The sequence below is a fragment of the Tritonibacter litoralis genome (assembly GCF_009496005.1).
GTDB classification, from domain to species: Bacteria; Pseudomonadota; Alphaproteobacteria; order Rhodobacterales; family Rhodobacteraceae; genus Epibacterium; species Epibacterium litoralis.
The window spans coordinates 310296-420827 of sequence record NZ_WIBF01000002.1 but is presented as its reverse complement, the minus strand read 5'-3'; the positions used below and the strand labels follow the sequence as shown (position 1 = coordinate 420827).

Annotated in this window: 111 protein-coding genes, 1 tRNA gene and 3 pseudogenes (1 of these 115 cut by a window edge); 45 read left to right on the top strand and 70 right to left on the bottom strand. The window is 56.7% G+C overall.

The window, feature by feature from the left end; all coding sequences use genetic code 11:
• Positions 1 to 79 precede the first annotated feature (79 nt).
• Both GFB49_RS06270 and GFB49_RS06265 read left to right on the top strand, forming a co-directional pair.
• Positions 80 to 909: pseudogene (locus GFB49_RS06270) on the top strand (pirin family protein); the annotation flags it as partial.
• Between the two features lie 242 nt (positions 910 to 1151).
• Positions 1152 to 1517, top strand: coding sequence for a hypothetical protein (locus GFB49_RS06265; RefSeq protein WP_153214968.1), 366 nt, complete (start codon positions 1152 to 1154; stop codon positions 1515 to 1517).
• A gap of 223 nt (positions 1518 to 1740) precedes the next feature.
• Here GFB49_RS06265 and GFB49_RS06260 read toward each other — a convergent pair whose 3' ends face one another.
• From GFB49_RS06260 to GFB49_RS06245, 4 genes are read right to left on the bottom strand one after another with little or no spacing between them, the layout of a single operon-like run.
• Positions 1741 to 2469: a cell division cycle protein 123 family protein gene (locus GFB49_RS06260; protein ID WP_153214967.1), complete on the bottom strand. Its 729-nt coding sequence runs from the start codon at positions 2467 to 2469 to the stop codon at positions 1741 to 1743.
• A 9-nt stretch (positions 2470 to 2478) separates the two neighbouring features.
• Complete coding sequence (locus GFB49_RS06255) at positions 2479 to 3036, bottom strand: SMI1/KNR4 family protein (protein WP_194269276.1); 558 nt, start codon at positions 3034 to 3036, stop codon at positions 2479 to 2481.
• Position 3037: 1 nt separating this feature from the next.
• Entirely contained in the window at positions 3038 to 3916 is an 879-nt protein-coding gene (locus GFB49_RS06250; protein WP_153214965.1) for an HNH endonuclease, read from the bottom strand.
• The gene (locus GFB49_RS06245; RefSeq protein WP_153214964.1) at positions 3913 to 4332 is read right to left on the bottom strand and encodes a hypothetical protein; all 420 of its coding nucleotides are present in this window, start codon (positions 4330 to 4332) and stop codon (positions 3913 to 3915) included. Before GFB49_RS06245 ends, GFB49_RS06250 begins: the two co-directional genes overlap by 4 nt.
• 381 nt (positions 4333 to 4713) lie before the next feature.
• On the opposite strand from GFB49_RS06245, the pseudogene GFB49_RS06240 reads away from it, so the two are divergent.
• Together GFB49_RS06240 and GFB49_RS21460 are read left to right on the top strand one after the other, a co-directional pair.
• A pseudogene (locus tag GFB49_RS06240) lies at positions 4714 to 5185 on the top strand (tyrosine-type recombinase/integrase).
• 212 nt (positions 5186 to 5397) lie between these two features.
• Positions 5398 to 5663, top strand: a pseudogene (locus tag GFB49_RS21460) (transposase); the annotation flags it as partial.
• A gap of 358 nt (positions 5664 to 6021) precedes the next feature.
• Here GFB49_RS21460 and argE read toward each other — a convergent pair.
• Genes argE through GFB49_RS06180 form a run of 11 tightly spaced genes read right to left on the bottom strand, consistent with a single transcriptional unit; the run spans position 6022 to position 17091 of the window.
• The gene (argE, locus tag GFB49_RS06230) at positions 6022 to 7143 is read right to left on the bottom strand and encodes an acetylornithine deacetylase (protein WP_153214963.1); all 1122 of its coding nucleotides are present in this window, start codon (positions 7141 to 7143) and stop codon (positions 6022 to 6024) included.
• A gap of 4 nt (positions 7144 to 7147) precedes the next feature.
• Positions 7148 to 8629, bottom strand: coding sequence for an aldehyde dehydrogenase (locus GFB49_RS06225; protein WP_153214962.1), 1482 nt, complete (start codon positions 8627 to 8629; stop codon positions 7148 to 7150).
• Positions 8630 to 8638: 9 nt separating this feature from the next.
• Positions 8639 to 9313 (bottom strand): DUF1028 domain-containing protein, encoded by a 675-nt coding sequence (locus tag GFB49_RS06220; protein ID WP_343032489.1) that lies wholly within the window; start codon positions 9311 to 9313, stop codon positions 8639 to 8641.
• Positions 9310 to 9738 carry a RidA family protein gene (locus tag GFB49_RS06215; protein ID WP_153214960.1) on the bottom strand — a complete coding sequence of 143 codons (429 nt, stop codon included), beginning with the start codon at positions 9736 to 9738 and terminating at the stop codon, positions 9310 to 9312. The genes GFB49_RS06220 and GFB49_RS06215 overlap by 4 nt, the downstream gene beginning before the upstream one ends.
• Positions 9739 to 9762: 24 nt before the next feature.
• A complete protein-coding gene (locus GFB49_RS06210; RefSeq protein ID WP_153214959.1) occupies positions 9763 to 11031 on the bottom strand; it encodes a flavin-containing monooxygenase in 1269 nt (422 codons plus the stop codon).
• Positions 11032 to 11076: 45 nt separating this feature from the next.
• Positions 11077 to 12441 (bottom strand): aminotransferase class III-fold pyridoxal phosphate-dependent enzyme, encoded by a 1365-nt coding sequence (locus tag GFB49_RS06205; protein WP_153214958.1) that lies wholly within the window; start codon positions 12439 to 12441, stop codon positions 11077 to 11079.
• A complete protein-coding gene (locus GFB49_RS06200; protein WP_343032488.1) occupies positions 12431 to 13213 on the bottom strand; it encodes a carbon-nitrogen hydrolase family protein in 783 nt (260 codons plus the stop codon). Before GFB49_RS06200 ends, GFB49_RS06205 begins: the two co-directional genes overlap by 11 nt.
• Complete coding sequence (locus GFB49_RS06195) at positions 13210 to 14247, bottom strand: extracellular solute-binding protein (protein WP_153214957.1); 1038 nt, start codon at positions 14245 to 14247, stop codon at positions 13210 to 13212. The genes GFB49_RS06200 and GFB49_RS06195 overlap by 4 nt, the downstream gene beginning before the upstream one ends.
• 17 nt (positions 14248 to 14264) lie before the next feature.
• The gene (locus GFB49_RS06190) at positions 14265 to 15074 is read right to left on the bottom strand and encodes an ABC transporter permease (RefSeq protein WP_153214956.1); all 810 of its coding nucleotides are present in this window, start codon (positions 15072 to 15074) and stop codon (positions 14265 to 14267) included.
• 2 nt (positions 15075 to 15076) lie between these two features.
• Positions 15077 to 16003 (bottom strand): ABC transporter permease, encoded by a 927-nt coding sequence (locus GFB49_RS06185; protein ID WP_153214955.1) that lies wholly within the window; start codon positions 16001 to 16003, stop codon positions 15077 to 15079.
• Entirely contained in the window at positions 16003 to 17091 is a 1089-nt protein-coding gene (locus GFB49_RS06180; protein ID WP_153214954.1) for an ABC transporter ATP-binding protein, read from the bottom strand. The genes GFB49_RS06185 and GFB49_RS06180 overlap by 1 nt, the downstream gene beginning before the upstream one ends.
• A gap of 86 nt (positions 17092 to 17177) precedes the next feature.
• Between GFB49_RS06180 and GFB49_RS06175 the strand changes: the two genes are divergently transcribed.
• Positions 17178 to 17969 carry a helix-turn-helix transcriptional regulator gene (locus tag GFB49_RS06175; RefSeq protein ID WP_246149628.1) on the top strand — a complete coding sequence of 264 codons (792 nt, stop codon included), beginning with the start codon at positions 17178 to 17180 and terminating at the stop codon, positions 17967 to 17969.
• Positions 17970 to 18444: 475 nt separating this feature from the next.
• Here GFB49_RS06175 and tcuB read toward each other — a convergent pair whose 3' ends face one another.
• The 8 genes from tcuB to GFB49_RS06135 all read right to left on the bottom strand — a co-directional run bounded on the left by tcuB (position 18445) and on the right by GFB49_RS06135 (position 27591).
• A complete protein-coding gene (gene tcuB / locus GFB49_RS06170; protein WP_153214952.1) occupies positions 18445 to 19518 on the bottom strand; it encodes a tricarballylate utilization 4Fe-4S protein TcuB in 1074 nt (357 codons plus the stop codon).
• A complete protein-coding gene (tcuA, locus tag GFB49_RS06165; RefSeq protein WP_153214951.1) occupies positions 19505 to 20893 on the bottom strand; it encodes an FAD-dependent tricarballylate dehydrogenase TcuA in 1389 nt (462 codons plus the stop codon). The genes tcuB and tcuA overlap by 14 nt, the downstream gene beginning before the upstream one ends.
• Before the next feature lie 418 nt (positions 20894 to 21311).
• The gene (locus GFB49_RS06160) at positions 21312 to 22286 is read right to left on the bottom strand and encodes a D-2-hydroxyacid dehydrogenase family protein (RefSeq protein ID WP_343032487.1); all 975 of its coding nucleotides are present in this window, start codon (positions 22284 to 22286) and stop codon (positions 21312 to 21314) included.
• A gap of 2 nt (positions 22287 to 22288) precedes the next feature.
• On the bottom strand, positions 22289 to 22468 hold the full coding sequence (locus tag GFB49_RS06155) for a hypothetical protein (RefSeq protein ID WP_153214950.1): 180 nt from the start codon (positions 22466 to 22468) through the stop codon (positions 22289 to 22291).
• A 12-nt stretch (positions 22469 to 22480) separates the two neighbouring features.
• Positions 22481 to 23299, bottom strand: a complete 819-nt coding sequence (locus GFB49_RS06150; RefSeq protein ID WP_153214949.1) for a universal stress protein — start codon at positions 23297 to 23299, stop codon at positions 22481 to 22483.
• The gene (locus GFB49_RS06145; protein ID WP_153215006.1) at positions 23296 to 24396 is read right to left on the bottom strand and encodes a 4-oxalomesaconate tautomerase; all 1101 of its coding nucleotides are present in this window, start codon (positions 24394 to 24396) and stop codon (positions 23296 to 23298) included. Before GFB49_RS06145 ends, GFB49_RS06150 begins: the two co-directional genes overlap by 4 nt.
• A complete protein-coding gene (locus tag GFB49_RS06140; protein WP_153214948.1) occupies positions 24393 to 26423 on the bottom strand; it encodes a tripartite tricarboxylate transporter permease in 2031 nt (676 codons plus the stop codon). Before GFB49_RS06140 ends, GFB49_RS06145 begins: the two co-directional genes overlap by 4 nt.
• A 79-nt stretch (positions 26424 to 26502) precedes the next feature.
• Entirely contained in the window at positions 26503 to 27591 is a 1089-nt protein-coding gene (locus GFB49_RS06135) for a type 2 periplasmic-binding domain-containing protein (protein ID WP_194269275.1), read from the bottom strand.
• 139 nt (positions 27592 to 27730) lie between these two features.
• On the opposite strand from GFB49_RS06135, the gene GFB49_RS06130 reads away from it, so the two are divergent.
• Together GFB49_RS06130 and GFB49_RS06125 are read left to right on the top strand one after the other, a co-directional pair.
• Positions 27731 to 28402 carry a response regulator transcription factor gene (locus tag GFB49_RS06130; protein WP_153214947.1) on the top strand — a complete coding sequence of 224 codons (672 nt, stop codon included), beginning with the start codon at positions 27731 to 27733 and terminating at the stop codon, positions 28400 to 28402.
• Positions 28399 to 29757, top strand: coding sequence for a sensor histidine kinase (locus tag GFB49_RS06125; protein WP_343032486.1), 1359 nt, complete (start codon positions 28399 to 28401; stop codon positions 29755 to 29757). The genes GFB49_RS06130 and GFB49_RS06125 overlap by 4 nt, the downstream gene beginning before the upstream one ends.
• Before the next feature lie 192 nt (positions 29758 to 29949).
• Here the strand turns inward: GFB49_RS06125 and GFB49_RS06120 are convergent, their stop codons facing one another.
• The 3 genes from GFB49_RS06120 to ilvC all read right to left on the bottom strand — a co-directional run bounded on the left by GFB49_RS06120 (position 29950) and on the right by ilvC (position 32583).
• Positions 29950 to 30822: a DMT family transporter gene (locus GFB49_RS06120; RefSeq protein WP_153215003.1), complete on the bottom strand. Its 873-nt coding sequence runs from the start codon at positions 30820 to 30822 to the stop codon at positions 29950 to 29952.
• 37 nt (positions 30823 to 30859) lie between these two features.
• Positions 30860 to 31459, bottom strand: coding sequence for a GNAT family N-acetyltransferase (locus GFB49_RS06115; protein WP_153214946.1), 600 nt, complete (start codon positions 31457 to 31459; stop codon positions 30860 to 30862).
• Positions 31460 to 31560: 101 nt separating this feature from the next.
• On the bottom strand, positions 31561 to 32583 hold the full coding sequence (ilvC, locus tag GFB49_RS06110) for a ketol-acid reductoisomerase (RefSeq protein WP_153214945.1): 1023 nt from the start codon (positions 32581 to 32583) through the stop codon (positions 31561 to 31563).
• Between the two features lie 129 nt (positions 32584 to 32712).
• Between ilvC and GFB49_RS06105 the strand changes: the two genes are divergently transcribed.
• From GFB49_RS06105 to GFB49_RS06095, 3 genes are all read left to right on the top strand, one after another.
• Positions 32713 to 33168 carry an Lrp/AsnC family transcriptional regulator gene (locus tag GFB49_RS06105; protein WP_153214944.1) on the top strand — a complete coding sequence of 152 codons (456 nt, stop codon included), beginning with the start codon at positions 32713 to 32715 and terminating at the stop codon, positions 33166 to 33168.
• Positions 33165 to 33620 carry an Lrp/AsnC family transcriptional regulator gene (locus GFB49_RS06100; protein ID WP_153214943.1) on the top strand — a complete coding sequence of 152 codons (456 nt, stop codon included), beginning with the start codon at positions 33165 to 33167 and terminating at the stop codon, positions 33618 to 33620. The genes GFB49_RS06105 and GFB49_RS06100 overlap by 4 nt, the downstream gene beginning before the upstream one ends.
• Before the next feature lie 96 nt (positions 33621 to 33716).
• Positions 33717 to 34553 (top strand): dioxygenase family protein, encoded by an 837-nt coding sequence (locus GFB49_RS06095; protein WP_153214942.1) that lies wholly within the window; start codon positions 33717 to 33719, stop codon positions 34551 to 34553.
• A gap of 13 nt (positions 34554 to 34566) precedes the next feature.
• Here GFB49_RS06095 and GFB49_RS06090 read toward each other — a convergent pair whose 3' ends face one another.
• A complete protein-coding gene (locus GFB49_RS06090; RefSeq protein WP_153215002.1) occupies positions 34567 to 35769 on the bottom strand; it encodes a UbiH/UbiF family hydroxylase in 1203 nt (400 codons plus the stop codon).
• 94 nt (positions 35770 to 35863) lie between these two features.
• Positions 35864 to 36112, bottom strand: a complete 249-nt coding sequence (locus GFB49_RS06085) for a hypothetical protein (protein ID WP_153214941.1) — start codon at positions 36110 to 36112, stop codon at positions 35864 to 35866.
• A gap of 154 nt (positions 36113 to 36266) precedes the next feature.
• Here GFB49_RS06085 and GFB49_RS06080 point away from each other — a divergent pair, with 154 nt between their 5' ends.
• Positions 36267 to 37013: a nuclear transport factor 2 family protein gene (locus tag GFB49_RS06080; protein WP_153214940.1), complete on the top strand. Its 747-nt coding sequence runs from the start codon at positions 36267 to 36269 to the stop codon at positions 37011 to 37013.
• A 4-nt stretch (positions 37014 to 37017) separates the two neighbouring features.
• Here GFB49_RS06080 and GFB49_RS06075 read toward each other — a convergent pair whose 3' ends face one another.
• Entirely contained in the window at positions 37018 to 37662 is a 645-nt protein-coding gene (locus GFB49_RS06075; protein WP_153214939.1) for a pyrimidine 5'-nucleotidase, read from the bottom strand.
• Between the two features lie 139 nt (positions 37663 to 37801).
• Between GFB49_RS06075 and GFB49_RS06070 the strand changes: the two genes are divergently transcribed.
• A complete protein-coding gene (locus tag GFB49_RS06070) occupies positions 37802 to 38452 on the top strand; it encodes a GntR family transcriptional regulator (protein ID WP_153214938.1) in 651 nt (216 codons plus the stop codon).
• Here the strand turns inward: GFB49_RS06070 and GFB49_RS06065 are convergent.
• Positions 38382 to 40358, bottom strand: a complete 1977-nt coding sequence (locus GFB49_RS06065) for a glycosyltransferase (protein WP_246149627.1) — start codon at positions 40356 to 40358, stop codon at positions 38382 to 38384. The two genes, GFB49_RS06070 and GFB49_RS06065, sit on opposite strands and share 71 nt — an antisense overlap.
• 121 nt (positions 40359 to 40479) lie before the next feature.
• Entirely contained in the window at positions 40480 to 41643 is a 1164-nt protein-coding gene (gene carA, locus GFB49_RS06060; RefSeq protein ID WP_153214937.1) for a glutamine-hydrolyzing carbamoyl-phosphate synthase small subunit, read from the bottom strand.
• A 219-nt stretch (positions 41644 to 41862) separates the two neighbouring features.
• On the opposite strand from carA, the gene GFB49_RS06055 reads away from it, so the two are divergent.
• Positions 41863 to 42336: a GatB/YqeY domain-containing protein gene (locus GFB49_RS06055; protein WP_153214936.1), complete on the top strand. Its 474-nt coding sequence runs from the start codon at positions 41863 to 41865 to the stop codon at positions 42334 to 42336.
• 48 nt (positions 42337 to 42384) lie between these two features.
• Here the strand turns inward: GFB49_RS06055 and GFB49_RS06050 are convergent, their stop codons facing one another.
• On the bottom strand, positions 42385 to 42870 hold the full coding sequence (locus tag GFB49_RS06050) for a DUF2244 domain-containing protein (RefSeq protein ID WP_153214935.1): 486 nt from the start codon (positions 42868 to 42870) through the stop codon (positions 42385 to 42387).
• 81 nt (positions 42871 to 42951) lie between these two features.
• On the bottom strand, positions 42952 to 44610 hold the full coding sequence (ctaD, locus tag GFB49_RS06045; protein ID WP_153214934.1) for a cytochrome c oxidase subunit I: 1659 nt from the start codon (positions 44608 to 44610) through the stop codon (positions 42952 to 42954).
• Positions 44611 to 44852: 242 nt separating this feature from the next.
• Here ctaD and GFB49_RS06040 point away from each other — a divergent pair, with 242 nt between their 5' ends.
• Entirely contained in the window at positions 44853 to 45269 is a 417-nt protein-coding gene (locus tag GFB49_RS06040; protein WP_153214933.1) for an HIT family protein, read from the top strand.
• A 42-nt stretch (positions 45270 to 45311) separates the two neighbouring features.
• On the opposite strand, the gene lipB is transcribed toward GFB49_RS06040, so the two are convergent.
• A complete protein-coding gene (gene lipB / locus GFB49_RS06035) occupies positions 45312 to 45983 on the bottom strand; it encodes a lipoyl(octanoyl) transferase LipB (protein WP_153214932.1) in 672 nt (223 codons plus the stop codon).
• A 114-nt stretch (positions 45984 to 46097) separates the two neighbouring features.
• On the opposite strand from lipB, the gene GFB49_RS06030 reads away from it, so the two are divergent.
• Both GFB49_RS06030 and GFB49_RS06025 read left to right on the top strand, forming a co-directional pair.
• Positions 46098 to 47717, top strand: coding sequence for a peptidoglycan-binding domain-containing protein (locus tag GFB49_RS06030; protein WP_153214931.1), 1620 nt, complete (start codon positions 46098 to 46100; stop codon positions 47715 to 47717).
• A gap of 161 nt (positions 47718 to 47878) precedes the next feature.
• Positions 47879 to 47965, top strand: a tRNA-Leu gene (locus GFB49_RS06025).
• Between the two features lie 140 nt (positions 47966 to 48105).
• On the opposite strand, the gene GFB49_RS06020 is transcribed toward GFB49_RS06025, so the two are convergent.
• Positions 48106 to 49101 (bottom strand): TraB/GumN family protein, encoded by a 996-nt coding sequence (locus GFB49_RS06020; protein WP_153214930.1) that lies wholly within the window; start codon positions 49099 to 49101, stop codon positions 48106 to 48108.
• Between the two features lie 30 nt (positions 49102 to 49131).
• On the bottom strand, positions 49132 to 50115 hold the full coding sequence (locus GFB49_RS06015) for a TraB/GumN family protein (RefSeq protein WP_153214929.1): 984 nt from the start codon (positions 50113 to 50115) through the stop codon (positions 49132 to 49134).
• Positions 50116 to 50228: 113 nt separating this feature from the next.
• On the opposite strand from GFB49_RS06015, the gene GFB49_RS06010 reads away from it, so the two are divergent.
• The 7 genes from GFB49_RS06010 (at position 50229) to GFB49_RS05980 (ending at position 56913) form a co-directional block, all read left to right on the top strand.
• A complete protein-coding gene (locus GFB49_RS06010) occupies positions 50229 to 50894 on the top strand; it encodes a DUF2161 domain-containing phosphodiesterase (protein ID WP_153214928.1) in 666 nt (221 codons plus the stop codon).
• 340 nt (positions 50895 to 51234) lie between these two features.
• The gene (locus GFB49_RS06005; RefSeq protein WP_153214927.1) at positions 51235 to 51522 is read left to right on the top strand and encodes a co-chaperone GroES; all 288 of its coding nucleotides are present in this window, start codon (positions 51235 to 51237) and stop codon (positions 51520 to 51522) included.
• Between the two features lie 63 nt (positions 51523 to 51585).
• Positions 51586 to 53229, top strand: coding sequence for a chaperonin GroEL (gene groL, locus GFB49_RS06000; protein ID WP_153214926.1), 1644 nt, complete (start codon positions 51586 to 51588; stop codon positions 53227 to 53229).
• Between the two features lie 92 nt (positions 53230 to 53321).
• The gene (locus GFB49_RS05995) at positions 53322 to 53639 is read left to right on the top strand and encodes a hypothetical protein (RefSeq protein WP_153214925.1); all 318 of its coding nucleotides are present in this window, start codon (positions 53322 to 53324) and stop codon (positions 53637 to 53639) included.
• A 212-nt stretch (positions 53640 to 53851) separates the two neighbouring features.
• On the top strand, positions 53852 to 54727 hold the full coding sequence (locus GFB49_RS05990; RefSeq protein WP_153214924.1) for a LysR family transcriptional regulator: 876 nt from the start codon (positions 53852 to 53854) through the stop codon (positions 54725 to 54727).
• 77 nt (positions 54728 to 54804) lie between these two features.
• Positions 54805 to 55689: a DMT family transporter gene (locus GFB49_RS05985; protein WP_153214923.1), complete on the top strand. Its 885-nt coding sequence runs from the start codon at positions 54805 to 54807 to the stop codon at positions 55687 to 55689.
• A gap of 72 nt (positions 55690 to 55761) precedes the next feature.
• Positions 55762 to 56913, top strand: coding sequence for an alpha-D-ribose 1-methylphosphonate 5-triphosphate diphosphatase (locus GFB49_RS05980; protein ID WP_153214922.1), 1152 nt, complete (start codon positions 55762 to 55764; stop codon positions 56911 to 56913).
• Positions 56914 to 57391: 478 nt separating this feature from the next.
• On the opposite strand, the gene GFB49_RS05975 is transcribed toward GFB49_RS05980, so the two are convergent.
• From GFB49_RS05975 to GFB49_RS05965, 3 genes are all read right to left on the bottom strand, one after another.
• Entirely contained in the window at positions 57392 to 58468 is a 1077-nt protein-coding gene (locus tag GFB49_RS05975; RefSeq protein ID WP_153214921.1) for a 5-(carboxyamino)imidazole ribonucleotide synthase, read from the bottom strand.
• Positions 58461 to 58949 carry a 5-(carboxyamino)imidazole ribonucleotide mutase gene (gene purE / locus GFB49_RS05970; RefSeq protein ID WP_153214920.1) on the bottom strand — a complete coding sequence of 163 codons (489 nt, stop codon included), beginning with the start codon at positions 58947 to 58949 and terminating at the stop codon, positions 58461 to 58463. The genes GFB49_RS05975 and purE overlap by 8 nt, the downstream gene beginning before the upstream one ends.
• A gap of 497 nt (positions 58950 to 59446) precedes the next feature.
• Entirely contained in the window at positions 59447 to 59671 is a 225-nt protein-coding gene (locus GFB49_RS05965; protein ID WP_153214919.1) for a YdcH family protein, read from the bottom strand.
• Positions 59672 to 59852: 181 nt separating this feature from the next.
• On the opposite strand from GFB49_RS05965, the gene GFB49_RS05960 reads away from it, so the two are divergent.
• The 3 genes from GFB49_RS05960 to GFB49_RS05950 all read left to right on the top strand — a co-directional run bounded on the left by GFB49_RS05960 (position 59853) and on the right by GFB49_RS05950 (position 61507).
• Positions 59853 to 60266 carry an Hsp20 family protein gene (locus GFB49_RS05960; protein WP_343032485.1) on the top strand — a complete coding sequence of 138 codons (414 nt, stop codon included), beginning with the start codon at positions 59853 to 59855 and terminating at the stop codon, positions 60264 to 60266.
• A gap of 6 nt (positions 60267 to 60272) precedes the next feature.
• Positions 60273 to 60497: a DUF1150 family protein gene (locus GFB49_RS05955; RefSeq protein ID WP_153214918.1), complete on the top strand. Its 225-nt coding sequence runs from the start codon at positions 60273 to 60275 to the stop codon at positions 60495 to 60497.
• Between the two features lie 119 nt (positions 60498 to 60616).
• Positions 60617 to 61507 (top strand): PhzF family phenazine biosynthesis protein, encoded by an 891-nt coding sequence (locus GFB49_RS05950; protein ID WP_153214917.1) that lies wholly within the window; start codon positions 60617 to 60619, stop codon positions 61505 to 61507.
• A gap of 17 nt (positions 61508 to 61524) precedes the next feature.
• Here the strand turns inward: GFB49_RS05950 and GFB49_RS05945 are convergent, their stop codons facing one another.
• Positions 61525 to 61959 carry a helix-turn-helix domain-containing protein gene (locus GFB49_RS05945; protein WP_153214999.1) on the bottom strand — a complete coding sequence of 145 codons (435 nt, stop codon included), beginning with the start codon at positions 61957 to 61959 and terminating at the stop codon, positions 61525 to 61527.
• Between the two features lie 111 nt (positions 61960 to 62070).
• On the opposite strand from GFB49_RS05945, the gene GFB49_RS05940 reads away from it, so the two are divergent.
• The gene (locus GFB49_RS05940; RefSeq protein ID WP_153214916.1) at positions 62071 to 63285 is read left to right on the top strand and encodes an MFS transporter; all 1215 of its coding nucleotides are present in this window, start codon (positions 62071 to 62073) and stop codon (positions 63283 to 63285) included.
• Positions 63286 to 63351: 66 nt separating this feature from the next.
• Here GFB49_RS05940 and GFB49_RS05935 read toward each other — a convergent pair whose 3' ends face one another.
• The 5 genes from GFB49_RS05935 to trxB form a co-directional block, all read right to left on the bottom strand.
• On the bottom strand, positions 63352 to 64851 hold the full coding sequence (locus tag GFB49_RS05935; protein ID WP_343032484.1) for a methyl-accepting chemotaxis protein: 1500 nt from the start codon (positions 64849 to 64851) through the stop codon (positions 63352 to 63354).
• Positions 64852 to 64901: 50 nt separating this feature from the next.
• Entirely contained in the window at positions 64902 to 65198 is a 297-nt protein-coding gene (locus tag GFB49_RS05930; protein WP_153214914.1) for a hypothetical protein, read from the bottom strand.
• 166 nt (positions 65199 to 65364) lie between these two features.
• A complete protein-coding gene (locus tag GFB49_RS05925; protein ID WP_153214913.1) occupies positions 65365 to 67080 on the bottom strand; it encodes a bifunctional sulfate adenylyltransferase/adenylylsulfate kinase in 1716 nt (571 codons plus the stop codon).
• A gap of 256 nt (positions 67081 to 67336) precedes the next feature.
• Positions 67337 to 69013, bottom strand: a complete 1677-nt coding sequence (locus tag GFB49_RS05920; protein ID WP_153214912.1) for an adenylate/guanylate cyclase domain-containing protein — start codon at positions 69011 to 69013, stop codon at positions 67337 to 67339.
• Between the two features lie 180 nt (positions 69014 to 69193).
• The gene (trxB, locus tag GFB49_RS05915; protein ID WP_153214911.1) at positions 69194 to 70135 is read right to left on the bottom strand and encodes a thioredoxin-disulfide reductase; all 942 of its coding nucleotides are present in this window, start codon (positions 70133 to 70135) and stop codon (positions 69194 to 69196) included.
• Between the two features lie 240 nt (positions 70136 to 70375).
• Here trxB and GFB49_RS05910 point away from each other — a divergent pair, with 240 nt between their 5' ends.
• Positions 70376 to 70876, top strand: coding sequence for an Lrp/AsnC family transcriptional regulator (locus GFB49_RS05910; RefSeq protein WP_153214910.1), 501 nt, complete (start codon positions 70376 to 70378; stop codon positions 70874 to 70876).
• Positions 70877 to 70927: 51 nt separating this feature from the next.
• On the opposite strand, the gene GFB49_RS05905 is transcribed toward GFB49_RS05910, so the two are convergent.
• The 4 genes from GFB49_RS05905 to lgt all read right to left on the bottom strand — a co-directional run bounded on the left by GFB49_RS05905 (position 70928) and on the right by lgt (position 75173).
• Positions 70928 to 71722, bottom strand: coding sequence for a Hint domain-containing protein (locus GFB49_RS05905; RefSeq protein WP_153214909.1), 795 nt, complete (start codon positions 71720 to 71722; stop codon positions 70928 to 70930).
• Positions 71723 to 72445: 723 nt separating this feature from the next.
• Complete coding sequence (gene pgeF, locus GFB49_RS05900) at positions 72446 to 73207, bottom strand: peptidoglycan editing factor PgeF (protein ID WP_153214908.1); 762 nt, start codon at positions 73205 to 73207, stop codon at positions 72446 to 72448.
• The gene (locus GFB49_RS05895; RefSeq protein ID WP_153214907.1) at positions 73204 to 74271 is read right to left on the bottom strand and encodes a class I SAM-dependent methyltransferase; all 1068 of its coding nucleotides are present in this window, start codon (positions 74269 to 74271) and stop codon (positions 73204 to 73206) included. The genes pgeF and GFB49_RS05895 overlap by 4 nt, the downstream gene beginning before the upstream one ends.
• Positions 74268 to 75173: a prolipoprotein diacylglyceryl transferase gene (gene lgt / locus GFB49_RS05890; protein WP_153214998.1), complete on the bottom strand. Its 906-nt coding sequence runs from the start codon at positions 75171 to 75173 to the stop codon at positions 74268 to 74270. The genes GFB49_RS05895 and lgt overlap by 4 nt, the downstream gene beginning before the upstream one ends.
• Before the next feature lie 96 nt (positions 75174 to 75269).
• Between lgt and GFB49_RS05885 the strand changes: the two genes are divergently transcribed.
• On the top strand, positions 75270 to 75518 hold the full coding sequence (locus GFB49_RS05885) for an accessory factor UbiK family protein (RefSeq protein WP_153214906.1): 249 nt from the start codon (positions 75270 to 75272) through the stop codon (positions 75516 to 75518).
• 73 nt (positions 75519 to 75591) lie between these two features.
• Here GFB49_RS05885 and GFB49_RS05880 read toward each other — a convergent pair whose 3' ends face one another.
• Positions 75592 to 76785: a hypothetical protein gene (locus tag GFB49_RS05880; RefSeq protein WP_153214905.1), complete on the bottom strand. Its 1194-nt coding sequence runs from the start codon at positions 76783 to 76785 to the stop codon at positions 75592 to 75594.
• 130 nt (positions 76786 to 76915) lie between these two features.
• Positions 76916 to 78358, bottom strand: a complete 1443-nt coding sequence (locus GFB49_RS05875; protein ID WP_214644942.1) for an SPFH domain-containing protein — start codon at positions 78356 to 78358, stop codon at positions 76916 to 76918.
• A gap of 348 nt (positions 78359 to 78706) precedes the next feature.
• Between GFB49_RS05875 and GFB49_RS05870 the strand changes: the two genes are divergently transcribed.
• The 5 genes from GFB49_RS05870 to GFB49_RS05850 all read left to right on the top strand — a co-directional run bounded on the left by GFB49_RS05870 (position 78707) and on the right by GFB49_RS05850 (position 81959).
• Complete coding sequence (locus GFB49_RS05870; protein WP_153214904.1) at positions 78707 to 78964, top strand: YjhX family toxin; 258 nt, start codon at positions 78707 to 78709, stop codon at positions 78962 to 78964.
• Between the two features lie 338 nt (positions 78965 to 79302).
• Positions 79303 to 79803 (top strand): type III secretion system chaperone family protein, encoded by a 501-nt coding sequence (locus GFB49_RS05865; RefSeq protein ID WP_153214903.1) that lies wholly within the window; start codon positions 79303 to 79305, stop codon positions 79801 to 79803.
• 41 nt (positions 79804 to 79844) lie between these two features.
• The gene (proC, locus tag GFB49_RS05860) at positions 79845 to 80660 is read left to right on the top strand and encodes a pyrroline-5-carboxylate reductase (protein ID WP_153214902.1); all 816 of its coding nucleotides are present in this window, start codon (positions 79845 to 79847) and stop codon (positions 80658 to 80660) included.
• A complete protein-coding gene (locus tag GFB49_RS05855; RefSeq protein ID WP_343032483.1) occupies positions 80653 to 81003 on the top strand; it encodes a tRNA-binding protein in 351 nt (116 codons plus the stop codon). Before proC ends, GFB49_RS05855 begins: the two co-directional genes overlap by 8 nt.
• Before the next feature lie 23 nt (positions 81004 to 81026).
• Positions 81027 to 81959: a 2-hydroxyacid dehydrogenase gene (locus GFB49_RS05850; RefSeq protein ID WP_153214901.1), complete on the top strand. Its 933-nt coding sequence runs from the start codon at positions 81027 to 81029 to the stop codon at positions 81957 to 81959.
• Between the two features lie 401 nt (positions 81960 to 82360).
• On the opposite strand, the gene arsH is transcribed toward GFB49_RS05850, so the two are convergent.
• Positions 82361 to 83110 carry an arsenical resistance protein ArsH gene (gene arsH / locus GFB49_RS05845; RefSeq protein ID WP_343032482.1) on the bottom strand — a complete coding sequence of 250 codons (750 nt, stop codon included), beginning with the start codon at positions 83108 to 83110 and terminating at the stop codon, positions 82361 to 82363.
• Positions 83103 to 83561, bottom strand: coding sequence for a hypothetical protein (locus GFB49_RS05840; protein WP_153214900.1), 459 nt, complete (start codon positions 83559 to 83561; stop codon positions 83103 to 83105). The genes arsH and GFB49_RS05840 overlap by 8 nt, the downstream gene beginning before the upstream one ends.
• Before the next feature lie 460 nt (positions 83562 to 84021).
• On the opposite strand from GFB49_RS05840, the gene GFB49_RS05835 reads away from it, so the two are divergent.
• Together GFB49_RS05835 and rimO are read left to right on the top strand one after the other, a co-directional pair.
• Positions 84022 to 84630: a thymidine kinase gene (locus GFB49_RS05835; protein WP_153214899.1), complete on the top strand. Its 609-nt coding sequence runs from the start codon at positions 84022 to 84024 to the stop codon at positions 84628 to 84630.
• Between the two features lie 91 nt (positions 84631 to 84721).
• Positions 84722 to 86122, top strand: a complete 1401-nt coding sequence (rimO, locus tag GFB49_RS05830; RefSeq protein ID WP_153214898.1) for a 30S ribosomal protein S12 methylthiotransferase RimO — start codon at positions 84722 to 84724, stop codon at positions 86120 to 86122.
• A 56-nt stretch (positions 86123 to 86178) separates the two neighbouring features.
• Here rimO and GFB49_RS05825 read toward each other — a convergent pair whose 3' ends face one another.
• The 4 genes from GFB49_RS05825 to GFB49_RS05810 form a co-directional block, all read right to left on the bottom strand.
• Positions 86179 to 86433 (bottom strand): DUF6455 family protein, encoded by a 255-nt coding sequence (locus tag GFB49_RS05825; RefSeq protein WP_153214897.1) that lies wholly within the window; start codon positions 86431 to 86433, stop codon positions 86179 to 86181.
• A gap of 59 nt (positions 86434 to 86492) precedes the next feature.
• The gene (locus GFB49_RS05820; RefSeq protein ID WP_153214896.1) at positions 86493 to 86792 is read right to left on the bottom strand and encodes a DUF6455 family protein; all 300 of its coding nucleotides are present in this window, start codon (positions 86790 to 86792) and stop codon (positions 86493 to 86495) included.
• A gap of 169 nt (positions 86793 to 86961) precedes the next feature.
• On the bottom strand, positions 86962 to 87348 hold the full coding sequence (locus GFB49_RS05815) for a YigZ family protein (RefSeq protein WP_153214895.1): 387 nt from the start codon (positions 87346 to 87348) through the stop codon (positions 86962 to 86964).
• Positions 87348 to 88049, bottom strand: a complete 702-nt coding sequence (locus GFB49_RS05810; RefSeq protein WP_153214894.1) for a M48 family metalloprotease — start codon at positions 88047 to 88049, stop codon at positions 87348 to 87350. Before GFB49_RS05810 ends, GFB49_RS05815 begins: the two co-directional genes overlap by 1 nt.
• A 160-nt stretch (positions 88050 to 88209) precedes the next feature.
• On the opposite strand from GFB49_RS05810, the gene GFB49_RS05805 reads away from it, so the two are divergent.
• Positions 88210 to 88455 (top strand): hypothetical protein, encoded by a 246-nt coding sequence (locus GFB49_RS05805; protein WP_153214893.1) that lies wholly within the window; start codon positions 88210 to 88212, stop codon positions 88453 to 88455.
• Positions 88456 to 88465: 10 nt separating this feature from the next.
• Here GFB49_RS05805 and GFB49_RS05800 read toward each other — a convergent pair whose 3' ends face one another.
• Entirely contained in the window at positions 88466 to 88744 is a 279-nt protein-coding gene (locus tag GFB49_RS05800) for a DUF167 domain-containing protein (protein WP_153214892.1), read from the bottom strand.
• A 164-nt stretch (positions 88745 to 88908) separates the two neighbouring features.
• Between GFB49_RS05800 and GFB49_RS05795 the strand changes: the two genes are divergently transcribed.
• Positions 88909 to 89487: a nitroreductase family protein gene (locus GFB49_RS05795; protein WP_153214891.1), complete on the top strand. Its 579-nt coding sequence runs from the start codon at positions 88909 to 88911 to the stop codon at positions 89485 to 89487.
• 19 nt (positions 89488 to 89506) lie between these two features.
• Complete coding sequence (locus GFB49_RS05790; protein WP_153214890.1) at positions 89507 to 90208, top strand: EI24 domain-containing protein; 702 nt, start codon at positions 89507 to 89509, stop codon at positions 90206 to 90208.
• A 267-nt stretch (positions 90209 to 90475) separates the two neighbouring features.
• Here the strand turns inward: GFB49_RS05790 and GFB49_RS05785 are convergent, their stop codons facing one another.
• Entirely contained in the window at positions 90476 to 90751 is a 276-nt protein-coding gene (locus GFB49_RS05785; RefSeq protein ID WP_153214889.1) for a DUF1467 family protein, read from the bottom strand.
• A gap of 76 nt (positions 90752 to 90827) precedes the next feature.
• Positions 90828 to 91232, bottom strand: a complete 405-nt coding sequence (gene mce / locus GFB49_RS05780; RefSeq protein WP_153214888.1) for a methylmalonyl-CoA epimerase — start codon at positions 91230 to 91232, stop codon at positions 90828 to 90830.
• Between the two features lie 188 nt (positions 91233 to 91420).
• Between mce and GFB49_RS05775 the strand changes: the two genes are divergently transcribed.
• Positions 91421 to 92140 (top strand): response regulator, encoded by a 720-nt coding sequence (locus GFB49_RS05775; RefSeq protein ID WP_153214887.1) that lies wholly within the window; start codon positions 91421 to 91423, stop codon positions 92138 to 92140.
• 248 nt (positions 92141 to 92388) lie between these two features.
• Here GFB49_RS05775 and aspS read toward each other — a convergent pair whose 3' ends face one another.
• From aspS to GFB49_RS05755, 4 genes are all read right to left on the bottom strand, one after another.
• The gene (aspS, locus tag GFB49_RS05770; protein ID WP_153214886.1) at positions 92389 to 94188 is read right to left on the bottom strand and encodes an aspartate--tRNA ligase; all 1800 of its coding nucleotides are present in this window, start codon (positions 94186 to 94188) and stop codon (positions 92389 to 92391) included.
• 97 nt (positions 94189 to 94285) lie between these two features.
• Positions 94286 to 94927 (bottom strand): CPBP family intramembrane glutamic endopeptidase, encoded by a 642-nt coding sequence (locus GFB49_RS05765; RefSeq protein WP_153214885.1) that lies wholly within the window; start codon positions 94925 to 94927, stop codon positions 94286 to 94288.
• A 316-nt stretch (positions 94928 to 95243) separates the two neighbouring features.
• Positions 95244 to 95921: an aminotransferase class IV family protein gene (locus tag GFB49_RS05760; RefSeq protein WP_153214884.1), complete on the bottom strand. Its 678-nt coding sequence runs from the start codon at positions 95919 to 95921 to the stop codon at positions 95244 to 95246.
• Positions 95864 to 97000: an aminodeoxychorismate synthase component I gene (locus tag GFB49_RS05755; RefSeq protein WP_153214883.1), complete on the bottom strand. Its 1137-nt coding sequence runs from the start codon at positions 96998 to 97000 to the stop codon at positions 95864 to 95866. The genes GFB49_RS05760 and GFB49_RS05755 overlap by 58 nt, the downstream gene beginning before the upstream one ends.
• Before the next feature lie 228 nt (positions 97001 to 97228).
• On the opposite strand from GFB49_RS05755, the gene carB reads away from it, so the two are divergent.
• The gene (gene carB, locus GFB49_RS05750) at positions 97229 to 100591 is read left to right on the top strand and encodes a carbamoyl-phosphate synthase large subunit (RefSeq protein ID WP_153214882.1); all 3363 of its coding nucleotides are present in this window, start codon (positions 97229 to 97231) and stop codon (positions 100589 to 100591) included.
• Positions 100592 to 100742: 151 nt separating this feature from the next.
• Positions 100743 to 102659 (top strand): AsmA family protein, encoded by a 1917-nt coding sequence (locus GFB49_RS05745; protein WP_153214881.1) that lies wholly within the window; start codon positions 100743 to 100745, stop codon positions 102657 to 102659.
• 129 nt (positions 102660 to 102788) lie between these two features.
• On the opposite strand, the gene kdsA is transcribed toward GFB49_RS05745, so the two are convergent.
• The 3 genes from kdsA to GFB49_RS05730 are packed head-to-tail and all read right to left on the bottom strand — an operon-like array spanning position 102789 to position 105933.
• Positions 102789 to 103622, bottom strand: coding sequence for a 3-deoxy-8-phosphooctulonate synthase (gene kdsA, locus GFB49_RS05740; RefSeq protein WP_153214880.1), 834 nt, complete (start codon positions 103620 to 103622; stop codon positions 102789 to 102791).
• Between the two features lie 3 nt (positions 103623 to 103625).
• A complete protein-coding gene (locus tag GFB49_RS05735) occupies positions 103626 to 105296 on the bottom strand; it encodes a KpsE/RkpR family capsule polysaccharide export protein (RefSeq protein WP_153214879.1) in 1671 nt (556 codons plus the stop codon).
• Complete coding sequence (locus tag GFB49_RS05730; RefSeq protein WP_153214878.1) at positions 105274 to 105933, bottom strand: ABC transporter ATP-binding protein; 660 nt, start codon at positions 105931 to 105933, stop codon at positions 105274 to 105276. Before GFB49_RS05730 ends, GFB49_RS05735 begins: the two co-directional genes overlap by 23 nt.
• 331 nt (positions 105934 to 106264) lie before the next feature.
• Between GFB49_RS05730 and GFB49_RS05725 the strand changes: the two genes are divergently transcribed.
• Complete coding sequence (locus GFB49_RS05725; protein ID WP_153214877.1) at positions 106265 to 106864, top strand: uracil-DNA glycosylase family protein; 600 nt, start codon at positions 106265 to 106267, stop codon at positions 106862 to 106864.
• Positions 106861 to 107652, top strand: coding sequence for an SseB family protein (locus GFB49_RS05720; RefSeq protein WP_153214876.1), 792 nt, complete (start codon positions 106861 to 106863; stop codon positions 107650 to 107652). The genes GFB49_RS05725 and GFB49_RS05720 overlap by 4 nt, the downstream gene beginning before the upstream one ends.
• 253 nt (positions 107653 to 107905) lie before the next feature.
• On the opposite strand, the gene yghU is transcribed toward GFB49_RS05720, so the two are convergent.
• Positions 107906 to 108778: a glutathione-dependent disulfide-bond oxidoreductase gene (gene yghU / locus GFB49_RS05715; protein WP_153214875.1), complete on the bottom strand. Its 873-nt coding sequence runs from the start codon at positions 108776 to 108778 to the stop codon at positions 107906 to 107908.
• Between the two features lie 323 nt (positions 108779 to 109101).
• Between yghU and GFB49_RS05710 the strand changes: the two genes are divergently transcribed.
• Positions 109102 to 109620: a YHS domain-containing (seleno)protein gene (locus GFB49_RS05710; protein WP_153214874.1), complete on the top strand. Its 519-nt coding sequence runs from the start codon at positions 109102 to 109104 to the stop codon at positions 109618 to 109620.
• 174 nt (positions 109621 to 109794) lie between these two features.
• On the opposite strand, the gene GFB49_RS05705 is transcribed toward GFB49_RS05710, so the two are convergent.
• Entirely contained in the window at positions 109795 to 110481 is a 687-nt protein-coding gene (locus tag GFB49_RS05705) for a DUF2182 domain-containing protein (RefSeq protein WP_214644941.1), read from the bottom strand.
• A 5-nt stretch (positions 110482 to 110486) separates the two neighbouring features.
• Positions 110487 to 110532: the 3' portion of a DUF1326 domain-containing protein gene (locus tag GFB49_RS05700; protein WP_153214873.1), read on the bottom strand. 593 nt of this gene lie beyond the right edge of the window; only the last 46 of its 639 coding nucleotides appear in the window; its start codon lies beyond the right edge, outside the window; its stop codon occupies positions 110487 to 110489.

Below are 110532 nucleotides of genomic sequence, written 5' to 3'. Positions count from 1 at the left end.
CGTTTCAGTCCCATAGTTCGTCTCCTTTTCTGCAATAAATGCTATCAAAGGAGCGGCATCAAACCGCGACAGTTCCAGGCCGTTTATCTTTTTTGACCAGATGGGCCCGGCTGAATTCATCACAGAAGGTGGTATTGATGTGCGCCCCCATCCGCATATCGGCCTTGGAACCGTCACCTATCTTTATGATGGTGAGTTCGAACATCGCGACAGCCTTGGCACGCACCAGATGATCTATCCGGGCGAAGTGAATTGGATGGTTGCGGGCAGGGGGGTACGCATTCCGAACGCACCAGTGAAGAAACCCGCGCCAAGCGCAATCGGCTGTTTGGTATTCAGACATGGATTGCGCTGCCCAAAGATCGTGAAGATATGGCGCCGGACTTTGAGCACCACAAGAATGCGGCGCTGCCAGAATTGCAAGACACGGGTATTCAGGCAAAACTAATTCTCGGTTCCGCTTATGGTAAATCCAGCCCAGTGACGATGCAGTCTGAAACATTCTATGTCGATGTTATTCTTGCGCCAGCTGCGCATTTCCCGTTGCCGGACGATCAGGAAGATCGCGGGATATACGTCACTGAAGGATCGGTCGAAATAGCGGGTGACGTCTTTGAAGCCGGGCAAATGATGGTCTTCCGACCGGGTGACAAATTCAGCGCTCGAGTAGGCGAAAAGGGCGCGCGTCTTATGGCACTGGGTGGTGCCACATTGAGCGAAGAGCGGTATATCTGGTGGAACTTCGTTTCCTCATCCCGAGACAGGATAGAGGAAGCAAAAGAGGCCTGGAAGGCAGCGGACTGGTCAAAGGGCCCGTTTCAATTGCCGCTGGGTGACGATGCCGAACATATCCCAATAACGCCCGAGCTTGAGAGCACTTTGCCAGGTGAGAAGAAAACGAGTCTGTAACCTGAAGTCTCGCTGGGAAATGTAGGCTGAGGCCAAGAATAGGTCGTCTAAACAAGGACTTGGGGTTGATCGCTTGAAGCAATGATCCAACTAATTGCGGAAATGAGAAACACTAATCCGATCTGGTTAGGCCCGCGTTCCCCGGATTGCTGCTATAGCTTCTTCGGCGTTGGCCGCAGTTCCCGCTGTTGGGGAGCTTTAAAGAAAGGAGATGCAGAAGGCTCAGAACTTTGGCTAGGCGGGTGTCCCAGTTAAGCGGTATTGAACCGCCCGTTGTTTTCCACAGTCCTGAACCTTACTTCTGGGTCTCCAGCAAGCAAGTGGTGGTTCAGTACAGCGTGCATGTTGATCACCAGTCGATGAGAGTTTGGACCTGCGTGCAATTGGCACTGGACTACCGAGGCCGCGTTCAGGCGCTGGTGCTGGCAGACACAATTGGAGGAGTTCAGCTGCCAAGCAGAGTTGACAGAATTGCTCCTGTTATCGAGACGCTGAAAACAGTCGGCGAGGCGCAAGTGGCCTTGGGCGCGCATTTCCGAAACCTTGACCAGATTTCCGAGCATTTCCACCGTGAGATTTCAGCCTTCAGTAACCAGATCAAGTCGTAAGGGCTTTATGGTCACGATGAGCGGAGAACACTCTCTTATCAAATACCGTCAATTGGATCCATAGGCGCTGACGTCAGGCACCTCTTGCCGTCGCTCTACTCTGACGAAGTGAAAAGAACCGAGCTCAACCCTTCCGCGCTTGAAAAAAACGCTTTTTTCATTTCGTTTACACGGTTGCTGTAAGGATGCTTAGATGAGCTGGGAGTTTGGCGACCCTTTGAGCCTACTGTACAAAACGAATGCTGCCATCAAACCCGGCTGGTGTGTTCCAGTCGAACAGACATGCATCGGTGCGCGGTAAAAACGGATTAAGCTCGATCAACGTTGCCTTCAACTGCTCATCTTTTTTGTATACGTAGACATCTGCCACAGTCGATTCGACATGCAGCGCATCCATAAGGGGCTCCGCCAACGCGCCGATGGCCGTTGCAACGTGCCCGATGTGCGTTGCCATGTCTGGAAAGCGTACCCGCCAATTGTATTGCGAGACACCTATGATCCGTTTGTTTTTTATGAAGATCCGGAATTCGCTTTCGGGGGGTATGTCCAGCCATTCCCGTAGATGCAATACCACCGGCTGGCCCGAATTGATGTAGGCCGCAATAGCACGCCCAACACGAGTGTGGTCCTGGGTGATCGTGTACATCACACCGCGCACACCGTGCGATGGCAAATGAGCGGCCTGTGTTCCTTTCCAACTACAAAAACCGATACGGGGCATGATGCCATTAGGAAAAGTCGCTACGCGTGCAGCAAGTTCAGTTTGGAATTGTTTTGTCCAGCCGGGCACCAAAGGCGCGACGCAATTCTGCCGAAACCAGCTTGAGGCCATTCCCAGAGTGACAGTGTCCGCAAGCGACAACTCAATGCTGACGCCGGGTAGAGACAGGTCGCGCAAGTCTTGCCGCCAATGTTCAATAAAAGTCTCGCGGACCGCCAGTGGAAGGAACATCGGATCGTTTCAGAGCACCAGCTGCACGGCGGAAGCCTGTTGTTTGGCGTTCTCCCAGACGCGGCGTCCAACCGCGCTGTCGGGGGCTTCGATGATGCGGTCCAACATGTCGGCGAAATCTTTGGCCAGTGGCAAAAACCGCGAGGCGTCGTTTTCCGCAAGTCCCCAGGGATAACTGGTGTGCGGCCACATATATATGGCGCCGCGGGTATCCGGCATGAGGCTCATCACGATCTGAAACCCGCCCTCGGCATCACCGATGAACAGCACATCACGTGGCGTTGCGTCGCCGTAGATCTCGCCTTTGGCGTGGGCTTCCACCTGTGTCCAGTCATACAGTTCGAACAGGACGGCAGGGTCTTCGCCATATGCGGCTTTTGTCGCTGGATAGGCCAAAGGCAAGTCGTTCGGCCATGGGAACCCCCCTCCGTATCTTAGCATAAAGCTGCGGTAGGGCTCCGACACTTGCTGCCCCTGTGCCTGCTCAAAGGCCGCAACTCGTGCAGCGCGTTCTGAGGGATCGGCCAAGGGTACGTCTCGGCGTGGGTAGATGAATATGTCGGTCATCTCAGAAGTCTCCTGATCGGCTGCCTGAGCCATAGAGCGCATTTCCCCCCATGTGGGGCGAGCCTGCGCCTTGCCCGGTGCCGTGCATGTTGGAGGGGATCAGCTGCATTGTCACACCATCTTCGTTGTGGTGCCATGTATGATTTGGGGGCCTTCGCCAGCCGGGAATTTGCGCGCCCATGGCCTCGTCGGCCAAACGGAAGTCGGTTCGGCGGGCGCCGGTCATGGGGATATCCACCTCAGAGCGGATCGACACGCCGTTAAAGGTTTGTGTGTGCACATGGCTGCTGTAGTCGGGAAAGCCGTTCTTGTATGTGATCGGCGGCCCGCCGTTGTTGGGGGTAAAGACCCCATCACCCCGTCCTTCAGGCGGCTGCCAGGTTCCGCTTTGGCTTGGTGTGTTCTTGTATTGTGGCCCCTTCTGCAAGGCGGCAGCATCTAGACATTCCTTGGTCCCGTTGCAACTTCTCAGCGCGGCCTTGTATGCGGCATCGTTGTTTTTTACGATGTCGTCCCAATATTTCAGCGCTGTTTCCTTGGTCTTGTTAAATCCTCGCGCTACGCCTGTGCTCAGAACATCAAGGCTGCGCCGCAACGTATTTAGTCGGTCGGCGATCTTGGCAGCCTTGGCCCCATCACCAAACACCGGGATGAATCCCACCGCATCCAACAGGGCACCGCCCCAATCGCCCCGCCACAACGACCGCCCCAACGCGGCCACATCCGCCGCTGTGCCGAATGGCGGTGGCAATGCCCCTGCCGCAGCGAACCCACCCTCTACAGCGAGATCGGCATATTGGCTGCTCATGTTCTGCAGCGAAGAATAGTCATCCTTCAGCTTGCCGTGGTCCACCCCAGCGTTGCCCAGTGCCTGACTCATGCGAGCCACTCCTTAAGAATGCCGTTTTCTATGGGGTACCAGAAACGGTCATCTGAACCGATGATCGCTTCGGCAGCCTGTTCCTGGTCGACCTGGTAAAAGGCTTCTACTCGGGACATATCATTGCGGGACGTGTCCTGAACCACATCAACGAACCCTGGGAAAACAAAAAAGTTTGCGCCGACTTTCCACATGAGCGAGATGAAATGTGCCTGCGCCTCCGAGTCAGATAGCCCGTAACGCCGCGCCCAGTGACGCCCGTTGATCACCATCTCACGTTTCCCTTGGTTCGAAACCGCCCAATAAAACTGTTGTAACTGCGTACGCATGACCTGCTCAACATACCATTCGGCAAAGTCCGGATCCTTTTGAACTCTAGCCTGTTGAACTTGGCGACTGATCTGCAATCCGACCATGACAAAAAACCGTATAACATTCCATAAACAGCATTAGTTTTCTCTGTACTTGGTTGCAACCTTAATTACTCAAACCGAGTTGAAAAACACGTTAGGCGAGCTATGCTAGAAGGCTGGTGACGCCCTAATCGGGCAGCGTTGTGAATTTGTTCGACCCGGTCGTTAAATGCTGCGTTTCTGTTCAGCTAGTGGTTTGCAAGTTTCAAGGCAGCGAGAGAAGAATTGCTGTTGTAGAATGTTTCCTGCCCCGCGCAACGGCAAAGCCAATGCACGACTTAGGTTCCAAGCCGACCTCGGACGCATCGCAACATCATGTGATGTAATGTCTTTTCAGCGTCGGGTTGTTGATGTGGGAGGGCGTGATGGATCGGAGGGTCTATCATGGAAACACCAAACTCACCCGATATCCGCGCGCTGCGCGCAGCCAGGAACAAAGGCTGGCGCGTCGGCCAGAAAAGACGGCTCAAACCCAAACACGTCTGGGCGATCAGGGGGCGGCTGGAGCTGGCCAAGAACCACCGTGATCTGGCCCTCTTTTATCTTGCCATCGACAGCAAGCTGCGCGGCTGCAATCTCGTAAAGATGAAAGTGGGCGATTTCACGAACGGCTTCACATCCCAATCGGCAGTACGCTCGGATAGTGCGAGAGTGGGTATCATCCATTGGTCTGGAGGCCAGCGCCTATGGCACGCACTCGATTAGGCGAACGAATGTGACCCAAATCTACGAGAAGACCGGCAACCTGCGGGCGGTCCAGCTCCTATCAGGGCATATTAAGATGGACAGCACAATCAGATACCTTGACGTTGAGCTTGAAGGTGCACTGACCCTCTCCGAAGTCGTTGAAATCTGAAGGGTTTGGGCTGTCTTCACGGGTGGCCCAAAACTGCCGTTGAGTGGCGCCTCCACGCAAAGCGACGTCATCTGCGATTGCAGACATTCACGGTATGCGCAAAAGTCTGAGGTGAAGTTGCTGAATGATTTTAGAGCAGTGCGATCTAGGATCAGAACCGCTTGATTTCCGCCCTATGACGTGATTCACGTTTCGAAAACCAAGCGGTGAACATGTCTGATGTTTTCTGGCTCAGCGAAGCGCAGATGGCACGCCTTGAGCCCTTTTCCCGAAGTCCCATGGTAAGCTGCGTGTTGATGATAGGCGGAAAATAAAATGGTCCGGGGGACGGTTTCCCCGCTGTACCTTCATCAAGCGCAATGGCTTAAGGTAGCGCGATGCTCCAAAAGCATACGGGCCACACGGTCGAAGGCGGCCTTCGCTCCGGGGGGCGAAAGCCCCGGAAACACTCGACAACTGTTGGAAGCGATCGAGCGACAAGGAAGGGTATCTTTGCGCAGTTGATGGTGGATTTGCAGACGCCGGGTTGGAACCCTCCGTCGGAACCGTTGGCGTCAGTTATGAGTTCAAGTCGGTCCGCACGGCGGATCAGTCTTTCCAAAGTCTCCTTATCCGGCGCCGAGGCAGTGATCCCAAACTGCAGCTGCGCTGGAACGTGCAGACACTCGCCGCAAGCACAGCTTGCAATCGGGCTCAAACGTTTCAAACGCGGACGAAGTTGGCGTTCGTTGCACCAGCTTGAAGCGAGTTGCGTCGGCTAAATTGATGGCAGAACTGATGGAATGTCGTGTTGTGTATCGATGCAAAAAACGCAGGTTACCTTTGGTAAGGTCCCTTCAAAGTCCGGAAACAAAACTCAGAGCCTCGCTACACGACCGCAATTGAGCGATCGTAACGCCCTCGTTTGGCTGGTGTCCATCCTGCTTCATGGAGCCCGGCCCGCAGACGACTGTTTGCAGTCCGAGGCCAGCAAAAAAGCCCGCTTCCGTTCCGAAACCCACCTTGATTGGGGAGGCTTGCTTGTAAATACCCGAGATATCTCGTTTGAACAGGTTTGGCATCTCCGCCTCGAAACCGGGATAGGCATTCGTCTGCTCAAGGGTGACGTGTTGCGGCAGCCTCTGCCGCAGCTGTGCAATGATTGCGCTCGCTGATTCCGCTGCAATATGCCGGACCTCGAAGTCGATCACTGCCCGCTCCGGCACGATATTCAGCGCGGTGCCTCCGGACATCTTCCCCGCGTGGATTGTAGAATAGGCGATGTCATAGTTTGGGTCACGCGCGCCATGTTGGGCGAGGGTGGCTTGCGTGTCCCTCAGGGCAGCCATGACGTCCGCCGCCACATGAAGCGCGTTGCGAAAATTCGGAGCCAGCGCAGAATGGCCCGTTTCGCCGTGACAGGTCGCCCGATAAGATGCCTTGCCCTTATGGCCCAGGCAAAGCTGCATTTCGGTGGGTTCGCCCACGATAACCAGATCCGGGCGGCCCAGCGTGGGGATCACATGATCGATCATATGGGGGATACCACGGCAGCCGATCTCTTCATCCCAGGACAGGGCGATCATGACCGGTTTTGCGGGCGGGCTGTCGTGAAGCGTTTTCGCCTGAGCCAGAACACAGGCCAAAAAGCCTTTCATATCCGTGGTGCCGCGGCCGATCAGGCGGTCGCCCTCGCGGCGCAGTTTAAAGGCGTCGCTGGTCCAATCCTGCCCCGCAATCGGCACCACATCGCTGTGGGCAGAATAGAGAACACCGCCGTCGCCTTGACCGAATTTTGCCAGAAGCCCAGCCTTGGTACCACAAGGCGACGGAATACGTGTTACCACGAAACTAGCATCGGTCAGGACGTCCTCGACCCAATTGATCAGGTCCAGATTGGGGCCATTCGTCAGTGTCGCAAACCCAACCAATGTGGCCAGGATGTCAATCACATCGCTTAGGTCGCGTTCTTCTGTCATTATGTCAGTATTTCACCCAAACCGTTTTCAGCGCCGTGTATTTGTCGAAGGAATGGATCGATAGATCGCGGCCAAAGCCCGATTGTTTCATGCCACCAAAGGGTGTCATCGGCGAGAGCGCGTCAACCGTATTCACTGAAACCGTTCCTGCATTCAGACGGTCCGAGACGTCCATCGCGCGGCTCAAATCTGCGGTCCAGACCGAGGCCGCCAAACCATAGATACTGTCATTGGCCATAGCGATGGCTTGGTCATCGGTTTCGAAGGTTTGAACGGCCAGCACAGGGCCAAAGATCTCCTCGCGATTGATTTTGGCGTCCGGGGCAACGTCAGCAAAGATCGTGGGCTGGATGAACGCATCGCTTGTACCGATGGTGACGCGGTTGCCACCGGTCACAAGCCGCCCCTCGGATTTGCCCGCGGTCAGAAAACGTTCAACACGGCCTGCATGTTCGCTGTCGACCATGGCGCCCATATTTGTGTCCGGATCAAGCGGATCGCCCAGACGAATGGCCTCGGCGCGGGTGATAAGCTTGGCAAGCACATCGTCGGCGACATCTTTATGCACCAAGAGCCGCGAATTGGCCGAGCAGACTTCTCCCTGATTGAAGAAAATACCAAAGGCGGCCATGTCTGCAGCCTTGTCCAGATCCGCGTCAGGGAAAATGATGTTGGGGCTTTTGCCGCCGGTCTCAAGCCAGACCTGCTTCATATTGCTCTCACCGGCATAGCGCTGGAACAACTTTCCAACGGCGGTGGAGCCAGTGAAGACAAGGCAGTCCACGTCCTCATGGCGTCCGAGCGCCTGGCCAGCATCCTCGCCAAAGCCCGGCACCACGTTCAGCACGCCATCTGGTAGCCCGGCTTGTTGCGCAAGTTCGGCGAGATAGAGCGCGGATAAGGGCGACTGCTCGGCCGGTTTCAGCACCACGGAATTACCCGAGGCCAGCGCAGGAGCAAGTTTCCAGGTCGCCATATCCAGTGGGAAGTTCCACGGAACCACTGCGCCCACCACGCCCAGAGGAACGCGCCGGATCATCGCGATATCGCGCCCTCCAGTTGGGGCCACTTCGTCATAGAGCTTGTCGATGGCCTCGGCATGCCATTGGAAGAACATGGCCGATCCGGGAACGTCCACATTCACGGTTTCCGAGATCGGCTTGCCCATATCAAGCGTGTCAAGAAGCGCCAGCTCGGTCAGGTTTTCGCGGATCAGCGTGGCGAGCTTCAAGAGCACCTCTTTGCGTTCAGCCGGTGTTTTACCAGACCAGCGCCCGTCTTCGAAGGCAGCGCGCGCACTGCCGACGGCACGGTCAATATCCGCCGCATTGCCACGTGCAACATCACACAGAGTTTTGCCCGTGGCGGGATTGACGCTGGCGAAGGTCTCGCCACTGATCGCGGGGATGAACTTACCGTCGATCCAGCAATCGGTGCGAAAGTTTAGCGCCGCGGCTTTGGTCTTGTATTCTTCATAGCTCAGCATCATCAGATCCTACTCATCTCCGGGGACGCCATAAGATGGCGCTTCGGTGGGATTAAGTGCGCGGGTGACATAGTCATCCGCTTGAGGTTTGTAGACCTCCCAGGCGCGGGCAACGGCAGCGATCGGGCAGTCTTCGGTCCAGTCGCAGCGCAATTCGGCATAAGGCCAGACCTGTTTGTCAGCAATCAGCAGCCCGGCAGAATGCACTGGCCCGGCTTCGCCCCCAGCGTGGAGACCGGCTTGCATTGCCAAGATCAAACGGTCCGCGAGCGTGCCTGTTGCGGTTTCGAACTCAGCGACCATGGCAGCAGGAACCGTATCATTGGCCAGAAGATTGCCGCCCGCCGCGCAATCTGTCCCGATAGCCGAGGTCCAGATGCCCAGGGCATTCTCCCCGGAATGCACTGCTGCCGCCCCTGTGCCATCTACAGCCAGGATCTGTCGGTGGTCGGGAAAGGCTTCGTCCGATATGGCTTGGGCTACGGCTTCAACTGCCGACTGCCCCGCCGCGAGGTGGGACAACACGGCGGGGCCAAGGGCGGGATTGGTGATGTTCTGCGACGCCACCGCGCCAATACCCGGCTGTGCAAAAGCGCAGCGTGCGGCCACTGCGGGCGAGGATGAGGAAATCGCAACGCCAAATTGACCTGTCTCGGCGCAGCGCGCCACGATGGAAAAGGTCACGAGTTCACACCTTCGTCCGGAATTACGAAGGTGGCGTCGATCTCGACCAGCCAATCGGGGCGTGCCAGCGCGGTCACGCATAGGCCGGTCGAGCAGGGATGTATGCCTTTGATATATGTGCCCATCGTGCGGTAAACCGCCTCGCGGTTTTTCATATCGGTGATATAGACCACGACCTTACACAAATGCGCCATCTCGCCCCCGGCTTCACCAATTAGCTGCCGAATGTTCTGCATGACTTTGTGTGTTTGCTCGACCGGATCACTGCTTGTGATATTAACCGCCGTGTCCAGATCCTGCGGGCATTGCCCGCGCAGAAACACCGTGGTTCCGCGCGCGACGACCGCCTGGCAAAGGTCATTGTCGAGGTTTTGTTCGGGATAGGTGTCCGAGGTGTTGAACTTACGTATGCGTGTGTGGGCCATGATCTATGTCCTTCTTCTGACGGCTTATTCTGCCGGGAGCCGTTCGGCTGAGCCCTGATAGGCCAGGTAGCCTTCCTGCTTGGAGATGTGATCGGCAATGAATTTTGCATCATGCCAGACCCCCCAAATGAAGGGCGATCCCCGCCGCGACTGCCAAGCAAGACCCAGAAAGTAAAATCCGGGTTCGGTCGAGACGCCACGCTTATGTGCGGGGTGGCCCTTTTCGTCCAAGGCGTCCACATTGAGCCAGTCGTAGTCATACCCAAACCCGGTGGCCCAAAGAATGGTGCCAACCCCGGCCTCGGCCAGGTCCAGATCCACAAGCGGGTTGGTCATGCAGTCGGGGTCAGCACCGATGATGCGCGCTTCGGGTTCTTCCGGCAGGTCGATCCCATTTCGTTCGGCATAGGCATCGGCCAGATCCAGTGTCGCCAGATAGTTGGCGTCGCCGTTATGGATGTTCTTAATCAGATCACCGGCAAAGCTGATTTTCCCATCCTTAAAACCATCCGTCCGCCCCACAAGAGTAACGCCCGTTTCGGCAAGCTGGCGGAAGTCAATTGTATACCCGCCATAAGCACCCGTTACGGCAATGGTTGTATGCTCGGTGCCGGGCGTGAACTCGGTATCCCAGAGGTTCAGCACCCCAAGCCACCAAACGAAATCGCGGCCCCGATAGCGACGCGGCGGGCGATCATGCGGACCAACAGACAGATAGACTTTGCGCCCCGCCGCCGCCAGCTCGGTGGCGATCTGGACACCAGAGGACCCAGCACCGACAACCAGCACCGCACCTTCGGGCAAGGCATCAGGGTTTCGGTAGTTGACCGAATGAATTTGCGTTACGCCTGAATCTTCTGGCACGATTTGCGGGATAACCGGCTTTTGAAACGGCCCTGTGGCCGACACCACGTAGCGCGCCGAGATCTCGCCCTGCGAGGTTTTGGCAATGAACCCTTCGCCCCTTTCCTTGCGGCTCAGGTCGTGCACTTCGGTGTTTTCGCGAATATTCGCACCTATTTGCTCGGCATATTCAACCAGGTAATCAGCAACTTCTTCCTTGGGCACAAAAGCGTCTGGCTTGTGTGCTTCGAAGGTGCGGCCCGGAAACCGGTCATGCCAAGCTGGGCCGTTGGCAACCAGGGAATCCCAGCGCTCCGATCGCCAGCGTTCCGCAGTACGCGCCCTTTCGAGGATGAGATTATCGATGCCAGCTTTGTTCAGGTGTTCGCTCATCGCGATCCCGGCCTGGCCGCCACCTATGATCAGGACGTCAGTGTGTTCAGCAGACATTTTCTTACCTATCTTATTAGTATGTATGAAAGGATGCGCGCGCTTTTAAAGCGCGCTCTGCACCTCGGTGATACTGTCACGCAGGATGCCCGACGTCTGATCAATCAGTTCTTCTGTCATGATCAGGGTCGGCGAGAGGATAAGGATGTTGCCCAGAGGACGGGCAATCAGGCCCCGGTTTTGCGCGGCACGCGCAATCTTCAGACCAATTTGATCCTCGGGTTCAAAGGGGGTTTTCTTCTCTTTGTCTTTGACAAATTCGATGCCCATCATGAAGTGGCTGCCGCGGACTTCGCCGACCAGATCAAGATCGGCCAGCTCGCGCAGATTGCTCTCGAACCGCTTCCCGGTCGTGCGCACACGCTCGGGAATTTGGTCGCGTTCCATCAGCGCAATATTGGCAAGTGCTGCGGCAGATGCTGCAGGATGGCCAGAATAGGTCATGCCATGCAGGAACATTGCGCCTTCACCGGAAATCACCTCGTGAATTTCGTCGCTCAGGATCGTTGCCGACAGTGGCTGATAGCCTGAGGTCAGGCCCTTGGCTGTGGTGATGATGTCTGGCTGCACGCCGAACACGTCTTTTGAAGCAAAGAAGTGCCCCAGACGGCCAAACGAGGTCACGACCTCGTCGGTTATATATTTGATGTCATAGTCGCGCATCAGTGCGCCCATCTTCGCGTGATAGCCTTCGGGTGGAACAATCAGTCCCCCAGCCCCCTGAATGGGTTCGGCAATGAAGCAGGCGATGTTCTCGGCTCCCAAGGCCTCGATCCGCGATTTGGCATCATCCAGCAACACGTCCAGGAACTCGGTCTCGGTCATCCCCTCGCCCTCGCGCCAGTGATGCGGGCAGCGCAGGTGATGGACCAGACCCTGGGCCGTATCCCAGCCAGTGGAATAGGCGGGCTGGGTCATGGCCATCGCCAAATAGGTGGATCCATGGTACGCGCCCTGACGGCTGAGTACGAGTTTCTTATTTGGCTTGCCCAGACGGTTATAATAATGATGCAAAATGCGGATTGCGCTGTCATTGGCGACCGATCCTGAGTTGCCGAAATGGACGGCGTTCAGATGCCCTGGCGCAAGCTCGGCGAGCTTGGCGGACAACGCCGCCGCGGTGGGATGCGTGAAGTTGTAGAAGGTCGAGTAGTAGTCTAGCGTGTTGAGCTGATCGGTGATCGCGTCGATGATCTCTTTCCGCTTGTGGCCCGCGTTCACGCACCACAGCCCGCCGATCCCATCGATCAACTGTTGGCCTTCACTGTCCGTGACAAAGGCCCCTTCAGCCCCGACAATCGCGGTGCGGTTGCCATCTTGCTTCAGCGCATTGAGGTCGGCAAAGGACTGGACCAGATGGGTGTCTGCGGTCAGAACACCATCGGTCGAGATATCGATATCAAGAGACATAGGGTTGCACCTTTCGAAGGTCAGTGAGTTGGGTTGAACGGAGCGCGGGCGCAATCTCCGCAGACAGATCGGCGATCAAAAGTGCCGGTGAAGCACCAGCTTTGGCGCGGTAACGTCCGTCAGGTCCGACCAGCAGGGATTGGCCGCAGAAGGACAGATCACCTTCGCTACCGCAGTAATTGGCATAGGCAATGCTTATGCCCATCTCGGCGGCACGGGCGGGCAGCAGGTGTTCAGGAACGTGTTCGTAACCAGTGGGGTTGGCCGTAGGCACAAGGATCAACGATACGCCTTGTGCTGCCAGCGCGTGCACATGCTGCGCAAATTCCACGTCATAGCAGATCAGCAAGGCAGTGCGGATGCCATCCAAATCGAAGATGACATATCTGTCACCTGGCACGAAGCTTCGTTTCTCCATGTCACCAAAAAGCTGAATTTTGTGGTAGTGGCCCAGAATGTTACCATCCCGGTCTATGGCCGTAGCCGCGTTGAAAACACCCGCTTCGGTTCTCTCGGCCCAACCAATCGTCACACCGCAATTTTTGCTAAGCATCATATGACGTAGCCGCTGCATCCAGTCGCCATTGAGTGATTGCGCCAGCGATTTGTGAAGTGCAGGCTGATTGTACCCGGGCAGGAACAGCTCGGGCATGACCAGCATGCTGGCCCCGGCCGCTGAGGCCGTCGACAGCTGCCTCTCGAGACATGTCAAAGCGGCCTCGGGATCGCCCATGACAGGCGACCCCTGGTATATGGCTAAAGTCAGACTCACTTTTTCACATTGGTCCAGATTTGGTCATAGACAGCCTGCGTGGCCTCGTCACAAACCTGAATGAACGCGCCAGCGCCAGCCGTTGCCGGTGGGTTGGATTCCGGCAACGTGGCCAGTTCGGGGTCCAAGAATTCGGCAACGTCTTTTAGGCCGGACCCGTAGCGCGCATAGTTTGACACCGCAGCGATATTCTCTGGCTCCAGCAAGAAGTCCATGAATTTCAAAGCGTTTTCGCGGTTTGGCGCGTCTTTTAGTAACACCACATTGTCCATCCAGACCACATAGCCCTGGGTCGGGAAGGCATACTTCAGCGTATCGCGTTCAGCGCGAGCTTTGGCGCCGAACCCGTCATAGATCTGACCCACTGCCGCATCGCCTGACACCAGGACCTCTTTTGCCGTATCCGAGTTGAAGGATGCCCAGTGAACTTTGGCCTTTTGCAACATCGCATCCAGCGCTTTCAGTTGCTCACGATCCTGCGAGCATTGCGGAATGCCAAGGTGCAGCGCGGCCATAGCAAGCACTTCGCCCTGGCTGTCCAGCATGTTGATTTTGCCTGACAGTTCGGTGGGCGGGTTAAAGAGGATGTCGGTGGTGTCAATGTCCCCATCATACGTTGCGGTATCCACCATGAACGAAGTCGACCCCCACTGATATGGGATCGAGTGTACGCGGCCCGGGTCATAAGACACGTCCAGCCATTCGGGTGCGATGTTGCCTTTGTTTGCCAGTTCGCCCTCGGCGATCGTGTCCAGCAGGCCCTCAGTCGCCATGATCTGAACCATATAGTCGCCGGGCACCGACACATCATAGGTACCCATCCCACCGGCCTTTAGTGATGCCAGCATCGCTTCGTTGGAATCGAAAGTGTCCATGACAACTTCGATGCCGGTTTCTGCGGTGAACTTGTCCACCAGTTCCTGAGGGATGTATTCAAACCAGTGATACACAACCACCTGACCGTCGGCCTGGGCAGTCTGCGCCATGATCGTCAGAAGCGACGCCGTGGCAGCTGTGGAAAGCAGTTTTTTCATAAGAGGTCTCCTGTTGGTTAGCTTTTTTGGTCTTTTTTGCTGATGAAGTAGGAAATCGTGACCATGACCACCGACACGCCAAGAAGCATGGTGGAGATCGCCATGATGTTGGGTTTGATCCCCTGTTTGACCGCGCCGAAAATCGCCGTGGGCAGAGTTTCAACGCCTGCGCCTTTAACGAAGTTTGTGATGATGAAATCATCCAGCGACACGATGAAGGCCAGCAGAAATCCTGAGATGATGCCCGGCATCATCAAAGGCATCAGGATCTTCGTGAACGCTTGCCGTTTGGTGGCATAAAGATCCAATGCAGCTTGCTCATAGCTGTCCTCGATCCCCTGCATTCGCGCTGAAATCGGTAGATAGGCAAAGGGGATACAGAAGGCGATATGGGCCAGAAGGATGGTCATCAGCCCGCGCTCGAACGCGATCGCGTTGAAGAAAATCAACGTGGCCACGGCAGTCACGATCTCGGGTACCATCAACGGCAGCGAGATTAGGCCGTAGGACAGATTGCGCAGGCGGAACTTGCCCGCGCGGATCATGCCTGTCGCAGCCAATGTGGCGATCGTCGTGGCCACGGTTGCCGCAATGGTGGCGATCAAGAAGCTGTTCCAGGCCGCCAGTTTGAATTTGCCGCTTTCAGGGCCGGTAAATACATCAGCATACCAGCGCAGCGACAGGCCTTCCCAGACCGTGATCGATTTCGACGCGTTAAAGCTATAGATCATGACCACGATGAGCGGCGCATAAAGGATGATTAGGCAGAGGATCGTGATTGCCTGAAACCCTCGATAGGACTTGATATCGAAACTGTTGCTGGGCATGCTCAAACCTCTCGTTCGGCGCGCGCCTGCTGGCGAGCGAATATCATGAGGATGATCAGCACCATGGTCAGCAGGATCATCGAGGCCGCAGCCCCAAATGGCCAGTTGCCCGCATTGCCCTTGAACTGTTCTTCAATGAGTGAGCCGATCATGAAATTTTTCGCGCCACCCAGAAGGTCCGGCGCCAGGAACGCGCCGAGTGAAGGCACGAAAACCAGGATGCAACCCGCAATCACACCCGGCTTTACCGAAGGCAGAAGAACGCGCCGCAAGGTGGTCCATTTGCTGGCATAGAGATCAGCCGCTGCTTCGCTGAGCGCGAAGTTATAGCGCTCTACTGCGGCATAGATCGGCAGGACCATGAACGGGAGGTAGGAATAAAACAGCCCAAGCTGAACGGCGAAATTGGTGTTCACCATATGCAACGGGCTATCGATCAGACCAAGACCGATCAGAAGATCGTTCAATGGGCCCTGATCGCGCAGTAGAAATTTCATCGACACAGTCCGGATCAGCAGATTGACCCAATAAGGGATCGTGACCAGAAACACCCAGATAGGACGAGATGTTTCGGGCCGCGTGGCGATGAAATACGCGGTGGGAAATCCGATCAGAAGGCTCAGCAGTGTCGCCGCACCAGCCTGCCAGATCGAGCGCCAAAAGATGGTAATATAGGTCCATTCCAGCGTCGCCGGATCGTCCCCAAACAGCCCGCGATCAAAGAAGAACTGATCGTAGGCCGCCAGGCTGAACTCCCAGATGACGCCGCCGCGAAATTCCTTGGTCAGGAAGGAATAGACCAGCATCAGAAGAACCGGGATCAAAGAAAGAGCCACCAGCGTGACCCAGGCCGGAAGCAAAAGCCAGCTCCGCGCCTCTTCGTAAGTGTCGGTGTTGGCGCTGCCGCCGCTTGCTGCCCCTGATGCCATCAATCTATCAGGAGCCGCGCGGCCCCATGCTCCATGTTGACGAAGACATCGTTTCCGGGCTCGAATATCCGCCTGTTTCCACGGTCAGAGTTTGAGGTCCGTACGGAAAAGTTCGGTCCTTCAGCCAGATCTACAATCGTGGTGATGTCCGTGCCCGCAAAGATGTTCTCGACCACCCGGCCTTTCAGGCTTTCGCTTTCCGTCGCAGCGTCAGAGATGAACAACCGCTCCGGGCGCAGGCTCATACGGACTTTCGCACCGACATTGATGCCCTCGACCGCATTGCAGGTCAATTCGTGGCCACCGCCCAAATGGCAGGTGGCTCTGCCCTCTGCAATCTTGTCCACCGAGACCTCAAGCAAGTTTGTCTCGCCAATGAAATCGGCCACGAACGTGTTGCGCGGGGTTTCATAGATCTCGCGGGCGGTTCCAAGCTGCTGCAGCTCGCCTGCAGACATGACCGCGATGCGATCCGACATGGTCAGCGCTTCCTCTTGATCATGGGTGACGAAGATGAAGGTGATGCCGGTTTCGCGCTGAAGATGTTTCAGCTCCAGCTGCATGGCTTTTCGCAGCTTCAGATCCAGCGCTGAAAGCGGCTCGTCCAGCAACAACACTTTGGGTTCGGGTGCCAGTGCGCGCGCCAGGGCCACACGTTGTTGTTGGCCGCCGGAAAGCTGTGCCGGCTTGCGTTTGGCGAATTGCGTCAGTTGCACCAGTTCAAGCATCTGTCCGGCTTTGGCTTTTGCATCGCGTTTGCTCCAACCGCGCATTTCAAGACCAAAGGCCACGTTTTCCAGCACGTCCATGTGCGGAAACAGCGCGTAGTTCTGGAACACGGTGTTGACCGGGCGTTTGTTGGGCGGCAGGTTTGCAATCTCTTCGCCATAGAGGTGGATCGTGCCCTCGGTCACATCCTCGAACCCTGCGATCATACGCAGAAGCGTTGTCTTCCCGCAGCCCGACGGACCGAGAAGCGTAAAGAACTCATTGTCCGCGATGGACAGCGAAATCTGTTTGAGCGCGGTGAACGTGCCATATCGCTTAACGGCGTTTTTTACGTCAATGGCAATGTCGCGGTTTTCCATAGCAGCCTTTGATTGTATACCCCTGAAAAGATTGGAATGAGTATGAAAACGGATTCAAAGGGGGTACATACCCCCAAGGTGGTATGATGCAGAGCCTGATTAATTCCTCCGAAGAGCATCTTTCACATGCGATCACGTCGCTGGCGACGGTTGAGTTTTCACAGGCGATTTACGATTGGCTGCGGCGGTGCTTCGAGATCGACAACTGTACAATTCTGGCTTTTTACCAGACCCGTCAGCCCGAGCTTTTCTTCAGCCATACGAATGTGAAGCAAGTCCATGAACGCATGGAAAGGGATTATCTTTCAAGTATTTACCTACTTGATCCTTTTCATGATCTACACGTGGATAAGGCCGAAGACGGTCTCTATCGGCTGCGCGACTGTGCTCCCGATCATTTTCACCGCAACGAGTACTACGCCAAGTATTATGGCCGCACGACGATGATCGACGAGATTTGCTATCACGCCCGCGTGGCTCGGGGGGTATCAGTTCAATTGTGTCTGGGCCGGGACCGAAGTTCCGGACGCTCTTTTTCTGGGCGCGACATGGAAGTTGCCCAAAGAATAAGCACCATTGCCTGTGGTTTGATGAAAAAACAGTGGAGCAATTTGTCTGCCCGCGGGGACTACACGAACGAAACACTGGTCAAAAACCTGCAAAAAAAGCTTCTGGAGCACCGAGAAATCAGCCTGAGTAAACGACAATGCGAGGTTGCCCTTCTGATCCTGCGCGGCCACAGCACGATCTCGATCGGGCTTCGTCTGGGAATCAGCCCGCAAACCGTGAAGGTCTTCCGGAAACAGCTTTATCGCAAATGCGAGATCTCCTCACAGGCCGAACTTTTCTCGCTGATGAGCCGATACCTAGCGTCGTGAGGGGTGTCGGAAAAACTCCATGCGCCTCAACAGCGCGGCGCGCGACTTCTATGAAGAGCGGTTGTTCCACCAGCTGGTTCACAATTGCTCGCGACGAATCGTGAAAACAAAATGTCTCAGCTGGCTGAAGATGGCGGTAAGGATCGAGACGAAGGTCTCCAGGACGAGAGCCGATCGGGCAAACCCAGCGATTTCACGGCAGCGAGATATGAAAAGGGCTGTCCTCGGCTTGCCGAAAATAAACCGGATACAGCAACCGCTGATCGGGCCAAGAATGATACACTACGCTCACGGTATGGACTAAGCCGATTTGCGGTAGTGCGGTGCAATCACTCTTGCGAACCCAAAAACAACGTCTGCTTTCAAAGATCTGGCTGGATCGGTTTGTACCTGCCGACTGCGACGCCAATTGTCACATATGCAGACACAGACACGGGAAGAAGTCGGTTGCAACCGTGACCAACCGACTTGTGCGTTATCGCAATGAACGACGCTGCGCATCCCGGACCAGTGCTGCCAAGCGATAGAACCCATGCGCCATCTTGGTGAAAGGCGTGAGCAGGAAGAAGGTGAGAACTGCGCCAAGGTGCAGGGCCAACATCATCGGCATCCAGGTCGTCGCCCCAAGGGCATAAAGGACAAGTCCGGACAAGCCGACAAACCCCAGCAGAAGAATAAAGCCGATTTCGCCCCCCCAAGCCTTCGGATCACCCAAGGCCCGGTCTGCCTTCCGTTTCAGCATAACCATTCCGCCGCATCCAAAGGTCAGCAGTAGTCCGCCCGACAGGCCCAAAACTTTTGGCAGTGAGAAGAGCGGATAGGGGGCGGGCATGTTAAAGACATAGTGCATTACAGTCCCGGCCGACGTGGCAGCGAAACACAGCAGAAAGCCATACATGATAGCCTGATGCACATGGCGACGCGCATGACTGAAGCGGTCTTCGTCTTCAAAGTTGCATCCGTCTCCATGCCCAGCCGCGAGGTCTTTCATTCTGGCCGCCATGCCAAATCCAGCGGTGATGTGGGACAGGCGGATTGGCTCCCCGCCGACGGTTCGCCAATAATGGCGCAGCCCAATGAAAAGGCTGACCAGAGGCAGCACGAAGGCCGGCAGGAAAATCGCCACCATCGCGTTGTGAGAAAGCGCGGCATAGAACCCGTCGCCATGGTTGCCGCCGCCCAATGCCCGCAATGCAAACAGGATCAGCGCAAAGCCAACCACCAACGACAAGGCGATCGCGCCGCCATGTGTATGGAAACGCCGGGCCAGCGGTTGTGGCCAGGCATGGACTTCCCACGAATCGCGCCGTACCTCGGCCAGCGCTTTGGGCAGGTTCAGGTCAAACGCATGTGGTGCCGTGTATTGGCAGGCATAATAACACCCCCGGCAGTTGTGGCACAGGTTGGCCAGCTGGGTGATGTCGCCATCCGAAAACGCCCGGCCCGCATGCATAGACGGAAACACCGAACAATAGCCTTCGCAGTAGCGACAGGCGTTGCAGATTTCCGCCTGACGACGGGCCTCTTGGATCAGGTCATTTGTTTGCATAGGCTGCGGCCTCCCGTCCTGCGATACGTCCGAAGACAGTTCCGATCGTCATGCCAAATCCCGCCAGATACCCTTGGCCAAGGATGGATCCGGCCATGGTTTCGCCTGCCGCCCACAAATTGCGGATCAGGCCGGTCTTGGTCGAACACTGCGCGTTGCGGTCCACCTTCAGACCCAGATATGTGAAAGTCACACCGGTTCGTAGCGTGTAGCCATAAAAGGGTGGCTCGGTGAGCGGGCGCGCCCAATTTGTCTTGGGCGGGGTGATCCCAGAGGTGGCCACACCATCCAGCTCGGTTGGGTGAAACTTCGATGTGTCACCACAGGCCGCATTGAAGCGGTCCACGGTCTGGCGCAGTTTATCGGCAGGCAGGTCCATCATGCCTGCGAGTTCTTCCAATGTGTCCGCCTTCAGGGGCGGAAACACCGAGGGCATGAACAATTCCAGCGACTTGGCGTCGATGATCACATAACCCACCTGATCAGGTTGCGCGGCAACAAGACGCCCCCAGATCGCATAGCGTTTTGGCCAAACATCCTCGCCTTCGTCATAGAACCGCTCAGCGTTTTTGTTCACAACAACGGAGAACGGCACACAGTCCAGCCGGGTCACAATGCCGCCGTCGTATTTGGGCGCGCGCCCGTCGATTGCAACCGCATGACATTGGTCGGCGTCCCCTACAGACTGCACACCTTGGTCCAGCAGATCCGCCAAGACCACTCCACGGTTGTAGGGGGTGCCGCGGATCAGAAAGTTCTGCGCTGCCGGTCCCCATGCACGGGTCAGCCAATCGGTGTCTGCCTGAAACCCACCCGAGGCGACCACCACGGATTTGGGCGAGATGCTATGCATCTGCCCCTCGCAGGTATAAACCACGCGTGTGATCTGGTCGCCTTCGAGTTCCAAATGGGTAACCGCAGCCTCATAGAGCACATCAACACCCAGTTTTTCAGCGGTGCGGTAATAGGCGTTCACAAGGCTTTTACCCCCACCCATGAAGAACGCATTGGTGCGCGCAAGCGACAGCGTACCAGACAACGAAGGCTGGAAACGGACACCATGCTCTTGCATCCATGGCAGACATTCTTCGGATGTGTGAATAGCCAGCCGTGCCAAATCTTTGTCGGTCTTCCCGCCGGTGACCTTAAGAAGGTCGGCCAGGTATTCCTCTTCGCTATAGTCCTCAACCAGCGGGCCAAGCGGCCCGGTATGCATGCACCGGAAGTTTCGGGTATGGCGGGAATTGCCGCCACGATAGGTCTTGGGCGCGGTCTCAAGGATCAGTACTTTGGCACCGGCTTCGGCAGCGGTCATAGCGGCGCATAAGGCCGCATTGCCGCCGCCAATAACGGCGATGTCATATGATTTGGTCATGGGTAGTCCTCTGTTGAACTCTGACTACAGTGCCTATTTTGATCTGACAAATGACGGTTTATCGGTTATTGATGCGATGATCGCATAAATCAGAGTTGCGCTGATCTGGAAGCCGTTCTGAGGTCCACAGATAAGGAAGCCTTTCACCTGGCAACCGGCCAGCTGAACCCATCGACGATGGCCATGACGCAGGAGGAAGCCATGTGGACAAGGCTTTGGACGGCGCACATAAAGCCACCAGTTATGTCAGTCGAAGACAGCACGCCAACCCATCCGCGCAATGCATTTGTAACAGGCGCGGAACTCTGGAAAATTGTGACAGGCGTTTTGCGCCACGTCTGATGCCTTTGGGAACACAGCCCAAAAGACGCAGCTTGCCCATCGTAATTGCGCAAATTTGCGCAATTCTGTCAGAATGTTAAGAGAATGCTTCCGGGTTTGCCATGTGGATCGGAGCACCCGCGGCAAAGGCATTGAGCTGTTCGTAAATGTCAGAAAACTGCAGGTCGAACTCGTCCTCGGTTACAAAGCCGATGTGCGGGGTCGCAATCAGATTGGGATGTGCCAGCAAAGGGTCATTGCGATCGATAAGCGGTTCAGTATCGAAGACGTCAATCGCAGCCTTGCCGGGATGGTTGGCATTCAACGCGGCCAGCAACGCGCCGGGTGCAATGAGGCCTGCGCGTGAGGTATTCACGAACAACGCATCAGATCGCATGGCTGCAAAATCATCTGCAGTGATGATCCCTTTGGTTTCCGGTTTCAGCCTGACGTGCACGGAAATGATGTCGCTATCTGCAAAGAAGGACGAGCGATCTGATGCAAGTGTTCGACCATCCGCAGCGGCGCGTTTGCGCCCTTCCTCGGACGCCCACCAGACCACGCGCATTCCAAATGCCTCTGCGTAGCCTGCCACAGCCTTGGCAATCCGGCCATAGCCATAAAGCCCGAGTTGCCTGCCGTTCAGGGTCTTGCCCACACCGGACTGCCAGTTGCCTGCCTTTACACTTGCCATCTGTGCCGGCAGGTCGCGCATGCCCGCCATGATCAGCGCCCAAGTCAGCTCAGCAGCAGCGTGATTGGTGCCACCTCCGCTTGGTATTTTTGAACACACAAGCACCTTGTGCTCGGAACAGGCGGCAATATCGATGTGCGGATAGACGCCGCGTTGACTGATCACGCGCAATTTGGGCAGGCGTGCTACAAGCTCTCTAGTGACTTTGGTGCGTTCCCGGAACAGAACCACGGCATCTGCGTCCGCCAAACGATCCGCCAGCGTATTCACATCGTCGACATGGTCGGTCCAAACTTGGACGTCGTGCCCATCCAGCATTCGAAAACTGGGAAGTTTGCGAAGCGTATCAAACCAGTCATCCAAGATGTGTATGCGCACTTTTACTTCCCGCGCTTGTAGGCGGCGATGGCCAGTGCGACGCGATCATGCAAGTCAGACATTTGCCGCAATTCACTGGATTGGCAGCTTCCGTCCGCCAGTTTCTTACCAAGAGTTTCGCGCACCGCACGCAGACGGTCCATCACTGCGTTCACTTCGGTGAGGGCATCATAAGGGGTCATTGTTTGGGTCCTTTAGTGAGAGAGCAAAACGGGGATCGGCGCATCGCGCAACACACGTGCCGTAACACCGCCAAGGAAATCTTCGCGGAATTTCGAATGTTCATATACCCCCATCACAAGAAGGCACGGATCAGCCTCGCGGCAATAAGTGATAATTGCCCGTGCGATGCCGGGCTCGGCGGGGATGGCTTTGTGGGTGGCTTGAACATTGTGGCGTGCAAGATGGGTCATTACGTCTTGGATAGGGCGCGGGGTTTGTTCGTCGCCGACCGTCAGAACGGTCACCCGTCCTTGGTCCTCCAACAAACCAAGGCTGTCGGACAAGGCACGGGCTGATGCACGGCTGCCGTCCCATACCAACGCGGCGTGGGCGTGTCTTGCGTCCGCATCAAAGCCTTTTGGCACAATAAGCACGGGGCGACCGCTCATCAGGGCGATGCGATCCGGATGGATTGTAACATGTTCATCCACGTCGTCCGCGACGTCGTTTCCAACAACCAGCAAATCATAGTTCCGGGCCGTTTCCGACAGAACCGCATCCACACGTCCGGACACTTGTTCGAAATGCATCCGGTCGCCAAGGCCGAGCTGTGGGCGCAAATCTTCGAAACGTGCTTTTATGCCCGACAGGATGTCGGCATTGGCCTGCGCAATAATCTTGCGCGCCTTTTCGGGAACCCAGGCTGCGTTGCCGTCGATGGTCTCGTGTCTTGAATGCGCCAGTAGCGCCGTGATATGCGCACCGCCCTTGGCGAGTGACACCGCGTAATTTAACGCTGACACTGCGCTGTCTGACCCGTTGAAGGCAACAAGAATATTGTGAACGCTCATGGTCTCTCTCCTTGTCCCGGCCAGACGCTGGTCGGCACATAAACTTTGCCGTCGGCCAGTTTTCGCGCCGTGCGCACCAGCCCGGCAGAGTTCAGCGAAAAGCCGTTCTCGTTCGAAAAATCGACCAGTACTTCGATCGTACCAGAGGCATGTTCCAACACCAGTTCGGCGGGGTTTTCGTTGGGGCGCGCGATCAACCCATCTGAGACGGTGCCGGGGGTCAGGGCACAGGACGCCAGACATTGTGCGCCAGTCACCGCCATTGTAGGGTGTGTTTTCCACGGCATAAAGTAACGGACTGCGATGCTACCACCGTCTTTTGCAGGTGCCAGGAGGCCAAATTTCGGGGTGACCGATTTCGACACGTCTCCCATGCCCATCCGCTCACCTGCTTTAATCCGGATGGCCTCAAAACGGGCGAAGAAATCGGTATTGGCGTCCAGGTCTTCGGCGCTCTCATAGCCCGTCAGACCAAAGTCTTCGGCGCGTGCAATGACGATTGGCATCGCGACATCCATGCAGGTCACATCAATCCCGTCGAAGGTGTCGCGCAGGTTGCCCGTGGGCAGGAATTTCCCTGTTGCGGCTCCGACAACACCCATAAAACTCAACTGGATCGGCGCCGAGGTTCCGGGGCTTCCTGCAATTTCAGTGTCGCCCTCATAGGTCAGCCGACCTCCGGGTGTTTGAATCTTGGCCACCACGCGGGCACCCGTGTTGACGGCATGAATTCGAACTTCAGTCACGTCTTGGGCGGGGGTTATTAGCCCCATTTCAATGGCCGCCGGACCAACACCGGACAAGATGTTTCCGCACGTGGGTTTATAGTCTACCAGTTGATCCTCGACCGAGACCTGAGCAAAAAAATAGTCCACGTCAGCCCAGTCATCGGTGCTTTTCGATAGCATGGCAACTTTGGTGGTCACGGCGGCTCCGCCACCGATTCCGTCGATGTTCAGCGCATGGCCCGACCCTACTGCCGAGATCAGGACCTGGGACAGGGTGTCCAGATCTTCCGGCAGATCTTCTCGCCGGAAATAAGGACCCTTTGACGTGCCGCCACGCATGTGGATGTATGGAATACCTGTCTGGGTCATTTCAGCGGCCATGGCAGGTCAACTGCCCCTTGCAGCAATCCCGGAGGGAAGTCGCGGTTGAGCGCGCCCGCCATCAGGCACATGAAACCGATTCCGCATACAGTCAGGATCAGGGTTTTGCTCCAGCCAGCCCCAGCCCGCACACGCAGGAAGGCGATCAGAAAACCGATCAACGCTAGAATGAAGCCGACAAACCACGTGGCCGCAATTAAGCCGGCAAACCACGCCAGCGTGGACCACAGCCCAAAGGGCGCATCCGCGTCCTCGCCTGCAAATTCTTTGTCGGCAAAAATGCCGTCGCCTTCGGGGCGGCGCATCATCTGCACCAGAAGGATCAGGCAGCAGACCAAGGAGAAGCCTCCGACAACCAACGGGATGATCTTGTCGGTCAGATTGTAGTCCGGGATCATGTTGGCGTTGATCAGAGCGACGATCAGATAGGCGGCAATGACCAACAAGAAGATCAGCGGCGCACGTTTTGAACCGGATTGGACCTGGCCTTCCGCCATGATCGCCTTGGCCTGTCGCAGGCCAAGCACGACAGACAAAACCGTAATGATGATCAGCACGATCACGATTGGAGAGAACACGTAGTCGATCCCCTCTTCAAAGCTTTTGCGGAACCGGAAAGACGCGATCTGGAACGCTTGGTTCGAAAACTTTTCGACCGGATTGGACAGTACAAAACCGATCAGGAAAGCCGGGCGGGACCAATCAAAGCGGCGCAGGAAAATGCCGATCAGACCAATGGCAAACAACGCCAGCAGGTCTTCAAAGTTTTGTCCCGACTGGAAAGCGGCAAAGCTGATCAACATAAACAGGAACGGCGCCAGATAGGTGAAACGGATCGTCGTTAGCTTGGCGATACCACCAGACGCCGCGATACACAGAACCGTGCCCACAACATTGGCCAGCGCCAGCAACCAGACGATCGAATAGGTGATGTCCAGGTTGTTTTTCAGCATCGCTGGGCCGACTTCGATGTCGCCCGAACCCAACAGGGCAATGGCCCCGATGAAAATCGCCATCGAGCCCGAACCGGGGATCCCGAACAGGAGGGTCGGAACCAAACCGCCACCCTCTTTTGCGTTGTTCGAGCTTTCGGGCCCGATCACACCACGCACTTCTCCTTTGCCGAAATTCGACTTGTCCTTGGTGGTTTGAACAGAGTGACCATAGGCAATCCAGTCGACAACCGATCCGCCAAGGCCTGGGATGATCCCAACGACCACACCGATGATTGAACAGCGCACTGACAGCCACTTGTTGGCCATCCAGTCACGAACACCGTCCATCCAGCCCGCACCAAGCGAGGCGCCTTTGGCAATGGAACGATCCTGACGCAGTAGTGATATAATTTCCGGGATCGCAAAGACCCCAAGACCCACGATGACCAGCTTCAGACCGTCGGTAAGATAAGGAATATCATAGCTCGCCATGCGCAACGAGCCACCGGCGTCGGCCTCTCCAATCGTGCCGATCATCATTCCCAGCCCGGCAGCGGCCAGACCCTTCAAGGCAAAACGCCCCGCAAGGATGGCGACCATCGACAGGCCAAGAACCGTGATCATCAACATCTCGGGCAGGCCGAAAGCCAACACAATGGGGCGGGCGACCAGAATAAAGATCGTCAGGAAGGTCGCGCCCACAAGCCCACCGAACAGTGACGAGGTAAAAGCGGCAGACAAAGCCCGTGCGGCTTGACCGTTTTTGGCCATCGGGAACCCGTCCAGAACCGTGGCCTGCGATGCGGAGGATCCAGGAATACCCATCAGGACCGACGCGAATGTGTCCGAAGTCGGCACCACGGCCACCATGCCAATCATCAGCGCCAGACCCAGCACCGGATCCATGCCAAACATGAATGGCAACAGAAGGGACAAACCGGCAATGCCGCCCAAGCCGGGAAATACCCCAACGGCCAGCCCCATCACGACTCCCAGGACCAGATATCCCAGAACGACAGGTTGCAAGATCAGAGCCCACGCTTCTCCAAGCGCAGGAAGTGCGGTGGCGAAGACCTCCATAGGAGCCGCCTTTCTTTCTAAATAGATGTAGGGGGGAGTTGCGCGCAGCCTCAGGAGGGCCACGCGCTGAGGTGGGCGCTTAGTTCAGCGACACACCGTATGATTCTTGAAGCCATTTGGTGACATAGGATTTAGCGCTGTCAGACACGCGGGTGGCTGTGCCAAGCGCTTCCTGAGCGCCAACCCCAGTGAAAACCGTGTATTTGCCGACCCGTTTTGACGAGATTTCGCCAAAGTCAGCGCGCGCGACAACATCTTGGAAGGCCTTGGCATAAGTGTTGATCACGTCCTGCGGTGTTCCAGCTGGCAAGAAGGCGAGTTTCTGAACCGGGAAACCTGCAACAAAGAAGGCTTTCCATGCCTCCCATGCGTCGCCCGAAGTTTCGCACCCATCGGTGGCTTCGCAGACTTCCTTGAAGGTGGGAATATCAGGGAATGTCGGATCACGCACGATATTGCCGTAGTCGTCCAGCGCACCCCAGGTCATCATAGGAACCGCTTTTCCATCCTCAACCAACGCGGTTGATCCGCCCAAATAGCCGGATGACGTCTGGTAGTCGATGTTGGCTTCGCCGCGCTCAAACATCAAACGACCATCGCCGCGCCCTTTGATCCCAAATACAGGTTCAACATTCATTCCCAGCATTTTCCAGGCCAGCAGAGGCACAAGGTCAAGGCGCGTGGCACCTTGCGAGCCATAGATGAAGTCAGTGTCTTTTAACGCGTTAGCCGAACCATCGAACTTAGCACCGTCCTCAGCATTCAAATAGGCTACGCCGCCGGTGCCCGAGGCCATAACGGGTTCCCAATCGCTGTATTCGTAGCGTACACGCGGGTCACCCAGAAGATAGGGAAATTGAGTTGAACCAGAGGTCCCGAACAACAACGTCCCATCTTCGTATTTTTGTTTCTGGAACCAGTTGGCCCCTTTGGTCGAGCCCGCGCCGGGCATGAATTTCACAACCACTGTCGGCTGACCTGGCAAAGCTTCGGACAGCAGTGGCCCAAAGAAGTTGGCCCATTTGGCAGAGCCGCCTGTTTCCGAGAAGGGAATAACCCATTCTACAGTTTTACCTGTAAAATCCACCTCGGCTGCTGCCGGTGCTGCAACGCCTGCGGCCACAATCAGGCCCATGATTGCACGTCGTGCAAAGTTGAATTTGGTCATCGGATCCTCCCTATCGACCAGACAAGCACAACGGCATCCTCCGAGCCAGCGCACATGTCCATAAATTCTTGGGGTTGATTCCCCATTCGATCCAACGAACATAAGGAGCCAACCTTGCGTGAACCTTGCGGACCCAGACATGCGAATAGTCATCGTCGAAGATAATGAACCACTGGCCAAGGCGATTTCCTATCGCTTGCGGGACCGTGGCCATGCGGCGGATGTGCTGCACGACGGCAAAGAAGCGGATATCTTCCTAACCCGAGAAGGCGCCGACCTGATTGTGCTGGATATCAATCTTCCGGGTCAGTCCGGGCTTGACGTTCTGCGCGATCTACGCTCGCGTGGGGATAATGCGCCCGTGATCCTTCTGACAGCCCGCACCGAAATCAGTGACCGCGTAGCCGGGCTTGACCTTGGTGCGGATGACTATTTGGTGAAGCCTTTCGAAATGGACGAGCTTGAAGCACGTATTCGGGCCTTGTCACGTCGCCGAAATCTCGAATTTGGCGCGGTCGAGACTATTGGTGACCTGTCCTTTGATCGCACCGCCCGTCAGGTGGTCGCCAACGGAACCCACTTGGACATCCCGCGCAAGGAGTTGGCGGTGTTTGAATGTCTGCTAGAACGGCGGAGCCGGATTGTGTCAAAGCCCGTCCTGACAGATTATGTCTATGGGGTGGGCGCCGAGGTGGACGATACTGCGGTCGAACCTTTGGTGTCCCGCTTGCGACGACGACTTGCCGACCATGGTGTCACAATTAAAACAGCCCGTGGCCTTGGCTACATGCTTGAGGTGGTTAAGTCGTGACGAAGGTGTTTTCTCTGCGCCTGCGCCTTTTTGTTCTCATTCTCGTGCCACTTATGCTGATGGGGTTGGTGCTGGGGTACTGGCGTGTTTCTGTGGCGCAGAACACAGCTGAGAAGTTTTTTGATCGCTCTCTGCTGTCTGCGGCATTGGCGATCTCTCGGGATGTGGCGATTTCGGGCGGAGATGCACTGCTTCCCTCAACAAGCACATTGATCCACGATGCGGCTGGTGGTGAGGTGTTTTATCATGCGACCGGACCAAGTGGTATCTACGTGACCGGTTATGCCTATCCGCCTCACGGGTCTATTTCAGACATTGATCTTTATACACCGCATTACTTCCAGGCCGAGTATCGCGGTGAAGCAGTGCGGGTACTCAAAGTTGTGGAACGTGTGACAAGCGAAGGCGTTTCCGGAAATGCCACAGTGACGGTCTGGCAAAGGCTGTCCGAGCGCAGCAGGTTTGCGACACAACTCGCTTTTCGTGCCGCAGGGCTGATCATCGGATTGCTCCTGACGCTCGCTTTGGTGGTGTGGTTTGGGGTTGCCCATGGTCTGCGCCCTCTTCTTGACCTTCAACAGGCCATCGAAGTCCGCTCGCCCGATGACTTGAGCCAAATTCGACGCCCAATTCCGCGTGAAGCCCAGGGAATTGTCCGAACGCTAAACCGCCTGTTCGCAAAGGTGCAAGAAAGTATGACCGCCCAGCAGGTATTTATTTCCAATGCGGCGCACCAGCTGCGCAATCCGGCTGCATCTGTGTTGTCCATGGCCGAAAGCTTGCGTGACGCACAAACCCCTGCAGACCAGCATCAACGGATCGAAGATCTTGTCGATGCGGCACGTTCATCGACGCGCGTGACTGAGCAATTGCTTTCTATGGATCGGCTGCGACAGCCCATGCCGGAAAGTCACCGAACGCAATTCGACCTGGCGGGCTTGCTCAGGTCCATAGGGGCGGATGTGGGGCCCGTGGTGTTGTCTCGCGATATAGATTTCGAACTTGTCTCTCCTGACCATCCCATTTTGATGACGGGCGACCAAGTGTTCATTGCCGAAGCGATCAAGAACATGATCGACAATGCACTGAAACACGGCGGCCCCAAGCTGAGCTCTATTGTGGTGCGCCTGCGGGAAGAGGGAAATAAGGCATTGATCACCGTATTAGACGACGGCAAAGGGTTGTCTCCTGAGGAAAGCGAACTGGCACTTGGACGTTTTTCGCAAGTCGAGCCGTCGCAAGGAAGCGGCCTTGGTCTTGCCATCGCCGCAGCAGTTGCAGAACGACACGGCGGAAACCTTGTGATTGAACCGGCAGACAAGGGTGCAAGTCTAACGCTTTCGTTTCTGCGTTAAGCTGCACAATAAACCACCCCCTAATTGATCTCAAGACGATGAATGTCGCGCTTGCGATCAGTGATCGCTTACCAGGGTGTCTACCTTCTTTGCTTTGCAATGCGGTCCTGTATCGCAGGCGAAACTGCATTTGTGGATTTGCTCGGGTGCAAGAAAGCCCTTGAACTGAAGTAGTTTCAAGAGATTGTCCTGTTAGATTTTGTGAAAGAGCTGCTTCAATGCTTGCCATTGACCCAAGACAAGGCCGGAGAATACGAGCGCCAGCGCCAGAAGGAGCGAAGCCGGAAGCGGCTCGCTCAGGATGACGGCTCCCAGAACCACGGACCAGATTGGGACCTGATAGTTCGTGAGGCTCATGAACACCGGACCTGCGCCGCGCACGACCAGAACCCGCAGCAGGTTTGCGCCTGCCGTTGGAACCAATCCCAGCAGTGCGACCCAGAAAAGGGTTTCTTGGCTTAATGGGGGGAGGGGTCCTTCCACCACCCAGGCCAGCGGAATGATGACCACCGCGCCGATGATCATCAGAACGGTGGCGAGCCCGACGGAATCCACAGGCGGCAGACGGCGTGTTAAAATGGAGGAACCGGCATAGCAGGCCGCCGCCAAGATACAGGCCGCGCGCCCGGCCCATTCCAGATCTGACCCGCTGCTGTCGAAAGCTTTGCCTCCAATCAGGATCAGGATCCCCAGAAAACCGAGCACTGTGCCGATAATGCGCCGCGGCCCCATCTGTTCCCCTGCCACAAAAACATGTGCCAGCGGCAGGATCATCAAGGGGATCGCGCCCATGCTAACTCCTGCAAAGCCCGAGGTTACATAGACCAAACCCCAGCTGAGAAGGGCAAAAGGCAGCGCAGTGCTGAACAGTGCGATGATACAGACCGAGACCCAGTTGCTGCGCTCTTCAAACAGCCGAAACCCGAGCAGGCCCCAGATGACGGTCAAGAGTAGCGCTGCAAATCCAATCCGCCCGGCGGCCAGCCAGAACGGTGTGATGCCGCGCAGCGCAAGTTCAGCCACAAGAAACGTACCGCCCCAGACAAAACCCAAGGTGGCGATCATGATCCAATAGCGGGGTGGGATAGGAACGGCGTTCACACTATGAACCTCGGCTCAAAAGCGCAGCAGCGCCCCATGCGGCAATAAATATCAATGCGATGGTGAAGAGCCAATCTTTTTTCTTTTTTGCAGGAGGTTCAGAAAGCTCTACTTCAAAAAAACGGAGGGTTTCGTTCCATTGGTTTTCGAAAAGCGCTTGCGAGGCTGTGTTTCCGCCCCAAGCGATAGCGTGCATTTTGGGGATGCCGACAGCATGTGTGTGTTCCTGTGCTGCTTGCAACAGTTTGCGGCCAACTCCGTTGCGGCGGGCCGCTTTTACTACAAACACATCATAGATAGAGGCAGATCGGCTCAAATCTGGCCGACCCATGCGATTTCGCGCGATGTTACACCAGATGTAGCCAATCAAAGTGTCTTCAACATATGCGACTAGAATGTCATCACATTTTTTGCGCGTTCCGAGGGGGTGCCTGAAAAGCTTGCGCAGTTTCTTCTCTGAAATATCGGATGCGGCTCCGGACGCAAAAACGCTTGGGCGCAGTTCCTTGTGTTCCGCATTTGTCTGTCGGTGCCACTCGAGGATTTGCGTGTAGTCTTTGGCTGCTGCGGCACGGATTTCCAGATTGACGAGCCCATCCATAAAATACCTGCCTCCAATCGCATTCCTAAAGACGAAAAGACTCCGGCACAGGGCCGGAGTCAATTCATGTTTTCCTAATTCAAACCATAACTTGGTTTGATTTAGTTCTTCTCTTTGTCGACCATTTTGCCAGCGGAAATCCACGGCATCATGGCGCGCAGTTTGGCACCGGTTTCCTCGATCGCGTGCTCGTCGTTTGCACGACGCGACGCTTTCAGGAACGGCTGGCCAACTTGGTTTTCCAGCATGAAGTCGCGGACAAATTTGCCCTGCTGGATGTCTTCCAGAACTTCTTTCATCGCTTTTTTGGTCTGCTCGTAGGGCAGGATGCGCGGGCCGGTGACGTACTGGCCGTACTCAGCGGTGTTGGAGATGGAGTAATCCATGTTCGCGATGCCACCTTCGTAGATCAGGTCCACGATCAGCTTCACTTCGTGTAGACATTCGAAATAGGCCATCTCAGGTGCGTAGCCTGCTTCGACCAGAGTTTCGAAACCGCAACGGATCAGCTCAACCAGGCCACCACACAGAACAGCTTGTTCACCGAACAGGTCGGTTTCGCACTCTTCACGGAAGTTGGTTTCGATGATGCCGGAACGGCCGCCACCGATGGCAGAGCAGTAAGACAGGCCGATTTCCAGCGCTTTGCCGGTTGCGTCGGTGTCTACAGCCACGAGGCAAGGCACGCCGCCGCCTTTGGTGTATTCGCCGCGTACGGTGTGACCTGGGCCTTTGGGCGCCATCATGATCACGTCAACGCCTTCTTTGGGCTCGATCAGGCCAAAGTGCACGTTCAGGCCGTGAGCAAATGCAATGGCAGAACCCGGCTTGATGTTGTCGTGGACGTATTTCTTGTAGGTTTCGGCCTGCAGTTCGTCGGGCATGGTGAACATGATTACGTCACACCAGGCTGCGGCTTCGGCGATACCCATGACTTGCAGGCCTTCACCTTCGGCTTTCTTCGCAGAAGGCGAACCTTCGCGCAGAGCAACAACAAGGTTTTTCGCGCCGGAGTCACGCAGGTTCAGCGCGTGCGCGTGGCCTTGCGAGCCATAGCCCAGAATGGCAACTTTTTTGTCTTTGATCAGGTTCACATCGCAATCGCGATCGTAATAAACGCGCATGTCACGTCTCCTCACGTTGAATTTGAGGCGATCATAGGCATTCTGTGCGCGAGGACGAGGGGGTTTTGCACGAAATATCTGCTCATTTCGCACTTATCATTCGCCAATGTTTGGTATAGTGGTAAAATCATGCTTGATGACTTGGATCGACGCATTCTTCGCCGTATGCAGGCGGAACCGGACCAATCCCTGCCGGATCTTGCCGATCAGTTGGGGCTTACACCGTCGCGCCTGTCGCGCCGGGTCGAGAAGCTGCGCGACAGCGGCGTGATCCAAGGGGTCCGCATGGAAATAGATTGGCGCGCGCTGGGGTATGAGGTTGAAGTCTCTTTGCGGGTGACGTTGGACAAGACCCACCCGCAGGCCTTTGATGAATTTATCGCTGCTGCGCGCCTGATCCCGGAGGTTCTGGAAATCCAAACCTTTTTGGGGCAGGTCGATGTGCGCCTGACGGTGATTGCGCGGGACATGGGGCACTATCAGGGCATTTACCGCAGCCAGATTCTGGTTCTGCCCCATATCGCCGATATTGAGGCCCTGATGCATGTGGCGCGGATCAAGGCCGAAGAGAGCCTGCCGATATGAACCGGCTGGATGAGATCGACCTGGAGCTTTTGCGCGCGCTGTCAGAGGATGCAACCCAATCCGCCAGGGCCTTGGGGCGCGAGTTTGGTCTGAGCCAGCCTGCCACATGGCGGCGGATCAAGCGGTTGCAGGATCAGGGTGTTCTGGTCGGCCGGCGATTGGATCTGAATAAGGAAAAACTGGGTTTTGGCGTTACGGTCTTTCTGGGTGTGAAACTGGCCACCAAAGGGCGCGTTTCGCTGGAAGATTTTGAGCGTGCGGTAACTGCGATTCCAGAGGTGCAGCGGGTTGAACATGTTCTGGGGCTTTATGACTATCGCCTGCGGGTGACCGCGCGCGATATTGCGGATTTCGAAAGGGTGCTGAGACGGCGGATCATGACCTTGCCCGGCGTTGGGAATGTCGAGGCAAATGTGATGCTGTCCGAAGAGCGCAGGCCCGGCCCGTTGTAAACTGGTCTGTTTTTTATCTGAAAAGATGCGACGGAAAAACGGCACGCCTGCGTTATAACGGAACCATCAAAATAGGATCCGTCAGGAGCAACAGTTATGAGCAACAAGACAGAACACAAAGACGAGCATGATTTGGGACTTGCCCATGATCTGCCACGGCTGATCGGGCGGCGCGGGGTTCTGGCTGGGCTTGGGATGATGGCTGCGGGACCTGGGCTGGCTGCGGATTGTGTGGCATTGCCCTGGGAAACTGCGGGACCTTATCCCGGTGATGGGAGTAACCGGAAATCTGGTCAAGTGGTCAATGTGTTGACCGAAAGCGGCGTGATCCGCCGGGACATTCGCTCCAGTTTCGCCGGGTATGAGGGGAGCGCGGACGGCGTTCAGATGGATCTGGAGATGACCTTGCTCGACGCTGATGGGTGCACAGCTTTGGCAGGGGCTGCGATCTATATCTGGCATTGTGATGCGATCGGGCAGTACTCGCTTTATGATGATACAGAGGTGAATTTCCTGCGCGGCGTGGGTGTTGCAGATGAGGCGGGTAAAGTGCATTTCACAACCATCGTACCGGGATGTTACCCGTCGCGTTGGCCGCATATTCATTTCGAAGTTTTTGAGACACCAGAAGCAGCCGTATCGGGAGAGGCGTCGATACTGACCGCGCAGATTGCATTGCCCGAAGCGGAATGCGCTGCCACTTATCGGGACCGCTCTGACGTCTACACAAACGGAACCGCCAACCTTGGTCGTAACACTCTGGAGCGCGACGGGGTCTTTCGCGACAACAGCACGGCAGAAATTGCGCAGCAGACGGCTGCGATGTCGGGTGATCCAAGCGCCGGGTATTCGGCCAGCGTCACCGTTCCACTGGATCGGGCGGCCCAACATGCGGGTTCGGGCTTTTTTGAAAGGCTCTTTGGTCGACCCTAAGCAGGATTGGGGGTCAGCGGACCCCCAATCCCATCTGCATCAGCGTCTTGCGGACCGGTGGCAGGGAATAAAGCGCGCTGAGACCCGCAGCGCGCAGATCCCGCAACGGGCGCGGTGCCAGCATCGAGGTGCGGTTCAACAGATCGATCCCACGCACGCGGATCATGATCTCGCGGTGGCGCGCTTTGTGATAGGCTGCCAACATGGATGCATCACCCAAACCTTCGGGACGGTCCCGAACCAGATCGCGCAGGGCAATCAAATCACTCAAAGACATGTTCAGCCCTTGCGCTCCGATCGGGGGCACCACATGCGCGGCTTCGGCCATCAGCGCGACGCGCTCGGCGTTCAGCCGGGCCGCAGATTGGCTGATGATCGGCCAGATGGTGCGGTTGGATGCCAGTTTCAACGGGCCATAGATGCCGCCGCTGCGCTCGGTCATCTCGGCTTCAAAACGCTCGGCAGGCATATTGAACAGCTCTTGCGCACGAGGACCGCGCTCCATCCAGACCAGCGCAGACGAGGGCATGTCGTTGTGATCAGGCAGCGGCACCAGCGTGAACGGCCCGCCTGAGCGATGCACCTCGGTTGAGATATTGTCGTGTGGCTTTTCGTGGTTGACGGCCAGGGCCAGGGCCTTTTGGCCATAACGGGTGGTCGACACTGGAATGCCTGCGGCTTCGCGCACTGGTGAATTGCGGCCGTCGCAGGCCAGGACCAGCTTAGCCGTCACGGTGGTATTGTTGGTGAGGGTCACGCGCGCACTGTCGGAGCGGGTGAACAGGCCGTTTGGTTTGACGCCAACACCCATTTGCAGATCGACATTGGGCAGTTCGGCCAGCTGCGCCATCATTTCGCGTCGCAATAGCCAATTGGGCAGGTTCCATCCAAAGGGCTGGTCCGAGATGTCGGCGGCGTTGAAATCCCGCACCACGCGTGGTGTTGGTGTGGCCCCACCAGCATCCACAATCCGCATGATCTGCAAAGGGGCCGCATGGGGGGCGAGCCGCTCCCACAGGCCGATTTCAGACAACAGCTGTTGTGCGGGCTGCAAAAAAGCCGTGGTGCGCAGATCCGCCCCTTTGGTATCGCGTTCCACAACAGGTGGGGTGGGGTCAACGCAGATGACCCGCAGGCCAAGGCTGCCAAACGCGGCCGCCGCCGTCAGCCCGGCAATGCCGCCGCCCGAGATGAAAATATCGCAGCTCTCTGCCATAATGCCGCCCTCCAGTGCTTTGCCCTCACATAGGGTTTCGCAATGGGGAAGTACAGGCGACACAATAGCTCTGTGGTCAATCGTCTCGGATCTGTCAGCCGCGCGAGACCAGGATCAACAGGGTCCAGACAACCGGGACAAGGGCAACGGCGGGCAGGTAAAGTCCCGGCAGGCCAAACAGCAGCACGAGCGAGGCCCAGGCGCTGAGAAAGGCGCCAAGCGCGTAGTAGATATTATGCGCGTCACCGTAGGCGATCTCTTTGGCCATGCGCCCCAGAAAGGGAACTTTGAACATCACACGTTCGGTTGGGGACAGATCTTCGGGAAGTGCGTAGGCCGCCATATTGTAACTCCGCTTTGTATTATTTCGCTGATATAGGCAGTGCGATGATGTGGGCCAAATGCGCCTTTTGCCGCAGTGCGGCATAGTGACCAAGAGCAGCAGACAGGATGCGCATGTGCTGATAACTTGGGCTTGCGACGAAGGGGAGACGCCAATGACCGCTGACCGTATCGAACAGATCCGCGCCTTGCTCAAAAGCATTGAAACCGGAGACCCAGGCCCGATTGCGGTGGTGAATGAGGCGAAATACATCCAGCACAATCCCCAGACCCATGAAGGAAGCGAAGGATTGGCGACGCTTTTTGCAAGTCTGGCCAAGACTGAGCCGCGCGTGAATATGGTGCGAGGATTTGCGGATGGGGATTATGTTTTTGCCCAGATGGAATATGATTTTTCCAGCCGCAAAATCTGTTTTGAGGTGTTTCGCTTCGAAGACGGTCAGGCAGTGGAGCATTGGGACAATATCCAAGATCGTCTTGGCCCCAATGGATCTGGACGCAGTATGGTGGATGGATCCGTAAAAGTTCAAGATCTGGGGAAAACAGAAGCCAATCGCATGCTGGCCCGCGCCTTTGTGACAGAGGTTCTGATTGGCGGCGATGTGGAGCGGCTGGAGGCGTTCATATGGACCGATTATGCCGAACATAATCCGCTTTTGGTGGACGGCGTTGTGTCTTTGAGGGCAGCTCTTGGGACCGGAGATATCCAATATCAAACCCTTCACCGAGTGCTGGCGCAGGGCAATTTTGTGCTGACGGTGTCAGAGGGCGTCAAGGAAGGGGCTCACAGTGCGTTTTATGATCTGTTCCGCCTGAAGGACGGAAAAATTGCCGAACACTGGGATACAACAGAACGGGTTGTTCCGCAGTCCGAATGGAAAAACACAAACGGGAAATTCTGAGCCTTTAGCGCAGGCGGCTCAGGAAATCTGTCAGATCATCGGTGTGATGGTGGATATGGTCACCGTCTGCCGCCGTAGGCGCGACATGGATGGTGCGCATGCCCATTGCGTGCGGCGCGGCCAGGTTGCGTGGATCGTCCTCGAACATGGCGGCACTTTCGGGCGTGATGCCCGCCTGTTCGAACACATGTTCAAATGCAGCCCGTTCTGGTTTGGGGCGATACCGCGCATGTTCCACGCCATAGATCCCGTCAAACAGTCCCGACAGCCCTCGCGCCTTTAGAACACGTTCTGCATACGGGGCAGAGCCGTTGGTATAGACAATGCGTTTGCCCGGCAGGGCCGAGATATGGTCGGCCAGGGCTGCGTCTTCCTCGAGGTGATCCAACGAGATGTCATGGACCGCGTCCAAATACGGATCCGGGTCGATGTCGTGATGGGTCATCAACCCGGCCAACGTGGTGCCATGTTCGCGCCAATAGTGACCGCGCAGATGGTCCGCCTCCGCCGCATCCACGCCAAGGACATCCATCACATAGCGGGTCATCTTGACCTCGATCTGGTCAAAAAGCCGCGCGCTGGGCGGATAGAGCGTGTTGTCGAGGTCAAAGACCCAATGGCGGACATGAGTGAAAGCGGGTTTGATCATATGTCTTCGATAGGAGGATCGCCCCCGCCAGGCAACGATAAGATGCAGCTGCTGCGGGAAAAAGGCGCAGGGTTCCTGTGGGGGTTGCACCAAAAAACATGCGGTGTAGACATAAATATGCAGATTGACAGGGACCCCAATGTACCAGAACCGCAGTAACAACAAAGACGCCTATGCTCTGATCCTCGAAGCCATTGATGTCGGGGTATACAAACCCGGCGACAGGCTGGTCGAAAGCGATCTGGCAGAGCAGTTCGGGGTGTCCCGCACACCGATCCGCGAGGCGTTGCAGCGGTTGGAAACTCAGTCTTTGTTAGAACGCGATGGGCGATCGCTGATTGTTGCGTCGCTGGATCACAACCAAATGGCCGAGCTTTATGCAGTGCGCAGCGAGCTGGAAGGGCTGGCAGCACGGCTTGCTGCCAAACATGCAACCGAAGAAGAGGTCAAAGTGCTGCGCGATATGGTTGTTGCGGATGATGCACTGGTTGACCAACCGATCGAGCTTGCACGGGCCAACCGGCGGTTTCATGAGCAAATTCACCTTGCCTCACATAACCGGTATCTGGTGCAGCAGCTGGATCTAGTCCACCGGACCATGGCGTTGATGGTAAACACCTCCCTGTCCGCACAGGGCCGTGGCCGGATCGCGCAGGCCGAGCACAAAAAGATCGTCGATGCCATTGCGCGCCGGGATGAAGAGGCCGCCTACCAAGCGCTCAAGGAACATATCTCGGTCGCTTTTGTGACCCGTCTGAAGCAGGACGCGACCCAACGGGAGCAACGGTAGCAGGCGTTGCGCCATGCATGGGTTTTGGCGCGGCGGGGACATCGCTGTGCAGCCCGTGTTCGGTCTTGTCCCAATAAAATGGCTTCAGGATCAACTCATAAAGCGCCTTGTAAGCCGCGATAGTACCCAGTGGGTAGTAAAACAATAAGGTCGGAGCGCAGAGCGCAAGTCGCCATCGTTTGCAGGCAAAGGCTGCGGCGACGCCCAATAGGATTGACAGCGCCTCGCAGGACAGCATGAACCCAACAAGGATGGTCTGGATCTGCGATGTCACAGCAGAAGAGATCGGATGCCCCAGCCCGAACCACCACAGCCAATAGGTCCATAACACCGGCGCCAAAAGGAATTGCCCAATGGTTCCGATAAAGAAAGCCTGTAGCCCCAAAAGCTTCCACCAGCCGAGCTCCCGATACAAAGGGCCAATGTGGCGCATGTGAACCAGATAGGTGATCATAAACCCTTTGAGCCAGCGTGAGCGTTGTTTAATCCAGGGCCAGGGACGGCAGTTGGCTTCTTCAAATGTTGTTGAAGGCAGCATCCGTGTCTCATACCCGGCGCGGTAAAGGCGCACACCCAGATCGGCGTCCTCTGTCACGTTGTGGGCATCCCAGCCGCCGATTTGCAGCAGGACCGAACGGCGGACAAACATGGTGGTGCCCCCCAGCGGCAGAACCAGCCCCAGGCGCGACAAAGCGGGCAGGACGATGCGAAACCAACCGGAGTATTCCAGCGTGAAACACCGCGACAACCAGTTGGCGGTGGGGTTGTAGTAATCCAAAACTCCTTGAAAGCAGGCAACACGCGGATCTGCGCAGGCAAAGCTGCGGGCGACTTTCTCCAATTGATCGCCCTCTGGTGCGTCTTCTGCGTCCCAGACGCCCACGATGTCTCCGCGGCAAAAGTCCAGCGCGTAGTTCATCGCCCGCGGCTTGGTCTGTAGTCCGCCGTTTGGCGGGACCTCGATCACTTTGATCCAATGGGGCAGCTCAACACGGGAAACGGCCTGCCGTGTGACCTCATCGGTTTCTTCCAGAACCAAAAACACTTCCAGCAAGGTTCGGGGATAAGACAGCCGCCCCAACCGGCGCAATAGGTCGCGACTGATTTCGGCTTCTTTAAAGAGTGGCACCATGACCGAAATGCTTGGCAGTCGCTGCAGCCCAGCTTTGGTATCATGTTCTGCGGGGGGATTGCGGTAGTGCCCGCGAAAATGCGTCACCAGGCCAACCAGTTTCAGCGACATAAACAGAGCAAGACACAGGAGGGCCAGCGCTGTAATCCCAACGATTGACTGCGTCGGTGCCACCAGCAGACAGACCCAGGGTAACGCAAGAATGATACACAGCGTGACACGCAGGTTTCGGCTCATCAAACTGCGACAGCTCAACCGGTTTGAGGGCCTGCTGGAGGCCGCGTATGCCAGATCCTGTCGAAAGTGCGCTGCGATAGCGGAGCGGATCTCCTCTTCGTCGGCCAGGACAAACCGGACGTGTGGAAAACTTTTGCGCAGTTCTGGTTCCAGCGTTTTGCATTCCTCGGGATGGGCGATTGCAATGATTGTAGTCTCGCCAAATTGCATCCAAGGCACAGCCGTGTGCAGCAGCCAGAACGTAGGTGCACGTCGGGCTAACAGGCGTCGGTTCAACTGCCGCCCCTTGAGGCTGACAGTCGGCAATTTGTGCTGGTCCGCCAGAGCCTGCAACACATTGGAACGACAGGCCCAACCTTCCGCGACCAGGATCTGTCCAAGCCGCGCTCTTTGGTGTTGTTGCAAGACCAATGCCCGCATCAAACGGTCATTGCTGACAGCTTTTTGACGCAACAAAATCTTGCCCAAAAGAGGGCTTTCCGCGCGTCGGTGCACCACGGCGGGTGGTGCCACATTGGACGTCCACACTTTACCCATAGCGGCAGTTATCCTGTGGATGAATACCGTATAAGTAGAGTTGAGATTCTGGTTAAAAATGCCTTAACCCAAAAGGAAACGCCCGCCGCTTTTGCGACGGGCGTTCGAAATTCACGAAGCTTTACGATGCTTTGCGTTGGGCCATCGCGTCAGCAAAGCGTTCAAACAAGTAATAGCTGTCTTGTGGACCCGGGCTTGCCTCGGGGTGCTGCTGGACCGAGAACACCGGGCGATCCGAAATTCGGATGCCGCAATTGGAGCCGTCAAACAATGAGACATGGGTCTCTTCCACGCCATCGGGCAGGGATTGTGCATCCACCGCAAACCCGTGGTTCATGGAGGTGATCTCTACCTTGCCGGTTTCGTTCTCTTTGACCGGGTGGTTGGCACCGTGGTGGCCGTGGTTCATTTTGATGGTTTTGGCACCAAGTGCCAGCGCCAGCATTTGGTGGCCCAGGCAAATGCCGAACATCGGCAGATCCGTGTCCTTCAGAATGGTCTGGATCATGGGCACCGCATATTCGCCCGTGGCTGCCGGATCACCGGGGCCGTTGGACAGGAAGACACCATCGGGATTATGCGCCAGAACCTCTTCGGCCGTGGCGGTGGCTGGCAAGACGGTTACGTCACAACCCGCAGAGGCCAGGCAGCGCAGGATGTTGCGTTTCGCGCCAAAGTCCAGCGCGACCACTTTGTGGACCGGATCTTCCTGACGGGTATACCCTTCGGGCCAGGCCCACCGCATTTCATCCCAGCGGTAGGATTGCGCGCAGGTCACGTCCTTGGCCAGGTCCATGCCCTCCAGGCCGGGCCAGGCGCGGGCTTTAGCGACCAGCGCTTCGATATCAAATTCACCATCCGGGTTGTGGGCCAAGGCCACATGCGGTGCGCCTTGTTGGCGGATCGCGCGGGTCAGGCGACGGGTATCGATGCCGCCAATGGCAATGCGGCCCGTACGGGTCAGCCATGTTTTCAGCTCTTCCGTGGCCCGCCAGTTCGATGATTGTGTCGGGTCCCATTTCACAACCATACCAGCGGCAACGGGATCACCGGTTTCATCATCTTCCGGCGTTACCCCAACATTGCCGATGTGCGGAAACGTGAAGGTCACGATCTGGCCCGCATAAGAAGGGTCGGTCATGATTTCCTGGTACCCGGTGAGCGCGGTGTTAAAGCACAGCTCAGCAACAGTTTCGCCTGTGGCGCCGAAACCAGCTCCGTAAAAGACGGTGCCATCGGCAAGCGCCAAACAGGCAGTGGGCTTGGACGGGGCGGTGATGGCCATAACGCGACTCTCCATGCGGGTAAAATTCACAGGCTTGTAGGGTGCGACGTCGGGCCGGTCAAGCTGTGGGGTTAATCAACCGAGCGAAAACTGCCCGCAAATTCAAACCTCCGCATCACATTGATTAACCATTGGCGGAGATGCACAGGCTAAACTTGTCAGCGAGGGCGAACTTAGGTAATGCTCGGCCTTCCTAACGCAGCGCTACGGAAGAATGATATGGACACGCGAAAACGGGTGAATGACGCATTGAAGCAGGCGATGAAAGACAAAGCGTCTGAGCGTCTTGCAACCCTGCGACTGATCAATGCCGCGATCAAAGACCGGGAAATCGCCGCGCGCGTCGATGGTGACGACGGTGGTATCGGCGATGGCGAAATCCTTGCCATTCTTGGGAAAATGACCAAACAGCGCAGCGAAAGCGCCCGCGCCTATGAGGAAGGTGGTCGTCTGGATCTGGCAGAGCGTGAACTGTCGGAAATCTCGGTCATTCAAGAGTTCCTGCCCAAGCAGCTGGATGAGGAAGAAATCACCAGCGCCATCCGGGATGCCGTTGCGGAAACCGGCGCGGCTTCGATTCGCGACATGGGCAAAGTCATGGGCGCGTTGAAGGCGAAGTTCACTGGCCAGATGGATTTTGGCAAAGTCGGCCCCTTGGTTAAGGACCAGCTTTGTACGGCTGGGGATTGCTAAACCCGGAGATCTGACCCGATGAAAAAAACCGCCCAACCGGCGGTTTTTTTATTTGATCGCCAGCAATGCGAAGAGTTCAGAATATAGCGCTTGGCGTTCTTCCTCGGACAGGAAGGCGCCGATTTCAACCTCGCGCCCACCGCCCTGAAGGGTGACATAATGTGGAACGGGGCCATCTGAGATGTGCATATGGACCTGCACCCAGTGCCGGTTTGACTGCCAGTCTTGCACCTCGCCCCGTGGGCCATAGCGCGTCAAGCGGGCGTCCGTTTCGTCCAGGATCAGAACTTCAAGGATCTGCGCATGTTTGCGGTTCAGATCCAAGGCCCATTTCAGGCCCCAGAGCGCAATCAGCATAAACGGCAGGATGCCCCATAAAACCACGGTTCCCAGGATCGGGATCAAGGGCACCGTCATCAGCGCCATCGCCAGACCTATGATTCCGACATAGCCCTCAGCCGTCAGCGATTGATGCGGCCACAGGTGCAGCTCAACCGTGGTGTTTTCTGGAGGGGAAATCCATTCATAAGGCATGGCAGCACCAAGTCAGGCAAAGAAAAAGGCCCCTGCGCGGTGGCAGGGGCCCTTCGATGAAGTGATTGGAAGAGCCGACGCTTAGTGGGCGTGTGGCTTGTCCCAGTCTTCCTGCTTGGGCAGGATTTCAAACGTGTGTTCCGGCGGCGGAGAGGGCAGGGTCCACTCCAGCGTGTCGGCATATTCGTTCCAATAGTTGTTCTGGGTCACTTTGGCACCGCGCAGCAGTGAGTAGATGACCACGCCAAAGAACAGCAGGAACGAGGCAAAGGAAATGAAGGCACCATAAGAGGAGACCTTGTTCCACAGTGCAAAACCGTCCGGATAGTCGATGTAACGACGTGGCATGCCCTGACGGCCCAGGAAGTGCTGGGGGAAGAAGGTCAGGTTCGCGCCGATGAAGAACAGCCAGAAATGGATCTGTGCGCCCAGCTCGTTGTAGTGACGGCCGGTCACTTTGCCAAAGTAGAAGTAGATCCCGGCAAAGATGGCAAAAACCGCACCCAAGCTCATCACATAGTGGAAGTGAGCAACCACATAGTAGGTGTCATGATACGCGCGGTCGACAGATGCCTGCGACAGAACCACACCGGTCACACCACCAACGGTGAACAGGAACAGGAAGCCAAAGGCGAACATCATCGGAGCTTTGAACTCGATCGAGCCCTGCCACATGGTGGCGATCCACGAGAAGACTTTGACACCGGTCGGAACCGCAATGACCATCGTGGCCAGCATGAAATAGGCCTGCTGGTTCAGGCTCATGCCCACGGTGTACATATGGTGCGCCCAGACCACAAAGCCCAGAACACCAATTGCGATGATCGCCCAGACCATCGGCAGATAGCCAAAAACCGGTTTGCGGGCAAAAGTCGCAATCACGTGGGAGATGATACCAAAGCCCGGCAGGATCACGATATACACTTCCGGATGGCCAAAGAACCACAGGATGTGCTGATACAGGATCGGGTCGCCGCCACCTGCAGGATCAAAGAAGGTGAAGCCAAAGTTGCGGTCCATCAGCAGCATGGTGATCGCGCCCGCCAGAACCGGCAAAGAAAGCAGGATCAGCCAGGATGTGACAAAGATCGACCAGCTGAACAGCGGCACTTTGAACAGGGTCATACCTGGCGCGCGCATGTTCAGGAAGGTGGTGATCATGTTGATCGCACCCAGAATGGATGAGGCACCTGAGACGTGGACCGCAAAGATTGCGAGGTCCATGGAGTATCCGCCTTCATTCACCGACAGCGGCGGGTACAAAACCCAGCCCACACCGGAGCCAAGCTGGTCGTTGCCGCCTGGGCTGAAGACAGAGCAAACCGCCAGAAGGGTGCCCGCAACATACATCCAGAACGACAGGTTGTTCATCCGCGGAAACGCCATATCCGGCGCGCCGATTTGCAGCGGCATGAAATAGTTTCCGAAACCGCCGAACAGGGCCGGGATAACAACAAAGAACATCATCAAGATGCCGTGGCCCGTGATCATCACGTTCCACAAATGTCCATTCGGCGTACATGGATCAGCGGCAAAGCCTTCCATACACATGTACTGCACACCCGGATCCATCAGTTCCAGCCGCATATACACGGTAAAGATAACTGAGATCAGACCAGCAAGTGCCGAAACGATAAGGTAGAGTATGCCGATGTCTTTATGGTTGGTGCTCATAAACCAACGGGTGAAAAATCCCCGCTCGTCTTCGTGCCCGTGACCATGGATGGCTGCATCTGCCATGTGGTGCCTCCTGTTACATGTATTCTGGCCGCGAAGTTCCTCCGTGCAGCCTGAATGCTCACAAAGTTTTTAGAGTGCTCGCCGCACCGCATCAATGGCAGAGTTTGATCTAGATCAAGAATAATTGTCGCGGCTGAGACATCTTTTATGCTGAGCTTTCGCGGCAGGACTTGACGCTTGACCTCTGCGCAGGAGGGGTTGAAAACCGTCCTGAATGCCGGTTTCCAAAGGAGGGCTGACCGATGGCGAGTTACGATCCCGACAATATCTTTGCCAAACTTCTAAGAGGGGACATCCCGTCCGAGAAACTCTATGAGGACGACGAGACTTTGGCGTTTATGGACATCATGCCGCGCAGCGACGGACATCTGTTGGTGATCCCCAAAACACCCTGCCGCAATGCGCTGGACGCCACCCCCGAGCAGCTTTGTGCAGTGATTAAAACCGTTCAAAAACTAGCACTTGCCGCTAAACAAGCATTTGGTGCTGATGGTGTGACCATCCAGCAGTTCAATGAGGCCGCAGGCGGGCAGGAAGTGTTTCACCTGCACTTCCATGTCCTGCCGCGCGTCGAAGGCATGCCCCTGCGCCCGGCAGGTCAGATGGGGGATATGGACGCTATCAAAGCGCATGCAGAAAAGATCCGCGCCGCCTTGTGAGGAAGTAAATCGGGGCAGGGCGATACGCTCAGCCCCGCCGCCTTACTCGGATGCGGCAAAGACCTTTTCGAAGCTTTGACGCAGTGCCACATCGACATCATCCATGCCGACGGGCAGACCAAGGTCGACCAAGCTTGTTACACCAAAGTCGGAGATGCCACAGGGGACGATTCCCGTGAAATGCTCCAGATCGGGTTCCACATTGATCGAGATCCCGTGAAAACTGACCCATTTGCGTAGGCGGATGCCAATGGCGGCAATCTTGTCTTCGGCTGTCTGGCCGGTCACGGTTTTGGGGCGGTCCGGACGTTCAACCCATACGCCAACACGACCTTCCCGGATTTCCCCCTTGATGTTGAAACGCGCCAACGCATCAATCACCCAGGTCTCCAGGTCCTGCACAAACCGGCGCACGTCTTTGCCGCGTTTTCCCACATCCAACATGACATAAACGACTCGCTGTCCGGGCCCATGATAGGTGTACTGACCACCGCGTTTGCTTTCATAAACCGGAAACCGGTCCGGATCGGTCAAATCTTGCTGTTTCGCTGAGGTGCCCGCCGTATAAAGGGGCGGGTGTTCCAGCAGCCAGATACATTCATCTGCATCACCCGTAGAAATCCGGGCAACCCGTTCTTCCATAAAGGCAATTGCATCTTCGTAAGGCACCAAACCGTCAGAGGCGATCCATTCCACCATGATGCTGTTCTCCATGACCCGAAGAATGTACCGTAAATCCTTCGCAAAGTCGGGGAGACATGACTCGCCAGATTGCGGGGGACTGAGGTATCCTGATTCTATTGTGAGTATTCAATAGAGGTGAGTGCGATGTCTTCCAAGGCGCTACGGGCCGCAGTGGCCACATCATTCCTTTTGACGACGGCTTCTGCGCCGGCAATGGCCAGCGATCTTGGAGCCGCATTGGTTGGGGGGATCATCGGCGGGGTGATCACCAACGAGGTGAACAAAAACCGTCGCGCGGCTCCGCGCACCTCCACCCGCAGTTCAACAGCCTACAGCGCAACACGCGCTGCAAACCGTGAAACCCAAACGGCGCTGAACTATTTCAATTTCCCGGCGGGTACCCCCGATGGGGTGATGGGCAGCCGTTCGCGCGCGGCAGTTTCACAGTATCAGGTGTTCATGGGTTTTCCGGCAACCGGCCGCCTGACCCCGTATGAGCGTGATTTCCTGGTCAGCTCCTACAGTCGAGCGCAGGTGGGCGGCCCCCAAGTGGTCAAAGCTTATCAGGCACCCAATGGCATCCGCAGCTTGCTGGTCACATGGCGCGACGAAAGCTTTGGGAAATCACCCAGCACCGGCTACGCAGGTCTGCCAATTGAAGTCAGCGAAGCGGTGGACGAAATTGCGGAAAGCGCAGAACCAACAGCGGAACAATTGCTGCAACGCTCCGGCTTCATCCAGCTTGCGGATATGAATGGCGATGGCAAAAATGACTATATGATCGACACGTCGGTGTCTGGCTCGTCCTTCTGGTGCGGGGCAACCCATTGTACGGTCATGGTCTTTGCCTCGACGCCCGACGGCTATCAGCGCAATGATTTCCTGGGTCGCGGCGTGACACCGGCGAGCTTTGCCTGTCACCGCGGGACCTGCAAAATGCATGAAGGGGAACAGCCTGTCATCACCGCAGAACCTGCACCGGCTCCGGCTCCATCCGCGCCAGGAACCGTGCTGGCGTCCAACCAAGCTCCGGCAGCGGGCCTCGGTGGCATCACCCTGTTTGAAACCCCGCAATCCACAGAGCCTCAGGCCTCTCTGACCAGCCACTGCAGCAAAGTCAGCCTGCTCACCAGCTCAAGTGGCGGGTATATGACAGTGGCCAATATGACAGATCCTGAACTGGCCCTGGGTGAGCAATTCTGCCTCGCACGGTCTTATGCCATCAATAGCGGCGAAGAGCTGATGGCCTCGTTGCAAGGTGTCAGCCAATCTCAGGTAGACGCCCAGTGCGACCAGTTTGGTCCTGCGGTGAAACCCTATCTGGATCAGCTGCAATTGCAGGACGCCAACACCGTGATGAGCAACGTTCAAAAGTTCATCCTGCAAAGCAATATGTCCCTGGATCAGCTGAACAACACGGCCGCGATCTGCCTGTTGTCTGGTTACCGTCGCGACAATATGGACGTGGCGCTGGGCGCAGGTTTGATCATGACCGGCTTGGGCAAACGCCCGTATGCGGAATTGGTGGCCCATCACATTGCGCTTGGTTTTGGCGCGCCCACATCGGTTGAGCGGGCGCAGGACTGGTACAACGTGGCCGTGACGGCGTTGGAAGGTGGCGCAGATCCTGTGTTTGCACCGGGCCAGCCTGAACGTGTTGGGCTGGTGAAACTGGCGGCGCAACGTCTGGGCGGCACGCCGCAACTGGCACAGCCGGTCCCTGCTTCTGGCACCGCGCTTCCATCCTTTAGCTTCGGCGATTGATACCACCTGTGGGTGGATCACAGTTAACTCAGCCCCGCCCATCAGGCGGGGTTGATTTGTTCAGACGTCAGTCCCAGGCAAATTCTTACGCAAACCGTGTTTTGCCTCTTTTCAAGCCCATAGAGCTGGTCTATATCGCCCCTCACCAAGTCATTGGCAGTGCGGTCGTGGCGGAATTGGTAGACGCGCAGCGTTGAGGTCGCTGTGGGGTAACTCCCGTGGAAGTTCGAGTCTTCTCGACCGCACCATTTAACACCAGACGTGGTACTCCCAAAACTTATACATCACAGATCTTTGTGGCTATAGAACGTTGTGTGTTCGGTCATGGGGCAAATGCCGCTCTTGGTTTCAAAAAAAGCGGTGCACGAACAGTCGCTAAAAATGAGACCTAGAACGCCGCGCGCTCGATTTTATAGCCGGTATCCGACAGCAGCTGTAACAACCCGTGTTTGCCCGGCAGGTGCAATGCTCCGACAGCAATGACCATGTGATCGGCTGTTTGCGCTTCAATGACCGGCATCCAAGCGGTGTTGCGCTCTTTCAGAAGGCGGCCCATAAAATCGTTCCAAATCGTCTCGGCCTCTTTTGTGGGCATCGATGCACCAGACAGAAATTCAAGCCGAGTGATCTCAAGATATTCGGCGACACGTTCCTCAAAATAGGCGGCAAGCATTGTTGCGATACCGTCTTCGCCGCTTTCGCTGCCGCCGATGAGCGCGATGTAAGGGCGCATCTGGCGCAGTTGCTCATCAATGGGATCGCGGTCCAACATGCGGATCACATCCAGTGGGTTTTCAAGCGACTGTGTCGGCACTTCTGAAGCCTGAGCCATGGCAGCCAAACGTTTGTCGAGACCATATTCAACCTCAGGATCCGCGCGCAAGCATGGGGGCAGGGACAGGGCGGTTGCCAGGAACCAAGGGCGCATTTTGGCGGCCATCCAGGATGGTATGCCTGCCTCGCTCGCTTTTTGAGACAGGATGGCCCAATCTCCAGCAGGCAGACGGTCAATCAAGGTGGGGCCTTCGGTAATAAACGTCAGACTGGGGTCTTTGACCAGCGCGGTTTGCATATCCGCAATCTCTTGCGGCGTGCTTTCCAAGAGCAGGACGTCTGCCGAGTCAATAACCGGTCCAAGGTTTTGCGTGATGCGCTGCAGCTTGTCGGAGGAGATATGGACCGTGCCGATCAAATGGATCTGCCGGTCCCCGCGCTTTGCGATCCAGTGATTGCCCTCGGCAAATGGGACATGATCCATGCGTTGGGCGATCTCCTGCTGCGCCTCAGCCGAAAGGTCTTTTCGCAGGTCCTGTCCAGAACACGCAGCCCACCCCATTGCCGGAGCGAGGACCAAGGGCAGAAGAGCGGCGAGCAGTCGTTTCATTCAGATGTACCTTTGTGAACGCGGGGCTTCTTAGAAAGCTGCCCGTTCCAACGTGTAACCGTTTTGTTTTAACAGGTTCAAAATGCCGCTTTTGCCGGGCAGATGAGCGCTGCCGACGGCGACCACGACCGTATCGCCCTGTACGTTCAGCAAAGGCCGCATCCATTTGCGGTTTCTCCAACCCAGCAGGCTTTCGTTGAAGACAGTGTTCAGGCGCTGCAGTTCCCGTGGAGACCGGTCGACATATTGTTGCGTGATCCACGGCAGCAGTAGGAAGGCCTGCCAGACGCTTTCGTCAAAATAAGCCTCGGTTGCGGTGGCGTCATCGGGTCGGTCAGACATCAGCAAGGCGATGTCGTTCTCCAAGATTTTTGCCTGATCCCGCACCGGGATCCGGGCCATGGCCTGCAAGCTGGTTTCGACGCTTTCCAAAGCGCCAATTGGGATTTTTTTGCGGATCGCGAATTTTTCAATCCGGTCATCCAACCCACGACGCACGCCAATGCCGGTTGGCCGACAGCCGTTTTGGACCAAGAACGTGCTGATGGCCCAGGGTTGCAGCCGTTCCACGGCCTTGAGGTTCAGCCCGGTCACGCTGGCAAAATCGCGAAACTGCTCCCAGCCCGTTTTTGACATCACCTGTTTCAGGGTCGCCTGATTGGGCAGTAAAAACGCTGCTCGGTTCTTGATGAAATCTTCGCGAAACGCCGTGACTTCGCGTGCCGTGACCTCAAAATACACCGCATCCGCCGCTGCAATGGTGGGGCGAAGATTGCGCATTACCTCGGCCATGCGCCGGTCGCCGCTGTGCATTGTGCCGACGATATGCAGCGTCTTTTCCCCTTTGCGCGCGACCCAGTGATTGCCCACAGCAAACGGCGTTTTAGCCATCTGCTGTTCAAGCCTGGTCGCCACTGAGGCTGGTAAATGGTCGCGGTAATCCACCCCTTTGCAGGCGGCAATCGCGGCGGTGCTTTGTAAAGCAATTGCCAAACCCAAGAGGAATCGTTTCATACGCAGTCTCACAGCTCATCGTGTTCTTTGAGCTAACGGCCAATGCTACGGATTTGCAAGGGGCACCAGCAGATAGGCTTGTCACGATCTATTCAACCTGCCAATCATCGCCCATGAACCGTGAAGATCAACTTTATACTCCGATCAAAGATCTCCTGGAGCGCCAAGGCTATGAGGTGAAGGGCGAAGTCGGGGCTGCTGATGTTGTGGCACGACGGGGAGATGATCCGCCGGTTGTGGTTGAGCTTAAGCTGCGGTTTTCGCTGTCGTTGTTTCACCAAGCTATTGCGCGGCTAACGGTGACGGATCTGGTCTATATTGCAGTGCCACGTCCCGGCGGCCGACAGGCCCGTCGGCAATTGCGGGATAATCTGTCTTTGTGTCGCCGGTTGGGATTGGGGCTGATCACTGTGCGCGCAGATGGGCGGGCAGAGGTCCATTGTGACCCGGGCCCATATGCCCCTCGAAAATCCAAGGTGAAACAAGCACGGCTTTTGCGGGAATTTGACCGACTGCGCGGGGACCCAAACCAGGGCGGGGCCACCCGGCATGGCATTGTGACCGCCTACCGCCAGGATGCTTTGGCCTGCGCAACCTATCTTGCGGAGCATGGTGCCAGTAAAGGGTCGGTGGTTGCACAGGGTGCCAACGTCCCCAAAGCCACGCAAATCATGGCTAAAAATCACTATGGCTGGTTTGAACGCGTAACAATTGGCGTCTACAGCTTGACGGACGCGGGGCGTCAAGGTTTGGCAGATTGGGCATATAGCGAGACATAGTCAGCAAAAGCCGCCGCTTCATCCAACGAAAGAGAAAGGGCCAAAACCCTCTTTGGCATTGCAGGACGCGATCGCGGATTGCTGTGGGAACGCTTAGCCATGTGGCCGGCCGCCAATTCCGCTATCTTGCAAGGATGCCAAGGTATCTGTTGCCAAAAGGTCTTGTAAAAAAAGACATAGAGATTTCGCGTTCCCCCCGTTGACAGAGACAAGCACGCGCCATAGCTTCCGTGCCGTTATCACTCAGCTGATGTGAGTGATAATGATCCGTGCTCGTTGCTTCCAAGAAGGATGGCACGGGTGTTAGAGAAACAAACTTTGAGCTTAAGGAGCTGCAAAGATGGCATTGAAACCGCTTCACGACCGCGTTCTGGTTCGTCGCCTTGAAAGCGAAGAAAAAACCGCTGGTGGCCTGATCATCCCTGATTCCGCAAAAGAAAAACCTTCTGAAGGTTCTGTTGTTGCGACCGGCGAAGGCGCACGCAAGGACAGCGGCGAGCTGATCCCGATGGCTGTATCCGCAGGCGACAAGATCCTGTTCGGCAAATGGTCCGGCACCGAGGTCACCGTCGACGGCGAAGAGCTGCTGATGATGAAAGAAAGCGACATCATGGGCATCATCGAATAAGCGACCGCGCTTGTTCTGATCCCCTGACCCTTCACTGCTAATTTACTCCATAGGAGAAGACACATGGCCGCTAAGGACGTGAAATTCGACACAGATGCCCGCAATGCAATGCTGCGTGGCGTCAACATTCTGGCAGACGCTGTCAAAGTAACCCTGGGCCCCAAAGGCCGTAACGTGGTTCTGGACAAATCCTTTGGTGCACCGCGCATCACCAAAGACGGTGTATCTGTTGCCAAAGAGATCGAGCTGGAAGACAAGTTCGAGAACATGGGCGCACAGATGGTGAAAGAAGTTGCTTCGCGCACCAATGACGAAGCAGGCGACGGCACCACCACCGCGACCGTTCTGGCACAAGCCATCGTAAAAGAAGGCCTGAAGCAGGTTGCTGCTGGTCTGAACCCGATGGACCTGAAGCGCGGCATCGATCTGGCAACTGCCAAAGTTGTAGAAGGCATCAAGTCTTCCGCACGTGAAGTTGCAGACTCTGCTGAAGTTGCACAGGTTGGCACCATCTCTGCGAACGGCGAAGCTGAAATCGGTCAGCAGATCGCAGACGCGATGCAGAAGGTTGGCAACGAAGGTGTTATCACCGTCGAAGAAAACAAAGGTCTGGAAACCGAGACAACTGTTGTTGAAGGCATGCAGTTCGACCGCGGCTACCTGTCTCCTTACTTTGTCACCAACCCTGACAAGATGACTGCAGAGCTGGACGACTGCATGATCCTGCTGCACGAGAAGAAGCTGTCTTCGCTGCAAGCAATGGTTCCGCTGCTGGAATCTGTGATCCAGTCCCAAAAGCCTCTGCTGATCATCGCAGAAGATGTTGAAGGCGAAGCGCTGGCAACTCTGGTTGTGAACAAACTGCGTGGCGGTCTGAAAATCGCAGCTGTTAAAGCGCCTGGCTTCGGCGACCGTCGTAAAGCAATGCTGCAAGACATCGCGATCCTGACCGGTGGTCAAGTGATCTCTGAAGATCTGGGCATGAAGCTTGAGAATGTCACCATGGACATGCTGGGCACCGCCAAGAAAGTTCAGATCACCAAAGACGAAACCACTGTTGTGGACGGTGCTGGTGAGAAGGCAGAGATCGAAGCACGCGTTGGCCAGATCCGCGCGCAAATCGAAGAAACCACCTCTGACTACGACCGTGAAAAGCTGCAAGAGCGCGTTGCCAAACTGGCAGGCGGTGTTGCTGTGATCCGCGTTGGTGGCATGACCGAAGTGGAAGTAAAAGAGCGCAAAGACCGCGTTGACGATGCGCTGAACGCGACCCGCGCAGCTGTTCAGGAAGGCGTCATCGTTGGTGGTGGTGTTGCTCTGGTTCAGGCGGGTAAAGCACTGGCCGGTCTGGAAGGCGCAAACGCTGACCAGAACGCAGGCATCAAGATCGTTGCTAAAGCAATCGAGGCGCCTCTGCGTCAGATCGCTGAGAACGCGGGTGTCGACGGTGCGGTTGTTGCGGGCAAAGTCCGTGAATCTGAAGAAACCTCTTTCGGCTTCAACGCACAGACCGAAGAATATGGCGACATGTTCTCCTTCGGCGTGATCGACCCTGCAAAAGTAACCCGTACCGCTCTGGAAGACGCGGCATCGGTTGCTGGCCTGCTGATCACCACCGAAGCGATGGTTGCGGACAAACCGGCCAAAGAAGGCGCGGCGCCTGCAGGCGGCATGCCCGACATGGGCGGCATGGGCGGCATGATGTAAGTCACGCCATCCATCTGGATGTTCAGAAGGGTCGCCAATTTGGCGGCCCTTTTTTAGTGTCGTCGGGCGTTGTCATCCTATGAGGTGTTTTTATGTCACGCAAAGATCCAAGACGTCGTTTGATGGTGCCGCTTACGGCAACTCAAAGACATGCCCTGCGAGAGGCCGTGCAAAGGACAGGTCGCCGAGGCTCCTTGGCAGATCGGTTGCGCCAGATCCTGGTCGCCGAACTTGCGCGGGGTGTTGCCGACCATGGAGCGGTCATCGCAGAGGGCAGCGGTTTACCTTTGCAATTGCCGCGCCCATTGCGGCGTCAGGTGGAGGGGCTGGCAACGGCTTGGGGGTCATCCCCAGCATATGTCGTGCAACAGGCACTGACCCAATATCTGATGGATCAAACCGAAACATGACGTTCTGCCTGACTTAGGGGACTAGCGAGGGAGACACTGACGTCAAAAGAACGACATGGGCACAGGCGCATATGTTGCGCGTCCACTACACCTTTAGGAAGGCACTTCCTCAGTGGCGATGGTGTGTTATCACAAACTGTGCATCATAAAACAGTAGAATGCTGATGCCACCCTTGGCAGTTTAAATGGTCTAACAGTAGGCTTTAAAGAGTATGGAAAGGCCAGAGCCAGATATTTGGCGAGACCTGGCGGTTTTGCTGGCAGTGGGGGAGGCGCAGTCCGCCTTTGCTGCAGCGGATGCCTTGGGGCTCAGCCAGACAGACGTTGCCCAGCGGATTGATATGCTGGAGGCGCGTATTGGCTCGGTTTTGGTCAATCGGACTGGTCCCAATTGGGTGTTGACGACAAAGGGAAAAGATCTGGCGCATCGGGCCCGCAGCATTGCGGATCTGGTACAACGTGGCAGCCGCCCGACATTGCGCGGCAGCAGCCGACCCATTGTATTGAGCTGCCCGGAACTGTTTTTTGAACATCTTCTGCTGCCGGTTTGGTACCGCATCCACCGCGAGATCCCGTCGCAACCCATGAAGCTGCGCAATGCTGTCAGCGTTTTGGATCAATCGACCAAGGGAAACGATTTGACGCTTTGCCTGGGCAAAGGACCACGAAAACCGGGCGTGGAAGGGCACGAGGTTGGACAGGTGACCTTTCGTCTGTTTGTTCACAAGCGCTTGCTGAACAGTGTTACAGACGTTCCTCCCTGCCATTTTACCGTGGACAATCCGCAACTGGCGGTTCCTGATCTTGTCTGGCCGGAACTGGGGCAAACGCGCCGAGTCAGTTGCCAGAATTTGGCGATGGTGGCGGCGGCGGTCAAATCGGGGCAGGGGATTGGATTGCTGCCGGATTTCGTCGCTCATCAGGACCGCGCATTGGTTCCTTTGGCAGGAGCTGAGCTTCCACCGTTTGGCCTTTGGATCTTAAGCCAGCCTGGGCGCTCTGATACCGGTCGTATTGGCGCGTTGCGAAGCCTATTAGAGCGAGAAATCGTGCCATTTCTGACAGCGCATTCTGTGTCGCGGCACTGACGGTTTTGTGACGCAATTTCCGTGATCCAAGCCGTTTTCCCATAGTTCGGTCACGCGGACGGGGTTATGCAGGTCCTATGCGTCTGTTCATTCTTCTTTGCCTCACCCTTGTCGCCTTTGCGGCCAATTCGGTTCTGGGCCGCGCGGCCATCGGCAACGCCTATATTGATGCCACGAGCTTTGGCTTGCTCCGCCTTGGATCCGGGGCTGCGATGCTGGTGGCGCTCTGTGTGATGCGCGGGTTGCCTTTGCGCCAGCCCTGGAAGACCAGTCTGTGGGGCGGCGCGTCCTTGACGCTTTATATGGTCGGGTTTGCGCTCGCCTATAAAGACCTTGATGCGGGTCTTGGCGCGCTGGTGCTATTTGCCGTTGTTCAGATCACGATGTTCGCCTGGGGGGCTGTGACAAATCAACGTCCTGGCGGGCTTCAAATTGCCGGGGCAGGCATGGCCTTGGTTGGTCTTGCCTATGTGGTCTGGCCTCGCGACGGCGTCTCCGTGGATCTGTGGGCGTCTTTTCTGATGGGGTTAAGCGGTCTGGGCTGGGGCATTTACTCCCTGCTTGGACGTGGCGTGAAACTGCCCGTTGTGTCAACGGCGTTGAACTTTGTATGGGCCACTGCGCTTGTGCTGCCGATCTTCCTGATCACAGGCGGGGCACATGTGATTTCTGCGCCAGGTGTTGTGTTGGCAGTGGTCTCAGGGGCTGTGACCTCTGGTCTGGGGTATGCTTTGTGGTATGCGATCCTGCCTTTGCTGACGGCCCCGGTGGCGGCGACGGTGCAGCTGTTGGTGCCAATCATTGCGATCCTGGGCGGGGCGTTGTTCCTGGGGGAGGCCATCGGACTGGCCTTGGTGATCGGCACGGTTTTGATCCTTGGTGGCATTGCCGTTGTCGCCCTGGCACCGAAACCCGCAGCAAAGCGGGTCGCGGAAGGTGGCGCCAACCGCGCGGCACGCTGAGTGGTTTGACTTTTGCAGCGCTCGCGGGCAAGAGCGGCGCACTGGTGAAGGAAAACCCAAAAAGGCATCGCGATGACAAGTCTGGAGGTCACCCTGACGGGTGCGGATGTGCTGCGACCGGATGGTATTGAGGCGCGTGGAAGTGTGACCCTGACACAGGGCATTTTGTCGGACAGCCCGGCTGACCGGCAGGTTGACCTGTCGGGATATCTTGTCCTTCCTGGCATAATCGATCTGCATGGTGATGGGTTTGAACGCCATCTGGCCCCGCGGCGTGGCGCTATGAACGAGATGGACGAGGGCGTTTTGGCAGCCGAGGCAGAGCTTGCGGCCAATGGGATCTCAACCGCAGTCCTGGCGCAGTTTCACAGCTGGGAAGGTGGCTTGCGTGCTCCGGAATATGCGGAACGTGTGTTTGCTGCGATGACAGCTGTGCAAGACAAGACCGTGACGGATTTGATGCCACAGCTGCGGTTTGAAACTCATATGTTGGATGATTACGCCGGACTGCCGGACAAGATCCGCAAATTTGCGCTGCCGTACATTGTCTTTAATGACCACCTTCCACACTCAAAGCTGGCGGCGGGGAAAAAACCACCACGACTGGTTGGGCAAGCGCTAAAGGCTGCCAGAAATCCGGAGGTGCATCTGGCGATGATGCAAGAGATGCACCGGCGTCGCGATGAAGTGCCAGCGGCGCTGGATGCGCTTTGCGGCGAGCTTGCCAAGATGGGAGTCAAAATGGGGTCGCATGACGACCAAACCAGCGCGGGGCGGGCGGTCTGGCGCGCGCGAGGTGCCGCGATCAGCGAGTTCCCAGAGACACTGGAGGCGGCACAGGCCGCGCGGGATGGCGGAGATCACATCATTCTTGGCGCACCCAATGTGGTGCGCGGGGGATCGCATAACGGCAATGTCTCTGCCAAAGAGCTGATCGAACAAGGGCTTTGTGATGCTTTGGCCTCCGACTACCACTACCCCAGCCCAAGACGCGCGGCCTTGATGCTGGTGCGCCAGTCGGTCTTGGATCTTAAGTCGGCTTGGGCGCTGGTCTCAAGCGGGTCTGCACAGGTGCTGGGGCTGCGCGACAGGGGGGAAATTTGCACAGGTCTTCGGGCGGACCTCGTAATTCTGAACGCCAAAGACAACCAAGTGGCCGCCACGATTTCAGGCGGCCGTGTCAGCTATTTGGCGGGCGATATTGCAAACAGATTTCTGGGCTAACACAGGGAGCGCCCCGCTTCGGGCACCCCTTGGCCAAGGCCAAGCGGGCCGTCAGCGCGGCGCGGAAAAGACCCCGTTGGGTCCTTTTCCGAGACCGTCACATCCGGTTTCGCGAGCCTGAGGATCCCGCGTGGCGTGGTTGCCTTCGGGGGGGGACAGGTTAACAGCAGGACTATAGTGACTTAACACCGATGCACAATTCATCTGGCCTAATCGAAGAGCTTGTCAAAAGACGACCCACGCAATTGCTTCGGCGCAGATGCTCTACAAAGTCGGTAAATATGCTCGCTCAGGCCATGCTCAAAGCAAGGTGCATTGTGAATTTTAGGACCGCTGGTCAAAAATACTCTGGCCAAGCCCTGACGAGCCGATACCTGTTCTTCACCTTTTCTAAAATACTCCGGGGGAAGAGGGCTCACAGAGCCCGAACGGGGCAGAACCCCAGCGGCGCCCGAAGTGGGCGCCGCCGCCGTTATGGTTACGCCTTGTGAGCGGTAATCCGATTGATGTGCCCCATCTTGCGACCGGGTTTCGCCTCGGATTTCCCGTACATGTGAATGGCGGTGTGTTTGTCTTGGCTTAATTGCATGACACGCGCAATGTCGCTGCCGATCAGATTTTCCATGACCACATCCGCAAAGCGTTCACCTTCGCCCAGAGGCCAGCCAACCACGGCGCGGATGTGTTGTTCAAACTGATCTACTGTACAGCCGTTTTGGGTCCAGTGGCCTGAGTTGTGAACGCGCGGCGCAATTTCGTTTACGATCAAACCGTCGCTCGTGACGAACAGTTCAACGCCCATGACGCCGACATAATCCAGCGCATTCAGAACCTGCCCGGCCAGCAAAACGGCGTCCAGGCGTTGACTGCCAGAGAGACGAGCAGGCACGGTTGTGGTGTGCAAAATGCCATCCCGGTGCACATTCTCACCGGGATCATAACAGGCGACCTGACCATCCATGCCCCGTGCGGCAATCACAGAGATCTCGTGGCTGAAATCGACAAACCCCTCCAAAATTGCAGGTGCACCTGCCATGTCGGCGATGGCTTTGGCCACATCCTCTGCCGTGTTGATGCGAGCCTGGCCTTTTCCGTCATAGCCGAAACGACGTGTCTTCAGAATCGCAGGGGTCCCAATCTGCGCGACCGCCTGTTCCAAACTGGCCATGTCAGTCACATCTGCATAAGGCGCGGTACGCAGACCTAGACCCTGCAAAAAGGACTTTTCTGTCAACCGGTCCTGGCTCACCCGCAAAGCTTCGCGGCCCGGGCGGATAGGACGAATGGTTTCCAAAATATCCAGGGCTTCAGTGGGAATGTTCTCAAACTCGTAAGTGATGACATCCACATCGGCAGCAAAGGCCTTCAAAGCCTTGGCGTCCTCATAGGCAGCCGTGGTGTGGCGGTCTGCCACATGTCCGGCCGGTGGGGTGAGGCTTGGGTCAAAAATATGCGTTTGAAACCCAAGGCGCGCCGCCGCTACCGACAGCATGCGCCCCAATTGTCCGCCGCCCAGAATGCCGATGCGCGCACCAGCTGGAAGTGGGTTAGTCATCAGAAGGCTCCTCGGGAATGGAGGCCGACAGCGCCTCTCTCCAGGCATCAAGACGCGCCGCAAGGGCTTCGTCTTGCAGCGCCAGAATACCGGCAGCCATCAAGCCAGCGTTTGCTGCGCCGGCGGATCCGATTGCCATGGTTGCAACCGGAAAGCCTTTGGGCATCTGAACAATGGAGTAAAGGCTGTCAACGCCGGACAAGGCGCGTGTTTGCACGGGAACACCAACAACCGGAACCCGGGTCTTGGAGGCGACCATACCAGGTAAATGTGCCGCACCACCGGCACCGGCAATGATGACCTGAAGACCGCGCGTTGCCGCAGATTTACCGTAGTCCCACAGCCGGTCTGGTGTGCGATGCGCCGAAACAATTTTTGCTTCATAGGTGACGTTCAATTCGTCAAGAATGGCGGCGGCCTCCTTCATTGTGGGCCAATCTGATTGGCTCCCCATGATGATGCCCACTTTTACCTCAGCCATACGCATAAAGCTCCTTCGGGTGGTCCGGGTGTAAAAACCGTTGCCAAGAAACGGTTTCGAATGCGCGCGCACTATAGAGAAGCTGGGCAGCGGCGCAATGGTTCGCGGACCTTGTTGCCCAGTTTCCTTACAGCTGCCGTCCCTCGGTGGTCTCCCGCGCCAGCGCTCCTGCATCACAGATGCAGGAGCCTGACTTGGGCCAAGCGCCTCACAAGCCGGCTTGTGAGGCGCCCCCCCCTCATGGGGCATCTGTCACGTGCACAACAACTGTTTAGGCCACTTGCGCAGCGCAAACGACCGAAGGTCGGCAGCGCTGCCAGGCCCAACGCTCAGCGCGTGCGGGGCAAAAGCCCCGGATGTGTTGGGGGGCGGGAGGGCGCTCTGTCCATACGCCTCCAGCATCAATTGCGCCTGTTCCTTCCTCGCAAAAGGGTGGTCCCTTCTGGACCTTGGAGCATTGACCGCGTCACACAAGGGGGACGGGACCAGCTCCGTTCTCAGGCGATGATGTCCGGGGTTAGCCGGTCTTCAATCAGCGCAATCACGTCTTTCAGCTGCAATTTCTGCTTTTTGAGGCGGCGAACGGTCAGCTGGTCGCTGGTTGCCTTCTCTTCCAGAGCAGTGATTGCCTCATCCAGATCGCGGTGCTGCCTGCGAAACACCTCAAGCTCGATTTTCAAAACCTCATCGGTTTTCATCGAAAGATCATTAGGCGCATTCATTGGTTAGACTCAGATGCTGATGATAGGAACATCCTCATTCATAAGGTTTTAACCGGTTTTTCGCTAGGCCTAGAGAGGGTTGGCCTTGTGAATTCCTCTGAACTGCCCATATTGGAGAGAGCCGGGCAGCCAAATCGGGGTCTGGTGCAAAGACGTCGCTTTTGTATGAAGGACGAGATACGTGTCAAAACTTACCTTGGGCTCTTACCCGCATATGTTGGGGTTTGAGCAATTGGAACGCCTGCTGGAACGCTCTGCCAAATTTGGCAACGAAGGCTACCCTCCGTATAACATCGAACAAACTTCGGATTTCTCCTATCGCATCACGCTGGCCGTGGCTGGATTCGCAGAAGAGGATCTGTCGATCACGATCGAAGACCGTCAACTGGTGATCCGCGGCCGTCAAAGTGACGACAGCGAGGGCCGGGTGTTTCTGCACCGTGGCATCGCCGCGCGGCAGTTTCAGCGCATGTTTGTGTTGGCGGATGGAGTCGAGGTTGGCGAGGCTGTGATGGAGAATGGTCTTCTGCATGTGGACCTGACCCGCTCACGCCCTGAAACCGTCGTTCAAACAATCAACATTAAGAAGGGGTAATATCAGATGCAGGAAAATTTTGAAAATCTCAGTAGCGCGCAGCGCGTGGTTTATGTCAAAGCCGTTGATGTGGCCGCCTTGCCGCAAGACGTACAAGACAGCGCCGAGGGGCGCAGCCACCTGTATGCGGTGCATGACGATAATGGCGAACAACTGGCCTTGGTTGCGGATCGCCGGATGGCTTTTGTGCTGGCGCGACAAAACGACTGTGCTCCTGTCCCCGTTCATTGAGCGGGCGAGCTTGGGTGAGCAAGCCTCCAAAACAATGTAAGGATACACAAGGCGGGTTTTGACCCGCCTTTTTTGGTGCCCTAGGTTGGCTGAGCCACACAACTCGGAGCACAGTCACCATGTCCACAACAGCCTTTGATTTTGATTGGGTTGATGCCTTTACCGATCGCCCCTTTGGCGGAAATGGCTGTGCTGTTGTGCACGGCGGCGCGCATCTGGGCGAGGATATCGCCTGCACTTATGTGAAAGAGACGTCTTTGGTCGAATGCACTTTCACGGGCCCATCCTCTGTGGCGGACGTCCATGTGCGGTATTTCCTGGCCAGTCGCGAGATCCCTTTTGCAGGTCATCCGACCATTGCCACCGTGGCGGCCCTGCGCAGTCGCGGATTGGTGCGCGGCGATCATTTAACCCTGGAAACACAGGCTGGAATTGTTGCGATCGACATCCAAGGGGATGAGATTGAGATGACGCAGATTGCGCCGCAATTTGGCCCCGCCATCGACCCAAGCCTGGTTGCGGCGGCAGTCTCACTGCCGGTTGAGGCGATTGTGGGTCAGCCGCAGCAAGTGTCCACGGGGTTGCCATTTTGCATCACAGTTCTGAAAGATCACAACAGCCTCGCTGCGGCGCAGCTGAACCTGGATGCGCTTGCTAAGCTGGCCCAGTCAGCGGGCGCGGATGGCATTGATCTGATGGAACCTTTTCTTGTGACGCTGCAGGGCGCGACGGCTGAGGGCGATACGTTTTCACGGCTGTTGATGGCCCCTCCAAGCCCGCCTGAGGATCCATTTACCGGCTCGGCAACAGGAGCAATGGCGGCCTATCTGTGGCATCATGATTTGATGCCCAAAGATATTTTTATAGCCGAGCAAGGCCATGGAATGGGACGGCCCGGTCAGGCGCGTGTGACCCGCGTAGGGCCCAGTTCAGACATGACGGGCATCAAAGTTGCCGGGCAGGGGTTTGTCTTGATGTCTGGGCGTGTTCACCTGCCTGACAGGCTTTGACACCTTGGGCCTTGGGTTCAGGCCTTGGGGAGAGCGACTTGTTTCGTTCGACCCCGGCGTTGGATCCGGGTGGCCAAATGCAACAGCCGTTGAAACTTGGGGCAATCAAGCGGGTCCGGGTGCGGGCACTCTGCGGCGTGGCGTAACATGTCGCGCAACCCTGACAGCCGTGTGATCTGAGCGTCCAGCGCATCCGCGCGTGCGCGCAATTCGGCGCGGTCTCGCTGGGGTTGCCCATCAGGACCGATCATGGCGGTGATTTCTTCCAATGAAAACCCAGCGGTCTTGGCCAAAGAAATCACCGACAGCTGAACCAGCGTCTGCGGGCCAAACAATCGTCTTAACCCCTTGCGACCAACGGATTGGATCAGCCCCAATTCCTCATAGTAGCGCAAGGTTGACGGGGAAAACCCCGATTGTTTCGCAACAGCCGAAATGTCCAGAACACTCAGCTGCGGGGGCGCTTTTTGCGGAGACGTGCAGGTGTGTTCCAAAATTGACCTCAAGCTGACTTCAAGTTGCATCCTCAAGAGAATCGCTGATGTTCACAAGAGGAAACTGAAATGATCGACACATACCCAACCGCGCGGCTGTGGACCGAACCTGCCGCGTTTGCCCTGCTGCTGGCGGCATCCATGATGGTTATGGGCAATGCTACCCTCAGCCCGGCGTTGCCTTTGCTGGCCGCAGAGTTTGCAGACGATCCCTTGGCGGATTGGCTCAGCCGGTTTCTGGTCCCGGCACCTTCTGCTGCCGTTGTTATCTTTGCGCCCCTTGCGGGCCGTATGGCTGACACGATGGGGCGTAAACCTTTGATGCTTTGGGGTGTTGCCTTGTTTGCAGGAGCGGGCTGTGCCGGGTTCTGGTTGCCGGATCTGCGCTGGATGATAGCCAGCCGTTTGGTGCTGGGTGTTGGCATGGCGTTGATCCTGACCACGCAGATCGCCTTGCTTGGGGATTTGTTCCAAGGGGATAGACGTCAAAAGATGCTGGGCTTTCAGATTTCGGCGCGCAATATATCGGGGCTGATCTGCATATCGGGTGCGGGTGTTCTGGCCACATGGGATGCGCGCTTGCCCTTTGCGATTTATGGGCTGGCCTTTCTCTTCTTGTGGGTTATCGCGCGTGGCCTTCCGGACGACGGTGCGACACGGGCCACACCGGGCGATCAGAGCCCCGCTGAAGGGGACGCCAAACCGGGGCGCTGGATGCGGTCTGTGATGATCATCGCGGTGTTTCAGGGCATCCTGAACATGTCGTTCTTTGTCATGCCCACCCAAGTGCCGTTCTTCCTCAACAGCTTAGGCGTGGCAGCGCCCGTTTATGCTGGGGCGACGCTTGGTGTTATGACGCTGGCTGCGGCGATTGCAGCAATGCGGTTTGCACAAGTGTCCGCCATTCTGAGCAACGCCGGCACCTGTGTGGCCGGTTTTGGCAGCATGGCCTTGGGCTATGGCACCTTGGCGCTGGCACCGGGGCTTGAAGTTGCAATGCTGGGCGCGACGATTGTTGGCATCGGCTATGCGCTGGCCTCGCCCGTTTTTGCAGGGATGATGCTCAAAGCGGCGCCCTTGCATTGGAGGGGGCGGGCCAGTGGGCTGCTGACAACGGCGACATTTGTCGGCCAATTGGTGTCACCCGCGCTGAGCATTCCAGCCATTCAGGCCTGGGGGTTTCCGGTGACTTATGGAATTCTCGCGGTTTTCTTGCTGCTGCTGGCCGGCGGTTGGGCGATCTGGAGCGGGTTGCAAAACGCAGGTATCGCCGCCCGCGGGTGAAATCGGCTCAAATGTAACACGCCCGCCAAAAGGCGGGCGTTTTGATAGTTACACACAGCGGTGGCGTCAGGCCGCGTGGGTGTTCGACGTATGTGAGACGCCCGAGAAATAACCCATCAGACCATTCAACTGATTGGCTTCGTCGCACAGCATCTGACCGGCGGCTGTGGCTTCTTCGACCATGGCGGCGTTCTTCTGGGTCACCTGATCCAATTGGCTCACGGCGCTGTTTAATTCACTGATACCGGTCGATTGCTCGGCGGCTCCGGTGGCGATGTCGCCGATCAAACCAGATATTTCACTAACCCGCTCGGTGATTGAGGCAATCGAGGTGCCAGCTTTGTCCACCAGTTCGACGCCTTCACCAACCTGTTCGGAGCTTTCGGAAATCAGCGCTTTGATCTCTGTTGCCGCATCCGCAGAGCGCAGCGCCAGGCTACGAACTTCGGAGGCTACAACCGCAAAGCCACGACCGCTTTCACCGGCACGGGCCGCTTCGACGCCCGCGTTCAACGCTAATAGGTTGGTCTGAAATGCAATGTCATCAATGACCGAGATAATTTGACCAATCTTGTCCGAGGATGCTTCGATCCGGTTCATCGCCTCAACGGCAGTTTTGACAGTTTGGCTGCAGTCTTCGGCCTCGGTACGTGCGGTGCGCATGGTCTCTTCGACGCCGCGTGCGCCTGATGCCGCTGCACGTACAGAAGACGTCAACTCCTCCAGGGCCGCGGCAGTTTGCTCCAAGGTCGCTGCCTGGCTCTCGGTCCGCATCGACAGGTCTTCGGACGCCTGACTAATCCCATTTGCGCCATCATTGATCGCCCGCGTTTTATCCAGCGCGCCAGAGATGGTGTCAGAGATTTTTTCGATGGTGTTGTTAAAATCGGATTTCAAACCGCGGTAGGCATGGGGAAAATCCTCGGTGATCGTGCAATCCAATCGGCCCTGCGCCAACGCGCCAAGGCGGTCGCTCAGCAGCCCAACGATATGCTCTGCTTCTTCTTTGTTTTGGTTTGCATCACGTGTTGCACGTTCGGCGGCTTCGGCCTGTTCTTGAACCGCATCTTGTTGCATGGCCAGTGCCATATCGGCTGCGTTCTTTTTGCGTAGGCTCAGCAGAAGAACACCGGTTTCCAGAACAACAATAACTGCGTGAATGACTGTTCTGGTGAGGTTCTCAACCATATCGCCGCCTGGATACACAAGGGACGGCAGCAGGAAGCTGAGGCTGACGTGGTGGACGGCAATCAGGCCTGCCGCCAGCAGAAGGGCCGTTGGATTGCCCAGCGTCGACACAATCGCCAAAACCGCAAAATACAGCATATGGGTGTCCATCTGCCACGGGTGACCCGCCAGTGAAGCAGTGATCAAGATACAATGGCCCACCAAACACGCGCTAAGCAGAAAGTCGTGGGATTGTTTATCCAACCGTGTTGCCAGGAAGCTGAGCAGCGTCAACCCGGCGCTTAGACCTGCAAAAACGGTCCAGGGCAGCCCACCACCGAAAAACAGTGCAGCGAGTGTGGGAACCGGAAGCAACAGCCAGCTGACAGCCTGTTGCAAGAATTTTTCGGACGCAAACAACCCTTGGGGTTGATGTGAAGGGGAAGGCGTTAAATGGCGCAAAACTCTGCGATCCTTTTACCATCGATGACAAACCACGCGCCGTTTTCTAAGAGACGCGTCACATCTTCTGCGTTGGTGGGCACCACAAAAGCCCCCATCGGAGCGCTCGACGAGAGCAGCTGCGCCACCTGAGCCGTCTGCGCAAGCTGTGTTGCGTTGACCCAAGGCGGAACGATCACCAAAGCCGGTGAACCAATTGTGGGAGAGGGAGCGCTGGCAAGCGCCAATAGAGGCGCGAGGAGCATAGTAAACACACAGGAACATATGACGATAAAACTGGGCATGGTATCCAAACAAGATGCCCGCCCTGATTAATGCGAATTGATTGTCAATGATTTAACGATATGTTTTTGAACCGATTTCGCTAATTCCAATTGTTCCTATTTCATACCTTATAACGCAATTGGCCCGCCAAAACTGGCGGGCCAAATGAAGGTGTTGTGGATGCCGTTAGCCTTTGATCAGGCCCATGGCTTCCAGTTTCAGGATGACCTGATGTGCGCAGTTGTCGACATCGACATTCTCGGTCTCAACGCGAAGCTCTGGGTTTTCCGGAACGTCATAGGGATCCGAAATACCGGTGAACTCTTTGATTTTGCCTTCACGCGCCAGCTTATACAGGCCTTTGCGGTCGCGGCGTTCGCATTCCTCGATGGAGGTTGCTACGTGCACTTCGACAAACGCACCATATTGTTCAATGCCCTGACGGACCTGACGGCGTGTGGTGGCGTAAGGAGCAATCGGCGCGCAGATCGCGATACCACCGTTTTTGGTGATTTCAGAAGCAACATAACCGATCCGCTGGATGTTCAGATCGCGGTGCTCTTTTGAGAAGCCAAGCTCGGATGACAGGTTCTTACGAACGATGTCACCGTCAAGCAGGGTAACCGGACGGCCGCCCATTTCCATCAGCTTGACCATCAAAGCGTTTGCAATGGTGGACTTGCCGGACCCGGAGAAACCGGTGAAGAAGACGGTGAAGCCCTGGTTGGCGCGCGGCGGCTTGGTCTTGCGCAGTTCCGAGACAACCTCCGGGAAGGAGAACCATTCCGGGATTTCCAGGCCTTCCGCCAGACGACGGCGCAGCTCGGTGCCCGAGATGTTCAGGATGGTGATGTCATCCTTGTCCTCAATCTCGTCGATGGCTTCGTATTGCGCGCGTTCCGCAACCCAGACCATGTGTTTGAACGGCACCATTTTGATGCCCATTTCTTCTTCGTGCTCTTGGAAGAGTTCCTGCGCGTCGTAAGGACCGTAGAAATCTTCGCCCTGGCTGTTTTTGCCGGGGCCCGCGTGGTCGCGGCCAACGATGAAATGGGTCAGACCGTGGTTTTTACGGATCAGACCGTGCCAGACCGCTTCACGCGGGCCAGCCATACGCATGGCCAGCGGCAGCAGCGACATGGAGGTGGTGGACGCCGGATACTTGTCCAGAACCGCCTCATAGCAGCGAACGCGGGTGAAGTGGTCCACATCACCGGGTTTGGTCATGCCGACCACGGGGTGGATCAGCAGGTTTGCTTCGGCTTCACGCGCGGCGCGGAAGGTCAGTTCCTGGTGTGCGCGGTGCAGAGGGTTGCGGGTTTGGAACGCAACGATTTTGCGCCAGCCCAGCTTGCGGAAATAGGCACGCAGCTCGTTCGGCGTGTCACGGCGGGCGCGGAAGTCATAGTGTACCGGCTGTTGGATGCCGGTGATAGGACCACCCAGATAGATTTTGCCTGCTTGGTTGTGCAGGTAATCCACCGCCGGGTGCGCGATATCATCGGCACCAAATACTTTTTCCGCTTCGACCGATTTGTTCGGCTCCCAGCGGTCGGTCACGGTCATGGTGGCCAGGATTACACCTTCCTGGTCGCGCAAAGCGATGTCTTCGCCAATTTCCAGAGATTGCGCAAAGTCTTCAGACACATCCAACGTGATCGGCATTGGCCACAGTTGGCCGTCTGCCAGACGCATGTTTTCAACAACACCATTATAGTCGGCTTCGCTCAGAAAGCCTTTCAGCGGATTGAAGCCGCCGTTCATCAAAAGTTCCAGGTCACAAATCTGGCGCGGGCTCAGGTCATGGCTTTTGAGGCTTGCGGCCTCAACCTTCAGCTTTTGCGCGGACTCATACGATACATATAGCTCCGGAATGGGAGCCAAGTTACTCAATGTGGACATGCGAATTCTCTCATCGTTCTCGCAGAATTGGTAAAGGGAGGTGCCTTTTCCAGTTGGGGGCATACAGGTAACAGGACGTTGATGTCCACCACACCAATGTAAAAAGGACAAGATGTGCTTCTGCTCGCGCATCAAGACCCCTGTTCGGCCTTTTTCATGAGCTTTGGGACGAGATTATGGGTATTTTACGAATTTCAGATGAAATGTGTTTCCAAAGCGCCTGGAAGTCGATGTTTGTGAAACAAATGGGTGACAATTAGGCGGTTTGGGGCAGTTCTCCACGCAAACGCGTCGCGGATTTGAGTGGCCAGGCGCGTACGGGCAACGCCACACCGCGCAGTTCAAAGGTACGCATTTCTTTCCCTGCCAGCGTGATATTGGCCGCGCGCAGCAGACTTTCCGACACCAGAAGCTCCACCGCCAACTCTTTGCACATCGCCTCAAGCCGGCTGGCGGCATTCACAGTTCCGCCGATGATGGTGCGGGGCGCTTTGGAGCCGCTGCCAATTTCACCCACAACAACCTGTCCCAAGTGGAGCCCCATGCCGATCTTCACCGGCGTGTCCCCGGCAGCTTCCAGTGCCGCATTGAATTTCTCAAGCGCTTCGGAGATCCCGCACACCGCTGCCAGCGCGGCCCGTGCCGACGACCGGGGATCAGGTGTTTCAAACACGGCCAGCAGCCCATCCCCCATGTATTTGTCGACATTCCCACCGGTGCGGGTGATTTCAGGCACGATGGCGTCAAAGAACCGGTTCAGCAGGAACACAACGTCATAGGGCAACAAACCGGCCGTGCGCTGGGTAAACCCACGCATGTCCAGAAACAGAATGGCAATCTGGCGCTCTTCGCCCTGGCTGGCATGGGCCCGGTTGCGCCCTCCTTTGGGGCGAAAGACACGATAGGCTGTGATGGGCTGGTCCGGGCGGATCTGGCAGGCCAGGCGCATGTTCGGCTCAGCCTTGACCGCTTGCAGCGAGCGTGTCTCTGCCAGCGAAGGAGGCGGCAGCGTATCTGCACCTTCTTCGATTACCACCCGGCATGTGGTGCAACGCCCTTTGCCGCCGCACAGCGCCGTGTGGGGCACACCATGGGTTTGCGACATTTCCAACAGCGTCATGCCGCGGTCGCCATCCACGGTCGGGCCGTCGATATAGCGTATTTTGACGGCCCGGCGGCGGCGTAGCATGCGGCGTACAAGATAGATACCAGCCAGGGCTGCCAAAAGGATCCAGTAGCTTTGTTCTGACCAGTTCAAAAGCTGGATCATTTCGCTGCGCGCTGCCGCGTCGGGCCAGTTGAAATCTGCGCGCATTTCGGGTCCAAACCCATCTTCATACGCGAGTTCAGTCAAACGGCGCCCTTCAAACAGATAACCGGTAAGTGCAAAAAGGGGCACAAACACTGCGGCGCCAATGGCGTAGGGCGTCAACGGCCGCCACCATCGTGTCAGGCGTAGCCAATGGTGCATTCCGATGCTGCCGTGGATCCAAACCACCACAAGCAATGCAGCCTGATACCAGGCGGATTGACTGCCCCAGATCAACAGGATCATATAGCCAAATTCATCATTCACGTTATGGATCTCATGGGCATAGCGCGTGAAGATGATATGACCCATAAGCTGTAAAGGGATCACAAGGCCCAAGGCAACTTGAAACCATTGGTGAAAAGGCATCCGCAGGGTTCGACGCTGAATCAGACCGTAAAACGCAAGGCCAGCATGCCCCAGAAGCGCTGCACCCAGGATCACAGACCCTGGTAAGCTGCGCGTCACATAGGTGCGTGCATCCTGCATGGCATCCATCCATTCATAGGACACCAAACCCAAGCCCAGATTTACGAAATGCAGGAAGGCATACAGTAAAAGGATCAGGCCAGAAATGATCCGAAATTTGGTAACCCGGTCGCCCTGCCACAATTGCTCAGCCAAAGACCCCTCCACTTTTACTGCCCCATAACTGTGGGGAAGGGCGGCGGCGGTCAAGTCACTTTGCGTTCCAATCCTGTGACGCATTGAAATAGACGCAGATCTTGAAGCATTTGGACACAAAATAGAAAAAGGGCGGCCCAGATGAAGCCGCCCCTGGAAAATGTGGTCAGAAGGAATGGATTATTCCTGTTCGGCCAGGAACCGTTCAGCATCCAGAGCCGCCATACAGCCCATACCGGCCGAGGTCACAGCCTGACGATATTTGTGGTCGGTCAGATCGCCCGCCGCAAAAATGCCGGGGATCGAGGTTTCGGTTGAACCTGGCTTGACAGAGACATAGCCGCCGTTGTGCAGGTCCAGCACGTCTTTGACCAGTTCGGTTGCGGGTGCGTGACCGATGGCGACAAACACGCCTTTGCAGGGCAGGTCATTGATTTCGCCGGTTTTGACGTTCTTGACTTTGACACCTTCCACGCCCAGCGGAGTGTCGCTGCCGTAGACTTCGTGCAGCTCATGGAACCACAGGGTTTCGATTTTTTCGTTTTTGAACAAGCGGTCTTGCAGGATCTTCTCGGCCCGCAGCTCGTCCCGGCGGTGGATCAAGGTCACTTTGGAAGCAAAGTTGGTCAGGAACAGCGCTTCTTCAACGGCGGTGTTGCCGCCGCCGATCACCACGATCTCTTGACCGCGATAGAAGAAACCGTCGCAGGTCGCACAGGCGGAAACGCCAAAACCTTTGAACTTCTCCTCGGACTCAAGACCCAGCCATTTGGCGCGCGCGCCAGTGGCCAGGATCACAGCGTCGGCTGAGTATGTGGTGCCGCTGTCGCCTTTGGCCACAAACGGGCGCACCGTGGTGTCGAGCGAGGTGATCAGATCGCCAACGATGTCACAGCCCATGGCAGCTGCGTGCTCTTGCATCTTCACCATCAGGTCGGGGCCTTGCACTTCGGTGAAACCCGGATAGTTTTCGACTTCGGTGGTCGTGGTCAGCTGACCGCCGGGCTCCATGCCCTGAACCAGAACCGGTTCCAGCATAGCGCGGGCCGCATAAACCCCTGCAGTATAGCCCGCAGGTCCCGAGCCGATGATCAATACCTTGGTGTGGCGTGTCTCAGACATTTGAAATCCTCAAATAGCATGGCAAAACGGGCTTGCCGTTGGTCGAGGATGCATATAGCTGCCGCCTGCGTTTGCTTAAACCCCTCAGATGGTGCAAAGACTAACGTCCCACCATTGACAGGTTGCTAGTGTTTTTGTTCTTGCTTTTACGGAAAAAGAATAATGCTGCTCGGTTGTGAAATAATATTGCGCCAGCGGGCCGGGTTGCTATAACAAAACTGATTTTACGGGAGCATGAACATGGTCACAACGCGACTGGATCCGATCGATCGCATGATTTTGTCGGAGTTGCAGGCTGACGGTCGGATGACCAACGTGGAGCTGGCGAAACGAGTCGGTATCTCTGCTCCGCCATGTCTGCGGCGGGTGCGTGCGCTGGAGGAGGCCGGTTTGATCCGTGGCTACCATGCGGATGTGAACGCGCGGGATCTTGGGTTCGAGGTGCAAGTCTTTGCAATGGTTGGTCTGGAGAGCCAGGCCGAACATGAGCTGAGCGCTTTTGAGGAACAATGCCGCAGCTGGCCGTTGGTTCGCGAATGCCACATGTTGAACGGAGAGGTGGATTTTATCCTCAAGTGCGTCTCACCCGACCTTTCGACTTTTCAAAGCTTTCTAACCGGGCAATTGCTGACGACACCAAATGTCGCCAGTGTAAAAACGTCGCTCGTCATCCGCGGTGCCAAAGATCAACCGGGCGTCCCCTTTGAAACCCTGGAAGAGCGGCTGGCGCGCGAAGCCTGATTATGTCGGGGCAAAACGGGCTGCGGAAAATAGCCCGCAGCCTCTTTTTCGCTAGGCCATCGAAGGCGGTTTATCGTTGCTTGTACCCGGCTGTTCCATCCGTGGGTGGCACAGGGGCCCAAAATCCGCTCCCGATTCGATATGTGAAAACAGGTTCAGATACAGAGTGCGAATGGCATGGCTGACCAGTTTCAGGGCATCGGGGCCAGGGTGATAGGTTTCAAACGGCAAGCCCCCCACACGGATCACACTGTGTTGGGGCAGGCACAAATGGAACATTTCAACCGGCGTCGGTGGCGCGGTTTCAACGATGTTCATACCGTCCATAAATTCGCCCACCGGGGTCAAAAGACCCTCGGTGGTGTCGTCGCCGCGTAGGTGAGCAGGGGTACGCAGCAGACGGGCAGCAGGGCCAACGACAACGCAGGCCGCTGGTTTTGCAAGTCCAAGGCTGTCGGGCATAAAGCTGATAAGGCGCCGTTTTTGACCGCGTGCGGTCGGGCGTGTCGGCAAAATTGTGGTGCGCCCTTTCCACAGCAGTGTTTGGGCTTCGCCGTTTAGGTCCACGATCTCATCCCCAGGCAGCAGGTCTTCTACGGCAATGGGTCCTTGTGTCGTGTCAACCAAGGATCCGCGACAAAAGGCGGTGAATGCCTGTTCAAACAGCGGCAAAGTTGGTGCGGTATGGCGCGTTTCAGAAATGTTGCCATTGGGCAGCAGGCTCATCACGTCAAACCGGCGCAGCTGCGGTTTGGTCGCACCTCGCAGTGCGGCCGGATCCTGGATCAGGGCCTGCGAGTCTAACAGGTTGGCCGCCGCACGGTGCAGCGAATGAGGAATGGTCATTATGAACGACCCTTTTTTGTTCCCGCCGGGCTGTTGGCTTCTCTTCCCATGGTCTTGCTTCCATTTGTGGGTTCGAACCCGGCGAACACCGACGATTGGCAGTTTTGGAAGCGCATAGACGTATACTATGTCCATGCAGAGGTATCAGCGAGCCCGGCTCTGTATTGTATTCAACGGTAGGGTAAAGACCCTAAGGAATAGTCACCTTCCAAATCCGAACTCTGAGAAACTCTCAATGCTGAGTAAGGTTTTGCGCAGCGGTGGCAGCTTATGTGCGGGTGATTGGCTTCCTGTCAGGCTGATTTTTTGCAGGGAACTGGGACTTGAGCGCGTGTCGCACTACATTGGCGCGGTTTTTTTGCGGGTTTTGCGGGGGGCGATGTCATTGTCCGGGCCGTGACGATAGCGGACTTGATAAAACGGCTTTTCATGTCTTCTCCTAAGTCAACTCGTTAAAATCTACTGCTGTAACAAGTTCAAGTTGTTTACTTTATCGGCCTGCATTGTGCCCCGATTGTGGCTTAGGAGAGGAAATAAGGGGGAGGGTCACATTTAATTCACAAGATGTAATTCACGGGTTAGTGCCCTGTGAAATATGGGTAAACTTGTATCTTTCCGCTTTTTCGAACAAATTTCGGTCAGAAATTGCGGCCAAACTTCGCCCATGTGTTTTGTGCGGGACTTGGATTTGCCTAATTTGGTTAAGATTTCCAGAAGCGCTGTTTAAAGCCGAATGCAGGAAATCAGACGGCCATAATCGGCCTCTTTGGCGTGGGTTGTGCGGCGGTAGGAATAAAACCGATCTGCGTCTTGATAAGTGCAATGCCCGGTCCACTCCGCGGATGCGATGCCGGATGCTTGCAGCTTTGAAAGGCCAAACTTTGGCAGGTCAAACATATGCCGGTCGCCTTCGCCAGCGCGGAAGAAACGTGCGTTCTCAGAGTCTTGCGAAATGAAACTGTCAAAGAATTCCGGCCCAACCTCATAGGCTGATTGCGAAATCGACGGGCCAATAACAGCACGAATGGCCTGCCGTTGGGCCCCAAGGGCGACCATTGCATCGATGGTGGACTCCAGAACCCCATCCAATGTGCCGCGCCAACCTGCGTGGGCTGCGCCGATCACGCCGGCATTTTCGTCATGAAACAAAACAGGTTGGCAATCTGCTGTCAAAATTGCCAAGGCCAGCCCGGGCTGGTTGGTGACAATTCCGTCCGCGCGGGCGCGTGGCATGTCGCCTTGGGGCTGCGTGATCGTGACGACGTCTGCTGAATGGACCTGATGCACGCCGATCAACGCATCGGATTGCACCCCCATCGCTTCGGCCACACGTGCGCGGTTCAACGCAACGACTTCGCGCTGATCACTGGATCCCAATCCGCAATTCAGACCGGAAAATATGCCCGAAGACGCACCGCCTTTGCGGGTAAAGAACCCATGTTTCGCGGGCGACAAAAGATCCGAGGTCAGAATTTCCAGCGTCATATGTCCAATCCGGGTGGGGGTGTCTGCGTCTTGGGGAACAGCCCCATGACTTTGAACAGGTTTCCCATTTCCTGCGGGTGCGTCAACCGTCGATGTGCAGCGATATGAGTGTCCAGTGCAGCGCCGCTGAGGTTCTGCGCCAGGTTTTGCGCGCGCTGTGTGATGCCAAGGCGTTCCAGAAAAATGCCCTGTGGCGTGATCCGCGAGAATCCGCAGCCCACCGCACCGGCTGTAACTGTCAAGGCTTCAAAGTCCACATGGGTTGTCAAATCCGCCGTTCCGGGATCCACCAACGGGTCAACGGGCGTATGCGCGCGCAAGGCTTGCAAAGTGTCTCCAAGGGACCGCCAGTCGCCATAATCAATCACCAAGCCCGCGCCACCATGGTTGGCAATCCGCGCGCAGATCTCTGCCATAACAGGGGCGGCCATGGTGCAATGTTCGACCAAATCGCCGTCATCGGTGTCTTGAAGCCGGTGGTCCAAGGCAGGCTGCGGGCTTGGTTGGGACAGGCCGAACTGCAAACACTCATCCTCAAGCCCCACACGCTTTTCGGCCCAGCCGTCGCCTTGGCGGATAAATTGACGCACGGGCAGGGCGTCAAAAAACTCATTGGCCACCATAAACAGCGGTTGTTGCGGCAATTCGCCTGCATCCGCCGACCATATGACATCAAACCCACGTAATGCCTTTTGTTGTAGGGACCTGAGAGTGGGGGAGGCCTCAACCAGATGGATTTGCATCGCGCCATGAAAACCCGGCAAAGCGCGGGTGGCACGCAAGAGATCCGCCATCAAGTTGCCGCGACCAGGGCCAAATTCAGCAAGGGTAAAAGGGGCGGGCGCACCCTGATCCAGCCAGCTTTGAGCGAGGGAGAGACCGATTAGCTCTCCAAACATCTGGGAGATTTCGGGTGCCGTGACAAAGTCCCCGTCAGCGCCCAGGGGATCGCGGCAGGTGTAATAGCCGTATTCAGGGTGCAGCAGGCATTCCGCCATATAATCCGCGATGGACAGCGGTCCATCGGCCAAGATGCGGGATTTCAGATGGTCAAGCAGGCTCATGCGACAGCCTGAGTTCTGTAATGTTTGCGGGCGCGCCAGACAAAAAAGAGGCCAAGCGCAATCATGGGGAGCGACAGGGCCTGCCCCTGCGTAAGGCCGTAGCCATTAATCTGCCAGGCCAGTCCCAAGGGGTTGCCAGCAGAGATAAACTGCGCATCCGGTTGGCGGAAAAACTCAACGATAAATCGCGCCAGGCCATAGCCCGCCAAGAAGGTGCCAACCACCAAGCCGGGCTGCAAGAACGCCCGACGGCGGTAGACAAGATAAAGGACCAATGCGCCAAGCACGAGCCCTTCCAGTGCGGCTTCATACAGCTGGCTTGGGTGACGCGCGCAGAGCTCATCAATCGGCTGGCCACAGTTCTGCGCCTCGCCTCCTGGGAAGGCAACGCCCCAGGGTTGGTTTGTCGCGCGGCCCCAAAGTTCGCCATTGATAAAGTTGGCCAGTCGTCCCAGCAGCAATCCCGGTGCCACGGTGTGGGCGACCAGGTCGGCCATTTGCAGTTTGGGAATGTTATTAAGCCGCGCAAAGATCCAGGCCGCAGCCACAACGCCCAAAAGACCGCCGTGAAAGGCCATGCCGCCCTGCCAGATCCGCAGGATCTCGAGCGGGTGAGACAGGTAATAAGACGGCTGATAAAACAGGACAAACCCCAAACGCCCCCCCAGAACCACACCCAGAATGATCCAGGTGATCAGATCCTCGACGTGTTTTGGAGACATCGGCGCCGTTTCACCGGGCCACAGCGCAGGGCGTTTCACCGCCATCACCGCCAGCTTCCAGGCGATCAGGATACCCGCGATATAGGCAAGGGCATACCAGCGCAGGGCGAACTCAAATCCCCCAAACGAAATTGAGAACAGCTCGGGCGAAATGTCGGGAAAAGGGATCAATGCGTGCATATGCGTTCCATGCCTTTGCAACAGGGCCAAAGTCAACGGCTTGCCGTCGGCGGTTTGCTTGCCCATATAGGGGACAAGCTTCACATGGAGAAGACAATGCAGACCCGTAACAAGATCCTGGATGATATTTCCCAGTTGATGACCAATGCCATGGGCGTGGCCCAGGGGGCCCGTGACGAGGCCGAGACCGCCGCCAAAAGCTTGGTGGACCGGTGGCTGGCAGATCGTGATTTTGTGACCCGCGAAGAGTTCGATGCGGTCCGCGCCATGGCACAAAAAGCGCGCGAAGAAAACGAATCCCTCAAGGCGCGCATCACCGCGATCGAGGAAAAGCTGAACAGCTGATTGTTCAGTTCAATTGCGGCCGAAGGCCCAAGGGCGCGTCCAGCTTTGGGCGCGCTTTTTTGCTTCGGTCTCTTTATTCGACAGGCGTGCCAAAGATCACCATCGCCAGCCCCAAGAGCGCCAATGCTCCAAACAAACGGGCAGAAGCCTGTTGACCCGCCAGACGGGCGCGATGGGCTGCGAGCACAGCCTGCAGCCCATAAAAGGCCGCAAATGCGCGCGAGGCGTAAGTGATAATCTCAAAAACATCTGATCGCCACGTGAGCCACAGCCCAAAACCGGTAAGCAGCGCATAGACTGCTGCCGGAGGCAGGCGATTGCGGGTCAGCTCAGTCACCAGACCGCCGGATCCAGCGGTATCGGCCACAGCCGCACTGAATTGCGCGCTGAGGGCGGCTGCAATCAGCAACATGGGCAGGATCGGCGCAACTGCAGCCATCAGGGAAATGATCGCAGTCTCCTCCAATGCCATGGAGTCCGGGGCAAAGATGAATGTCAGACAGAAGATGTAGATCATATAGATCGCTGTCGACAAAATCTGCGCCAACCGCAAGGCACGCACCCGGATTCCCGCGTCATAGGTCTCACCAAGGTAACGTGCGGTCTCAAACCCTTGGACGGTGACAAGGAGCCCGAACCCAAGCGCCAACGCGCTCCAGCCGGTTTGGGATGGTGGGGCCCAAACAAGTGCTCCCGTATTCAGCCTCTCGCCAAAGGCCCAAATCAAAGCAAAGAGGAGGCCCGCAATGATAGACAGCTTTACCCCAACCGAGATCTGTTCCAGCCGCTCCAATGCGCCAAAGCCGCGGGTCCATCCAACAAGCAAGATGACGGCAAAGACCCCGCTGGTCACAAGGCGCGCGTGAAACCCGTCATTGCTGTCAGTGAGCGTTACCGCAAATGCGCCCAATAGGTTTAGGTAATAGGCAACGGACACAAAATAGGCAAAGGCCAAGGCCCATGCACTGGCAGCTTCCAATGCACGGTCGATGCGACCGGGGGGCGGGGCGCGGTCTAACCAGCGGATGTTAAAGACCATCACCTGCCCGAAACCCGCGGCAACCGCGCACAGCACGGCCATAACCACAGGGGCCCATCCGCCAAAAGAGGCGTTCAGGATTGGCCCCAGGACGAGAAAACCGCTGCCGATGATCGACGCCAGCGGAGTGATTGTTGCACGCCACAAAGGTGCATGTGCCAGACGAGGCCACATCAGCAGGGTGCCACATAGCACCGTGACCGAGATTATGAGGATGTTCAAAAGCATCAAAAAACGCTGGATGTTATATACAGGAGCACAGTTTTCCACAGATCAAACGCAGGTCTCTGATGTGGGTCAAACCAGACAAAAAACGCGCCCCTGCGGAGCGCGTTTCAGGACGCCATTTCTGACGTGGTTACTTCTTATCTTCCGCAATCTCGCGGTCGTAATCCAGACGTTCCGCAGCCTGCAGTGTCAGGATCTGAAACAGGCGCGAGGCCTCGTCGTCGGATCCTACAGGTGCGCCGCCATCGGACCCGCCGCCGCTGCCAAAGACATAGGTAGGCACGTTCCGCTTGGCAAACGCATCGGCCCACAAGCGCTGGATCTCAACTTCTGCATCCAATTTTTGGGCCAGCGCATTGTCCGCCTCTAGGATTTGACGCTTGGCATAGGCTTCGGCGTCAGCAGCAACCTGAACGGCTTCGGCATCGATCCGAGCCTTCTCCAACAGGATCTCGGACTGTTCCTTGGCAATCCGCGCCGCTTCCCGCTCCCGCTCGGCGGCTGTAATGGCCAGCTGCTTTTCGGTTTCCGCATCGGTGGTGCGCTCAATCTGGATCACTTTGGCTGAGGCCTGGCGTTCCGCCACTTCCCGCTCGCCGCGCGCAACAGCCAACAGCTTTTGCTCTTCTTCCTGGATCCGCTGTTCGCGGGCAATGGCGCGGTCAGCCGCCGCCTGTTGGCGCAGTGCCATCCGGTCCTTGAACTTCTGGTTCGGGTTCACATCCGTCACGCGAGCCGAGGTGACGGTGATGCCGAATTTGCTAAAGCTCTGCGCTTTGCGGCGCGGCTGTCCAGTGCTGTCCAATAGCTTTTGCACCACAAAGACGGTTTTGGTGTCTTCGCCAAACTCTTCCTGCTCTGTCCCAAGTGCGGCATTTGCAGAGCCTGTGCGGTTCTGATCCGTCGGAACCTGCTGTTCAATCCGGCGTACCAGGTAAATGCCGTCTTCCATCTGGCGTTGGAATTCATTGTTGAATTCAGTCTTGCCGCCTTGGAAGTAGTCTTCGGCTGACATCAGTGCTGCATTCGCGCCAAGGGTTTCTTCAAAAGCGGGCACAAGTTCGGTGCGCAACAGGTTTTCTGGCGTCCGGTACTGTCGCGCCAGACGCAGGAAGGCATCCTGATCCGAGGGCAGCTCAAACCGTGCCGTTGCAGACACAAGCGCATCCACCTGATCCAGGAACACCAGCGATTTTGGCGCTAGATTCGCGCTCATCTGGGAGCTGTCACGTTCCGCGCGCACGTCCCCCTGTCCTGAGGTAGAGGCCTGAACGGACATCGCATTCTTCCATGCGTTGTAGCGCCCGAAAAGATAGGTGTTATAGCCAGTGTCGGACACCATCTTCTCTTCGCCCAAAATGGTGCGGACATGGTATTTGTAGCCAGGCTCAGCATAGAAAAACATGCCGTTAAAGGTTGAAACGGCAAAGAGCATCAGACCAGCCGCCTTGAGCCCCAGACCAGCGACGCTGACAAGCCCGTCGAGGTTCTTCTTTTCACGAAAATCAAAGGCACGCCGGAGAGCAAATCCGGCAGCGATAATGAAGAGGCCAAGGATGGGTAGAAAAAGCATGGGTTACCTCATTGATTTGTTCAAAAATACTTGTTGTGATAACGATATGGTGATTAATCGCGTACTTTTGAAGATCATCATCTTTATTCCGAAAGTCAGAAGTGTACTACTGTATACATTCGTGACTTCTGTGTCACAGGCTTGGGGTTGAAGGCGTTTCCGCTACAGATTGTCTGGTCTTTTTGGCAAGAGTGCGACCAAATGCAGGAAACGCACCCAAAATGGGAATTGTTGATGTTAGAGCGTGTCGCTCACAACTGATCCTCTGAGTTTCAGGGGCTGATCTTCACCGCGCCGCCTGCCACTGGGCGGGGCGCGATGTGTTGTGGTTTGACACAGGCTTTTTCAATGAACATCTCAAAGAACGAACAGCGCGTGTTGCACGCGTTGGCACAAGGCGGGCGTATTCAATATGAGCGCGCGCCAAACGGGCGGGTGACCCGCGTCTTTTGTTTTACCCGTGATGGTATGGTTCTGTCGAACTGTACGCTGGAGGTTTTTTCAAAACTGCGTCGCAAACGGTTAATCGAATCGCATTGCTCCAGCCCGTATCGGATTTCGGACAAAGGGCGCCGGTCCGTGCGCGCACAGCTCGACAATCGCTGAGCCCCAAAACCAAAACCAGTGGAACAGGGCGGGTTGGATCTGCCCTGTTCCCTGCGCTGTGCAATCGCCCTTTAGCTGGGTTTGGTGACATTTATCTGTCAGTTTATTGCGGTTTTACGAACTGTTGCGGCTGCGAGGCGGCTAGGGCGACATTTTGCGCATCCACAGCCGTCATCCACAAGTTATTGCAGTTATCCCCAAATAAAGGGTTGCCAGATCGATCCCTAAACTTCACCATATTTTGTAGGGAGACGGCATTCAGCCCCTTCCTATTGAGCAGAAAGCTAACCGTTGGGGGGCTGCCACCCGCAAAGGTTAGAAGCGAGAGAGGTGGGTCAATGTCCCTTTCCGAGCATCAACTCTTCGAAGAAGTCCATCCGATCGATATTGTCGAACACTTGGCGTCACATCATGAGTGGGATTTCGACCGGATCGCCGATGATCAAATTGCGATGGCTGTCGAAGGCCAATGGCGAACCTACTCCCTGACCTTGGCGTGGTCGGACTACGAAGAAACCCTGCGTATGGTCTGCAGTTTCGAAATGGACCCGCCCCAGGATAAACTGCCGGGGCTTTATGAGCTGATCAACAAGATGAACGATCAGTGCTGGACCGGCTCGTTCACCTATTGGCCAGATCACAAACTGATGCTGTATCGCTATGGCCTGTTGCTGAGCGGGGGCCAGATGGTCACACCGCAGCAGATTGATCAGCTGATGAAAATGGCGGTCGCCAATTGCGAACGTTACTACCCGGCCATTCAGCTGAATGTCTGGGGTGAACGCTCACCCGCAGATGCGATGCAAGTCGCCATTGCAGAGGCCTTTGGCCGGGCGTAAAGATTTGCCCCAAACCTAGTTATGGACGGAGAGGGGCAACCATGCACATGACAGAAATCGCGGCCCGCGGCTTGGTGTTGTTGGGCTGCGGAAAAATGGGATCAGCCATGTTGAAAGGCTGGCTGGATGGCGGACTGCCTGCGACCTCGGTCTGGGTTCAGGATCCGTTTCCATCTGATTGGCTGTCTGGCTCAGGGGTGCGCATCAACGAAGCCCTGCCAGCCAGCCCCGCCATCGTTCTGATCGCTGTGAAACCTCAGATGATGGCCGAGGCTTTGCCGACGTTGAAATCCTATGGCGGCGGCCAGACCCTGTTTATCTCGGTTGCGGCGGGGACGTCGATTGCGACCTATGAACAGATCCTTGGGGCCTCAACGCCCATTGTGCGGGCCATGCCGAACACGCCAGCGGCCATCGCCAAAGGGATCACCGCGATCATCGGCAATGATACGTGTCAACCGGCGGACCTTGATGGGGCGGAAATGCTGTTGTCCTCTGTCGGCCAGGTCGCACGCCTTGAGCACGAAGCGCAAATGGATGCCGTAACCGGTGTGTCCGGTTCGGGCCCAGCCTATGTGTTCCATATGATCGAGACGCTCGCAGCGGCAGGCGTTGCACAGGGGCTGCCCGAAGCACTGTCAATGCAATTGGCCAAGGCGACAGTTGCCGGGGCAGGGGCTTTGGCCGAAGCGTCGGAGGACAGCCCCAGCCAGCTGCGCATCAATGTCACCAGTCCAAATGGCACGACGCAAGCGGCGCTTGAGGTGTTGATGAATGACGCGGACGGTATGCCGCCTTTGATGAAGCGGGCAGTTGAGGCTGCCACCAAACGATCCGAGGAGTTGTCTCGTGGCTGAGATTTCTTTTGATGACTTTCTAAAAGTGGATGTGCGCACCGGCCGCATCACCCGCGCCGAGGCTTTTCCGGAAGCGCGCAAACCCGCGATCAAAATGTGGATCGATTTCGGTTGCGAGATCGGGGAAAAGAAAACCTCAGCCCAAGTCACCGCCCATTATGAGCCGGAAACCCTTGTAGGCAAACAAGTTTTGGCGGTGGTGAACTTCCCACCCCGTCAGATTGGCAAGTTCATGTCCGAGGTTCTGGTGCTGGGCCTTCCGGATGAAAACGGAGAGGTCGTCCTGATCGGTCCTGACGGGGATGTATCGGCAGACGTTCCATTGGGGGGGCGGCTCCATTGACCAAAGTCTTGATTGCGCGACGCATGACTGCGGATGTTGAGGCGCGCGCCAAAGCTGAGTTCGGGGCCACTGTTCGGATGGAAACAGCTCCTCTGAGCAACGCGGAAATGATTGAGGCGATGAAGGCATATGACGTTGTTATGCCGTCACTCAAGGATCAATTCTCGGCAGAGGTTTTTGCGGCCGTTGGCGCGGATTTGCGCTGCAAGCTTTTGGCGAATTTCGGTGTCGGCTACAATCACATCGATGTAGCAGCGGCCAAGGCTGCAGGCGTCGCAGTGACCAACACGCCCGGCGCAGTGACTGATGCAACTGCAGATATTGCCATGACGCTGATCCTGATGACCGCACGGCGTGCAGGTGAAGGTGAGCGGATTGTGCGAGCGGGGAAATGGGAGGGGTGGCACCCTGTGCAGTTCCTTGGCGCGCATGTCAGTGGCAAGCATGTTGGAATTCTGGGTATGGGGCGTATCGGGCAGGCGATTGCGCGCCGCTGTCATTACGGGTTCGGTATGGATGTCTCCTATCTGGCGCGCAGTGAGAAAGATCTGGACTTTCCTGCTGAACGGATGCGTGACGCGAAAGAACTCGCACAAATTGTTGATTTTCTGATTGTCGCGGTTCCGGCCTCTCCAGAAACGCAGCATCTGGTTGATGCGGAGATCCTGGATGCCATGAAAGACACCGCGTTTCTTGTAAATATTGCCCGTGGCGAGGTCGTCGATGAACACGCACTGATCGCCGCGCTGGAGGCTGGCAAAATCGCTGGCGCTGGCTTGGATGTGTATGAGTTCGAGCCAAAGGTTCCAGAGGCGTTGAAGCAGAGAGAGAATGTTACTTTGCTACCGCATCTTGGTACGGCGGCAGAAGAAGTGCGCAGTCAAATGGGGCACATGGCATTGGATAACATTGCAGCCTTTGTCGCGGGTCGGGATCTGCCGAATTTGATCGTGTAAGCGCATGTAAAAGGGAGATGCTCCCGCCCGTCGTTCATGCGCAAAACGCATGGCCTCCCGTTGGGTAGGGCAGCGCGCCGATGGCGCGCTGCGTCGTGGCAGGCACGAGAGCCGATGAATAACAATGACGTTGGTCAAACACTTGAAAATAAGGAGTTTAGGGATGCGAATGATCGTCGGAATACTTGGATTAACCCTATTGGTTGGATGTAACGGCGTACCGCTGGTGCCGTTGATTTAATGCGGCCCAGCGGGAAAGGGTACGCGTCTCCATTGCGAGAGGCAGCGCCGGGCAAAGCCCGGCGCCAGGCCCAAGGCCGCACAGAGCAAGTTTCGGCCAGGCCGAAACTTGTGCGGGCGCGGGAGCGCCACGTCTGCGCAACAAGGTAAAACGATCTGAATTAAAGCTTGGAGACGCGTTCGTGGGTCTGTGCCACGCTCTCCACCCGTTCCGAATAGCGATCTACCAGGTATTCTTTCCGGCTGCGGGTGAGGTAGGTGAATTTCACCAATTCCTCCATCACGTCGAAGACCCGGCGATAGAAGGGACCTTCGGGCAAACGTTCGCCTTCTTGGAACTCCAGCCAGGCTTTGGGAATGGAACTTTGATTGGGAATTGTCACCATCCGCATCCAGCGCCCCAATATGCGCATTTGATTGACCGCATTAAAGCTTTGCGAGCCACCGGACACTTGCATCACGGCCAGCGTCTTGCCCTGTGTTGGGCGAATTCCACCTTGGGCAGACAGAGGGAGCCAGTCGATCTGGGTTTTCATAATCCCTGTCATCGTTCCGTGGCGCTCGGGCGATGACCAGACCATGGCCTCACTCCAGATCGCCAGTTCGCGAAGTTCCGCCACTTTGGGATGATCTGCTGCCCCCTCGTCATCCGGGAATGGCAGGCCAGATGGGTTAAAGATCTTGGGCTCGCAACCAAGCGCTTTGAGGATCCGGGCGCATTCCTCGACGACTTTACGAGAGTAGCTCACATCACGTAGGGAGCCATAAAGCAGCAGAACGCGTGGCGCGTGGCCGGGATCCCCGGCAGGTGCCAGCGCAGCCACGTCAATGGGCGCAAAGGCTTCGGCGGTTACAGAGGGCAGATCGGTCAGATCCGGCAGATCAGAGCGGGGTGTTTTGGGGTCAGGCACTTTCTTCTTCCAGGTGCAGCTTCATGTCCAGCAACACTTGCTGCAAAAGCACCGTTTCCCTCAAGAGACGTTTTGCCTCATTCACCGTAATGATACCGTCCTCGATCGCGGATTGATATTCGCTCATCAAAGTTGCGAACCTCTGGCTCAATGCAATGACGTCAGAATTGACGCCGCCCGGCCGCGAGGCACAATTGGGCCCATTGCCATAAGACAATGTGATGTTGCGCAGATCAGCTAGTGCAGAGGTCACATGCGGGTAAGAGGCCGATGCTTCCAGCCGGGCCACCGAATCCACCGGCATAAACCGGTCGGAATGCTCCTGATTTTCGGAGTAGTAACGCCCTAACGTGGCCTTTGATTTACCTGTAATTTCACAGGCGGCCTCAATGCCGACGTCTTTCACCAATGCTTCGGTGTGCTTTTTTAAATATCCGCCAATATCTGCCATTCTCGTCCTTTGCTTTGCGAGGTTGCCGCTTTCTTGGGGAACTCGCAGAGTTATTTCCCATTCCTGATGTGTAAATGAAATGCAAAAATCTGACCATCCCTACCGGGTTTAGTAGGGCGGTGAGTGGCGATGCGTGTCATACGCGCACCCGTGCTTGCGACGCAGATGCTGTATGAGTGAGTGGGCAGCATCTGTTGTTTTGGCAATTGGTCTGCCGTTTGGTGTATTCTGGCTGCACGTGGTTTTGCATGTGCCGCTGTTGGGAGGTCTGGTGTTGCAGAATCGGGCTTAACCCAATGTGCGAACGTCTATTGAGTTGGCTAGAATGCACTATTTTTCAATGACTTACGATGGGCTGCCTGCGCATTGCGATGTTTGAGGCTTAAATCAGCTGCAGGATTTCTTGTTGTTGGTCTTCTCGCGGCTTTTAGAATCTCTAAACGCTCGTTAGATCGGTGCCATGGCCAAGCTCTACTTTAACTACTCGACCATGAATGCCGGCAAATCTGCAATGTTGCTGCAGGCGTCGCACAATTACCGCGAAAATAATATGCAAACCTATCTTTTGACTGCTGATTTTGACGATCGCAGTGGGGGTGGGCAGATTGCATCGCGAATCGGTATTGCGGCAGAGGCGGATACATTTGCCCAAGAGGATGACCTGTTTGCGCGAATCGAGAGGGTCTTGGCCAAGCAGCAGATATCGGCGATTTTTATTGATGAGGCGCAGTTTCTGACCAAAACGCAGGTCTGGCAGCTGACGCAGGTTGTGGATGACCTGAACGTCCCGGTGCTGTGCTATGGTCTGCGCGTTGATTTCCGCGGCGAGCTGTTTCCCGGCTCTGCGGCTTTGTTGGCATGGGCGGATGAAATGCGCGAAGTGCGAACGATCTGTCACTGCGGCAAAAAAGCGACCATGGTTGTGCGTCAGGATGAGACGGGCCGCATTTTGACCGATGGCGATCAGGTGCAGATCGGTGGAAACGAAAGCTATGTGTCGCTCTGTCGTAAACACTGGCGAGAGGCGATGAAAGGCTCTGCGGCGACCGCTTTGGGTCAAGACGACTAGACCAGTTAAATCTGGATCTGCCGCTTGCGCAGAACTGCCTTGCAAAAAACATCCATTCCCATGAGGGCCGCAGCATATTATACGCGCGCCCATGACCAGCAATCCGCCAGAGCTACGCCCCGACCTTGCCCCGAAAGCCACTTTGTCCGACGCGCCGCGTGAGGGGCAGCCGACCCTTGGGATGGTGTCGCTTGGGTGCCCAAAGGCTCTGGTCGACAGTGAGCGCATTCTGACCCGGCTCCGAGCCGAAGGATATGGCATCTCACCCGATTACGCAGGGGCGGATGCGGTTATTGTGAACACCTGCGGCTTTTTGGACAGCGCCAAGGCCGAGAGCCTGGATGCTATCGGCGAAGCGTTGAAGGAAAACGGCAAGGTCATCGTCACAGGCTGCCTTGGGGCAGAGCCTGATTACATTCGCGAACATCACCCGCGGATTCTGGCAGTGACGGGACCGCATCAATATGAACAGGTTCTAGACGCAGTGCATCAGACCGTGCCGCCATCACCGGATCCTTTTGTGGATCTGCTGCCCACATCGGGCGTCAAACTGACCCCACGCCACTTCAGCTATTTGAAGATCTCAGAGGGCTGCAATCACAAGTGTAAATTCTGCATTATCCCGGATATGCGCGGCAAGCTGGCGTCCCGCCCGGTGCATGCGGTTCTGCGCGAAGCGGAAAAACTGGTGGATGCGGGTGTCAAAGAGCTGTTGGTGATCAGCCAGGACACATCGGCCTATGGTCTGGACCGGAAGTACGACAGCCACCCTTGGAAGGGGGCAGAGGTGCGCTCTCATATCCAGGATCTGAGCCACGAGCTGGGCAAGCTTGCGCCCGCAGATGAGCTTTGGATCCGGATGCATTATGTCTACCCATACCCGCATGTGCGCGAGTTGATCCCGCTGATGGCCGATCCGGACAATGCGCTGCTGCCTTATTTGGATATTCCTTTTCAACACGCCCATCCTGATGTGCTGAAACGCATGGCGCGCCCTGCGGCGGGGGCAAAAACACTGGAGGAAATCCAAGCCTGGCGCAGCATCTGCCCGGATATTACCCTGCGATCGACCTTTATTGTTGGTTACCCGGGGGAGACTGAGGTGGAGTTCCAACACCTCTTGGACTGGATGGAAGAGGCGCAGCTGGACCGGGTGGGGTGTTTCAAATACGAAAACGTCGATGGCGCGCGTTCAAATGCGCTGCCGGATCATGTGCCAGAAGAGGTTAAGCAAGAGCGTTGGGAACGGTTTATGGAGACTGCCCAGGCGATTTCTGAGGCAAAGCTGGCCGCAAAAGTTGGGCAACGCATGCAGGTCATCATTGATGACATCGACGAGGATGGCGTGGCGACCTGCCGAACCAAGGCGGATGCGCCGGAAATCGACGGAAACCTGTTTATCGACGAAAATACCGATAATCTGCAGGTTGGCGATTTGGTATCTGTCGAAGTAGACGAGGCGGGCGATTACGACTTGTGGGGGCGCCTTTAAGCGCCCAAAGCCTCGGCCCTGTCAGTTGACGATGCCACAGAATACTAAGCGCAGCGCTATGGCTGTTCTTTCAGTTTGGACAGCCGGTCGATCAGGTCTTTGTTCGCACAGTAATCTTGTACCTGCTCTTGTTGCCCGTTTTTGAGGGTAGAGAGATGTAGGGCACAGGCGCGGTCACAGCCGGACGCACGGCATTTGGTGACAATCTCTGAGTACCGACGCGGGTCAAGGGAACGATCATGCATGGCTGCACTCAGATCGACCCCGACCGATCGTGCAACCTCATGTGTGAGCCACATATGTCGATACATGTTGCCTAATCCCTTCTCTTCGCGCGGGCGTTCAATTGGCTTTGCCTTTGCACTGCCGGTCATTCGCTGGCCTGTTGCAGATAGGAAAACAGATCGGAATTGCGGCAAAACTCTGGCGGGGTGGCTTTGGTTCGCGCGTCCTTGGTGGGGCCCTGACGGTCACCGTCAACATCAAATTTGTTCAGCCAGCGCTGGCAGGCCCCCGGTTCGCTGCAACGTGTGCAACGCAAGACGGCTTCTGCAATTTCATCAAACTGGAGATTGCCCGCAATCGCTTCTTCCTGAAGGTCGAGCCCCACAGCTTTGCCCATGCGATCAAACAGGCGCGCATGTTTCTTGATCGTTACCAAATCGGTCATTCAAACGCTCCATTGTCCGTAAGTTTACCGTGACTAACACGCATCGGGAATGAGGGTTTTGATTTGGATCAATCCTGGCGTGAAATATGTACCTTTGATTATCTGATTTGACGTTTCTGTCGGTGGCGCAGGGCCAGCGGCCCCAGGGCGACGTTCCAAACTGCGCGGCTTAACCGTCGTGAAGCGTGTTCAAATACGCTCTGGTGGCGTCCTGCACGCGACGAAACCGGTCGCCACCCAGCTTTTTGCCGCCATACCAGCGGGTGACGATGATCACATGATCCGATAGCCCCTCGCGTTCCATCATCCGCAGGATCACCATGGCAGCGCCGCTTTCGCCGTCATCTGCCTTGAGCGCGCCCGTTGGAAGCTGCGCCGCCCAGGTGTTATGTGTGGCCTTGGCATAGCTGCGGTCGGATTTCAGGGCCGCCAGAACCTGATCCACCTCATCGCGTGATCGGACCGGCGCGCCACTGACAGCATATTTTGACCCGCGGTCCGTCAGGATAACCCCCAATCGCACCAGACCGGGAAAACCCGTTTGCGAATGACCCATCAGTTCAGGCCATACCTGCGAATTGTTGATTGAACCACATTGATCCGCTCCGGGTTGGGCGGATGCGTGCCCAGAAAACGATCACCCGGATCTGGCAGGCGGTAGAAAAACTGCACTCCGACACTGGGACGATAGCCCGCACGGTGGGTGATGATGGTGCCAAGCTCATCGGCTTCCAGTTCAAATTCCTTGGAGTAGCCGCGTGCACCAACCGTTGCTCCCAGATCCTGCGCATTGGCGATATCCGAAGGGGTCCCGCCTGCAAGCGTGGCCAGACCGCCCAGGATGATTGCACCAGAAATGGCGTTTTGCCGTTGCCGGGCCAGATGGTTGCGAATGTGGTGCGCCGCTTCATGGGACATCACAAAGGCAAGCTCGTCCCGGTTGGCCAATTGGCCAAGCATCGCCTGCGTAAACACGATCCGTGGCCGACCGGATTTATCAAGGGTCTGAAACGCATTTGGCGGCGCGTTGCGGTTGGGATCAATATTGATCAGGAAGTCGCAATTCAAACCAGCTGTCCGGTTCCGGCATTCCCGTTCAGCTGTCGGCTCTACGATGGATTGTACGGCCGCGAAATCAGCGCGGCTCATACCCACGGCACGGCTGGATTGGATGCGTGGATCGGTTGCGGTGGTGGCAACCGGGACATCACAGGCCGCAACGAACAAAAGAGCGAAAAGCACTGCTAGCCGACGCATGGTTTTCCTTTTGGTAATCAACAGTTGTTCTGTTTATCTAGTACAGATCATAGCCCTTTACAGAGCTGGGGATCAATCTTTGCGCAGTCCAATCGCGCAGACGAAAGGTTTCACATTGCTGTGCCTTGCAAGGCTACGGGTCGCGTGGCAAGCTTGACCCATGTTTACCATAGAGCATGAATTTGACTCCACTGTAATCACCCTGGTGGATGAGGGCGCAGCCCACTTGCAGGAAGACGTGATTGTGAATGCGTTCTCGGAATGCGTCACAGTTGAACAATTCGATCCAACAACAGACAAGACGCTGCGCCTGACCTTGAGCCACGCACAGGTCAGAGATTTGGCCGCGGCCCTGGACCTGCCCGAGGGGATTTACAGGCTGGTGGGCGAAGACAGTGAGACATAAGCCCTGTGCACTAGTCTGAGGTGACGCGAAACAGCTTATCTCGGGAGGTTGCGCCCCGGATCAAGTCCAAGCGAGAGGGGGCCAACCCCAGAGCCGTGGCCAGAATGTCGCGCACTGCATCATTGGCTTTGCCGTTTTCTGGAGCGGCCGTCACGGCCACCTTTAACAGGTCCCCCACAACGGTTACGGTGTTGCGTCCGGCTTTTGGGGTGACACGAACCGGCAGGTCTTGTCCGGGTGCGGCCAGATGGCTCAGATCTGGCAGGTCTTTTTTCTTGGGTCTTCCCATGTAATGCCTATCGTTCAGTACGGGTGCGATTGGGGTCACTTTGTTTAAATCACCTGGCTTGGGCAGGCAGCAACCCGGCTGCAATCGGTTTATCCACGCTTTTCCCTTGAATTTCCCTGTGGGACATCAGACATAAAAAGCGCCCATGTAAAGAGGTTTCACATATGAGCTTACGCAATGACGCCGCACTTGAATTCCTTTTGTCGCGACGTTCGCGCCCGGCCAAGACTTTGGTAGCGCCTGCGCCCACACGGGCTGAATTGGAGCCGATCCTGACAGCGGCAGCGCGGACACCGGATCACGGCATGCTGGTGCCCTGGCGGTTCATTGTGGTGGAGCAGCCAGCCATGGCGCGTCTGGCCGATTTGACTGTCGAGACGGGGCAGCGGCTGGGCAAGTCTGAGGAAGATATCGCCAAAGGACGCAGCCAGTTTGATCTGGGCCATCTGGCCGTTGTGGTTGTCGAGGTTCAAACGCCCTCTCCAAAAATCCCAGCCATCGAACAGACCTATGCCGCAGGTGCGGCGTGTCTGTCGCTTTTGAATGCAGCGCTTGCATCTGGGTGGGGCGCCAATTGGTTGTCGGGCTGGGCCAGCCATGATCGCACCTTTGGCGAGATGGCTTTTGACCTCAAAGACAATGAGCGGATTGCCGGTATCGTCCACATCGCCACCGAAGGTCCGCGCCCGCCGGAACGCCCGCGTCCAGATCTTGCCGAGATCACGACCTGGGTGTCAGAGTAACCAGTTTCAGGGCCCCACGATGATTATTGACTCGTTTTTCAAAGCACTTGCCCAATGCGGGGATCCGCGGTTTCGCCATGTGCTGTTCAAAGGCATCGGGCTGACGATTGCGTTGCTGTTTGGTGCTTATGCGCTGGTCTATGCAGGCATCAACAGTTTGGTCGGAGCCGAAACAACCTTGCCGCTGATCGGGCAGGTGGCCTGGGTGGATGATCTTGTGTCCTGGGGCTCGATCGTTTTGATGCTGCTGTTGTCGACTGTGTTGATGGTGCCCGTTGCATCGGCCATCACCTCCATGTTTCTTGAGGATGTGGCCCAAGCGGTGGAGGATCGCCATTACCCGCATTTGCCAGCCGCAGCTTCCGTGCCGTTTCTGACGGCTCTGAAGGATACCGTGAATTTCCTGGGCGTGTTGATCCTGGCAAATATTCTGGCCTTGGTGCTGTATCTGATTTTTGCACCGGCTGCACCGTTTATCTTTTGGGGTCTGAATGGCTTTTTGCTGGGGCGGGAATATTTCACCTTGGTGGCGGCACGCCGGATCGGAATGGAGGCCGCGCGCGCCTTACGCGCTCAGCATGCGGGAACAGTTTGGCTGGCTGGCGGGCTGATGGCCATTCCGCTGTCGGTGCCATTGGTCAACCTGTTTGTGCCCATTCTAGGAGCCGCGACCTTTACCCATATCTTTCACCGTTTGAACAGCAGGGTCGCCACGGTTTGACCTGTCAAAGGGCTCTGACGTTTGGCGTTGAAAACAGGCCTGTAGCAGGGAAATGCACATATACCGGGCATCTGGCCACAAGTTTTTCCGTTTATTAGCGGTTTTACTAGGCAAACCGGAGAAACAGGCCATAGCCTGACGATGCGAGGGCGCGATTTGCGCTCATTCCCAGCGCCCTCACACTCGCACGGCGGCCCTTCTCCAGCAGGGCCGCCACCCCAAAACACAAAATTCCCCATAAAAACGGTGAATTCAGCAGCCTGATGCTTACTGTGGATCGGGCAGCCGGTCGAACCAGTCAAAGTCATTTACTGTGATCACCCCGGACAGGATGATCCCGGCGATGATGGCCCACAACAGGGCTGCGACGCCGGTGGTAATCAACGCTTTCGCCTTCAAGTGGTGCTGCTCAGGTGCGCCTGCATGGGTGCCGGGAACGATTTCGCCACGATCCCCTTGGGTCACCACCCGGATCGGCAGGACGATCAAGAAGGTCATGAACCAGATCACCGCATAAAGAACCAGACCGGATGTTATTCCCATTTTACCCTCCATAAGCACAAGCAAAGCCGCCCTGCGTCGGGATATGCCCGGCGGCCAAGGCGGCGATTACATCCTGTCACACTTCTTCCAGCTCAACCAGACAGCCGTTAAAGTCTTTTGGGTGCAGAAACAAAACCGGTTTGCCATGGGCGCCGATCTTGGGTTCTCCCGAGCCCAGCACCCGCGCGCCTTGCTCTTTCAGGTGGTCCCGCGCGGCCAGAATATCTTCGACTTCATAGCAAACGTGATGAATGCCACCGGCTGGGTTTTTCTCAAGGAACCCATTGATCGGAGAGTTTTCACCCAGCGGGTACAACAGCTCGATCTTGGTGTTGGGCAGTTCAATAAAGATCACCGTCACCCCGTGATCGGGTTCGTCCTGTGGCGCGCCCACATTGGCTCCCAGCGCGTTGCGGTATTGATCTGCAGCGGCTTCCAAATCCGGAACCGCAATGGCCACGTGGTTCAATCGTCCAATCATTTTATCCTCCACCTGTCGTTTTAAGTGGCCTGTTTATGCGCGCCGCATCGCAGCAAAACAAGTGCGACACAAAGCTCATGCGCCAAAGATGGTAACCAAACGTGAAAATAGAGCGGCGGTTAACTTCTAATTAGCCTCGTTTCCCTAGCCTCGATTCGGAACACATTCGACCTGGAGCATGTAAAGCTATGGAAGATTTGGAACTCTTTGCCGCCGCCCAACGCCTGCCGACCGCACGTCGGCCGCTGCTGGGTTTGACCGTTTTGGTTGTGGAAGACAGCCGATTTGCCTGCGAAGCGATGCGCCTGATGTGTTTGCGAAGCGGGGCGCGGATCCGGAGAGCGGACTGCCTGAAGTCTGCACGCCGCCACCTGCAGGCCTATCGACCCTCTGCGGTGATCATCGATCTGGGTCTGCCGGATGGCAGTGGCACGGAACTGATTGCTGAATGCGCCAACTCCAACCCGCGCGTGGGTGTTGTTCTTGGCACCTCGGGCGATCTGGGTCGCGAGCAAGAGGCGATAGATGCCGGCGCGGATGGTTTCCTGCAAAAACCGATTTCGACCCTGGGTGAATTTCAGGGCGCGGTTCTGAAATACTTGCCTGCGGATTGGCAACAACGTCGCCCTGCCGCCTTGTCTGACGAAGCGATTGAGCCCGATATGCTGGCCTTCCAGGATGATCTGGCGCATGCGGCAGACATTCTGAGCGAAGGCGAAGATGCCAAGAACCTGGATTATGTGGCACAGTTTGTTGGCGGTGTTGCACGCAGCATCGGCGATGGGCCGTTGGCAGACGCTGCGCAAGGTGTTGTGACAGCGCGGGCCGCGGGTCAGCCCCTAGGTGCGGCCACCGCGGCCATGGCCGGCTTGGTTCAAGATCGCTTGGAAAAACGGGTCGCGATCTGATCATGGTCGAGGTGTTTTTGGTGGTATTTGCGACCTTGGGCATTGCCTTGTCTGCCCAGGCTGTTGCGTTTTCGCGTGAATTGCGGCGGGGCAGGAAAATGACACGGGTGCCGTTGCGGCGTTAGCGCAGGACCCGTAGGCGTAATGACGAAGCCTCATGCGGACCGAGCGACGCGACCTTTGAGTTACAACAAGTAAGGCCGCCCAATGGGCGGCCCTTGTCGTTTCACAGGCATCAAAATCCGGCTTTATTGATCCTGCGGGATCACGCGGAGGTTCAATTCCATCAGTTGTTCTGCCAGCGGCTCGCTTGGCGCGGACATCATCAGGTCTTCGGCGCGTTGGTTCATCGGGAACATGATGACCTCGCGGATGTTGGCCTCATCTGCCAGCAGCATCACCATCCGGTCGATACCTGCCGCACAACCACCGTGGGGTGGGGCGCCGTATTGGAAGGCGTTGACCATGCCGCCAAAGCGTTTTTCAACTTCGTCTTTGCCGTAGCCTGCGATTTCAAAGGCTTTGAACATGATTTCCGGGCGGTGGTTCCGGATTGCGCCGGACACCAGCTCGTAACCGTTACAGGCCAGGTCATACTGGTTGCCGCGCACGTCCAGCGGATCGCCGTTCAGCGCATCCATACCACCTTGGGGCATGGAGAATGGGTTGTGTTCAAAGTCGATCTTGCCGGTTTCCTCGTCCTTCTCGTAGATCGGGAAATCCACGATCCAGGCAAAGGCAAAGCGGTCGCGCCAGTTTTCGTCTTCCGGTGCTTTGGGCGTTTCTTCCCAGATAACGTTACGGGCGCGGCCTGCGATGGCTTCAAACGCTTTAGGTTTGCCGCCCAGGAAGAACGCCGCATCACCGACCTCAAGTCCCAGCTGCTGGCGGATTGCTTCGGTCCGCTCGGGGCCGATGTTTTTTGCCAGCGGGCCTGCCGCTTCCATGCCGTTGCCTTGGTCGCGCCAGAAGATATAGCCCATGCCGGGCAGGCCTTCTTGTTGGGCGAATTTGTTCATACGGTCGCAGAACTTGCGGCTTCCACCTTTGGGCGCTGGGATGGCGCGCACTTCGGTGCCGTCTTGCTCCAGCAGTTTGGCAAAGATCGCAAAACCGGAGCCGCGGAAATGTTCGGAGCAATCCTGCATCTTGATCGGGTTGCGCAGGTCGGGTTTGTCAGAGCCATACCATTTGGCAGCATCCTTGTAGGAGATCTGCGGCCAATCCTCGGCGGCGTCGACCTTGCGGCCTTTGCCGAACTCTTCAAACACGCCTGCAATCACCGGAGCGATAGTGTCAAAGACATCCTGCTGGGTGACAAAGGACATTTCTATGTCGAGCTGGTAGAAATCGGTCGGCGATCGGTCGGCGCGCGGGTCCTCATCGCGGAAACAAGGCGCGATCTGGAAGTATTTGTCAAAGCCCGATACCATCATCAGCTGTTTGAACTGCTGGGGGGCCTGGGGCAGGGCGTAGAATTTGCCCGGATGCAGACGGGAGGGCACGAGGAAGTCACGCGCACCTTCGGGGCTGGATGCGGTGATGATCGGGGTCTGGTATTCGTTGAAGCCCTTGTCCCACATGCGCTTGCGGATCGACTGGATCATATTGGAGCGCAGCACCATGTTGTTCTGCATCTTCTCGCGACGCAGGTCGAGGTAGCGATAGCGCAGGCGTGTCTCTTCCGGGTATTCCTGATCGCCAAACACCATCAAGGGCAGTTCTTCGGATTGACCCAGAACCTCAAGGTCGCGCACAAAAACTTCGATCTCACCCGTCGGGATCTTGGCGTTTACCAGGCTCTCTTCGCGCGCCTTCACGTTTCCGTCGATACGGATACACCATTCGGAACGAACTTTTTCCATCTGGCTGAACACCGGGCTATCCGGGTCACACAGAACCTGGGTCATGCCATAATGGTCGCGCAAATCGACAAACAGAACCCCGCCGTGATCTCGGATCCGGTGGACCCAGCCCGCCAGACGGACGGTTTCTCCCACATGGGATTTGTTCAGGTCGGCGCAGGTGTGGCTGCGATATGCGTGCATGGTCATCATCCCTTTGGACGGCATCTATGGTCGCGGTGAGAAAGCGTGCCTGAGCGGTAAAGTCAAGGGAGTGCACAGCCCGCAGAGCGCATTCGCCTCAAAAAGGTCGAACAACATTGCCGGAATAGAAATAGGCACCCATTCCAACCGTAAAAAGAAGGTTCCCGGCAATGGCGTGCAACAACACCGTATAAAAGAAAGAGCCCCGCACACGATAGGCATGAGAGAAGACAAAACTGCCTGCAAAAGTGATCAGGGCGACCACCCAGCTCCAATACATCAAATGCGCAAGGGAGAAGACGGCCGCGTTCAGCAGATTTGCCTGCGCGCCACGGGGCAGGATGGCCCGATAGCGCCGAAAGAACAGCACCCGGAACAACAACTCTTGGGGGAGGGCGGAGACCAGCGGGTAAAACAGCCAGATCATCCCCAACAGCTCGGGGCGTTCGCGTACCAGCAGAAATGCGGATTCTGGACGCAGCAGATAGATGAGCGCCGTGAAGCTTGTGAGGCAAAAAAAGGTGAAGGCAAGGAACTCACGGAGCTGCCAACTGCGGGCTCCATCCAGGAGACGCGACCAGTGAAAGCGGGGGGTAAGCGCCAGAAGCAGCAGGCCAAGACCGGTAAAGGCAAACAGCGCCGGAAACATCTGTGTTGGGGGCAGAAACAGGGCGATGAGGGCCGGAGACACCAGATAAAACAAGGCAAATTCAAGCCGCAGGCGTTGTTTGATGGTCATGGAGCTTGGATCGAGGCCTTGGACAATGAAGTTTTACATGTGGGGTTGAGATATTCCATTTTAGAGGTAATGTCGCATGACAAAACGTAAAATTCCGTAACGGTTTGTTTGATCCCTCAGCTTGGTCCTCCAACCTATTTGGCTAACCTATTCGGTTTTGAAAGGCGCAGCGCTCCCGCGTCTTTGCGCCCCAGTGCGATGCACTGCGGTCCGCAGCCTTGGGCCGGGCGCCGCCCCCTTTGGGCGCGGCGCGGTTGCGCAATCTGGCTGAGGGTGTCTGCAGGTCGGGACCACGAGAGCCTTGTGGTTTAACCCGTTATGAATTTTGCATGTGACATTCCGCAGACCATTGGGCCGGAATTTCTCCGCGCAGGGCATTCACAAAACGGACGCGTCGGGCGGTGCGCAGATCCGCAAGATGCAAAACCCGTTCGGTGACGTTCTGCATGTCCAGCAGCTTTTGACGGCCAATCCCCGGCAGACATCCCGATGCAAGGGGAGGCGTCAGCCAGTCACCCGCCGGAGTTTCGATCAAAAGATTTGTGATCGTGCCTTCACAAAGCTCCTCTTTTTCGTTCAAGAAAAGCACCTCATCCACGCTGTCTGGCAAATCACGCCGGTATTGGTCGTATAGGGCGCGCCGTGTTGTCTTATGGCGCAAGTATGGATCGCCGGAGGAAAGCCGTGTTTCGGCAATTGTAAAAGTCCAAACAGCTGCCGATTCCGGCAAGCTTGCCGTTGTCATCGACAGTGTGCCGTCTTGTGCCAAGGTCATTCTGCATCTGAGGGGTGTTTCTGAAGTCAGCTCCGCCAAGAGGGTTGTGAAGCCCTGTGGATCAAAGGTGATCCCAAAATGACGCGCGGAATTGGCCAGCCGTGCCATGTGCAAATGGGGATGGGGCACGCCTGTGTCTGGATAAAACCCAAAGGTTTCGATCAGTTGGAATTCTGGGTCCGGGATGTGGTGCTTAGGTCCGCGAAGCGGGCTTTCCATAGGGCTTCCTCATATTCCGATGCGGCGGTGCTGTCCCAGACCACGCCGCCGCCAACGTTCAAGGTGGCGCGCCCTTCGTTCATCATCAGGGTGCGGATGGCGACGTTGAACTCGGACCGGCCATCGGGGGCGGCCCAGCCAATGGTCCCACAATAAATTTCGCGCGGCCAGGGTTCCAGTTCCGCCAGAACCTCCATCGCGCGGATCTTTGGCGCGCCCGTGATCGATCCGCAAGGGTACAAGGCGGCAAAGATGTCGCGAAGGCCCACGCCAGGTTGCAATTGGGCTTCAACCGTTGAAACCATCTGGTGGACGGTTGCGTAGCTTTCGACATGGAACAATTCTGGGACAGAGACAGTTCCCGGTTGCGCAACGCGCGAAATGTCATTGCGCAGAAGGTCGACGATCATCAGGTTTTCGGCGCGGTTCTTTTCGTCGGCCGTCAAGAATGCCTTGCGCCGCGCGTCTTCCTGATCATCTGCGCTGCGGGGTTGCGTGCCTTTCATGGGACGGGTCTGGATGCGCCCATCTGCGAAGGTTTTGAAAAATAACTCAGGTGAGCGGGACAGAAGCGTGGGCAGTTCCGCCTGCTCGACCAGAACCCCGTGATGTACAGGCTGTTGTGCGACCAATGCGCCGTAGATGGCCGATGCATCTTCTGGGGCGGTGCAATCGATGGGGAATGTTAGATTGGCCTGATAGATATCGCCGCGCCCGATCATGTCTTTCACCACGGAGAACGCCTGCGTGTAACGGTCCTGGTCCCAGCGCGGCATCAGCGGCGACATGGCCGGGGCGGCAGACGGTAAGGGCGCAGGCGCGCGCGGAGCGTCATATGCACCAAAGCGCAACAGCGGCAGCGCGCGCTTGGGAGGCAGGCGGCGGCCGAGCTTTGGCTCCAGCACATAGCCCAGCTCATAGCTTGCATACCCGGCAACCCATTTCCCGGCTTGTCGGGCGTGGTCCAGTGCGGCCAAGACATCCCATACTTCATCCGGGGACCAGGCACAGAACACGTCCCTTGGCGCCTCAAAGAGGCTGCCTTGGCCCAATGGTCCGCTGTCAAACCGCAGTTTCATGTCGCAACGCTTTCTCATTGAGAAGCCGATATAGTGAATTGCGCGGCGGGAAAAGGCAAAGAATGCGACGCACCCTTTGCTCAAAACGATACTGTACCCTACCGTGAAGAAACCGCACGCCCCCCCTTGAACCTTTCGCGCCGACCCCTATAACGCAGGACAATTTGGGCGCATGGTGCTGCGTCCGACTCGTATATCAGCGCGCGGAACATCGAAGGGTTATAGGCAATGCCAAAGAGAACGGACATCCAGTCGATCATGATCATCGGGGCAGGCCCCATTGTGATTGGTCAGGCCTGCGAATTCGACTATTCCGGGGCTCAGGCCTGTAAAGCCCTGCGCGAAGAAGGGTATCGGGTTGTACTGGTGAACTCGAACCCAGCGACCATTATGACCGATCCGGGTCTGGCGGATGCGACCTATATTGAACCGATCACACCCGAGGTCGTCGCCAAGATCATCGAGAAAGAGCGCCCCGATGCGCTTTTGCCGACCATGGGCGGGCAGACCGGTCTGAACACCTCGCTGGCTCTGGAAGAGATGGGTGTGCTGGAGAAATTCGGTGTTGAGATGATCGGCGCCAAGCGCGACGCCATTGAGATGGCCGAAGACCGCAAGCTGTTCCGCGAAGCCATGGACCGTCTTGGCCTTGAAAACCCGCGCGCCACAATCGTGACCGCACCGACAACCGACGGCGGTGACGCTGATTTGGAAGCAGGTGTGCAAATCGCGCTGGACGCGCTGGATGACATTGGTCTTCCTGCAATTATCCGCCCGGCATTTACCCTGGGTGGCACCGGCGGTGGCGTGGCTTACAACCGCGAAGACTATATCCATTACTGCCGCTCGGGCATGGATGCATCGCCCGTGAACCAGATTCTGGTGGATGAAAGCCTCTTGGGCTGGAAAGAATACGAGATGGAAGTGGTTCGCGACAAAGCGGACAACGCGATCATCGTCTGTTCCATTGAAAACGTCGATCCGATGGGCGTGCACACGGGTGACTCGATCACCGTGGCACCTGCGCTGACGCTGACCGACAAAGAATACCAGATGATGCGCTCCGCCTCGATTGCGGTTCTGCGTGAGATCGGTGTTGAGACCGGCGGTTCCAATGTGCAATGGGCGGTGAACCCAAAAGACGGCCGTATGGTTGTGATCGAGATGAACCCGCGCGTGTCGCGGTCTTCTGCGCTGGCGTCCAAGGCGACCGGTTTCCCGATTGCCAAGATCGCCGCAAAACTGGCTGTTGGTTACACGCTGGATGAGCTGGACAATGACATCACCAAGGTGACGCCTGCCTCGTTTGAGCCTTCGATCGACTATGTTGTCACCAAGATCCCAAAATTCGCGTTTGAGAAATTCCCGGGCTCTGAACCCTATCTGACCACGGCGATGAAATCGGTGGGTGAAGCCATGTCCATTGGCCGTACCATCCATGAGTCGATGCAAAAAGCGCTGGCATCGATGGAATCGGGCCTGACCGGCTTTGACGAGGTTGAGATCCCAGGTGTTTCCGTGGGTCTGTGGGAAGATGCGACCGCTGACGACAAGGCGGCCGTGGTCAAAGCCATCAGCAAGCAAACACCTGATCGCCTGCGTACCATTGCCCAAGCGATGCGTCACGGCCTATCCGATGATGAGATCCAAGGCGTCACCAGCTTTGATCCGTGGTTCCTGGCCCGGATCCGCGAGATCATCGATGCCGAACGCGACATCCGTAAAAACGGCTTGCCGGTGCGCGAAGACGAGCTGCGTGCTGTCAAGATGCTCGGCTTCACCGATGCGCGCCTTGGTGCGCTGACCGGCCGGGACGAGGACAACGTACGCCGTGCGCGTCTGAACCTGGGCGTTAAAGCTGTGTTCAAACGCATCGACACCTGCGCGGCTGAGTTTGAGGCGCAGACGCCTTACATGTACTCCACCTATGAAGCGCCTATGATGGGAGAGGTCGAGTGCGAGGCACGCCCCTCTGAGCGTAAGAAGGTTGTTGTTCTGGGCGGCGGTCCAAACCGGATCGGGCAGGGGATCGAATTTGATTACTGCTGCTGTCACGCCTGTTTCGCGCTGGCGGATGCTGGTTATGAGACCATCATGATCAACTGCAACCCCGAGACCGTGTCGACCGACTATGACACCTCGGACCGTCTGTATTTCGAGCCGCTGACCTTTGAACACGTGATGGAAATCCTTCGTGTCGAGCTGGAAAACGGCACCCTACACGGTGTGATCGTTCAGTTCGGTGGCCAGACCCCGCTGAAGCTGGCCAATGCGCTGGAAAGCGAAGGTATCCCGATCCTCGGTACCAGCCCGGATGCGATCGACCTGGCCGAAGACCGCGAGCGCTTCCAGGCGCTGGTCAATGAGCTCGGCTTGAAGCAGCCGAAAAACGGTATCGCCTCCACCGACGCACAAGCATTGGAAATCGCGGAAGAAATCGGCTTCCCGCTGGTGATCCGCCCGTCTTATGTTCTGGGTGGGCGCGCGATGGAAATCGTACGCGATATGGACCAGTTGAAACGCTATATTGCCGAGGCGGTTGTGGTTTCTGGCGACAGCCCTGTGCTGCTGGACAGCTATCTGTCTGGTGCGGTTGAACTGGATGTGGACGCGCTGTGTGACGGCGAAGCCGTGCATGTTGCAGGCATCATGCAACACATCGAAGAGGCAGGTGTACACTCAGGTGACTCCGCCTGTTCGCTGCCGCCTTATTCCCTGTCCAAAGAGCTGATCGCCGAGATCAAGGACCAGGCCTTTAAACTGGCTCGGGCACTGAATGTGGTGGGTCTGATGAACGTCCAGTTCGCGATCAAAGATGATGAGATCTATCTGATCGAAGTGAACCCACGCGCGTCGCGCACCGTGCCCTTTGTGGCCAAGGCAACCGACAGCGCGATTGCGTCGATTGCGGCGCGCCTGATGGCGGGTGAGCCGCTGTCGAACTTCCCGGAACGTGCGCCTTATGCGCCGGATGCGGGCTATGACGTGAACACTCCGATGGCCGACCCGATGAGCCTGGCGGACCCGGATATGCCGTGGTTCTCGGTCAAAGAAGCCGTTATGCCCTTTGCCCGTTTCCCTGGTGTTGACACCATCCTCGGCCCCGAGATGCGCTCGACCGGTGAAGTGATGGGCTGGGATCGCTCCTTTGCCCGCGCCTTCCTCAAGGCGCAGCTGGGCGCAGGCATGGTGCTGCCCTCGTCTGGCACAGCCTTCATCACTATCAAGGACGCGGATAAAACCCCGCAAATGATTGAGGCCGCGCAGATCCTTGTGGCACAGGGCTTTGACCTGGTGGCCACACGCGGCACCCAATCCTGGCTGGACGGTCAGGGTGTGCCTTGTGCGGTTGTCAACAAAGTCTATGAGGGCCGCCCCCATGTGGTCGACATGATCAAAGATGGCAAGGTGCAGCTGTTGATGAATACCACCGAAGGTGCGCAGGCGGTTGAGGACAGCAAGGAAATGCGGTCGGTCGCGCTTTATGGCAAGATCCCGTATTTCACCACCGCCGCCGGTGCCCATGCTGCGGCGCGTGCGATCCAGGCCCAGGCCGAAGACGATCTGGAAGTCAAAAGCCTGCAAGGGTAAGTCACCCGCGCCTCAGCGTAAGAAGAACGCAGAACGCCTCCCGCATTGGGGGGCGTTTTCTTTTGCTCTGTTTGGGTCTTATCACCGCTCTGTTATTGCCTTGCACCGCCCCCCTTTCTAAGCTGGGCCCAACAGGTGGCAGGAGGTCCCTATGCGGTTGATCATTCGCGTAATTTCGGCAGTTTTGGTAGCAGTGGCCTTGCTTTTGGGCGTGGTGCTTTTGCTTCCTGGAGAGAAGGTTGCAAATCTGGCCGCCGATCAGTTGGAGCGGCAAACAGGGCGCAAGCTGACCTTTGCGGGGCCGGTGCGATTTACCTTCTGGCCGATCCTTGGAATGAAAGCGGATGGGGTGACCCTGTCCAATGCCGAATGGGCTGGCGCAGAACCCATGCTGCGGGCTGAACGTCTGACAATTGGCCTTGCTGCGGCGGATCTGTTGCGCGGTGATGTGCGTGTGACTGAACTGTCTGCGATCTTGCCGCATCTGAACCTCAGCACGCGCGCCGATGGGCTCGGCAACTGGGTTTTGCAGACTGCATCTGCCGATGAAGCCTCTGGGCCTGAAACCGAAACAGACCGTGGATTTTCGGTCGAGCGGATCGCCCTCACAGGAGCCAGCATGCGATATGCGCCCTTTGGCGGTGACACTGTTGAGATGACCCAGATCGACCTGATGGCCGATTGGCCAGATCCAAACGGCACCGCCCATATCGACCTGACCCTGCGCCCCGCGGGCGCGCCGATCCGGATGCGGGGGGAGGTCGGCACCTTTGCACAGTTCCTTGATGGGATGGTGGCCTCGGTCGGCATGACGATCGAGACGCCAGGCGGCATGGCGCGATTTGATGGGAATGCGGATCTGACTGGCGCTGCACAAGGTCGGATGACCGCTGAAGCCTCCGATCTCAACGCTGTGCTGGCCGCTGTCGGACAAGACATAACCCTTCCTGCCGGGCTGGGTCCAAACGCGCTGCTGGCGGCGGACATGACCTATACAAGCGAAGGCCAGCTGAGCCTGCGGGACATGACTGCAGGTCTTGGCACCAATCAGCTGCGTGGCGCTTTGGATCTGAACACGGCTGGCGAACGTCCAAAACTGACGGCTCAGTTGACGGCAGATGCGCTGACCCTGCCTTCTGATACCGGGACAGCAGCGCAGTCCGGGGACACGGCTTCGACCTGGCCAAAGGAGGATTTGGATGCCAGCGCGCTTGGTCTGTTGGATGCGCAGGTCGGGCTACGGTTTGACAGCCTCTCTGCCGGGGATCTGACGCTTGGGGCTTCGGCGTTGACCGTCACGATCGACCGGTCTCGCGCTGTGCTGGATATGCAGCCAATGCGCGCTTTTGGTGGAACGATCACGGGAGAGCTGGTGGCGAACAACCGCAGTGGCCTGTCGGTTGGTGGCTCAGTGTCCTTTGACGGTGTCCGCCTGGAACAAGCGCTGGGGCAAATGGCCGGGTTCGACAATATGAACGGCGCGCTGTTGGGAGAGGTCAAATTCCTTGGCGTCGGCAATTCCGTGGACGCGATCATACATTCATTGTCCGGGCAAGGGTGGTTCGAAGTTGGCAAAGGCTTCTATACCGGTTTCGACCTTGAGGCCTTGATGCGGTCCGGCGGCGGCAATGGCGGCAGCACGGTGTTTGACAGCCTGTCGGCCAGCTTTGCCATCGCGGATGGTATTGTGCAAAACAGCGATCTTTTGGCGCAGATAAAAGGGGCCGAGGTCACCGGCGCCGGTCAGATTATGCTGGGCGCGCAAGCGCTTGATTACACGTTCAAACCGACGCTGGGCGATGGTGACACAGTCCTGACGATCCCTGTCAAAGTCACAGGCCCCTGGGCGGATCCGAAAATTCGCCCCGATCTGGAAGGGGCACTGCGTCCGCGTCTGGAGGCCGTTGAGACCGAGATCAAGGAAGAGGCCAAAGAACAGCTACGCGAGAAGATCGCAGAGGAGCTGGATACGGAAGTTGCCCCAGAGCAGGATCTGAATGACGTGCTGAAAAACCGGATTGAACAGGAAGCCAAAGAGCAGCTGTTGCGGCTTTTGGGCGGCAATTGATCAACTCAGAGCGCGCGTGAGTCTCGGATCCGCGCGCAAAGTTGCCCCAAAACGCAATCGCGCCCGCCAAAGGCGGGCGCGCTGGTCGTCTGCCACAGGCAGGCGAAACCCCTCAAGGTCACATAAGCCTTAGATTACAACCGGCTTAGCCTTGGCGATCTGGTCCAGCTGCATCAGCGTCTCAATCAAGCCAGCCATTTGATCCAGGTAGATCATGTTCGGCCCATCACAAGGCGCGTTGTCCGGGTCCTGGTGGGTTTCAATAAAGATTGCGGCCACGCCGATTGCCGCCGCTGCACGGGCCATCACCGGCGCAAATTCACGCTGTCCACCAGAGGAACCACCGCGACCGCCGGGCTGTTGTACCGAATGGGTGGCATCCATCACCACGGGATATCCGGTCTGCGCCATGATCGGCAGCGACCGCATATCGGCCACCAGCGTGTTATAGCCAAAGGAGGCACCGCGTTCGGTCAGCAAAATCTTGTCGTTGCCGGTGCTCTCGATTTTGGTGGTGATGTTCTCCATCTCCCACGGGGCCAGGAATTGACCTTTCTTCACGTTGATGACCGCGCCGGTTTTGCCGGCGGCCAGCAACATGTCGGTCTGGCGGCACAGAAACGCGGGGATCTGCAGGATGTCGGCAGCGTCTGCAGCCAGGGCGCATTGCGCCTCGGTGTGGACATCGGTCAGTACGGGCACGTCAAATTCTTTGCGGATGCCATCCAGAACCGCCAGACCCTTGTCGATGCCAAGGCCGCGCTTGCCCGACAGGGAGGTGCGGTTGGCCTTGTCATAGGAGGCTTTGAACACATATTGCGCCCCGGCTTTGGTGCAGGCCTCTTTCAGCGTTCCGGCAATCATCTGCGCGTGATCGGCGCTTTCCAATTGGCATGGACCGGCAATGATGGTCAGCGGTTGATCATTGCCCAGGGTGATACCGGCGATGTCGATGTGTTTCATATCTTACGATGAGACCTGTTCTCGGAGAATGGATGCAGTCAGGCTGCACATCAGATAAATACCGGAAAAGATCAAGAAGGCCAAAACCGTATTTTCAAACTTCCTCGGATATGACGGTTCTTCGCTTGCAACCGGCGCGACCGAGGTGGTCAGATACCGCACCTGGCGGTTGGCTTCCATGCGGGTGGTGTCAACTTGTTGCAAGGCTGACTGCAGGATCAGATCGCGGGTTGCGAGATCCGCCTGGGCCATTTGGATCTGCACCCGTAGATTGGCCAATGAGTTCTCGCCCGCAGAGGCGTCAAGCATTTTGGAGTTCAACTGCGCAATCACGGCTTCCAATCGGGCTATATCCCCCTCCACGCCAGCCACTTTGGCGCGGTTCGGGCGCGAGTTGTCCTGCAATGCGGCCAGTTCCAAAAGTTTTTCCTGCAGTTGCAGCTCAAAGGTCGAGATTTGCGACCGCAGCGAGGCGATCACGCCTTCCGGGTCAAGGACGGACCCCTGTTGCTGCAGGATCACCAGTTGCTGTTGGGCCTCGCGGCGTTTGGCTTCAGCATCAGACAGGGTGGCTTCGGCATCCGCCATCTGATCGCGTCGTTTTTGCTGCGACAGGTTGTTCACACGTTCCTGCGCATAAGAGATCAGCTGGCGCGAAAAGGCCGCTGCAACGTCTGGATCGGCGGCTGTGACCTCCATGCGCACCACGCCTTCGGTCGGGTCATAGCCAATTTTAACGTTGCGCCCGTAGGTTTTATAGGCCTCTTCATTGCTGGCCTCGGGATTAAGCCTTTGGATCGGGTCGATCCATTCCTGTTTGAAATGCGTGGCAAATCCAATCTCATCGTCCAGGCGCAGCATCGCCTCTTTGGATTCCAGATAGCTTTGGACTGCGATCGAATCCTGGCTGGTGGCAAACTGCGTGCCACTGAACAGCCCGCCCACAGCGCCTGACGCGCTGTCGGCTTTCAGAACCAGAAACTCAGATTTGGAGGAATACATCGGCGTGGCGACCGAGTAATAATAATACCCGGCCACAATTGTGGGAGCAAAGACGAAAAAGCTCAGCCGTCCAAGGAGCAGGCCCAGACGACGGCGACGGCGGCGACCGATGTCGCGCTGGATTTCGCGGATTTCACGCGCGCGTCGCTCGGCGGGGCTCAGCTCGGTTGATGGCAGCGTGGTTTTACCCGCGGGAATGGTCTGTGGCAGTTGCACCGTGCCCGGTGCCGTCGGGACGCCTGCGGGCTGCGCTTCGTTCTTAGGAACCACCAGCTCCAACATATTGGCATGTTGAAACGGGTCGATCCCCTTGGTGCGCAACAGGCGCACGGCGTCAAAATCCGAGGTCGGCGAGAGCCCGTGTTTTTGCGCCAATCGCCGCGCCATACGCAGCTGACGCCCTGTCAGCCCTTCTTTGCGAATGGCGTCCAGATCGGTGTCCATATTGGTCTCGCGGCGGCTGCTGACCATGCCGGCCATGACTTTGTTGCCGCTTGCCTGTGATTGCTCTGGTCCTGCGTTCGTGCCTTGTGGCGCAGAAGGATCCATTTGGGGCGTCGACGCAGCAGACGGCGGTCCCGGCACTGCACGTGGTGTTGCAGCCTCCGGCGGCGCTGCAGAAGAGGCAGAGCGGCGAATTCTGAACTTTTTAGCCTTGGGTTTCATAGTCATAGAGCTGCTTCGCTTCTTCCAAGGTTTCAAACATATAAAGCTGCCCGTCCAGCAGCACAGCGGCGGACCGCGCGAATTTTTCCAGGGTTTTGGCCTGGTGCGACACAATTACAATTGTCGTGGTGGCCAGACGTTCCTGCAAAATGGCACCCGCCTTTTTGTTAAACTCCACATCCGTGGTGCTCGGCATGCCCTCGTCGATCAAATAGATGTCAAAATCCAGCGCCAGCATCAAAGAGAAGTTGAAGCGCGCGCGCATGCCGGAAGAATAGGTGCCCACAGGCTGGTCGAAATATTCGCCGAGGCCACACAGCCAACGGCAATAGGCTTCCACATAATCGGGATCCAGACCATAAAGCTTGGCGATGTAGCGTGCGTTTTCCATCGCCGACAACCGGCTGACAACGCCACCCATAAATCCAAGTGGAAAAGACACCTTGCAGCCGCGCCGGACTGTGCCTTCGTCGGGTTTTTCCAGCCCAGCCATCATATTGATAAGTGTGGTTTTACCTGTGCCATTGGGGGCAAGAATGCCAATGGAATTGCCGAGTTCAACGCGAAACGACACGCGGTCAAGGATCACCTTGCGCTGTTGGCCCGTCCAGAAGGACTTGCTTACGTTTTCAAACTCCAGCATGTGCCATGCCCGATACTGCTCTGATCGTCCCGTCTGGGGCTATTGAAGGTGTTCTGACCGTTGGACAGACTCTCTCTTGGTGGAGAGTAGCCGCAGACAGTTAACCAGTTATAAGGCGAATTTGTTTTTATTATGTCCAATTCTCGCCAAATATTTCAACGCCCCATTAACCCTTTTGTCACATTCAGCGCGTGGAGGGAACGGCTGGGAAAGGATCGGGCCGACATTGTCTGCTACACAGGCTCGTGATCTCCTGCGGTTTTGCGGTTTCATCCAGAATGATCCTTGGCATAGTCCAGCCGACACCACGCAAGAGGTTGGAGCTTGACGAATGCAGGACAATGCGGATCCCTTGGTCTCAGAGATCGCTGCTTGCCGAGCCTGCGCGGACCGCTTTGCTGCCACACACACAGGTCACAGGCCAAATCCGGTGGTGTGGTTTCGCTCCTCCGCACGGATCTTGATCGCGGGACAAGCGCCCGGATTGCGGGTCCATGAAATTGGACGCCCCTTTGCGGATGCCTCGGGTGACAGGCTGCGCGCGTGGTTGGGCATGTCGCCGGATCAGTTTTATGAACTAAGCCGGGTTGCTGTGGTGCCGATGGCCTTTTGTTTTCCAGGTTATAACGCAAAAGGCTCAGACCTGCCGCCGCCGCCGCAATGCGCACGCTTGTGGCACGATAAGGTGTTCGAAACGCTTCCAAATATTCGCTTGCGCATTCTGGTCGGCGGCTATGCGCAAAAGTTTCACCTCAAGCTGCGCGGCTCGGTGACAGAGACCGTGCGCAATTGGCGGGACATTGGGCCGGACGTCTTCCCCTTGCCACATCCGTCCTGGCGCAATACGGCTTGGCTCAGAAAAAATCCCTGGTTCGGGGAAGAAGTGTTGCCTGCCTTGCGGGCGCGGGTAAAGGAAGCGATGGGCGAATGACGGAACAAACGGCGTTGGATCTGGCACATGCAGCCATGGAGGCCGCACCGCAGGATGAGGCAGCACGGCTGCGGTTTTTTGAGCGGTTGGCCGACAGTGAGCTGTTCTTGTTGCTGGGGGCCGAACCGGAAGGTGAAAAAATCCAGCCCGAAGTCTTTCCCACCGAGGAAGGTGAATTTGTGCTGGTCTTCGACCGTGAAGAGCGCCTCGCGGAGTTTGCGAGCCGAATTGTGCCTTATGCATCGCTCTCAGGGCGGATGATTGTACAGATGTTATCAGGATCCGGCATTGGGCTGGGCGTCAATCTGGATGTCGCCCCGTCTGAGATGCTGGTGCCCCCTGATGCTCTGGAATGGCTGCGCCAGACGCTGGAGCACAATCCAGAAGAGGTTGAGGCGGGGGTGGAAGAGATTCTGGCACCGGCCGGTTTGCCCGAAGTCCTTCTGACAGCGCTTGACGCAAAACTGACCACAGCAGCTGGACTGGCAGAGAACGCCTATCTTGTTGGACTGCATTATGAAGGCGGCGGCCAAGGGCATTTGCTGGGGTTTGTGAATGCGCAATCCGGCGCGGAACCTGCCTTGGCACAGGCTGTCTCTGAAGCTCTGACATTTTCTGGCATTGAAGCCGGGGCTTTAGATGTTGGTTTTTTTGCGGCAAGTGACGAGATTGCAGGAAAACTGGCCCGTGTGGGTTTGCGTTTTGAGTTGCCCAAACCCGTTGAGCCATTGGGTCAGGTGCCAAGCAAACCGGGCAGCGATCCAGACAAGCCACCGCGTTTGCGATAAGTTGAGGCGTTCGGATTGTGGTGGGGTTACCACGTGTTGTGATCAAGTGCCCACAACAGAGAGGCTCTCCCGCCCGTCATCCGCTTTTTTGCAAAAGCGTCTTCCCGTTGGGCGTAGCGCCGCGCCTTTGGCGCGGCGCTACGCCCAAGGCCGCCAGAGACGGGTGATAACATCACCCGTCTCGCGGGCGCGGGAGCGCTATGTGGGCGGTACAGGACTGTCCTTTGCGAGCGAACCTGCTCGAGCGAAAAGCTTACGCTTCTTCGCTTTCCAGCTTGTCCTGCGTTTTGGTTTCAAAATCAGCAGCGGAGTGGCGTTCATGCAGCTGCTCGCTCAACTCGCCCCAGCTGCGGTTCACCATACGGCCCCGTTGAACGGCCGGGCGTTCTGCGATCTGTTTTGCCCAACGCATCAGGTTTGGATAGGATTCTACGTCCAGGAACTCTGCCGCATCATAGAGTGTGCCCAGAACCACAGCGCCATACCACGGCCAGATTGCCATATCGGCGATCGTATACTCTTCACCCGCGATATAGGTGTTGTTGGCCAGTTGCTTGTCCAAAACATCCAGTTGGCGCTTGATTTCCATGGTGAAGCGGTTGATGGCGTATTCAAACTTCTCTGGCGCATAGGCATAAAAATGGCCAAAGCCGCCGCCAAGGTAAGGGGCCGAGCCCATTTGCCAGAACAACCAGTTCATTACTTCGGTACGCGCGGACCCGTCTTTGGGCAGAAACGCTCCAAATTTGTCAGCCAGATGCACCAGGATAGAAGCGGTTTCAAAGACACGCACAGGTGCGTCGCCACTGTGATCCATCAAGGCTGGGATTTTTGAGTTCGGGTTCACCTCGACAAAGCCAGAACCGAACTGGTCGCCGTCCCCGATTTTGATCAACCACGCATCATATTCCGCGCCGCTGTGACCAGCTTCCAGCAGTTCTTCAAGCATGACAGTCACTTTGACGCCATTTGGCGTTGCCAGCGAGTAGAGCTGGAAAGGATGGTCCCCAACGGGCAGCTCTTTGTCATGGGTCGGGCCAGAGATGGGGCGGTTGATGCTGGCGAATTTACCGCCGTTTTCCGCGTCCCAGGTCCAGACCTTCGGAGGGGTATATGTGTCTGTCATCGTGTTCGCTTTCTTGAAACCCTGTCTGTGTTGCGCGCAACCCGTGGCGGCGCCTATTCTCACATAGGCACTGTGCTGAAAATTCCAATGACTGGAAGCTTTGTCCAAGCGATTTCGCAAAAATTTGTTCTCGCTCACATCAAAATGCTGCAGCACACATATTACGAAATCCTCACAAGCGCTCTTGGGGGGACACAGAGCTGTGAGCCCCCCTTCGCATCTGTGACAAACCGCATATTGTTCTTTCATGATATCGCGAGCCGTTGGCTCGGTTTTAGGAAATTGAAGTTAGACCCTGACGCATCTGAAAGAAGGACGCTGAAATGAAACGTTTTGCTCTGGCCGCTGTTGCGGCATTTGCCCTGGCCGTGCCTGCCTTTGCCGGTGACCAATACATCGACGAAACCGGCTTTGCGGTTTCTGGCTATGATGTTGTGGCCTATCGCTCGCTGACCCCGAACGCAGTTGGCACACCGCAGCCGCTGGCCGTTCCTGGCTCGTCCGAGTACACTGCGGAATATAATGGCGCGACCTTTGCCTTTGCGTCCGCTGAAAACCGTGACCTGTTCAAATCCAACCCGGCACATTACGCACCGCAGTACGATGGTCACTGCGCCTATGGTGTATCCCGCGGTGGTAAAGTTCCAGCGAACCCGCATCTGTGGCGCATCGTTGACGACAAACTGTACCTGAACATCACCAAAAACGTTGTTACTTTCTGGGAAGAAGACATCCCGGGCAACATCAACCTGGCCGAAGACAACTGGGTTGGCATCGAAGCAAATGATGCATCGGGTAACACGATCCCGAACTTCACCTCGCCGGCGCCTTCCAAAGGCTAAGCCTGAGCGCAGAACAGTTTTTGGAAACCCCGTCCGGATGTGGCGGGGTTTCTTCCGTTATGTCGCCAGAAAGACAATTCCCCAAAGGATCAGGGCTGCGCCAGTCATTCGCGCCAGGCTTCGCCCCCAGGGGGTAAGCTTTTCCAACGCGACATATCCCGTCAGAGCGCAGATCTAATAAAGGTTCATAACCCCGCCGACAAACAGCAACGCCATCAGCGCCCAGCAACAGCCAAGGCAGAACGCCCCGTGCAGCAACCCCAACCGCAGCGCCCCCCGAGGGCCCGGCCGGTAATAGCGGGTGAGGATTGCCGCAGGGGATTGACATTGGACCAAGCAGCGATCTTTGAGCGGGGTGAATTGAAACAAGCCCGCACAGATCAATAATACCGCGCCGGGTGTTGTTTCAATCAATGTCATCATTGTGGTGGAGACCAGCCCCAACCCTTCGGCTCCCCAATGCAACAGGGTTGCCACCAGGCTGAACGCCGCCCACGCCAGAAGATAGCCAAGCAGGAACAACATCATGTGCGGCGTGCCAGAGCCACAGCCACGTTCCATCAACCGAGTATACAGCAAAACCGTGGGCGCGACGCTTGGCAGCATCATGGCCACCATCATGACCCACCACATCAGAAACACCAGGCCGAGGTAGCCGAGGCTCCAGGAGCCGGGCACACGCCCACCTGGCATATCACGCATATTGGACATGGCGGTCATTTCCAGCGCGGACATTTTCATGCCCACACCCATCACCGTATAAACAGCTGCCAGGGCAAACAACAGCGCCATCAAAACGATGGCCAGCATCCGGTTCTGATGCAACACACGCTCGGCCCAAGAGGGGCGCATATTAGCCATTTTGGTTACGCGGGATCTATCACACCGGTGGAAGAGAGGTGGATCTCAACC

Bases quoted from the DNA above. Each gene is read 5' to 3' on its own strand.
- GFB49_RS05775 (WP_153214887.1), top strand. From the start codon at position 91,421: ATGGAAGATTTGGAACTCTTTGCCGCCGCCCAACGCCTGCCGACCGCA.
- GFB49_RS06195 (WP_153214957.1), bottom strand. From the start codon at position 14,247: ATGAAAAAACTGCTTTCCACAGCTGCCACGGCGTCGCTTCTGACGATC.
- yghU (WP_153214875.1), bottom strand. From the start codon at position 108,778: ATGACAGACACATATACCCCTCCGAAGGTCTGGACCTGGGACGCGGAA.
- GFB49_RS06225 (WP_153214962.1), bottom strand. From the start codon at position 8,629: ATGCTGAGCTATGAAGAATACAAGACCAAAGCCGCGGCGCTAAACTTT.
- GFB49_RS05755 (WP_153214883.1), bottom strand. From the start codon at position 97,000: ATGAAACTGCGGTTTGACAGCGGACCATTGGGCCAAGGCAGCCTCTTT.
- GFB49_RS05950 (WP_153214917.1), top strand. From the start codon at position 60,617: ATGTCCACAACAGCCTTTGATTTTGATTGGGTTGATGCCTTTACCGAT.
- GFB49_RS05850 (WP_153214901.1), top strand. From the start codon at position 81,027: ATGACTGCGGATGTTGAGGCGCGCGCCAAAGCTGAGTTCGGGGCCACT.
- GFB49_RS06140 (WP_153214948.1), bottom strand. From the start codon at position 26,423: ATGGAGGTCTTCGCCACCGCACTTCCTGCGCTTGGAGAAGCGTGGGCT.
- GFB49_RS06215 (WP_153214960.1), bottom strand. From the start codon at position 9,738: ATGGCCCACACACGCATACGTAAGTTCAACACCTCGGACACCTATCCC.
- GFB49_RS06135 (WP_194269275.1), bottom strand. From the start codon at position 27,591: ATGACCAAATTCAACTTTGCACGACGTGCAATCATGGGCCTGATTGTG.
- GFB49_RS06155 (WP_153214950.1), bottom strand. From the start codon at position 22,468: ATGACCCCTTATGATGCCCTCACCGAAGTGAACGCAGTGATGGACCGT.
- ilvC (WP_153214945.1), bottom strand. From the start codon at position 32,583: ATGCGCGTTTATTACGATCGCGATTGCGATGTGAACCTGATCAAAGAC.
- GFB49_RS05815 (WP_153214895.1), bottom strand. From the start codon at position 87,348: ATGGGTCATTCGCAAACGGGTTTTCCCGGTCTGGTGCGATTGGGGGTT.
- GFB49_RS06120 (WP_153215003.1), bottom strand. From the start codon at position 30,822: ATGATCGCCACCTTGGGTTTTGTCTGGGGCGGTACGTTTCTTGTGGCT.
- GFB49_RS06250 (WP_153214965.1), bottom strand. From the start codon at position 3,916: ATGAGTCAGGCACTGGGCAACGCTGGGGTGGACCACGGCAAGCTGAAG.
- GFB49_RS06050 (WP_153214935.1), bottom strand. From the start codon at position 42,870: ATGCCTTATGAATGGATTTCCCCTCCAGAAAACACCACGGTTGAGCTG.
- kdsA (WP_153214880.1), bottom strand. From the start codon at position 103,622: ATGAAACACATCGACATCGCCGGTATCACCCTGGGCAATGATCAACCG.
- GFB49_RS06095 (WP_153214942.1), top strand. From the start codon at position 33,717: ATGAGCAACAAGACAGAACACAAAGACGAGCATGATTTGGGACTTGCC.
- tcuB (WP_153214952.1), bottom strand. From the start codon at position 19,518: ATGCAAACAAATGACCTGATCCAAGAGGCCCGTCGTCAGGCGGAAATC.
- GFB49_RS05905 (WP_153214909.1), bottom strand. From the start codon at position 71,722: ATGACCATTCCTCATTCGCTGCACCGTGCGGCGGCCAACCTGTTAGAC.
- groL (WP_153214926.1), top strand. From the start codon at position 51,586: ATGGCCGCTAAGGACGTGAAATTCGACACAGATGCCCGCAATGCAATG.
- GFB49_RS05975 (WP_153214921.1), bottom strand. From the start codon at position 58,468: ATGACTAACCCACTTCCAGCTGGTGCGCGCATCGGCATTCTGGGCGGC.
- GFB49_RS05930 (WP_153214914.1), bottom strand. From the start codon at position 65,198: ATGCCCAGTTTTATCGTCATATGTTCCTGTGTGTTTACTATGCTCCTC.
- GFB49_RS05800 (WP_153214892.1), bottom strand. From the start codon at position 88,744: ATGGGAAGACCCAAGAAAAAAGACCTGCCAGATCTGAGCCATCTGGCC.
- proC (WP_153214902.1), top strand. From the start codon at position 79,845: ATGCACATGACAGAAATCGCGGCCCGCGGCTTGGTGTTGTTGGGCTGC.
- GFB49_RS05990 (WP_153214924.1), top strand. From the start codon at position 53,852: ATGGAAAGGCCAGAGCCAGATATTTGGCGAGACCTGGCGGTTTTGCTG.
- GFB49_RS06145 (WP_153215006.1), bottom strand. From the start codon at position 24,396: ATGACCCAGACAGGTATTCCATACATCCACATGCGTGGCGGCACGTCA.
- GFB49_RS05895 (WP_153214907.1), bottom strand. From the start codon at position 74,271: ATGAGCCTGCTTGACCATCTGAAATCCCGCATCTTGGCCGATGGACCG.
- argE (WP_153214963.1), bottom strand. From the start codon at position 7,143: ATGACAGAAGAACGCGACCTAAGCGATGTGATTGACATCCTGGCCACA.
- GFB49_RS05925 (WP_153214913.1), bottom strand. From the start codon at position 67,080: ATGTCCACATTGAGTAACTTGGCTCCCATTCCGGAGCTATATGTATCG.
- GFB49_RS06070 (WP_153214938.1), top strand. From the start codon at position 37,802: ATGTACCAGAACCGCAGTAACAACAAAGACGCCTATGCTCTGATCCTC.
- GFB49_RS05725 (WP_153214877.1), top strand. From the start codon at position 106,265: ATGCAGGACAATGCGGATCCCTTGGTCTCAGAGATCGCTGCTTGCCGA.
- ctaD (WP_153214934.1), bottom strand. From the start codon at position 44,610: ATGGCAGATGCAGCCATCCATGGTCACGGGCACGAAGACGAGCGGGGA.
- GFB49_RS06130 (WP_153214947.1), top strand. From the start codon at position 27,731: ATGCGAATAGTCATCGTCGAAGATAATGAACCACTGGCCAAGGCGATT.
- GFB49_RS05870 (WP_153214904.1), top strand. From the start codon at position 78,707: ATGAACATCTCAAAGAACGAACAGCGCGTGTTGCACGCGTTGGCACAA.
- GFB49_RS06080 (WP_153214940.1), top strand. From the start codon at position 36,267: ATGACCGCTGACCGTATCGAACAGATCCGCGCCTTGCTCAAAAGCATT.
- GFB49_RS06005 (WP_153214927.1), top strand. From the start codon at position 51,235: ATGGCATTGAAACCGCTTCACGACCGCGTTCTGGTTCGTCGCCTTGAA.
- GFB49_RS06115 (WP_153214946.1), bottom strand. From the start codon at position 31,459: ATGGATGGGCTCGTCAATCTGGAAATCCGTGCCGCAGCAGCCAAAGAC.
- GFB49_RS06015 (WP_153214929.1), bottom strand. From the start codon at position 50,115: ATGAAACGATTCCTCTTGGGTTTGGCAATTGCTTTACAAAGCACCGCC.
- GFB49_RS06040 (WP_153214933.1), top strand. From the start codon at position 44,853: ATGGCGAGTTACGATCCCGACAATATCTTTGCCAAACTTCTAAGAGGG.
- GFB49_RS06205 (WP_153214958.1), bottom strand. From the start codon at position 12,441: ATGTCTCTTGATATCGATATCTCGACCGATGGTGTTCTGACCGCAGAC.
- GFB49_RS05760 (WP_153214884.1), bottom strand. From the start codon at position 95,921: ATGGAAAGCCCGCTTCGCGGACCTAAGCACCACATCCCGGACCCAGAA.
- tcuA (WP_153214951.1), bottom strand. From the start codon at position 20,893: ATGACCAAATCATATGACATCGCCGTTATTGGCGGCGGCAATGCGGCC.
- GFB49_RS06105 (WP_153214944.1), top strand. From the start codon at position 32,713: ATGCTTGATGACTTGGATCGACGCATTCTTCGCCGTATGCAGGCGGAA.
- GFB49_RS05995 (WP_153214925.1), top strand. From the start codon at position 53,322: ATGTCACGCAAAGATCCAAGACGTCGTTTGATGGTGCCGCTTACGGCA.
- GFB49_RS05745 (WP_153214881.1), top strand. From the start codon at position 100,743: ATGCGGTTGATCATTCGCGTAATTTCGGCAGTTTTGGTAGCAGTGGCC.
- GFB49_RS05820 (WP_153214896.1), bottom strand. From the start codon at position 86,792: ATGACCGATTTGGTAACGATCAAGAAACATGCGCGCCTGTTTGATCGC.
- GFB49_RS05720 (WP_153214876.1), top strand. From the start codon at position 106,861: ATGACGGAACAAACGGCGTTGGATCTGGCACATGCAGCCATGGAGGCC.
- GFB49_RS05705 (WP_214644941.1), bottom strand. From the start codon at position 110,481: ATGGCTAATATGCGCCCCTCTTGGGCCGAGCGTGTGTTGCATCAGAAC.
- GFB49_RS05865 (WP_153214903.1), top strand. From the start codon at position 79,303: ATGTCCCTTTCCGAGCATCAACTCTTCGAAGAAGTCCATCCGATCGAT.
- GFB49_RS05805 (WP_153214893.1), top strand. From the start codon at position 88,210: ATGTTTACCATAGAGCATGAATTTGACTCCACTGTAATCACCCTGGTG.
- GFB49_RS06255 (WP_194269276.1), bottom strand. From the start codon at position 3,036: ATGACCGACATATTCATCTACCCACGCCGAGACGTACCCTTGGCCGAT.
- GFB49_RS05955 (WP_153214918.1), top strand. From the start codon at position 60,273: ATGCAGGAAAATTTTGAAAATCTCAGTAGCGCGCAGCGCGTGGTTTAT.
- GFB49_RS05980 (WP_153214922.1), top strand. From the start codon at position 55,762: ATGACAAGTCTGGAGGTCACCCTGACGGGTGCGGATGTGCTGCGACCG.
- pgeF (WP_153214908.1), bottom strand. From the start codon at position 73,207: ATGACGCTGGAAATTCTGACCTCGGATCTTTTGTCGCCCGCGAAACAT.
- rimO (WP_153214898.1), top strand. From the start codon at position 84,722: ATGACCAGCAATCCGCCAGAGCTACGCCCCGACCTTGCCCCGAAAGCC.
- GFB49_RS05730 (WP_153214878.1), bottom strand. From the start codon at position 105,933: ATGCTGGAGTTTGAAAACGTAAGCAAGTCCTTCTGGACGGGCCAACAG.
- GFB49_RS06010 (WP_153214928.1), top strand. From the start codon at position 50,229: ATGAACCGTGAAGATCAACTTTATACTCCGATCAAAGATCTCCTGGAG.
- GFB49_RS05790 (WP_153214890.1), top strand. From the start codon at position 89,507: ATGATTATTGACTCGTTTTTCAAAGCACTTGCCCAATGCGGGGATCCG.
- lgt (WP_153214998.1), bottom strand. From the start codon at position 75,173: ATGCACGCATTGATCCCTTTTCCCGACATTTCGCCCGAGCTGTTCTCA.
- GFB49_RS06090 (WP_153215002.1), bottom strand. From the start codon at position 35,769: ATGGCAGAGAGCTGCGATATTTTCATCTCGGGCGGCGGCATTGCCGGG.
- GFB49_RS06030 (WP_153214931.1), top strand. From the start codon at position 46,098: ATGTCTTCCAAGGCGCTACGGGCCGCAGTGGCCACATCATTCCTTTTG.
- GFB49_RS05840 (WP_153214900.1), bottom strand. From the start codon at position 83,561: ATGGCAGATATTGGCGGATATTTAAAAAAGCACACCGAAGCATTGGTG.
- GFB49_RS05835 (WP_153214899.1), top strand. From the start codon at position 84,022: ATGGCCAAGCTCTACTTTAACTACTCGACCATGAATGCCGGCAAATCT.
- GFB49_RS06190 (WP_153214956.1), bottom strand. From the start codon at position 15,074: ATGCCCAGCAACAGTTTCGATATCAAGTCCTATCGAGGGTTTCAGGCA.
- GFB49_RS05965 (WP_153214919.1), bottom strand. From the start codon at position 59,671: ATGAATGCGCCTAATGATCTTTCGATGAAAACCGATGAGGTTTTGAAA.
- GFB49_RS06085 (WP_153214941.1), bottom strand. From the start codon at position 36,112: ATGGCGGCCTACGCACTTCCCGAAGATCTGTCCCCAACCGAACGTGTG.
- GFB49_RS06175 (WP_246149628.1), top strand. From the start codon at position 17,178: ATGCAGAGCCTGATTAATTCCTCCGAAGAGCATCTTTCACATGCGATC.
- purE (WP_153214920.1), bottom strand. From the start codon at position 58,949: ATGGCTGAGGTAAAAGTGGGCATCATCATGGGGAGCCAATCAGATTGG.
- GFB49_RS06065 (WP_246149627.1), bottom strand. From the start codon at position 40,358: ATGGGTAAAGTGTGGACGTCCAATGTGGCACCACCCGCCGTGGTGCAC.
- GFB49_RS06075 (WP_153214939.1), bottom strand. From the start codon at position 37,662: ATGATCAAACCCGCTTTCACTCATGTCCGCCATTGGGTCTTTGACCTC.
- GFB49_RS05710 (WP_153214874.1), top strand. From the start codon at position 109,102: ATGAAACGTTTTGCTCTGGCCGCTGTTGCGGCATTTGCCCTGGCCGTG.
- mce (WP_153214888.1), bottom strand. From the start codon at position 91,232: ATGATTGGACGATTGAACCACGTGGCCATTGCGGTTCCGGATTTGGAA.
- GFB49_RS06055 (WP_153214936.1), top strand. From the start codon at position 41,863: ATGGACACGCGAAAACGGGTGAATGACGCATTGAAGCAGGCGATGAAA.
- GFB49_RS05940 (WP_153214916.1), top strand. From the start codon at position 62,071: ATGATCGACACATACCCAACCGCGCGGCTGTGGACCGAACCTGCCGCG.
- aspS (WP_153214886.1), bottom strand. From the start codon at position 94,188: ATGCACGCATATCGCAGCCACACCTGCGCCGACCTGAACAAATCCCAT.
- GFB49_RS06020 (WP_153214930.1), bottom strand. From the start codon at position 49,101: ATGAAACGACTGCTCGCCGCTCTTCTGCCCTTGGTCCTCGCTCCGGCA.
- GFB49_RS06185 (WP_153214955.1), bottom strand. From the start codon at position 16,003: ATGGCATCAGGGGCAGCAAGCGGCGGCAGCGCCAACACCGACACTTAC.
- GFB49_RS05880 (WP_153214905.1), bottom strand. From the start codon at position 76,785: ATGCTTTTGAACATCCTCATAATCTCGGTCACGGTGCTATGTGGCACC.
- GFB49_RS05825 (WP_153214897.1), bottom strand. From the start codon at position 86,433: ATGTATCGACATATGTGGCTCACACATGAGGTTGCACGATCGGTCGGG.
- GFB49_RS05795 (WP_153214891.1), top strand. From the start codon at position 88,909: ATGAGCTTACGCAATGACGCCGCACTTGAATTCCTTTTGTCGCGACGT.
- trxB (WP_153214911.1), bottom strand. From the start codon at position 70,135: ATGTCTGAGACACGCCACACCAAGGTATTGATCATCGGCTCGGGACCT.
- GFB49_RS05810 (WP_153214894.1), bottom strand. From the start codon at position 88,049: ATGCGTCGGCTAGCAGTGCTTTTCGCTCTTTTGTTCGTTGCGGCCTGT.
- GFB49_RS05785 (WP_153214889.1), bottom strand. From the start codon at position 90,751: ATGGGAATAACATCCGGTCTGGTTCTTTATGCGGTGATCTGGTTCATG.
- GFB49_RS06180 (WP_153214954.1), bottom strand. From the start codon at position 17,091: ATGGAAAACCGCGACATTGCCATTGACGTAAAAAACGCCGTTAAGCGA.
- GFB49_RS05885 (WP_153214906.1), top strand. From the start codon at position 75,270: ATGCAGACCCGTAACAAGATCCTGGATGATATTTCCCAGTTGATGACC.
- GFB49_RS05985 (WP_153214923.1), top strand. From the start codon at position 54,805: ATGCGTCTGTTCATTCTTCTTTGCCTCACCCTTGTCGCCTTTGCGGCC.
- GFB49_RS05910 (WP_153214910.1), top strand. From the start codon at position 70,376: ATGGTCACAACGCGACTGGATCCGATCGATCGCATGATTTTGTCGGAG.
- GFB49_RS06210 (WP_153214959.1), bottom strand. From the start codon at position 11,031: ATGTCTGCTGAACACACTGACGTCCTGATCATAGGTGGCGGCCAGGCC.
- GFB49_RS06245 (WP_153214964.1), bottom strand. From the start codon at position 4,332: ATGGTCGGATTGCAGATCAGTCGCCAAGTTCAACAGGCTAGAGTTCAA.
- GFB49_RS06150 (WP_153214949.1), bottom strand. From the start codon at position 23,299: ATGAGCGTTCACAATATTCTTGTTGCCTTCAACGGGTCAGACAGCGCA.
- GFB49_RS06100 (WP_153214943.1), top strand. From the start codon at position 33,165: ATGAACCGGCTGGATGAGATCGACCTGGAGCTTTTGCGCGCGCTGTCA.
- GFB49_RS06260 (WP_153214967.1), bottom strand. From the start codon at position 2,469: ATGTTCCTTCCACTGGCGGTCCGCGAGACTTTTATTGAACATTGGCGG.
- carA (WP_153214937.1), bottom strand. From the start codon at position 41,643: ATGGCCATCACCGCCCCGTCCAAGCCCACTGCCTGTTTGGCGCTTGCC.
- lipB (WP_153214932.1), bottom strand. From the start codon at position 45,983: ATGGAGAACAGCATCATGGTGGAATGGATCGCCTCTGACGGTTTGGTG.
- GFB49_RS05875 (WP_214644942.1), bottom strand. From the start codon at position 78,358: ATGCTTTTTCTACCCATCCTTGGCCTCTTCATTATCGCTGCCGGATTT.
- carB (WP_153214882.1), top strand. From the start codon at position 97,229: ATGCCAAAGAGAACGGACATCCAGTCGATCATGATCATCGGGGCAGGC.
- GFB49_RS05765 (WP_153214885.1), bottom strand. From the start codon at position 94,927: ATGACCATCAAACAACGCCTGCGGCTTGAATTTGCCTTGTTTTATCTG.
- GFB49_RS05735 (WP_153214879.1), bottom strand. From the start codon at position 105,296: ATGACTATGAAACCCAAGGCTAAAAAGTTCAGAATTCGCCGCTCTGCC.